116 protein-coding genes, 7 tRNA genes and 1 pseudogene (2 of these 124 cut by a window edge) are annotated in these 108,800 nt (G+C 63.5%); 75 read left to right on the forward strand and 49 right to left on the reverse strand.

Annotated features, from left to right (window positions below; translation table 11 throughout):
• From BI344_RS14805 to BI344_RS14840, 8 genes are all read left to right on the forward strand, one after another.
• A protein-coding gene (locus tag BI344_RS14805; protein WP_071113657.1) for a metal-sensitive transcriptional regulator crosses the window boundary here: on the forward strand, positions 1-192 show its 3' portion. Its footprint begins 135 nt before the window's first position; 192 of the gene's 327 nt are visible here — the last part of the coding sequence; its start codon lies beyond the left edge, outside the window; the stop codon is at positions 190-192.
• A 10-nt stretch (positions 193-202) separates the two neighbouring features.
• Positions 203-589 carry a hypothetical protein gene (locus BI344_RS24040; RefSeq protein ID WP_139167037.1) on the forward strand — a complete coding sequence of 129 codons (387 nt, stop codon included), beginning with the start codon at positions 203-205 and terminating at the stop codon, positions 587-589.
• Between the two features lie 49 nt (positions 590-638).
• Entirely contained in the window at positions 639-941 is a 303-nt protein-coding gene (locus BI344_RS14815) for a hypothetical protein (protein ID WP_071113659.1), read from the forward strand.
• A gap of 156 nt (positions 942-1,097) precedes the next feature.
• Complete coding sequence (rpsF, locus tag BI344_RS14820) at positions 1,098-1,475, forward strand: 30S ribosomal protein S6 (protein ID WP_071113660.1); 378 nt, start codon at positions 1,098-1,100, stop codon at positions 1,473-1,475.
• 18 nt (positions 1,476-1,493) lie between these two features.
• Positions 1,494-1,793, forward strand: coding sequence for a primosomal replication protein N (priB, locus tag BI344_RS14825; RefSeq protein WP_021476674.1), 300 nt, complete (start codon positions 1,494-1,496; stop codon positions 1,791-1,793).
• A 5-nt stretch (positions 1,794-1,798) separates the two neighbouring features.
• A complete protein-coding gene (gene rpsR, locus BI344_RS14830; protein WP_011137185.1) occupies positions 1,799-2,026 on the forward strand; it encodes a 30S ribosomal protein S18 in 228 nt (75 codons plus the stop codon).
• A gap of 21 nt (positions 2,027-2,047) precedes the next feature.
• Positions 2,048-2,497, forward strand: a complete 450-nt coding sequence (gene rplI, locus BI344_RS14835) for a 50S ribosomal protein L9 (protein WP_071113661.1) — start codon at positions 2,048-2,050, stop codon at positions 2,495-2,497.
• Positions 2,498-2,840: 343 nt separating this feature from the next.
• Positions 2,841-4,151 (forward strand): anaerobic C4-dicarboxylate transporter family protein, encoded by a 1,311-nt coding sequence (locus tag BI344_RS14840; protein WP_071113662.1) that lies wholly within the window; start codon positions 2,841-2,843, stop codon positions 4,149-4,151.
• A gap of 6 nt (positions 4,152-4,157) precedes the next feature.
• On the opposite strand, the gene BI344_RS14845 is transcribed toward BI344_RS14840, so the two are convergent.
• From BI344_RS14845 to BI344_RS14855, 3 genes are all read right to left on the reverse strand, one after another.
• Positions 4,158-4,487 (reverse strand): DUF2322 family protein, encoded by a 330-nt coding sequence (locus tag BI344_RS14845; protein ID WP_083370231.1) that lies wholly within the window; start codon positions 4,485-4,487, stop codon positions 4,158-4,160.
• Between the two features lie 376 nt (positions 4,488-4,863).
• Entirely contained in the window at positions 4,864-5,415 is a 552-nt protein-coding gene (locus tag BI344_RS14850; protein WP_071113758.1) for a hydrolase, read from the reverse strand.
• Between the two features lie 78 nt (positions 5,416-5,493).
• Entirely contained in the window at positions 5,494-5,835 is a 342-nt protein-coding gene (locus tag BI344_RS14855) for a DUF7709 family protein (RefSeq protein ID WP_071113664.1), read from the reverse strand.
• Between the two features lie 95 nt (positions 5,836-5,930).
• Between BI344_RS14855 and BI344_RS14860 the strand changes: the two genes are divergently transcribed.
• The 4 genes from BI344_RS14860 (at position 5,931) to BI344_RS14875 (ending at position 8,272) form a co-directional block, all read left to right on the forward strand.
• Complete coding sequence (locus BI344_RS14860) at positions 5,931-6,677, forward strand: AraC family transcriptional regulator (RefSeq protein WP_083370232.1); 747 nt, start codon at positions 5,931-5,933, stop codon at positions 6,675-6,677.
• Between the two features lie 94 nt (positions 6,678-6,771).
• On the forward strand, positions 6,772-7,296 hold the full coding sequence (locus tag BI344_RS14865; protein ID WP_071113665.1) for a GNAT family N-acetyltransferase: 525 nt from the start codon (positions 6,772-6,774) through the stop codon (positions 7,294-7,296).
• Positions 7,293-7,757, forward strand: a complete 465-nt coding sequence (locus BI344_RS14870) for a GNAT family N-acetyltransferase (RefSeq protein ID WP_071113666.1) — start codon at positions 7,293-7,295, stop codon at positions 7,755-7,757. Before BI344_RS14865 ends, BI344_RS14870 begins: the two co-directional genes overlap by 4 nt.
• Positions 7,754-8,272: a GNAT family N-acetyltransferase gene (locus tag BI344_RS14875; protein ID WP_071113667.1), complete on the forward strand. Its 519-nt coding sequence runs from the start codon at positions 7,754-7,756 to the stop codon at positions 8,270-8,272. Before BI344_RS14870 ends, BI344_RS14875 begins: the two co-directional genes overlap by 4 nt.
• Before the next feature lie 73 nt (positions 8,273-8,345).
• Here the strand turns inward: BI344_RS14875 and BI344_RS24590 are convergent, their stop codons facing one another.
• Positions 8,346-8,504, reverse strand: coding sequence for a hypothetical protein (locus tag BI344_RS24590; RefSeq protein ID WP_193430992.1), 159 nt, complete (start codon positions 8,502-8,504; stop codon positions 8,346-8,348).
• 178 nt (positions 8,505-8,682) lie between these two features.
• Here BI344_RS24590 and BI344_RS14880 point away from each other — a divergent pair, with 178 nt between their 5' ends.
• Positions 8,683-9,582, forward strand: a complete 900-nt coding sequence (locus BI344_RS14880; RefSeq protein WP_071113668.1) for a LysR family transcriptional regulator — start codon at positions 8,683-8,685, stop codon at positions 9,580-9,582.
• A 62-nt stretch (positions 9,583-9,644) separates the two neighbouring features.
• Here BI344_RS14880 and BI344_RS24595 read toward each other — a convergent pair whose 3' ends face one another.
• The 11 genes from BI344_RS24595 to purM all read right to left on the reverse strand — a co-directional run bounded on the left by BI344_RS24595 (position 9,645) and on the right by purM (position 19,597).
• Positions 9,645-9,821, reverse strand: a complete 177-nt coding sequence (locus BI344_RS24595; protein WP_167359402.1) for a hypothetical protein — start codon at positions 9,819-9,821, stop codon at positions 9,645-9,647.
• A gap of 252 nt (positions 9,822-10,073) precedes the next feature.
• Positions 10,074-11,315, reverse strand: a complete 1,242-nt coding sequence (locus BI344_RS14885) for a uracil-xanthine permease family protein (protein ID WP_095210836.1) — start codon at positions 11,313-11,315, stop codon at positions 10,074-10,076.
• Positions 11,316-11,364: 49 nt separating this feature from the next.
• Positions 11,365-12,006, reverse strand: coding sequence for a hypothetical protein (locus BI344_RS14890; protein ID WP_083370233.1), 642 nt, complete (start codon positions 12,004-12,006; stop codon positions 11,365-11,367).
• Entirely contained in the window at positions 12,003-12,494 is a 492-nt protein-coding gene (locus tag BI344_RS14895) for a GNAT family N-acetyltransferase (RefSeq protein WP_071113761.1), read from the reverse strand. The genes BI344_RS14890 and BI344_RS14895 overlap by 4 nt, the downstream gene beginning before the upstream one ends.
• 78 nt (positions 12,495-12,572) lie before the next feature.
• Complete coding sequence (gene upp, locus BI344_RS14900; RefSeq protein WP_071113670.1) at positions 12,573-13,205, reverse strand: uracil phosphoribosyltransferase; 633 nt, start codon at positions 13,203-13,205, stop codon at positions 12,573-12,575.
• Between the two features lie 246 nt (positions 13,206-13,451).
• Positions 13,452-13,763: a Grx4 family monothiol glutaredoxin gene (gene grxD, locus BI344_RS14905; protein ID WP_071113671.1), complete on the reverse strand. Its 312-nt coding sequence runs from the start codon at positions 13,761-13,763 to the stop codon at positions 13,452-13,454.
• A 71-nt stretch (positions 13,764-13,834) separates the two neighbouring features.
• Complete coding sequence (locus tag BI344_RS14910) at positions 13,835-15,163, reverse strand: chloride channel protein (RefSeq protein ID WP_206600404.1); 1,329 nt, start codon at positions 15,161-15,163, stop codon at positions 13,835-13,837.
• 180 nt (positions 15,164-15,343) lie between these two features.
• Positions 15,344-16,597, reverse strand: coding sequence for an RsmB/NOP family class I SAM-dependent RNA methyltransferase (locus tag BI344_RS14915; RefSeq protein WP_206600406.1), 1,254 nt, complete (start codon positions 16,595-16,597; stop codon positions 15,344-15,346).
• Positions 16,593-17,822, reverse strand: a complete 1,230-nt coding sequence (locus BI344_RS14920) for a DUF3108 domain-containing protein (RefSeq protein WP_071113674.1) — start codon at positions 17,820-17,822, stop codon at positions 16,593-16,595. The genes BI344_RS14915 and BI344_RS14920 overlap by 5 nt, the downstream gene beginning before the upstream one ends.
• Positions 17,823-18,464 carry a phosphoribosylglycinamide formyltransferase gene (gene purN / locus BI344_RS14925; protein ID WP_071113675.1) on the reverse strand — a complete coding sequence of 214 codons (642 nt, stop codon included), beginning with the start codon at positions 18,462-18,464 and terminating at the stop codon, positions 17,823-17,825. It abuts the gene before it with no gap.
• Between the two features lie 95 nt (positions 18,465-18,559).
• Positions 18,560-19,597, reverse strand: coding sequence for a phosphoribosylformylglycinamidine cyclo-ligase (gene purM / locus BI344_RS14930; RefSeq protein WP_071113676.1), 1,038 nt, complete (start codon positions 19,595-19,597; stop codon positions 18,560-18,562).
• Between the two features lie 237 nt (positions 19,598-19,834).
• Between purM and hda the strand changes: the two genes are divergently transcribed.
• The 5 genes from hda (at position 19,835) to BI344_RS14955 (ending at position 23,661) form a co-directional block, all read left to right on the forward strand.
• Positions 19,835-20,509 (forward strand): DnaA regulatory inactivator Hda, encoded by a 675-nt coding sequence (hda, locus tag BI344_RS14935; protein ID WP_071113677.1) that lies wholly within the window; start codon positions 19,835-19,837, stop codon positions 20,507-20,509.
• Positions 20,506-21,198 (forward strand): histidinol-phosphatase, encoded by a 693-nt coding sequence (locus tag BI344_RS14940; protein ID WP_071113678.1) that lies wholly within the window; start codon positions 20,506-20,508, stop codon positions 21,196-21,198. The genes hda and BI344_RS14940 overlap by 4 nt, the downstream gene beginning before the upstream one ends.
• A 171-nt stretch (positions 21,199-21,369) precedes the next feature.
• Entirely contained in the window at positions 21,370-22,251 is an 882-nt protein-coding gene (locus BI344_RS14945) for an ATP-binding protein (RefSeq protein ID WP_071113679.1), read from the forward strand.
• Between the two features lie 46 nt (positions 22,252-22,297).
• A complete protein-coding gene (locus tag BI344_RS14950) occupies positions 22,298-23,233 on the forward strand; it encodes a Nudix family hydrolase (RefSeq protein WP_071113680.1) in 936 nt (311 codons plus the stop codon).
• Complete coding sequence (locus BI344_RS14955; RefSeq protein WP_071113681.1) at positions 23,230-23,661, forward strand: flagellar basal body-associated FliL family protein; 432 nt, start codon at positions 23,230-23,232, stop codon at positions 23,659-23,661. The genes BI344_RS14950 and BI344_RS14955 overlap by 4 nt, the downstream gene beginning before the upstream one ends.
• A 55-nt stretch (positions 23,662-23,716) precedes the next feature.
• On the opposite strand, the gene BI344_RS14960 is transcribed toward BI344_RS14955, so the two are convergent.
• The 3 genes from BI344_RS14960 to BI344_RS14970 form a co-directional block, all read right to left on the reverse strand.
• Positions 23,717-23,929, reverse strand: a complete 213-nt coding sequence (locus BI344_RS14960; RefSeq protein ID WP_071113682.1) for a hypothetical protein — start codon at positions 23,927-23,929, stop codon at positions 23,717-23,719.
• A 155-nt stretch (positions 23,930-24,084) separates the two neighbouring features.
• The gene (gene ubiA, locus BI344_RS14965; protein WP_071113683.1) at positions 24,085-24,957 is read right to left on the reverse strand and encodes a 4-hydroxybenzoate octaprenyltransferase; all 873 of its coding nucleotides are present in this window, start codon (positions 24,955-24,957) and stop codon (positions 24,085-24,087) included.
• Complete coding sequence (locus tag BI344_RS14970; protein WP_239690825.1) at positions 24,957-25,481, reverse strand: chorismate--pyruvate lyase family protein; 525 nt, start codon at positions 25,479-25,481, stop codon at positions 24,957-24,959. The genes ubiA and BI344_RS14970 overlap by 1 nt, the downstream gene beginning before the upstream one ends.
• A 95-nt stretch (positions 25,482-25,576) precedes the next feature.
• On the opposite strand from BI344_RS14970, the gene BI344_RS14975 reads away from it, so the two are divergent.
• The 3 genes from BI344_RS14975 to BI344_RS14985 are packed head-to-tail and all read left to right on the forward strand — an operon-like array spanning position 25,577 to position 27,153.
• Positions 25,577-25,921 carry a CidA/LrgA family protein gene (locus tag BI344_RS14975; RefSeq protein WP_071113685.1) on the forward strand — a complete coding sequence of 115 codons (345 nt, stop codon included), beginning with the start codon at positions 25,577-25,579 and terminating at the stop codon, positions 25,919-25,921.
• A complete protein-coding gene (locus tag BI344_RS14980) occupies positions 25,918-26,634 on the forward strand; it encodes an LrgB family protein (protein WP_071113686.1) in 717 nt (238 codons plus the stop codon). Before BI344_RS14975 ends, BI344_RS14980 begins: the two co-directional genes overlap by 4 nt.
• Positions 26,635-26,694: 60 nt before the next feature.
• Positions 26,695-27,153, forward strand: coding sequence for a SixA phosphatase family protein (locus BI344_RS14985; RefSeq protein ID WP_071113687.1), 459 nt, complete (start codon positions 26,695-26,697; stop codon positions 27,151-27,153).
• A 65-nt stretch (positions 27,154-27,218) separates the two neighbouring features.
• On the opposite strand, the gene metE is transcribed toward BI344_RS14985, so the two are convergent.
• Complete coding sequence (metE, locus tag BI344_RS14990; RefSeq protein WP_071113688.1) at positions 27,219-29,498, reverse strand: 5-methyltetrahydropteroyltriglutamate--homocysteine S-methyltransferase; 2,280 nt, start codon at positions 29,496-29,498, stop codon at positions 27,219-27,221.
• 91 nt (positions 29,499-29,589) lie between these two features.
• On the opposite strand from metE, the gene BI344_RS14995 reads away from it, so the two are divergent.
• The gene (locus BI344_RS14995; RefSeq protein ID WP_071113689.1) at positions 29,590-30,516 is read left to right on the forward strand and encodes a LysR family transcriptional regulator; all 927 of its coding nucleotides are present in this window, start codon (positions 29,590-29,592) and stop codon (positions 30,514-30,516) included.
• A 174-nt stretch (positions 30,517-30,690) separates the two neighbouring features.
• Here the strand turns inward: BI344_RS14995 and BI344_RS24600 are convergent, their stop codons facing one another.
• Positions 30,691-30,840, reverse strand: coding sequence for a hypothetical protein (locus tag BI344_RS24600; protein ID WP_167359403.1), 150 nt, complete (start codon positions 30,838-30,840; stop codon positions 30,691-30,693).
• A 93-nt stretch (positions 30,841-30,933) separates the two neighbouring features.
• Here BI344_RS24600 and BI344_RS15000 point away from each other — a divergent pair, with 93 nt between their 5' ends.
• A complete protein-coding gene (locus BI344_RS15000; RefSeq protein ID WP_071113690.1) occupies positions 30,934-31,440 on the forward strand; it encodes a VOC family protein in 507 nt (168 codons plus the stop codon).
• On the opposite strand, the gene BI344_RS15005 is transcribed toward BI344_RS15000, so the two are convergent.
• From BI344_RS15005 to glnA, 5 genes are all read right to left on the reverse strand, one after another.
• On the reverse strand, positions 31,427-32,182 hold the full coding sequence (locus tag BI344_RS15005) for a substrate-binding periplasmic protein (RefSeq protein ID WP_071113691.1): 756 nt from the start codon (positions 32,180-32,182) through the stop codon (positions 31,427-31,429). The genes BI344_RS15000 and BI344_RS15005 overlap by 14 nt on opposite strands.
• An 87-nt stretch (positions 32,183-32,269) precedes the next feature.
• Entirely contained in the window at positions 32,270-33,682 is a 1,413-nt protein-coding gene (ntrC, locus tag BI344_RS15010; protein ID WP_071113692.1) for a nitrogen regulation protein NR(I), read from the reverse strand.
• Positions 33,683-33,716: 34 nt separating this feature from the next.
• Entirely contained in the window at positions 33,717-34,784 is a 1,068-nt protein-coding gene (gene glnL, locus BI344_RS15015; protein WP_071113762.1) for a nitrogen regulation protein NR(II), read from the reverse strand.
• A gap of 153 nt (positions 34,785-34,937) precedes the next feature.
• Complete coding sequence (locus tag BI344_RS15020; RefSeq protein ID WP_071113693.1) at positions 34,938-35,396, reverse strand: DUF4124 domain-containing protein; 459 nt, start codon at positions 35,394-35,396, stop codon at positions 34,938-34,940.
• Positions 35,397-35,521: 125 nt separating this feature from the next.
• Positions 35,522-36,940 (reverse strand): glutamate--ammonia ligase, encoded by a 1,419-nt coding sequence (gene glnA / locus BI344_RS15025; protein ID WP_071113694.1) that lies wholly within the window; start codon positions 36,938-36,940, stop codon positions 35,522-35,524.
• Between the two features lie 273 nt (positions 36,941-37,213).
• On the opposite strand from glnA, the gene BI344_RS15030 reads away from it, so the two are divergent.
• The 6 genes from BI344_RS15030 to BI344_RS15055 all read left to right on the forward strand — a co-directional run bounded on the left by BI344_RS15030 (position 37,214) and on the right by BI344_RS15055 (position 42,528).
• Positions 37,214-37,666, forward strand: coding sequence for a rhodanese-like domain-containing protein (locus tag BI344_RS15030; protein ID WP_071113695.1), 453 nt, complete (start codon positions 37,214-37,216; stop codon positions 37,664-37,666).
• 105 nt (positions 37,667-37,771) lie between these two features.
• Positions 37,772-38,593: a shikimate dehydrogenase gene (gene aroE, locus BI344_RS15035; protein ID WP_071113696.1), complete on the forward strand. Its 822-nt coding sequence runs from the start codon at positions 37,772-37,774 to the stop codon at positions 38,591-38,593.
• A gap of 2 nt (positions 38,594-38,595) precedes the next feature.
• Complete coding sequence (gene mtgA / locus BI344_RS15040; RefSeq protein WP_071113697.1) at positions 38,596-39,282, forward strand: monofunctional biosynthetic peptidoglycan transglycosylase; 687 nt, start codon at positions 38,596-38,598, stop codon at positions 39,280-39,282.
• A 223-nt stretch (positions 39,283-39,505) separates the two neighbouring features.
• Positions 39,506-40,948 carry a magnesium transporter gene (mgtE, locus tag BI344_RS15045; protein ID WP_071113698.1) on the forward strand — a complete coding sequence of 481 codons (1,443 nt, stop codon included), beginning with the start codon at positions 39,506-39,508 and terminating at the stop codon, positions 40,946-40,948.
• A 9-nt stretch (positions 40,949-40,957) separates the two neighbouring features.
• A complete protein-coding gene (prmC, locus tag BI344_RS15050) occupies positions 40,958-41,779 on the forward strand; it encodes a peptide chain release factor N(5)-glutamine methyltransferase (protein WP_071113763.1) in 822 nt (273 codons plus the stop codon).
• Positions 41,779-42,528 carry a phosphatase PAP2 family protein gene (locus tag BI344_RS15055; RefSeq protein ID WP_071113699.1) on the forward strand — a complete coding sequence of 250 codons (750 nt, stop codon included), beginning with the start codon at positions 41,779-41,781 and terminating at the stop codon, positions 42,526-42,528. Before prmC ends, BI344_RS15055 begins: the two co-directional genes overlap by 1 nt.
• Before the next feature lie 67 nt (positions 42,529-42,595).
• Here BI344_RS15055 and BI344_RS15060 read toward each other — a convergent pair whose 3' ends face one another.
• Positions 42,596-43,075 (reverse strand): FKBP-type peptidyl-prolyl cis-trans isomerase, encoded by a 480-nt coding sequence (locus BI344_RS15060; protein ID WP_071113700.1) that lies wholly within the window; start codon positions 43,073-43,075, stop codon positions 42,596-42,598.
• A gap of 140 nt (positions 43,076-43,215) precedes the next feature.
• On the opposite strand from BI344_RS15060, the gene BI344_RS15065 reads away from it, so the two are divergent.
• Positions 43,216-44,349, forward strand: coding sequence for a ribosomal protein uL16 3-hydroxylase (locus BI344_RS15065; protein WP_071113701.1), 1,134 nt, complete (start codon positions 43,216-43,218; stop codon positions 44,347-44,349).
• Positions 44,350-45,077: 728 nt separating this feature from the next.
• Here BI344_RS15065 and bamC read toward each other — a convergent pair.
• Both bamC and dapA read right to left on the reverse strand, forming a co-directional pair.
• Complete coding sequence (gene bamC, locus BI344_RS15070) at positions 45,078-46,151, reverse strand: outer membrane protein assembly factor BamC (protein WP_239690826.1); 1,074 nt, start codon at positions 46,149-46,151, stop codon at positions 45,078-45,080.
• Between the two features lie 71 nt (positions 46,152-46,222).
• The gene (dapA, locus tag BI344_RS15075; RefSeq protein ID WP_071113702.1) at positions 46,223-47,098 is read right to left on the reverse strand and encodes a 4-hydroxy-tetrahydrodipicolinate synthase; all 876 of its coding nucleotides are present in this window, start codon (positions 47,096-47,098) and stop codon (positions 46,223-46,225) included.
• A gap of 174 nt (positions 47,099-47,272) precedes the next feature.
• Between dapA and BI344_RS15080 the strand changes: the two genes are divergently transcribed.
• The 3 genes from BI344_RS15080 (at position 47,273) to arfB (ending at position 50,389) form a co-directional block, all read left to right on the forward strand.
• Positions 47,273-48,904 carry an ABC-F family ATPase gene (locus BI344_RS15080; protein WP_071113703.1) on the forward strand — a complete coding sequence of 544 codons (1,632 nt, stop codon included), beginning with the start codon at positions 47,273-47,275 and terminating at the stop codon, positions 48,902-48,904.
• Between the two features lie 210 nt (positions 48,905-49,114).
• Complete coding sequence (gene fabG / locus BI344_RS15085; protein WP_071113704.1) at positions 49,115-49,855, forward strand: 3-oxoacyl-ACP reductase FabG; 741 nt, start codon at positions 49,115-49,117, stop codon at positions 49,853-49,855.
• A gap of 126 nt (positions 49,856-49,981) precedes the next feature.
• Positions 49,982-50,389: an alternative ribosome rescue aminoacyl-tRNA hydrolase ArfB gene (gene arfB / locus BI344_RS15090; protein ID WP_071113705.1), complete on the forward strand. Its 408-nt coding sequence runs from the start codon at positions 49,982-49,984 to the stop codon at positions 50,387-50,389.
• 104 nt (positions 50,390-50,493) lie between these two features.
• Here arfB and cysB read toward each other — a convergent pair whose 3' ends face one another.
• Positions 50,494-51,438 carry an HTH-type transcriptional regulator CysB gene (gene cysB, locus BI344_RS15095; RefSeq protein ID WP_071113706.1) on the reverse strand — a complete coding sequence of 315 codons (945 nt, stop codon included), beginning with the start codon at positions 51,436-51,438 and terminating at the stop codon, positions 50,494-50,496.
• A 112-nt stretch (positions 51,439-51,550) separates the two neighbouring features.
• On the opposite strand from cysB, the gene BI344_RS15100 reads away from it, so the two are divergent.
• The 9 genes from BI344_RS15100 to BI344_RS15140 all read left to right on the forward strand — a co-directional run bounded on the left by BI344_RS15100 (position 51,551) and on the right by BI344_RS15140 (position 61,227).
• On the forward strand, positions 51,551-52,255 hold the full coding sequence (locus BI344_RS15100; protein WP_071113707.1) for a phosphoadenylyl-sulfate reductase: 705 nt from the start codon (positions 51,551-51,553) through the stop codon (positions 52,253-52,255).
• 44 nt (positions 52,256-52,299) lie between these two features.
• Positions 52,300-53,958 (forward strand): nitrite/sulfite reductase, encoded by a 1,659-nt coding sequence (locus BI344_RS15105; protein ID WP_071113708.1) that lies wholly within the window; start codon positions 52,300-52,302, stop codon positions 53,956-53,958.
• Positions 53,942-54,445: a DUF934 domain-containing protein gene (locus tag BI344_RS15110; RefSeq protein WP_071113709.1), complete on the forward strand. Its 504-nt coding sequence runs from the start codon at positions 53,942-53,944 to the stop codon at positions 54,443-54,445. Before BI344_RS15105 ends, BI344_RS15110 begins: the two co-directional genes overlap by 17 nt.
• Positions 54,446-54,690: 245 nt before the next feature.
• Positions 54,691-55,380 (forward strand): OmpA family protein, encoded by a 690-nt coding sequence (locus BI344_RS15115; RefSeq protein WP_071113710.1) that lies wholly within the window; start codon positions 54,691-54,693, stop codon positions 55,378-55,380.
• A 132-nt stretch (positions 55,381-55,512) separates the two neighbouring features.
• Positions 55,513-56,448 carry a bifunctional riboflavin kinase/FAD synthetase gene (locus BI344_RS15120; protein ID WP_071113711.1) on the forward strand — a complete coding sequence of 312 codons (936 nt, stop codon included), beginning with the start codon at positions 55,513-55,515 and terminating at the stop codon, positions 56,446-56,448.
• A complete protein-coding gene (gene ileS, locus BI344_RS15125; RefSeq protein WP_071113712.1) occupies positions 56,445-59,222 on the forward strand; it encodes an isoleucine--tRNA ligase in 2,778 nt (925 codons plus the stop codon). The genes BI344_RS15120 and ileS overlap by 4 nt, the downstream gene beginning before the upstream one ends.
• A 71-nt stretch (positions 59,223-59,293) precedes the next feature.
• Entirely contained in the window at positions 59,294-59,776 is a 483-nt protein-coding gene (gene lspA / locus BI344_RS15130) for a signal peptidase II (RefSeq protein WP_239690905.1), read from the forward strand.
• A 90-nt stretch (positions 59,777-59,866) separates the two neighbouring features.
• Complete coding sequence (gene ispH / locus BI344_RS15135) at positions 59,867-60,799, forward strand: 4-hydroxy-3-methylbut-2-enyl diphosphate reductase (protein WP_071113714.1); 933 nt, start codon at positions 59,867-59,869, stop codon at positions 60,797-60,799.
• 170 nt (positions 60,800-60,969) lie between these two features.
• Entirely contained in the window at positions 60,970-61,227 is a 258-nt protein-coding gene (locus tag BI344_RS15140; RefSeq protein WP_139167038.1) for a hypothetical protein, read from the forward strand.
• A gap of 49 nt (positions 61,228-61,276) precedes the next feature.
• Here the strand turns inward: BI344_RS15140 and xseA are convergent, their stop codons facing one another.
• Positions 61,277-62,641: an exodeoxyribonuclease VII large subunit gene (gene xseA, locus BI344_RS15145; RefSeq protein ID WP_083370235.1), complete on the reverse strand. Its 1,365-nt coding sequence runs from the start codon at positions 62,639-62,641 to the stop codon at positions 61,277-61,279.
• 456 nt (positions 62,642-63,097) lie between these two features.
• On the reverse strand, positions 63,098-63,967 hold the full coding sequence (locus BI344_RS15150; protein ID WP_071113717.1) for an ion transporter: 870 nt from the start codon (positions 63,965-63,967) through the stop codon (positions 63,098-63,100).
• Between the two features lie 175 nt (positions 63,968-64,142).
• On the opposite strand from BI344_RS15150, the gene cysK reads away from it, so the two are divergent.
• The 5 genes from cysK to BI344_RS15175 all read left to right on the forward strand — a co-directional run bounded on the left by cysK (position 64,143) and on the right by BI344_RS15175 (position 67,672).
• Complete coding sequence (cysK, locus tag BI344_RS15155; RefSeq protein WP_071113718.1) at positions 64,143-65,075, forward strand: cysteine synthase A; 933 nt, start codon at positions 64,143-64,145, stop codon at positions 65,073-65,075.
• A gap of 130 nt (positions 65,076-65,205) precedes the next feature.
• A complete protein-coding gene (locus tag BI344_RS15160) occupies positions 65,206-65,661 on the forward strand; it encodes a hypothetical protein (protein WP_071113765.1) in 456 nt (151 codons plus the stop codon).
• Positions 65,661-66,068 carry a YchJ family protein gene (locus BI344_RS15165; RefSeq protein ID WP_071113719.1) on the forward strand — a complete coding sequence of 136 codons (408 nt, stop codon included), beginning with the start codon at positions 65,661-65,663 and terminating at the stop codon, positions 66,066-66,068. The genes BI344_RS15160 and BI344_RS15165 overlap by 1 nt, the downstream gene beginning before the upstream one ends.
• Positions 66,069-66,162: 94 nt before the next feature.
• Positions 66,163-67,359, forward strand: a complete 1,197-nt coding sequence (locus BI344_RS15170) for a histone deacetylase family protein (protein ID WP_083370236.1) — start codon at positions 66,163-66,165, stop codon at positions 67,357-67,359.
• Between the two features lie 25 nt (positions 67,360-67,384).
• Positions 67,385-67,672 (forward strand): hypothetical protein, encoded by a 288-nt coding sequence (locus BI344_RS15175; protein WP_071113720.1) that lies wholly within the window; start codon positions 67,385-67,387, stop codon positions 67,670-67,672.
• Positions 67,673-67,751: 79 nt separating this feature from the next.
• Here BI344_RS15175 and BI344_RS15180 read toward each other — a convergent pair whose 3' ends face one another.
• On the reverse strand, positions 67,752-68,228 hold the full coding sequence (locus tag BI344_RS15180; RefSeq protein ID WP_071113721.1) for a glutathione peroxidase: 477 nt from the start codon (positions 68,226-68,228) through the stop codon (positions 67,752-67,754).
• A gap of 326 nt (positions 68,229-68,554) precedes the next feature.
• Positions 68,555-69,124 (reverse strand): dCTP deaminase, encoded by a 570-nt coding sequence (dcd, locus tag BI344_RS15185; RefSeq protein ID WP_071113722.1) that lies wholly within the window; start codon positions 69,122-69,124, stop codon positions 68,555-68,557.
• 234 nt (positions 69,125-69,358) lie between these two features.
• On the opposite strand from dcd, the gene BI344_RS15190 reads away from it, so the two are divergent.
• The 4 genes from BI344_RS15190 to BI344_RS15205 all read left to right on the forward strand — a co-directional run bounded on the left by BI344_RS15190 (position 69,359) and on the right by BI344_RS15205 (position 73,016).
• The gene (locus BI344_RS15190) at positions 69,359-69,589 is read left to right on the forward strand and encodes a FeoA family protein (RefSeq protein ID WP_071113723.1); all 231 of its coding nucleotides are present in this window, start codon (positions 69,359-69,361) and stop codon (positions 69,587-69,589) included.
• On the forward strand, positions 69,586-71,355 hold the full coding sequence (gene feoB / locus BI344_RS15195) for a ferrous iron transport protein B (protein ID WP_071113724.1): 1,770 nt from the start codon (positions 69,586-69,588) through the stop codon (positions 71,353-71,355). The genes BI344_RS15190 and feoB overlap by 4 nt, the downstream gene beginning before the upstream one ends.
• A gap of 46 nt (positions 71,356-71,401) precedes the next feature.
• Positions 71,402-71,869, forward strand: a complete 468-nt coding sequence (gene bfr / locus BI344_RS15200) for a bacterioferritin (RefSeq protein WP_071113725.1) — start codon at positions 71,402-71,404, stop codon at positions 71,867-71,869.
• A 196-nt stretch (positions 71,870-72,065) separates the two neighbouring features.
• A complete protein-coding gene (locus BI344_RS15205; protein WP_083370241.1) occupies positions 72,066-73,016 on the forward strand; it encodes a dihydroorotate oxidase in 951 nt (316 codons plus the stop codon).
• A 6-nt stretch (positions 73,017-73,022) separates the two neighbouring features.
• Here BI344_RS15205 and BI344_RS15210 read toward each other — a convergent pair whose 3' ends face one another.
• The 3 genes from BI344_RS15210 to BI344_RS15215 all read right to left on the reverse strand — a co-directional run bounded on the left by BI344_RS15210 (position 73,023) and on the right by BI344_RS15215 (position 75,578).
• Positions 73,023-73,802: a DODA-type extradiol aromatic ring-opening family dioxygenase gene (locus BI344_RS15210; RefSeq protein WP_071113726.1), complete on the reverse strand. Its 780-nt coding sequence runs from the start codon at positions 73,800-73,802 to the stop codon at positions 73,023-73,025.
• Positions 73,803-73,888: 86 nt separating this feature from the next.
• Complete coding sequence (locus tag BI344_RS24045) at positions 73,889-74,095, reverse strand: hypothetical protein (protein ID WP_139167040.1); 207 nt, start codon at positions 74,093-74,095, stop codon at positions 73,889-73,891.
• Between the two features lie 508 nt (positions 74,096-74,603).
• Positions 74,604-75,578, reverse strand: a complete 975-nt coding sequence (locus tag BI344_RS15215; RefSeq protein ID WP_071113727.1) for a recombination-associated protein RdgC — start codon at positions 75,576-75,578, stop codon at positions 74,604-74,606.
• Between the two features lie 96 nt (positions 75,579-75,674).
• On the opposite strand from BI344_RS15215, the gene BI344_RS15220 reads away from it, so the two are divergent.
• The 3 genes from BI344_RS15220 to BI344_RS15230 all read left to right on the forward strand — a co-directional run bounded on the left by BI344_RS15220 (position 75,675) and on the right by BI344_RS15230 (position 76,044).
• Positions 75,675-75,751 (forward strand) — tRNA-Pro (locus BI344_RS15220).
• A gap of 79 nt (positions 75,752-75,830) precedes the next feature.
• Positions 75,831-75,907: transfer RNA gene (locus tag BI344_RS15225), tRNA-Pro, on the forward strand.
• A gap of 61 nt (positions 75,908-75,968) precedes the next feature.
• Positions 75,969-76,044, forward strand: a tRNA-Thr gene (locus BI344_RS15230).
• Positions 76,045-76,193: 149 nt separating this feature from the next.
• On the opposite strand, the gene BI344_RS23110 is transcribed toward BI344_RS15230, so the two are convergent.
• The 5 genes and pseudogenes from BI344_RS23110 to BI344_RS24405 form a co-directional block, all read right to left on the reverse strand.
• A complete protein-coding gene (locus BI344_RS23110) occupies positions 76,194-76,448 on the reverse strand; it encodes a tyrosine-type recombinase/integrase (RefSeq protein WP_338152219.1) in 255 nt (84 codons plus the stop codon).
• A 17-nt stretch (positions 76,449-76,465) separates the two neighbouring features.
• Positions 76,466-76,681, reverse strand: a pseudogene (locus BI344_RS25365) (transposase); the annotation flags it as partial.
• 508 nt (positions 76,682-77,189) lie between these two features.
• Complete coding sequence (locus tag BI344_RS15240) at positions 77,190-78,491, reverse strand: hypothetical protein (protein WP_071113729.1); 1,302 nt, start codon at positions 78,489-78,491, stop codon at positions 77,190-77,192.
• A gap of 33 nt (positions 78,492-78,524) precedes the next feature.
• Complete coding sequence (locus tag BI344_RS15245) at positions 78,525-79,802, reverse strand: cupin domain-containing protein (RefSeq protein WP_071113730.1); 1,278 nt, start codon at positions 79,800-79,802, stop codon at positions 78,525-78,527.
• Between the two features lie 108 nt (positions 79,803-79,910).
• The gene (locus BI344_RS24405) at positions 79,911-80,081 is read right to left on the reverse strand and encodes a hypothetical protein (RefSeq protein WP_158020742.1); all 171 of its coding nucleotides are present in this window, start codon (positions 80,079-80,081) and stop codon (positions 79,911-79,913) included.
• Positions 80,082-80,581: 500 nt separating this feature from the next.
• Here BI344_RS24405 and BI344_RS15250 point away from each other — a divergent pair, with 500 nt between their 5' ends.
• The 3 genes from BI344_RS15250 (at position 80,582) to BI344_RS15260 (ending at position 85,043) form a co-directional block, all read left to right on the forward strand.
• Entirely contained in the window at positions 80,582-81,832 is a 1,251-nt protein-coding gene (locus BI344_RS15250) for an HlyD family secretion protein (RefSeq protein ID WP_083338945.1), read from the forward strand.
• A gap of 1 nt (position 81,833) precedes the next feature.
• The gene (locus BI344_RS15255; RefSeq protein ID WP_071113731.1) at positions 81,834-84,017 is read left to right on the forward strand and encodes a peptidase domain-containing ABC transporter; all 2,184 of its coding nucleotides are present in this window, start codon (positions 81,834-81,836) and stop codon (positions 84,015-84,017) included.
• A 93-nt stretch (positions 84,018-84,110) separates the two neighbouring features.
• A complete protein-coding gene (locus BI344_RS15260) occupies positions 84,111-85,043 on the forward strand; it encodes an IS5 family transposase (protein ID WP_071113732.1) in 933 nt (310 codons plus the stop codon).
• Positions 85,044-85,764: 721 nt separating this feature from the next.
• Here the strand turns inward: BI344_RS15260 and BI344_RS25370 are convergent.
• Entirely contained in the window at positions 85,765-86,202 is a 438-nt protein-coding gene (locus BI344_RS25370; RefSeq protein WP_083370239.1) for an SPOR domain-containing protein, read from the reverse strand.
• A gap of 526 nt (positions 86,203-86,728) precedes the next feature.
• On the opposite strand from BI344_RS25370, the gene ndk reads away from it, so the two are divergent.
• The 15 genes from ndk (at position 86,729) to BI344_RS15350 (ending at position 102,078) form a co-directional block, all read left to right on the forward strand.
• Positions 86,729-87,154: a nucleoside-diphosphate kinase gene (ndk, locus tag BI344_RS15280; RefSeq protein WP_071113734.1), complete on the forward strand. Its 426-nt coding sequence runs from the start codon at positions 86,729-86,731 to the stop codon at positions 87,152-87,154.
• Between the two features lie 73 nt (positions 87,155-87,227).
• Positions 87,228-88,322 (forward strand): dual-specificity RNA methyltransferase RlmN, encoded by a 1,095-nt coding sequence (gene rlmN / locus BI344_RS15285; protein ID WP_071113735.1) that lies wholly within the window; start codon positions 87,228-87,230, stop codon positions 88,320-88,322.
• Positions 88,319-89,065 carry a type IV pilus biogenesis/stability protein PilW gene (pilW, locus tag BI344_RS15290; RefSeq protein ID WP_239690828.1) on the forward strand — a complete coding sequence of 249 codons (747 nt, stop codon included), beginning with the start codon at positions 88,319-88,321 and terminating at the stop codon, positions 89,063-89,065. Before rlmN ends, pilW begins: the two co-directional genes overlap by 4 nt.
• Positions 89,066-89,067: 2 nt before the next feature.
• Positions 89,068-90,018 carry a helix-turn-helix domain-containing protein gene (locus BI344_RS15295; protein ID WP_071113737.1) on the forward strand — a complete coding sequence of 317 codons (951 nt, stop codon included), beginning with the start codon at positions 89,068-89,070 and terminating at the stop codon, positions 90,016-90,018.
• Positions 90,019-90,033: 15 nt separating this feature from the next.
• Complete coding sequence (gene ispG / locus BI344_RS15300; protein ID WP_071113738.1) at positions 90,034-91,323, forward strand: flavodoxin-dependent (E)-4-hydroxy-3-methylbut-2-enyl-diphosphate synthase; 1,290 nt, start codon at positions 90,034-90,036, stop codon at positions 91,321-91,323.
• Positions 91,324-91,354: 31 nt separating this feature from the next.
• Positions 91,355-92,626: a histidine--tRNA ligase gene (gene hisS, locus BI344_RS15305; protein WP_071113739.1), complete on the forward strand. Its 1,272-nt coding sequence runs from the start codon at positions 91,355-91,357 to the stop codon at positions 92,624-92,626.
• 16 nt (positions 92,627-92,642) lie between these two features.
• Positions 92,643-93,272 (forward strand): YfgM family protein, encoded by a 630-nt coding sequence (locus BI344_RS15310; RefSeq protein WP_071113740.1) that lies wholly within the window; start codon positions 92,643-92,645, stop codon positions 93,270-93,272.
• A 4-nt stretch (positions 93,273-93,276) separates the two neighbouring features.
• Positions 93,277-94,416 (forward strand): outer membrane protein assembly factor BamB, encoded by a 1,140-nt coding sequence (gene bamB, locus BI344_RS15315; protein WP_071113741.1) that lies wholly within the window; start codon positions 93,277-93,279, stop codon positions 94,414-94,416.
• A 13-nt stretch (positions 94,417-94,429) separates the two neighbouring features.
• Positions 94,430-95,842 (forward strand): ribosome biogenesis GTPase Der, encoded by a 1,413-nt coding sequence (der, locus tag BI344_RS15320; protein WP_071113742.1) that lies wholly within the window; start codon positions 94,430-94,432, stop codon positions 95,840-95,842.
• Positions 95,843-95,934: 92 nt separating this feature from the next.
• Positions 95,935-96,195: an RNA chaperone Hfq gene (gene hfq, locus BI344_RS15325; RefSeq protein WP_071113743.1), complete on the forward strand. Its 261-nt coding sequence runs from the start codon at positions 95,935-95,937 to the stop codon at positions 96,193-96,195.
• A gap of 98 nt (positions 96,196-96,293) precedes the next feature.
• A complete protein-coding gene (hflX, locus tag BI344_RS15330; RefSeq protein ID WP_071113744.1) occupies positions 96,294-97,427 on the forward strand; it encodes a ribosome rescue GTPase HflX in 1,134 nt (377 codons plus the stop codon).
• A complete protein-coding gene (hflK, locus tag BI344_RS15335; RefSeq protein WP_071113745.1) occupies positions 97,414-98,607 on the forward strand; it encodes an FtsH protease activity modulator HflK in 1,194 nt (397 codons plus the stop codon). The genes hflX and hflK overlap by 14 nt, the downstream gene beginning before the upstream one ends.
• The gene (hflC, locus tag BI344_RS15340) at positions 98,607-99,488 is read left to right on the forward strand and encodes a protease modulator HflC (protein ID WP_071113769.1); all 882 of its coding nucleotides are present in this window, start codon (positions 98,607-98,609) and stop codon (positions 99,486-99,488) included. The genes hflK and hflC overlap by 1 nt, the downstream gene beginning before the upstream one ends.
• Before the next feature lie 104 nt (positions 99,489-99,592).
• Entirely contained in the window at positions 99,593-100,744 is a 1,152-nt protein-coding gene (locus BI344_RS15345; RefSeq protein ID WP_071113746.1) for an ATP phosphoribosyltransferase regulatory subunit, read from the forward strand.
• 38 nt (positions 100,745-100,782) lie between these two features.
• Positions 100,783-102,078 carry an adenylosuccinate synthase gene (locus BI344_RS15350; protein WP_071113747.1) on the forward strand — a complete coding sequence of 432 codons (1,296 nt, stop codon included), beginning with the start codon at positions 100,783-100,785 and terminating at the stop codon, positions 102,076-102,078.
• Between the two features lie 89 nt (positions 102,079-102,167).
• Here the strand turns inward: BI344_RS15350 and BI344_RS25840 are convergent, their stop codons facing one another.
• The 3 genes from BI344_RS25840 to BI344_RS15360 form a co-directional block, all read right to left on the reverse strand.
• Complete coding sequence (locus BI344_RS25840) at positions 102,168-102,293, reverse strand: VOC family protein (protein WP_275637122.1); 126 nt, start codon at positions 102,291-102,293, stop codon at positions 102,168-102,170.
• A complete protein-coding gene (locus BI344_RS25375) occupies positions 102,290-102,514 on the reverse strand; it encodes a VOC family protein (protein WP_239690829.1) in 225 nt (74 codons plus the stop codon). Before BI344_RS25375 ends, BI344_RS25840 begins: the two co-directional genes overlap by 4 nt.
• Positions 102,515-102,617: 103 nt before the next feature.
• Complete coding sequence (locus tag BI344_RS15360) at positions 102,618-103,859, reverse strand: cytochrome-c peroxidase (RefSeq protein WP_241499366.1); 1,242 nt, start codon at positions 103,857-103,859, stop codon at positions 102,618-102,620.
• A 201-nt stretch (positions 103,860-104,060) separates the two neighbouring features.
• On the opposite strand from BI344_RS15360, the gene BI344_RS15365 reads away from it, so the two are divergent.
• Both BI344_RS15365 and BI344_RS15370 read left to right on the forward strand, forming a co-directional pair.
• The gene (locus BI344_RS15365; RefSeq protein ID WP_071113749.1) at positions 104,061-106,172 is read left to right on the forward strand and encodes an acid phosphatase; all 2,112 of its coding nucleotides are present in this window, start codon (positions 104,061-104,063) and stop codon (positions 106,170-106,172) included.
• A 129-nt stretch (positions 106,173-106,301) separates the two neighbouring features.
• Positions 106,302-107,714: a DHA2 family efflux MFS transporter permease subunit gene (locus BI344_RS15370; RefSeq protein ID WP_241499367.1), complete on the forward strand. Its 1,413-nt coding sequence runs from the start codon at positions 106,302-106,304 to the stop codon at positions 107,712-107,714.
• A gap of 91 nt (positions 107,715-107,805) precedes the next feature.
• On the opposite strand, the gene BI344_RS15375 is transcribed toward BI344_RS15370, so the two are convergent.
• The 4 genes from BI344_RS15375 to BI344_RS15390 all read right to left on the reverse strand — a co-directional run bounded on the left by BI344_RS15375 (position 107,806) and on the right by BI344_RS15390 (position 108,317).
• Positions 107,806-107,892, reverse strand: a tRNA-Leu gene (locus tag BI344_RS15375).
• Positions 107,893-107,949: 57 nt separating this feature from the next.
• A tRNA-Leu gene (locus BI344_RS15380) sits at positions 107,950-108,036 on the reverse strand.
• A gap of 57 nt (positions 108,037-108,093) precedes the next feature.
• Positions 108,094-108,180, reverse strand: a tRNA-Leu gene (locus BI344_RS15385).
• A 50-nt stretch (positions 108,181-108,230) separates the two neighbouring features.
• Positions 108,231-108,317: transfer RNA gene (locus BI344_RS15390), tRNA-Leu, on the reverse strand.
• A gap of 72 nt (positions 108,318-108,389) precedes the next feature.
• On the opposite strand from BI344_RS15390, the gene rnr reads away from it, so the two are divergent.
• A protein-coding gene (gene rnr / locus BI344_RS15395) for a ribonuclease R (RefSeq protein ID WP_071113750.1) crosses the window boundary here: on the forward strand, positions 108,390-108,800 show its 5' portion. Its footprint extends 2,271 nt past the window's final position; the window shows 411 of its 2,682 coding nt (coding positions 1-411); the start codon lies at positions 108,390-108,392; its stop codon lies off the right edge, out of view.

The raw sequence follows: 108,800 nt of genomic DNA on the forward strand, positions 1-108,800 counted from the left end.
GGGATGATAGATTCCGACCGCTATTGCGTGGACGTGCTGACCCAGGTGGCGGCGGTGAAGTCGGCGATGGACGCGGTGGCGCTGCAATTGCTGGAAAATCATATGAAGGGCTGCGTGGCGCGCGCGTTGCAGCAGGGCGACGCCACCGGCATGGTGACCGAGCTGATAGACGTGGTGAAGAAGGTGCGCTAAAGAGTAGGCTATGCCGGCTTGGCAGCGTGTCGAATATCGTCAATTGAATGCGCGGCAGCAGGAAAACTACAATTTTCAGAAGTTGGCGGCTGTGCTAGCTGATTATGGCTTCAACTGCCTGCGCCTGACGGATGACTGGCAAGGAGCCGACTTCATCGCCTGCCATGTCGATGGCCGCACTGTCCTCAAAGTGCAACTGAAGGGGCGTATGGCTTTCGATCGCAAGTATTGTGGCAAGAGCATCCATATTGCTTTCCGAGACCAAGAGCGGTTCTATCTTTATCCACACGATCAGCTGTCGGTTGAGTTGCAGGATGCGGGCATATTGCAGGCACCGATTCTTGGGAGAGAAAAGGGCGATATCACTTCCTTTTTTGTCCAAGGATATTCGCAGTAGGCTGGAAAAGTTTCGCATCTGACCATGCATTAGTTTCAGGAGAAAGCGAATGACCACGCGATTCGTTGCATTGATCTTGTTGCTAGTGGCCGGCGTCGCACACGCCGAACCGATCCCGTTTGAAACCTTCATCAAGCTGCACAATGGCATGCTGGAGGCGGAGCTGGTGTCCACCGCCGGCAGGCCCGACTATGGCAGCGACAGCAATCAGGGCGGCGTGGCCAGCGGCATCGCCACCGTTTCCACCACTCGCCAGCTGTCCTGGCTGGCGAACGGCAATATTCCCTACACCACCATCGTCACGCTGCGTGACGGCGTGGTGGTGAACATCAAGCGCAGCAAGAAGTTGTAAAATCGCCGCGTTTTGCCGGCTCGGCGCGGCGAAGTCGCTGAAAAGTCGCGCTTAAAGTTTGCCTGGCCGCGGCAAAGTGCGTAGAATGCTGCGGTTTACTACCTTGCCTTTTGCAATCGCATGGCAAAAGGCTACGAATAGCCAAAAGGAGTTCACATGCGCCATTACGAAATCGTGTTCATCGTGCACCCGGACCAGTCCGAACAGGTCCCGGCCATGATCGAACGCTACAAGGGTATGGTTCTGGCCGCTGAAGGCAAGATCCATCGTCTGGAAGATTGGGGCCGTCGTCAACTGGCTTACCCGATCCAGAAGCTGCACAAGGCTCACTACGTTCTGATGAACGTCGAGTGCCAGCCGGAAGCCCTGGCCGAGATCGAGCACGCCTTCAAGTTCAACGACGCTGTTCTGCGTCACCTCACCATCAAGATGGACCGCGCTATCAGCGATGCATCCCCGATGATGAAGGACGAAAAGGCCAAAAACCTGCTGGATTCCCAGCAGCCGGCAGCCGAGGCCGAAGCTTCTGCCTAATCGGCAGAGGTAGCGGACTTGCAGAACCGTCTGGTACTGACCGTCACGGTTGAGCGCGAGGATGCTTTGAGGTACACGCCCGCCGGCTTGCCGGTAGTGGAAATGTGGCTCAAGCATCAGTCTAGACAGACAGCTGGCGGATTCGAACGCGATGTGGCCTGCGATATACAGGCCGTGTGGATAGGCGACGACGCCCGGAAACATTCCGGGAAACTGGCGGGACAGGTGATCAACGTCACCGGATTTCTCGGTCAGCGCAGTCTGCGCAATCCACGGTTGGTACTCAATATCGAATATGTTGAATTTGTAAAAGGTTAGTCAAAATGGCTCGTCAACTCTTCAAGCGCAAGAAGTTCTGCCGCTTCACGGCGGAAGGCATCAAGGAAATCGACTACAAATCCGTTGATCTCCTGAAAGATTTCATCGCCGAAAACGGCAAAATCATCCCGGCTCGTATCACCGGTACCAAGGCTCGCTACCAGCGTCAGCTGACCACCGCTATCAAGCGTGCTCGCTTCCTGGCTTTCCTGCCGTACACCGACCAGCACTAAGACCGGGAAAGGAACTTAGAGATGCAAATCATTCTGCTCGAAAAAGTTGCCAACCTGGGTCAACTGGGTGATGTGGTCAACGTGAAGAACGGCTTTGCCCGTAACTTCCTGATCCCGCAAGGCAAAGCCAAGCGCGCAACCGAAAACAACCTGAAAGAGTTCGAAGCTCGCCGCGCCGACCTCGAAGCCAAGCAAGCAGAGATCCTGGCCGATGCCAAGGTCCGCGCTGAAAAGCTGGTTGACGCTGTTATCACCATCGCTCAAAAAGCAGGTGTTGACGGCCGCCTGTTCGGCTCGGTGACCAATGTGGACGTGGCTGAAGCCGTGACCGCGTTCGGCGTGGCCATCAAGCGTTTCGAAGTCCGCTTGCCGAACGGCCCGTTCAAGGCCATCGGCGAATACGACATCGAAATCGCTCTGCACCACGACGTGGTCAGCCCGATCAAGGTTGTCGTAGTTGCCGAAGCCTAATTCCTGATTCAGGAAGGCTTCAAGAAAAGCCCGCTTTCGAGCGGGCTTTTTCACGTTCGGCGTCCAGCGGGTTGGGTGGGGCAACTACGGCGTGCGCGAGCTGAGGAGGATGTATTTCGGCCCGGCTTTGCGCCGGACGCCGCTTGGACGGAAGGCTGTCGCGCCAGGAGCCGACGGCTGGGCGCCGCTATCTGGGAATCGCGGCGGCCTTGGAGCGATACCGGCCACGGCGGCTGGGAAGTTGGCATGCAGCCGGCGGATTGCGGTTCCGGCTGATCTGGGACAATCTGTCTGCGTTGCGATATTGCGACAATAAGGCCTGCAATCCACAACGAGCCGTCTCATGGTTTATCTGCAACTTCTGGTGGTGCTGGGCGCCATTTTCATCGGCGTGCGCATGGGCGGGATCGGCCTGGGCGTCACCGGCGGCGCGGGTCTGTTCATCCTCACCTTCGGCTTCGGCCTCAAGCCCGGCCATGCCCCGATAGACGTGATCCTGATCATCATCTCGGTGATCACCGCCTCCGCCGCGCTGCAGTCGGCCAGGGGGTTGGACTACATGGTGGCGCTGGCTGCGCGTTTCCTCCGACGCAGTCCGCGCCACATCGTGCTGTTGGCGCCGCTGGTGGGTTGGTTGTCCACCTTTCTGGCCGGCACCGGCTTCATCGCTTTGGCCTTGATGCCCATCGTGGTGGAGGTGGCGGAGAAAACCGGCATCCGGCCGGAGCGGCCGCTGGCCGGCCTGACCGTGGCTTCGCAGAACGCTATCGTCGCCTGTCCGGTATCGGCCGCCACGGTCGCGCTGGCCGCCGTGCTGGCGCCGCACGGCGTCGCGCTCACCGACATCATCATGATCAGCATTCCGGCCACTTTGCTCGGCACCTTGGCTGGCGGCCTGACGATGCTGCGCTATGGCCGCGAACTGGCCGGCGACCCGGTTTACCGGCAGCGGCTTGCGGACGGCCTCGCGCGGCCGGATCCGGCTGCGGACGCGCAGGGGTTGCCGAGAACCGCCGCCTGGTCGGTGTATGGTTTTCTCGCCACGGTGGCGCTGATTGTGTTGCTGGCGGCGCTGCCGCAGTTGCGGCCGGCCTGGCCCGGGGCGCATGGCATGGAGCCGGTGGCGATGGTGGACGTGATCCAGATGTGCATGCTGGGCTACGCCGCGCTGGCGATGATGGTGTGCAAGGCCGATCTGCATGCCATGGCGGCCGGCGGCATGTTCCGATCCGGCGCGGTGGCGGCGGTGACCATCCTGGGCGCGGCCTGGATGAGCGATACCTTCATCCAGGCCAATCTGCCGCTGTTCCAGCACAATATCGTCAGCATTGTCCATGCCGCGCCGTGGCTGTTCGCCTGCGCGGTGTTCACCATGGCGGTGATCCTGTTCAGCCAGGGGGCGACCACCAAGGTAATGATGCCGTTGGGGGTGTCGTTGGGACTGGCGCCGCCGCTGTTGATCGCAATCTATCCGGCGGTGGTGGGGGTGTATGTGCTGCCAAGCTACCCCAGCATCATCGCGGCGGTGGAGATGGACTACACCGGCACCACCCGCATCGGCCGCTGGGTGTTCAACCACAGCTTCATCCTGCCGGGCCTGGTGACCACCACGGTGTCGATCGCGGCCGGTTTCGCGCTGCAGGCGCTGCGCTGAGCGGAATCAGCTTTCGCTGGCCAGCACCACGCGCGCGCGCAGGCCGGGGGCGTTGTCTTCGGCGATGGCCAGCAGGCGGTCGATATTGGGATGGCTGCCCGGCACCGCGCGGGCGGCGGCGGTGTGTTCGGCGAACAGTTCCAGCCCTTCGCGGGCGGCCTTGCGGTCGATATGGCCATGGCGCTTCACCAGCGCGTGGTAGACGCGCAGCGAGCCGGCGGTGCCCGGCTGGTTTTCCAGCCGGTGCACGGCTTCGCCTGCCGGGTTCAGCAGCACGATGGCGGCGATGTCGTCGGTGGCGGGCAGGGTGGACAGCTGTTCCTGGAAGGTGGCCATGGTCATTCTCCTTGTTATGTTTGCGACTGCAGTGGATGAGAATAAGGGCGAAACATGACAGTTCTAGTACGTAGTTGCCATTTGTGTGACAGTAAATGTTAATTTATGTTTCAGTTTGGTGCCGGCCGGCATTGTCTTGCACTAATTTGGTGCGATTTTGACCGGCTGACCTTGAATATCTCCGTTTGAAACGGTCTTTTCAAGCGCTTTGCGGCTGGCACGGTGTTTGCTGAGTAGAAGGCATGCAAGCGAGCGGGGCCGCAAGGTCCACAGCGCCAGTCTGCAAAGGGGAGGATGAGAGCGGCTCAGCCGCCATTGGAACGGGGTTGTCGAAGAGGTAAGCTTCGACAACCCCGCTTCATTTCCGGCCCGCCGGCTAAGGCTGCTCGCCCATCAGGTAGCGTTGGCTCATCTGTTTGAAATGATCGCCGCCTGACTGGCGCAGCAGTTCGAACAACACCATCTCGCGGCTGACTATCGCCGCTCCGGCCGCGCGCATCCGCGCCAGCGCCAGCTCGACGTCGGAAGCCTTGCGGCTGGATACCGCGTCCGCCGCCACGAATACCTGCTTGCCGGTCTCCAGCAGCTCCAGCGCCGTCTGCAGCACGCAAACGTGCGCCTCCATGCCGCAGATTATGATCTGGCGTTTAGCCAGCAACTGGGGCGGCAGGCAGCCGGCTGCCACGCAGGAGAAGTGCAGCTTGTCCACCACCGGCGCTTGCGGCGCGGCCTCGCGCAGTGCCGCCACCGTGCCGCCCAGGCCGCGCGGGTATTGCTCGGAAAACACAATGGGCAGTTCGTGGTCGCGCGCCGCTTGCACCAGCCAGCGGCTGCGTTGCAGCAGGCCGTCGGCGTCGTACACCGCCGGCAGCAACTTTTCCTGGATGTCGACCACCAGCAGGGCGGCGTCCTGTTTTTGCATCAGCATGATCAGCTCCGGTTGAGTCAAGCCGCCAGCTTAGCGCCATTGTCGGCTGGCGGCATCCTTATCGCGGACGGGATATGCTCATGTGTTGCTTGCCTGGTCGGCCAGATAGCGCTCGGTCATCTCGCCCAGCAGCGTGCGGCCGGGATTGTCGCCGCGTATCCACTCCTCCGCCGGGAATAGCTGGAACAAGCCCACCTTGATCAGCGTGGGAATAGCCAGCTGCAGCTGGCGCTCCACCTCGCCGCGCTCGCCCTGATTGTAGGCGGCGATATTGACCAGCATGGCGGCGACGGTGCCGGTCTGCACCGTGCTGCCGTCGCGCAGCTTCACCGCGGGCAGGGTTTCGCCGTCGGCGATGACCTTGCTGTTGATGGCGGCGAGCTCGCCGGTATGGTCGATGGTTTGGGCGTTTTGGCTCATGGTCTGGCTCCTTGTCTGGGGAGTGGCCAGTATCGCGCTGGCGCCATCGGCACGCTTTATATAGAGTGCCAATATATATTGAAAAAGGGCCAGTGATGGAACAGAGCCATCCGATGGTGGGAGTCCGATTGACGGTTCTCAAACGGCGAGCCGGCGATCACACCGCCATGCACGCGCATGCTGGCGGCCAGCTGGCTTTGGTCTGCCGCGGCGCGCTGGAGCTGGCGGCGGCGGACCGGCGCATGTTGATGCCGATGGGGTGCCTGGGCTGGATTCCGCCCCGCCTGCCGCATGGCGCGCATTACCATGGCGATTTGCATGGCTGGAGCCTGGAGCTGGACAGCGGCTTGCCGGCGGCGCTGCCAGCACAGCTGCAGGCATGGGGCGGCACGCCGCTGCTGGAGGGGATATTCCGGCGTCTGGCCGCCTGGCCCGAGCAGGCCGACGAGGCCGCTGCGGCGCGGCTATTGCAGGTGCTGGGCGATGAGCTGGCTTGGGCGGAACCGTATCCATCCAGCCTGCCGTGGCCGCGGCATCCGGCCTTGCGTCAGCTGGCGCAGGCCTTGCAGGCGGAACCGGCGCGGGATTGGGATCTGCAGCGCTGGGCCGAGCATATCGGCATGTCGCGCCGCAGCCTGATCCGCCATTTTCGCGCGGAAACCGGCCTGGGAGTGGGCGAATGGCGCGAGCGGCTGCGCATGATGCGGGCGCAGGCGCTGCTGGCTGAAGGGCGTTCGGTGAGTTTCTGCGCGCTGGAATTGGGATATTGCGACTGCAGCGCCTTCATCGTCGCCTTCCGCCGCTGCTTCGGCGGCACGCCGGGACGGTTTTTGTCGGACTGAAAATTATATTGCTATGCACAATAATTATTTGGCATGATGGTCTGCCGGGCCTCGCGGCGATCCCGCCGGCGCCCACCAGCTCTCGGAGACCATCATGTCCCAAGCCCAAGCTTATCTGATCCGTTCGATCGAGCCGTCCGACGCCGCCGCGCTGCACCGCATCAAGACCGCGCCCGGCGTATTTCCCAATACTTTGCAGCTGCCTTATCAATCGCTGGCGGTCACTGAAAAGCAGTTGCAGGAGAAGCCGGCCAATATCCACAGCCTGGTGGCCTGTGCCGCCGACGGCGAAGTGGCGGGCAATGGCGGATTGATCGTCAATGACAGGCCGCGCATCCGCCACAGCGCCAGCCTGTTCCTGGTGGTGCATGACGACTGGCAGGGCAAGGGTGTGGGATCGGCCTTGATGCGGGCGATCACCGACATGGCCGACAACTGGCTGGGCTTGATCCGCATCGAGCTGAAGGTGATACACGACAACGCCCGCGCCATCGCGCTGTACGAGAAATTCGGCTTCGAATACGAGGGCAGGATGCGCCAGGAGCAGCTGCGCGCCGGCAAGCTGGAGGACGTGCTGGTGATGGCCAGGCTCAACTGGCCAGCGAGAGCGGCATCATGAACGCTTACTCCATTCGCCATCTGGCGCCGTCCGACGCCGGGGCCGTTCACGAGATGATGAGCGATGCCGCCACTTTCGGCACCATGCTGGGCCTGCCTTATCCATCGCTGCATGAGCGCAAGGAGAGGATGCTCGCGCAGGATGGAGCCGCGCAACAACTGGTGGCGCTGAGCGGGGACGTCGGGCTTGTGGGGACCGCGACGCTGATTCCGGCCGAGCGCGAACGCTTGCTGAGCACAGCGGAGCTGGGCATCGGCGTGCACCGCGACTGGCAAGGCCGCGGCGTGGGCAGCGCCTTGCTGGCGGCCTTGCTCGATTTGGCCGACCATTGGGTCGGCATTCGCCGGGTGGAACTGACGGTATTCGCCGACAATCGGCGCGCCTACGCGCTGCGGGATGGCGAGTATCACGACGTTTTGGCGATGGCGCGCCTGCGCGGTGCGCAAGGGGAAAGGCCATGAGCGATTACCGCATCCGCCATCTGGAGGCGGCTGATGCCGCCGCGCTGAGCGAGTTGATGAGGGATGACAGTGTCTATGGCAACACCTTGCAGCTCCCTCATCTGTCGCAGCAAAGCCTGGAGCGCAATATCCATCATCTGCTGCGGCCCGGGCGCTGGCAGTTGATCTGCGAATCCGCATCCGGCGAGGTGCTCGGTCATGCCGGCTTGTGGCGGCTGGATGAGCCGCGTTTGGGCCATATCGCCGGGTTGGGCATCATCGTGGGCCGCAACTGGCAGGGCAGGGGCGTCGGCAGCGCGCTGATGGCGGCGTTGATGGATCTGGCCGACAACTGGCTGGGCCTCGCGCGCATCGAACTGACGGTGTACGCCGACAATCTGCAGGCGCAGGCCTTGTACCGCAAGTTCGGTTTTGTCGAGGAAGTGCGGATGAAGGCCCATTCCTTGCGCAACGGCGTTTACGAGGACAGCGTGCTGATGGGGCGCCTGCGTCCAGGTGGCCTGGCGGGAAACTGACAGGCCGGACGCAAAACAGCGCCGTGAGCCTGCTGGCTCACGGCGCTGTTCTTTTACCGGCGGGAGGCGGCGCTTATTTTTGCGCCGGGGCTTGGGCCGGGGCTTGCTGGGTCTGCTCGGCGGCCATGCGGTCGCGCATTGCCTTCATATTGGCGTAGCCGTCGCTGCCGGCCATGGCGGCGCCGGACAACAGGATCAGGGACAGGGCGGCAAGGGTGGTTTGTTTCAGCATGGCGGTTTCCTTTATCAGTGTGTGCTTCCAGCAAATGGTTATGCATCAAAAATATTGATGTCTGCTTTGGGCTTTTTGCTGGTGTCTTGCTACGGATGCCATTCTATTCCCGGAAAGGGCGCGATAAAATCGGAAAGAACCGAACAAAGTATTCAAAAAAATTGAATAAGGACGCGTAGTGAAACTGACTTTGGAAGCTTTGCAGGTGCTGGACGCTATTGAACAGCACGGCAGTTTCGCGGCGGCGGCGGAGGCGCTGTTCAAGGTGCCGTCGGCCTTGACCTATACCATCCAGAAGCTGGAGCAGGGGCTGGGCGTGGCGATCTACGACCGCAGCGGCCACCGCGCCAGGCTGACGCCTGCCGGCGAGAGGCTGCTGCGCGACGGCCGCCACTTGCTGGATGCGGCCCGCCAGCTGGAGCTTAGGGTAAGCAAGCAGGCTCAGGGCTGGGAAGACAAGCTGCGGATCGTAGTTGGGGATCTGGTCGGTTTCGAGCAATTGCTGCCGTCCATCGCCGATTTCGACCGCTTGCAGTCCGATACCCGGCTGCATTTCATCCGCGAAAGCTTCGGCGGCATCTGGGACGCCTTGTACGACGACCGCGCCGATCTGGTGATAGGCGCGCCCAACCAGCCGCCGCCGGGGGACTATTTCACCCGCAATATCGGCGATTACAATTTCGCGCTGGTGGTGGCTGCCGGGCATCCGCTGGCCGATGCGCCCAATCCCTTGCCGCCGCATGCGCTGCGCCGCCACCGCGCGGTGGCGGTGGGAGACACTTCGCGCCGCTTGCCGGCGCGCACCGGCGGCCTGCTGGAGGGACAGCAGGTGCTGACCGTGCACAGCAGCCAGGCCAAGCTCAAGGCCATTCTGGCCGGGCTGGGCAGCGGCCATCTGCCGCGCTCGCATGTACAGCCCTGGTTGGACAGCGGCCAGCTGGTGGAAAAGGAGGAAGAGGAAAACGGCAGCTTTCCGCCGATGTGCTTCGCCTGGCGGCTGGAGCAGCCGGGCCGGGCCTTGCAGTGGTTTATCCAGCGGCTGGAGCGGGCGGTGGCGGAGCGGGAGCTGACCATCTGATCCGGCAGGTATGAAAACGCCTGCCGCGGTTTGGCGGCAGGCGGCGTGCGCAATGCGGGGACTCAGCGGTCTGAGGGGATGGAGTTGAACTGCGGCACCGTGGGCGCCGGCTGGTTGTGCAATTGGGCGTCCATCCGTCCGCGCATCGCCCACATCACCGACAGGCCGTCGCTGCCGGCCAGCGCCGATGCGGAAAGTAGCAGAAGGGACAGGGAACTGGCGATTATGGTCTTCAACATGGCTTTATCCTTATCGCTAACTTGGAATTAGGCCGCGTCAAGCCGCTGTGGGCAGATGAAGCTAGGTTGGGCAGCAGTTTGGCTCCGGTCATCGGCGCCGCAGCCTCGGGGCTGAGGCGCTGATTGCAGTGTAGACAGTGTCAGAGGTTTTGACATGTGTGCAATTGCAAACATCTTTTTAGAATCATCGTCTTGCAAGCATGCTGGCTTTATGACAATGCGGCGGCTCCATGGGCGGTAGCCGCCGCCGTGCTAGATGTCCTGGCCTTCGACGATGCCGTCGTGGCTGGCGGCGCGGCGCGGCAGGATCAGATTGAGGCCTATGGCCAGCAAGGAGCACAGGCCGACGCCGGCCAGCGCGAAATCGCCCAGCTTCAGCGTCAGGCCGCCGATGCCGGCGGTGAGCACCACCGAAATGATCACCAGATTGCGTGGCTCCATCAGATCCACCTTGGCTTCAATCAGGGTCTTCAGGCCGATGGAGGCGATGGTGCCGAACAGCAGCACCATGATGCCGCCCATCACCGGCATCGGGATGGACTGCAAAAGCGCGTTGAATTTGCCGAAGAAGGCCATCGCGATGGCGAAGACCGCCGCCCAGGTCATGGTCACCGGGTTGAAGTTGCGGGTGATCATCACCGCGCCGGTTACTTCGGCGTAGGTGGTCACCGGCGGGCCGCCGATCAGGCCGGCCACGCACACGCCCAGGCCGTCGCCGGCCAGCGTGCGGTGCAGGCCGGGGCTCTTGGTGTAGTCCTTGCCGGTGACGCCGCCTATCGCCATCACGCCGCCGATGTGCTCGATGGCCGGGGCGATGGCCACCGGCAGCATGAAAGCCGCCGCCGCCCAGTTGACTTCCGGGCTGTGGAAGGCGGGCAGCGCCAGCCAGGGCGCGTCGGCCAGCTTGGCGAAATCCACTGCGCCCATGAACGCGGCGGCGATGTAGCCGACGATCACGCCGGCCAGGATGGGCACCAGCTTGAACATGCCGCGGGCGTAGATGGAGACGATGATGGTGGTGGCCAGCGAGATGGCCGCCAGCAGCAGCGAAGTTTCATACGGCAGCAGCTGTTTGCCGCCGGCCTGGCCCATCGCCATGCCGGAGGCGGCGGTGGCGACGCTCAGGCCGATGATCATGATCACCGGGCCGATCACCACCGGCGGCAGCAGCGTGTTCACCAGCGCCATGCCGCGCCAGCGCACGATGGCGGCGAAGACGAAATACATGAAGCCGGCGGCGAACAGGCCGAACATGGTGGCACCCTGGCCCCAGGTGTGGATGGAATAGATGATGGGGCCGATAAAAGCGAACGAGGAGCCGAGGAAAATCGGCACCTGGCGCCCGGTGCAGACCTGGAACAGCAGGGTGCCGATGCCGGCGCCCAGCAGTGCCATCGCCGGGTTCAGGCCGGTGAGCAGCGGCACCAGCACCAGCGCGCCGAAGGCGACGAACAGGATCTGGGCGCCGGACACCGCCAGCTTCAGTTGTTGCATCATGATTGGTGTTTCCTTGTGGTGAGTCTCTTGTTCAAAGCTTTTGGGCTTACACGGTGCAATACATCACCGCTTGCGCCAGCGTGTTGTCGACATCGGCTGCCACGCCGCTGCGCCGTTTGAAATCCAGCACCATCTGCCGCACCGCCTGATAGCACTCGAAGCCGGGCGTGGCCTGGTAATGGATGTCCACCCCCAGCCGCGCCGCCACCTTCTTGACCGTCGTCGGCTTGACGCAAACGTGGAACTGCGGATCGAAGCAGGCCAGGAAGCAGCTGACGATCGGCCATTTGCCGGCGTTGGCCTTGGGGTCGTTGCGCGCCAGGCGCAGCGTTTCGACGTAGGCGGCGAAACTGTCCGGGCCGAAGTCGTGCAGCGCGCCGCGCAGCGACTCGACGAAGGGCAGGTTCAGATCGCGATAGTCCATGTAGTTGCGGAAGGCGATTTTCTCGAAAGTGCTGACCGTGGTGGCCAGCGAGATGATCTGGCGACAGGCCTGGGTGACTTCCGCCAGCTTGCCGCTGGCCAGCGCCGCATCCAGCTTGTCGCGGCTCAATTCGCGCTGGCACAGCGCCTCGGCCTTGGCGTAGCTTTTATGCTTGCGCGCGAGCGCCAGCCAGTCCGGGTCTTGGAAGCCGCCAGGGAAGCGGGCGAGAAAATCGGCGTCGATCTGGGCGTAGCGGTCCATCATTCTGCGGCTCCTTCGCGGGCGAAGAGAGGCGTGCTGAGAATTTGCGACTGCGCGGCCATGCCGTGGCGGGCATAGAAGCCTTGCGCGGCCTGGTTGAACTGCATCACTTCCAGCCGGATTTCGTCCGCCTGGCTGGCGCGCGCCCAGTCCTTGGCGGCGCGCAGCAGCGCCGAGCCGACGCCAGCGCGGCGGCGCGCCTCGTCCACCACCAGGGTGTTCAGCTTGCAGATGCGGCGCGGCAGCAGGAAGGGCAGGGATGGAGTCAGCAGCTGCAGCGTGGCGAAGCCTGCCGGCAGGCCGTCGATTTCGGCCAGCAGCATGGTCCTGCCATCGCCGTCCAGGACTTCGGTCCAGAAAGCCCGGTCGGCCGCGGCATCCGCCTCGGCCCGGAACAGCGCGGGCAGCGCCAGGTGATGCTGGCGGTTGATCTGCGCGGCCAGCCGGCAGACGGCGTCGATATCCCGCGGTTCAGCCTGGCGTATCAGCATGATGTCGGCGTCCGTGGCGCTTGCAAAAACGCCGCCGGTCGCAAAAGCAACGGGCGGCGTGTCGGGGGGCATCGGAGATCAGACCTGCTTGGTGCCGAAAATCTTGTCGCCGGCGTCGCCCAGGCCCGGGATGATGTAGCCGTGCTCGTTCAGGTGGCTGTCCAGCGAGGCGGCGTAGATCTGCACGTCCGGGTGGGCGTCGTTGACGATCTGCACGCCTTCCGGCGCGGCCACCATCACCACCGCCTTGATGGTCTTGCAGCCGTTGCGCTTGAGCAGGTCTATGGTGGCGACCAGCGAGCCTCCGGTGGCCAGCATCGGGTCGATGATGATGGCGATGCGCTCGTCCAGATTGCCGACGAACTTCTCGAAGTAGGATACCGGTGCCAGCGTTTCTTCGTTGCGGGCCAGACCCACCACGCTGATCTTGGCCGACGGCACCAGGTCCAGCACGCCGTCCAGCATGCCGATGCCGGCGCGCAGGATGGGCACCACGGTGACTTTCTTGCCCTTGATCTGCTTGACGTCTATCTTGCCGCACCAGCCGTCGATGGTGACGCTTTCCAATTCGAAATCGCGGGTGGCCTCGTAGGCGAGCAGGCGCGCCAATTCCTGGGTCAGCTGGCGGAACTTCATGGTGCTGGTGTCCGCTTCGCGCAACAGGCCCAGCTTGTGCTGTACCAGCGGGTGATCGACGATGGTGATGTTCAATTCTGGCTCCCTACCTTGGCAAAAAGCTGCTTGCCGCGGGGTTTCGCATGGCAAACAGCTTTCGAATACATATGACAGCGGCAGCCGCAGGGCTGCCGTGGGGGGTATGGGCAGATATTCTAACGCTTCTTGCCGCCTGAAATCCACTGGGAAAATCCGGGGGCGGACGATGGGACGGCGTTGTCGTCGCCAAGAAACGACCCACCCGGCCTGGGCCGGTGGGTGTGGCAGGCTGCGGATCTGTGCTTACAGGTCTTTGAGCAGCTCCTGCAGTTCGCCGTTTTGGAACATCTCGTACATGATGTCCGAGCCGCCGACGAACTCGCCCTTCACGTACAGCTGCGGAATGGTCGGCCAGTTGGAGAAGTCCTTGATGCCCTGGCGGATGTCCGGATCGCGCAGCACGTCCACGGTCAGGAAGTCTTCCACGCCACAGGCCTTGAGGATCTGCACCGCGCGCGAGGAGAAGCCGCATTGCGGGAACTGGGCGGAACCCTTCATGAACAGCACCACGGTGTTGGCGGTGAGCGTCTGTTGAATATCTTGTTGAATCGACATGTTTGCAATCCTTAGCGTTGTGCCGGCGGCTGAGCGGGCCGGCAAATACCCGATCTTTTCAATAGGTTATTCTACGTGCGAGCATCGGACTGGTCAATTTGCCTAACCTTTGCCTGCCACTGCGGCAGGAACAACCGCACCTGGCCCTCGTACAGCGCGCGCCGGGTGATCAGGCGCGACACGGTAGCGGCCACCAGCGCCGTGGCCATCAGCGGGATGATCATCGCCGAGGTGTCGGTCATTTCCATCACGATCACGAAGCCGGTCATCGGCGCGCGGGTCATGCCGGCGAAGAAGCCTACCATGCCCAGCAGCACCACCATGGTTTGCGGCAGGAAGGGCAGCAGCTGCGACATATTGAGGCCGAAGCCGGCGCCCACCGCCAGCGAGGGGGCGAACATGCCGCCCGGCACCGCGCTGATGTGGCTGACGAACATGGTGATCAGCTTGAGCACGCCGTAGTCGTGCAAGGCTGCGCCGTGGCCCTCTATGATGTCGCGGGCGCGGAAGTATCCGGTGCCGAAGGTGCTGCCGTCGCTGGCGATGCCGATCACCGCCAATACCAGGCCGCAGCCGGCGGCGAAGCGGATCGGATGGCTGGCGCGCCAGCCGTGCAGCGGGCCGGGCAGCCGCTGCGACAGCGCCAGCATCACCCGGCAGGCCAGGCCGCCGATCAGGCCGCCTATCGCGCCGCATACCGGGATGGCCAGCCAGGTCTGGCTGTTGTCCATCGCCACTTGCACCACGCCGAAATAGTTGTAATTGCCGTGGATGGCGAAAGTGGTGAGGCCGGCCACGATCACCGACAGCAAAATGGTGGAGCTGGCGCGCATGTCGAAAGTGCGGCCCATCTCCTCGATGGCGAACACGATGCCGGCCAGCGGCGCGTTGAAGGCGGCGGCCACCCCGGCGGCGGCGCCGGCCAGGATGAAGCTGCGCGCGGCGCCTTCGTGGCGCAGCGCGGCCTTGCGGTTGAGCGAGTACTTGATGGCGGCGCCGACCTGCACGATGGGGCCTTCATAGCCGAAGGTGGCGCCGGAGCTGATGCCTATCAGCGTCAGCAGCACCTTGCCGAAGGCGGCGCGCAGCGTGAAACAGTATTCGCGCAGCTTTTCCATGCCGGGCTCCAGCGCGGCGATGGATTGCGGGATGCCGCCGCCGGCCGAGCCGGGAAAGAAGCGGTGCATGATCCAGATGGCCAGCGCCAGCCCGGCCGGGGTGATCAGCAGGCTCCAGTAGGGCGAACAGGCATAGGCCTGGTAGAACAGATCGTGCGACAGATGGCTGCCCAGCGCGAAGATGTAGGCCACCGCGCCGATCAGGATGGCGGCGATCCATACCGGCACCTGGCGCCGCCACTGTGCGGCGGATAGATAGAGATAGCGCAGCTGGCGGTTCATTTTCTGCCGTTTGGTGCGGCGGCTGAGGAAATCCTGCATCGGCTTAGGGACCCGGGGGGAGTGGCGTCGCCGCGCGGCGACTATTATCACAAACCGCTAATGTACAATAAATGCCAGCCCGATACGAGCACAGCCCGCATGCTGGAAGCTGGCGGGCTGTGTCCGGATGCTGCTTGTCGCTTAGCTGGCGCTGCGTTCCAGCACCGCGGCGAAGAAACCGTCGGTATTATGCCAATGGGGTTTCAGTTCCAGGTAGTCGCCGCATTGCAGCGGGATTTTCTGCTCGGCCAGCACTGCGTCGATCTTCACCAGGCGGAAATCGGCATGCTCGGCCAGGAAGGCTTCGACGATGCCCTGGTTTTCCTGCGGCAGCAGGCTGCAGGTGGCGTACACCAGGCGGCCGCCCTGTTTCACCAGCCGCGCGGCGGAGGCGAGAATGGAGGTTTGCTTGGCGTTGAGCTCGGCCACGCTTTCCGGGCTCTGGCGGAATTTCAGGTCCGGATTGCGGCGCAAGGTCCCGAGGCCCGAGCAGGGCGCGTCCACCAGCACGCGGTCGGCCTTGCCGGCCAGGCGCTTCACCTTGGCGTCGTTCTCGTGCGACAGCAGCTGCGGATGAACGTTGGACAGGCCGGAGCGGGCCTGGCGCGGCTTGAAGTTGGCCAAGCGCTTTTCCGACACGTCGAAGGCGTACAGGCGGCCGCTGGAGGCCATCTGCGCGCCCAGGAGCAGCGTTTTGCCGCCGGCGCCGGCGCAGAAGTCCACCACCATTTCGCCGCGGCGCGCGCCGGTGATCAGGCCCAAGAGCTGGCTGCCTTCGTCTTGCACTTCAAACACGCCGGCCTTGAACAGCTCGTGTTTGGACAGAGCCGGCTTTTCCTTCAGGCGGATGCCGATCGGCGAATAGGGGGTGGCTTCGCAGAGGATGCCTTCGGCGTTTAGGCGGTCCAGCAGCTCTTCGCGCTTCATCTTCAGCGTGTTGACGCGCAGGTCCAGCGGCGCCATCGACATCAGGCCCTGGCCCAGCGCTTCCACCGCCGCCGGCTCTTGTTCGCCCAGGCGCTCGATCACCCATTGCGGCAGTTCGGCGCGGATTTCCAGGCTGTCCTCCAGCGCCTTGCCCTTGATGCCGCCGAGCCACTCGCGCTCGCCGGCGCTGGTGGCCTCGGTCAATTCCTTGACGTTAAGCTTGTTGAACTTCATCAGCGCCACCAGCGCCAGCCGGCGCGGCGTGGCTTTTTCCGGCGCGATCAGCGCGCGCAGCTGGATCAGGCGGCGCAGCGCGCCGAAGGCGGTTTCGGCGATCAGGTGACGGTCGGCGCCGCCCAGCTTGTTGTGCTCGCGGAAATAGGCGGACAGCACCGCGTCGGCCGGGCGGTCGAAGCGGGTCATCTGGCCGATGACGGTTTCCAGGTGTTTCAGTTGGCTGTGGCTAATGTGCATTCTTGTTCCGTATTGTCGGTTGCGGCGGCAGTTCCCACTGCAGCGCCCCATTTATTTCTATGCGGATCGCGCGTAGTTCGATCCGCTTCTTGTCGTCGATGCGTGTGATGCGCACCGGCAGGTTGGCGAAATCTGGCGCCAGCCAGAATTCGGTGATGTCGCCGCCTCCCTTGGCCTGGAATACCACCACGCGCATCTTGCCGGCGTTGGTGTCGTAGTCGAAGGTGCCGGTGGAGGCCATCGGGTAGTCGTAAACTTTTTTGGCGGTGGTGATCTGCAGCGGCTTATCTCCTAACTGCCCACCTTTCAGTCCCAGTTGGAAAGCCAGGCTGTAAATGTCTTGCGCGCCGGGCTGGAGCGGGAGCTGTTGCTCCCCGCGCAGACCGTAATGCAACAAACCGGCGGCGTAGTCGAAGCGGGCTTCTTCTTTCGCTTGCTCGCCCTCGAAGGACTGCATGCTGTCTGGCCGCAGTCCGCTGTTGCCTATCTGTCCCTCCACCCGGTAACTGTAACCCTTGGTAAACAGGCGGAGGGCGAATTTCGGTGTCGCGACAGTTTCCAGCCGGTAGCGTCCATTGCCTTGTTGCCAGTTTAGAACCCCGGTCCCCACGTTTCCGCTATTCAAGTAAAGATCATAGGTCAGCTTGGCGGCGCCGGGGAACTTGCGCAGCGGATGTGGTGGCTGGATAAAACCTTCCGCCGCGGCTGTCGGTCCGCTCGGCGGAGGCGTTTCCTTGTCTTCCGGCTTGATCTTGGCCGTGCTTGCGGCCTCGTGCGAGGGCGAGCTGGACTGGGCGTGCGCGTCCTTGTGATGGCCGGAGCGCTCCTCCGCCTGAGGCAAAGTATTTTCCGCGACGGCTTCCGAGCTCGCGGCGACCATCATCGGCGGCGCGGCGGGCGCTTCCGCCGGAGCCGACGCCGATTGCTTGTCCGCCACGGCTTGCGAGGCGGCCTGCTTGCGTTTCGGCCTCGGTTTGGCCGCCGTTTTTTTGGCTGCGCGGCGCGCTGCCGGCGCCAGGCTGACGCCGGAGCTGACCGGCGGCGGCTTATGCTCCGGTTGGTCCAGCCGCAGCGCTTGCATCTTGACGTCTATTTTTTCCAGCTTGGGGGTTTCCGCCGGCTGCAGGCTGATTTCCGGCAGCAGATCGGATCCCAGCAACAGCAGGTGCAGGGCGAACGACAGGACGAGAGCGATCAGCAGCAGGCGGCGACGGGTCATTTATGCATGTGAGAGTGGTTCGGGCGCCAGCAGGCAGGACGCGGCGGCAGGGCCGCTGGCAACCTTGCCGTTCACGATGGCGATTTCGCCGGCGGCGAAGCGGCGCACCGCCTCCGGATACAGCCGGTGTTCCAGCTTCAGCACCCGGGCAGCCAGGCTGTCCGGCGTGTCGTCGTCCAGCACGTTCACCGCGCCCTGGGCGACGATGGGACCATGGTCCAGCTCGGCGGTGACGAAGTGTACCGTGCATCCGGCCAGTTTGCAGCCCATTTCCAGCGCGCGCTCGTGGGTGTGCAGGCCAGGGAAGGCCGGCAGTAGCGACGGATGGATGTTGAGCATGCGGCCTTCGTAGCGGCGGGTGAAGCCGGCGGTGAGGATGCGCATGAAGCCGGCCAGCACCACCAGGTCGGGGCTGTGCGCGTCTATCGCGGCGGCCAGCGCGGCGTCGAAATCCTCGCGGCTGGCGTAGGCCTTGTGGTCCAGCGCCACCGCGGCGATGCCGCGCTCGGCCGCCCAGGCGAGGCCGGCCGCGTCCGGACGGTTGGATATCACCGCGGCGATGCGCGCGCCGGGAAGCTTGGCTTCGACGATGGCCTGCATATTGGAGCCGCGGCCGGAAATCAGGATGACGATGTTTTTCATGGTGCCGGTTTCGTATCGATGTTCAGCGGGGTTTGCGCCAAATGACAAGCGCCGCCGGCAAGGCCAGCGGCGCCAATGGCATGCGGAGTCGGGCTTTACGCGATCTGGGTCTGGTGCTCGCCGCCGACGCGGGTGCGCACCGCGCCGATGCGGTAGACGGTTTCTCCGGCTTCGCGCAGCACGCTCATCGCCTGCTCGGCGTGTTCCGCCGCCACCACCACCACCATGCCGATGCCGCAGTTGAAGGTGCGGTACATCTCCTGGATGTCCACATTGCCTTCCTTCTGCAGCCACTGGAACAGCTTGGGCAGCGGCCAGCTGGCGGCGTCGATCTGCGCCACGGTGCCTTCCGGCAATACGCGCGGGGTGTTTTCGGTGATGCCGCCGCCGGTGATATGGGCCATGCCCTTGACCGGCAGGGTTTCCATCAGCTTGAGCAGAGGCTTCACGTAGATGCGGGTGGGGGCGATGATGGCGTCGCGCAGCGTCTTGCCGTCATCGAAGGCCGCGTCCAGTTCCGGTTGCGCGCGGTCTATGATCTTGCGCACCAGCGAGTAGCCGTTGGAATGCACGCCGTTGGACTTCAGGCCCAGCACCGCGTCGCCCGGCTGGATGTCGCGGCCGGAAATCACCTTGCTTTTCTCCACCACGCCTACGGCGAAACCGGCCAGGTCGTACTCGCCGGCCGGGTACATGCCAGGCATTTCGGCGGTTTCGCCGCCGGTCAGCGCGCAGCCGGCCATTTCGCAACCGGCGGCGATGCCCTTGATCACCAGGGTGGCCTGCGCCACGTCCAGTTTGCCGCAGGCGAAGTAGTCGAGGAAGAACAGCGGCTCGGCGCCCTGCACCAGGATGTCGTTGACGCTCATCGCCACCAGGTCGATGCCGACGGTGTCATGGCGGTTCCAGTCAAAGGCCAGTTTCAGCTTGGTGCCGACGCCGTCGGTGCCGGATACCAGCACCGGTTCCTGGTACTTCTTGGAAATCTCCACCAGTGCGCCGAAACCGCCGATGCCGCCGAGTACCTCCGGGCGCATGGTGCGCTTGGCAAAAGGCTTGATGTTTTCGACCAGCGCGTCGCCGGCGTCGATGTCTACGCCGGCATCACGGTAACTGAGGGACGTGGTATTCAAGATAAACTCGCTTTCTGCAAACTTGAAATATTTTTACATCAAGCTTTCGCCGGTGCGAAAGCACTGTATTTTAACTGAAAACTGGCGAAAAGGCTGGCAAAAGCGGCAGGCGTTTTTTAGCGGCGGGCCATGGTGCCGTCGTCATGGACGCCGCCGCGGCAAAAGGCGGTTCCACCCGGGGGCCGTATCGGCGTAAAATCGGATCATTGATGTCAAAACACAGCGCAGCACCGTAAATTGGACCAGCTAGTACTCGATCTCACGCCTACGCCGCTGCCGGCCTTCGACAATTTCCTGGCCGAGCGCAACCGCGAAGTGATCACCGCCCTGACCGCCACCGAAGGCGAACGCTTCCTCTATCTGTGGGGCGAGCCTGGTTGCGGCAAGACCCATCTGCTGCAAGCCTGGATCGCCCACGCCGAGCGGTTGGGCCGCGCCGCCATCTACCTGGACGGCAAGGACGGCCACCTGCCGGATTTCGCCCGCGAGGCCAGCTTCATCGCGGTGGATCATGTCGACGACTTGGCGCCGGACGACCAGATCACGCTGTTCTCCTTCTACAACTCGCTGAAGGAGAGCGGGGAGTCGCGGCTGCTGATGGCCGGGCGCAATCCGCCGATGGCGCTGTCGGTGCGCGACGATCTGCGCACCCGCATGGGCTGGGGGCTGGTGCTGGAAGTGAAGGCGCTGTCCGACGACGACAAGCTCGCCGCGCTGCGCAGCCATGCCGCCAACCGCCAGCTGTCGATTCCCGACGATGTGTACCGCTACCTGCTCACCCACTGGCGGCGCGACCTCTCCAGCCTGATCGGCATGATAGACATGCTGGACCGCTACTCGCTGGCGATGCGGCGGCCGATCACTGTGCCGCTGGTGAAAAACGTTTTGCAAACCGCCACTCCGGAATCATGACGACAGCCACCCCCACCAAACGCAATCTCGCCCTGTTCGACCTGGACCACACGCTGCTGGCCGGCGATTCCGACTTCGAATGGCCGCGCTTTTTGATCAAGCGCGGCATTCTCGACGCCGCCCAGTACGATGAGCGCAACAGCTACTTCTACCGCCAGTACCAGAACGGCACGCTGGACATGCAGGAATACCTGGCCTTCATCCTGGCGCCGTTGACCCGCTTCAGCCGCCATCAGCTGGATGAGCTGCACGCCGACTACCTGGAAAACCACATCAAGCCGCTGATCCCGGCCAAGGCGCGGCAGCGCTTGGCGGCGCATGCGGCCGAGGGCGACCAGATCGTCATCATCACCGCCACCAACCGCTTCATCACCGGCCCCATCGCCCGCGATCTGGGTGTGGAGCACCTGATCGCCATCGAGCTGGAAGAAGACGCCGACGGCAATTTCACCGGCCGTCCCACCGGAGTGCTGAGCTTCAAGGAAGGCAAAATCACCCGCATCGAGCAGTGGCTGGCCGAGCGCGGCGAAAGCTGGGACAGCTATGCCGCCAGCTACTTCTACAGCGATTCGCACAACGACCTGCCGCTGATGAAGCTAGTGGACAAGCCGGTGGCGGTGGACCCGGACGACAAGCTCCGCGCCTACGCCGAGGAACATGGCTGGCCGGTGATCTCCCTGCGCGATTAATCGCGTCGGACCAAGCATTCGATGCTGCGTTGCGCCGCCTTGCCGTACGATTTGTACTGTCTGCGGCTGCGGCTTTTGCCTCGAGCGCCTTGTCCGCCGTTTGTGTTCTGAGTGGATCTTCGCAGCCTGTGCTTTGCCGCAGGCTGTTTTGCCATCTGAAAGGAAAGCATGATGGATGCCATGCAGGATTTCCTGCGCCGCGCCGAGGCGGTGCTGACCCGGCTGGAGCCTATGCTGCCGCCGCCCGGGCGCGAGCCGGACTGGAGAGGCCAGGCCTTCCGCTGGCGCCGCCAGGGCCTGGCCGGCTGGCTGGAGGCGGTGCGCGATCCGCACACGGTGGAGCTGGCGCGGCTGACCCAGGTGGACAGCCAGCGCGAGCAGCTGCTGGCCAACACCCGCCAGTTCGTCGCCGGCCTGCCGGCCAACAACGTGTTGCTGACCGGCGCGCGCGGCACCGGCAAGTCCTCGCTGGTGAAAGCGTTGCTGCCGCTGTTCGCCGCCGAGGGGCTGAGGCTGATCGAGATCGAGCGCGAGCACCTGGCCGACCTGCCGCAGCTGGTGGAACTGGTGGCGGGGCGTCCGGAGCGCTTCATCCTGTATTGCGACGACCTGTCGTTCGAAGCCGGCGACGCTGGCTACAAGGCGTTGAAAAGCGCGCTGGACGGCGGCCTCTCGCGCCGTTGCGACAACCTGCTGGTGTATGCCACTTCCAACCGCCGCCACTTGCTGGCGGAGCAGATGGCCGACAATCGCGAAGGCTGGCTGAAGGATGGCGAGATCCACCCGGGCGAGGCGGTGGAGGAGAAAGTGTCGCTATCCGACCGCTTTGGCCTGTGGCTGTCCTTCTACCCGTTCGACCAGGACGGCTATCTGGCGGCGGTGCGGCAGTGGCTGGGCCATTTCGGCCTGAAATACGGCGATCGCGCCGAGCGGGCGGCGTTGCAGTGGAGCCTGTCGCGCGGCAGCCGTTCCGGCCGGGTGGCCTGGCAGTTCGCCTGCCACTGGGCCGGCAGCGAGCGCCTGGCGCGGCGCAAGGACAAGGCTGGCAAGTGACGCAACCGGGCGGCCGCGATGCGGCGGCCCACAGAGACGACGGAATATGACGGGCAGCAAGATCATTGAAGTAGTGGCCGGCGCGTTGATGCGGGCGGACGGCGGTTTCATGCTGGGCAGCCGGCCCGAAGGCAAGCCCTATGCCGGCTATTGGGAGTTTCCCGGCGGCAAGGTGGAGGCGGGGGAGACGGCGCTGCAGGCGCTTAAGCGCGAGTTCGTCGAGGAGATGGGCATAGCTGTCACCGATGCCACGCCGTGGCTGACCAAGACCCACCATTACGAGCACGCCTCGGTGCATCTGCGCTTTTTCCGCATCTGGGACTGGCAGGGCGAGCCGCAGCCGCGGGAGGGCCAGTCTTTCGCCTGGCAACTGCCCGGCCGCTACACGGTGGCGCCGATGTTGCCGGCCAACGGCCCCATCCTGAAGTCGTTGGAACTGCCGCCGCATTACGCGATCACTTGCGCGCATGAGATCGGCGTGGCGGCGCAATTGCAGAAGCTCGCCGAGCGCGACTGGGCGATGGTGCAGGTGCGCGAACCGCAGATGGTGCGGGACGAGCTTGCCGATTTTGTCGCCCGCGCCGCCGCCATCGTCCGGCCGCGCGGCGGCAAGCTGCTGGTGAACGCCGATCCGGCCTGGCTGGCGGGTTGGCCGGTGGATGGCGCGCACTTGAACGGCGCGCGCTTGGCCGCGTGCGAGCGGCGGCCTGATTTTGCCTGGGTGGGCGCGTCGATCCATAGCCAGGCCGAGTTGCTGCGCGCGGGGGAACTGGGCCTGGATTACGCGTTACTGGGCCATGTGGCCGCGACCGCCAGCCATCCGGGCCATGCGCCCTTGGCTTGGGACGGCTTCACCGGCTGTCTGGCGGGCGACGTGCCGTTGCCGGTGTACGCGCTGGGCGGTCTGGCTGCGGATGATCTGCCCATCGCGCGCGAGCACGGCGCGCACGGCGTGGCCTTGATGCGCGGAGCCTGGCGATGAACCGGCAGCAGCGCAAGTGGTTGATCATAGGCGTGGCGCTGATCGCGCTGGCGGCGGTTAAGGCGGGTCTGATCTACTGGTATCTGCACAACAAGCAGTCGAAGCCCAAACCGCAGGCCCTGGCCTGCGCCATGGGCCGCGGCGCCTGCGCCTTGCCGGGCGGCGGTAGTTTGCGCTTCGTCTCGCCGCCGCAACACGGCCAGCCGTTCGAGGTGAGGCTGGAGGGCGTGACGGGCGGCGCCGCGCCGACGGTGGATTTCGCCATGCCGGAAATGGACATGGGCTTCAACCGCTATACCTTTGTCCGCGAGGGCGCTGGCTGGAAGGCCCAGGTGATCCTGCCGATGTGCGTCAGCGGCAGCCGCCGCTGGGTGGCCGAGGTGAAGGTGGGCGAGGCGGCCTATAGCCTGCCGTTCAACGTCAGGTAGGCGTTGGCTGCAATGAAAAAAGCTCCCTCGCGGGAGCTTTTTTTACGCCTGGAGCTTACTTGGCGGCCGAGGCTGCCTTGTGTTCAGCCTTGTGCTTTTGATGCGCGGCGCCGGAAGCGTGCTTCTTGTGCGCTTTCTTGTGCTGGGCCTTCTTGTGTTCGGCCTTGTGTTCCATTTTCTTTTCGGCGGCCGGAGCGGAAGCGGCCGGAGCGGCGAAAGCGGAGCCAGCGAAAGCAGCAGCGATCAGAGCGGTCAGCAGTTTTTTCATGATGTTCACCTTCCTGTGTGACTTATTGGTATCGGCGTGTATGCCCTTTGCCGGGACAGGACCCGGCCATGCTCAGAGCCGGCTGGCGCGGGAGAAGTTCATGAAAATGGGTCAATCTGGATGTAATTTATTGTAAATGTCATATTTTTTTGGGGTCAGCGCAGCCAGTAGCTGAGCAGCACGCCGGCGAAAATCGCGGTGCCGACGCGGTTGTTGTCCAGGAAAGCCTTGAAGCACAAGGCGCGGTCGCGGTGGCGGATGTCGCGGTATTGCAGCGCCATCAGCGCGGCAGCCGCGGCCAGTCCCAAGTAGTAGGGCCATAGCAGGCCCAGATGCAAGCCTATGGCTGCCATCGATGCGAGAAAAAGCATATGGAACAACATCACACTGGCGACATCAAAGTTGCCGAAGGTAATCGCCGCGGTTTTAATGCCGATCTTAAGGTCGTCTGGTTTGTCGGCAATGGCGTAGGCGGTGTCATAGGCCAGTACCCAGAGTAAGTTGGCCAGCATCAGAGCCCAAGCCAGCAATGGCACTCGGCCGGTCTGTGCGGCGAAGGCCATTGGAATGCCAAAGGAAAACGCTATGCCGAGATATGCTTGAGGCATAATGAAGAAGCGTTTGGTGAACGGGTAGCTGGCGGCCACCAGCAGCGCTGGCACGCTGAGCAACCAGGTGAGGTGGTTTAGCGGCAGCACTAGCAGGAAGGACAGAATGGCAAGCGCGGCCGCCAGCAACAGGGCTTCCCTCTCGCTCACCGCGCCGCGGGCGAAAGGGCGCTGGCTGGTGCGCGCCACATGGGCGTCGAAGTTGCGGTCGGCATAGTCGTTGATCACGCAGCCGGCCGAGCGCATCAAGAAGGTGCCCAGGCAGAAGATGGCCACCACCAGCGCATCCGGTTTGCCGTCGCCGGCCATCCAGAGTGCCCACAGTGTCGGCCATAGCAGGAGCAAGGTGCCGATGGGCTTGTCCCAGCGCATCAGCTGCTGGTAGTTGTCGTAGCGGTCGCGGAGCGTAGCAAGCGGCATCACAGGAAATCCTTCAAGGTGGGCAGGAACAGTTCGGTCAACAGCAGCGGCGCGTCGTCCAGCAGGAAACGGCAGCGCCGCGCAGGATACTCTGTTGCCGCCCTGGCGACGGCAGCCGCTTCCGCCAGCGGGTGGCTGGCGGCCAGCAGCTGGTAATGCAGCGCTTCGCGGCGCAGCTGCGGCAGCTCGCCGAACAATGTCAGGCCCAGCGAGCGGCTGCCGCGCAGCAGCACCGGCATCCAGGCCGGACAGTTGTGGCGGGTGGCGCTACGGGCGTATACCACCGGGGTTTCGTCCAAGGTCAGCAGCACATGGCGAGCGTATAGCGGGGCGCCGGCGGGCAGGCCGAGCGCGTCGGCCTCGTCGGCGAGCGCGCGGCTGTCGCCCTGATCGAGCACCTGAACGGCGAAACGGCGGCCGCCGGCCTGCAGGCGCAGGCTGAGCGAGGCGGGTTCGGTCAGGCAATCCCGGATGGGGGCGGGGAGGGCGGGCGGCGCGCAGCGCCATTGAGCATCGTTAACCATGGCGCGCATTATGCCAAAAGCCAAGCCGGCTTGTCGCTATCCGCCAGCGCCGGCTTGCCCTTATCATGCAGGCTGGATGCGTGAAGGGAGGCGGTATGCTGGACCTGTTGTTGTGGCTGCTGGCTTATCAGCTGGCGGGCGAGGCGCTGGCGCGGACGTTGGGCTGGCCCTTGCCCGGGCCGGTGCTGGGCATGTTGCTGTTGTTCGCCACGCTGTGGCTGCGCCGCGCGGTGCCGGCCACGCTCAAGCGCGAGACGCCGCGCTTCCTCGGCCATATGTCCTTGCTGTTCATACCGGCCGGCGGCGCGCTCTTGGCTTACGCGCCGCTGCTGCGGAGCCGGGGCGGACAACTGCTGCTGATCCTGTTGGCCTCCACCCTGCTTACCTTGCTGGTCACCGCCGGCATGCTGAAGCTGCTGCTGCGGGGCCGGCACCGATGACCCCGCTCCTGCCCGCCGCGATTCTGGGCTCGCCGCTGACCGGCGTGTTCGTCACCTTGCTGGCCTACCGGCTGGCGCTGGCGGCGAGCCGGCGCGGCAATGGCCATCCGCTGGCCAATCCGGTGCTGCTCGGGGTGTTGATCCTGTTGCTATGGCTGTGGCTGAGCGGCAGCAGCTATCGGCAGTATATGGAGGGGGCGCGCTTTCTTCAACTGCTGCTGGGCCCGGCCACGGTGGCGCTGGCGGTGCCGCTGTACGGCAATTTGTCTCGTCTCAAGCGCGCCGCCGCGCCGTTGTTGCTCAGCATCTTCGCCGGCGGCCTGGCCGGCATGGCCAGCGCGGCGGGCCTGGGGTGGTGGCTGGGGCTGGATCGGACGGTGCTGGTGTCGCTGGCCACGCGCACGGTGACCACGCCGATCGCGATGAGTCTGGCCGGCGGCCTGGGCGGCGCGCCGGAACTGGCGGCGATGTTCGTCATCGTGTCCGGCATTCTGGGCGCGGTGCTGGCGCCGCCGCTGTTCCGTCGCCTGGGCTGGGACGACGACATGCTGCTGGGCGTGGCCACAGGGGTTACCGCCCACGGCATCGGCACCGCTCGGGTGTTCCACCTCTCCGAAGCCGCCGGGGCCTTCGCCGGCTTGGCGATGGGGCTGAATGGCGTGTTCACTGCGATGCTGTTGCCATGGCTGGTGCGCTGGCTGCAGGTCGGTTAGCATGCAGAGCGCGGTTGGCTTGGCATGAAGGCAAGCCGCCGGCGAGAAAAGGAGAGCGATATGGATTTGATCTTGTGGCGCCACGCCGAAGCGGAAGAGGGCGTGGACGATCTGGCGCGGGCGCTGACCCGGCGCGGCCAGCAGCAGGCCAGCCAGATGGCGTCCTGGTTGCGTCAGCGCCTGCCGGACAATTATCTGCTGCTGGCTTCCGAAGCCAGGCGTTCGCAGCAGACGGCCAATTATCTGGCCAAGAGTTATACCGTGCTGCCTGAGCTGAACCCGGGCGCCGAGGTGGACGAGGTGCTGGCGGCGGTGGGCTGGCCGGATGCCGAGCGCGCGGTGGTGCTGGTGGGCCATCAGCCTTATATCGGCTGGCTCGCGGCCAGGCTGCTGGCGGAGCAGCAACAGATGTGGAGCGTGAAGAAGGGCTCGGTGTGGTGGCTGAACCACCGCGAGCGCAATGGTTATGAACAGACCAGGCTGAAGCTGATGCTGACGCCGGGAATGCTGGAGCCGTGATGGACGAACAGCCCCCACCCACGACGCCCCGGCTTGTCCGGGGCGCCTTCCTTTGCGCGCCCGCCTTATGCGGTGTGCGCCAGTTCCTCGCGCAATTTTCTGCTGACCTGAACCATGGTCGCCAACGCCGCTTCCACTTCCGGCCAGTCGCGCGTCTTCAGGCCGCAGTCCGGATTCACCCATAGCTGTTCCGCTGGAATCACCTGCAGCGCCTTTTGTAGCAGATGGCGGATTTCATCCGTTTGCGGCACGCGCGGGCTGTGGATGTCGTAGACGCCCGGACCGATGGCGTTGGGGTAGCGGAAGCGGCCGAAGTCGGCCAACAGCGCCATGTCCGAACGCGAGGTTTCGATGGTGATGACGTCGGCGTCCAGCGCGGCGATGGCCGGCAGGATATCGCCGAACTCCGAATAGCACATATGGGTGTGGATCTGAGTGGCGTCGTCGACGCCGCGGCAGGACAGGCGGAAGGCCTGGCCGGCCCAGTTCAGATAGCCTTGGCGCTCGGCGCGCTTCAGCGGCAGCCCTTCGCGGATCGCCGGCTCGTCGATCTGGATCACGCGGATGCCGGCGGCCTCCAGGTCTCTCACCTCGTCGTTCAGCGCCAGCGCGATCTGGCGGCATACCTCGCTGCGCGGCAGGTCATTGCGCGTGAAGCTCCATTGCAGGATGGTGACCGGCCCGGTGAGCATGCCCTTCACCGGCTTGGCGCTGAGGCTTTGCGCAAAGCGCGCCCACGCCACCGTCATCGGCTGCGGCCGAGTGATGTCGCCGTAGATGATCGGCGGCTTCACGCAGCGGCTGCCGTAGCTCTGCACCCAGCCGCCGGCGGTGAAGGCGAAGCCGGACAGCTGCTCGCCGAAATATTCCACCATATCGTTGCGTTCGGCTTCCCCATGGACCAGCACGTCCAGCCCCAGCTCCTCCTGGCGGCGGATCGCCAGTTCGATTTCGCTTTCCATCGCTTTTTGGTAATCAGCGGCGGACAATTCGCCGCGCTTGAAGGCGGAACGGCTGGCGCGGATGGCGGCGGTTTGCGGGAAGGAGCCTATGGTGGTGGTGGGCAGCGGCGGCAGCTTGAGCCACGCCTGCTGCCGCGCGGCGCGTTGCGGATAGGGGCTGGCGCGGCGGTCGGCGTCGGCCGGCAACGCGGCGATGCGCTGGCGCACCGCCGGGCGGTGGATCAGCGGACTACCCTGTTTTTGCTGCTGGGCGAAGTCGCTGCCGGCCAATTCGCCGGCGATGGCGGCGCGGCCCCGCCGCAGACCGCGCTGCAGCGTTTTCAGCTCGTTAAGCTTCTGCACCGCGAACGCCAGCCAGGACTTGAGATCGGCATCCAGCTGGATCTCGGCGGCCAAGTCGAAGGGGCTGTGCAGCAAGGAGCAGCTCGGCGCCAGCCATAGCCGTTCGCCCAGTTGCGCATGGGCGGCCTGCAGCTGCCGCAGCATGAGCGACAGATCGGCGCGCCAGACGTTGCGGCCGTCGATGATGCCGGCCGACAGCACCTTGTCTTCCGGGAAACCGGCCAGGAAGGCTTGCAGCTGCTGCGGCGCGCGCGCCAGATCCAGGTGCAGGCCGGCCACCGGCAGCGCCTTGAGCCGTGCCGCGTGCTCCGCCGCGCTGCCGAAGTAGCTCGCCAGCAGGATGCTGGGCGCGCCGGCTTGCAGCTGTTGATAGGCCGGAGCGAAGGCGTCCAGCCAGTCCTGTGGCAGGTCCAGCGCCAGGATGGGCTCGTCCAGTTGCACCCACTCCACGCCGGAGGCCCGCAGCGCTGCCAGCAGATCCCGATAGGCGGCCAGCAGGCCCGGCAGCAGTCTCAGCTTGTCGAAGGCCAGGCCCTTGGCCTTGCCCAGCCACAGCAGGCTGAGCGGCCCCACCAGCACCGGCTTGGTGTGGATGCCCAGAGCCTGCGCTTCGCGCACCTGGCCGAGCAGCCGCTGGGGTTGGGCGCTGAACGCGGTGTCCGCATGCCATTCCGGCACCAGGTAGTGGTAGTTGGTGTCGAACCACTTGGTCATTTCCTGCGCCGGTTGTCCGGCATTGCCGCGCGCCAGCTGGAAGTATTGTTCGGCGTCCAGGGCGGCGGGATCGAAGCCGAAGCGCGGCGGCGCCGCGCCCACCAGCAGTTGCGCGTCCAGCACGTGGTCGTACAGCGAGAAGTCCCCCACCGGCAGCAATTCGACGCCGGCGCCTTTTTGCAGCAGCCAGTGGCGCTGGCGCAGCGCGCGCGCGCCGGCTAGCAGCGCGGCTTCGTCGATCTCCTGCTTCCAATAGTTTTCCAGCAGGGTTTTCAGTTCGCGCTTGGCGCCGATGCGGGGGAAGCCCAGCAGGTGGGTGGTGGTCATGGCTTGTTCCTTGTTCCTGTTGGAACAAGCATCTGTCATTGTACTGTATGATTCAAACTCATTATTTTGTAGTTCAGCATGAATGGAATTAATGATGAGCGTACTGGAGCTTCGGCATCTGAAAAGCCTGCTGGCCTTGGCCGAAACCGGCAGCGTGTCGCAGGCGGCGCAAAGGGTTCACCTGACCCAGTCGGCACTGTCGCACCAGCTCAAGCAGCTGGAGGCGGGCTACGGCCTGTCGCTGTTCGAGCGCAAAACCCAGCCCTTGCGCTTCACGCCAGCGGGCGAGCGCCTGCTGGGCCTGGCGCGCGATCTGCTGGCGCGGGTGGCGGCGGCCGAGCGCGATCTGGCGCGCATCCGTCAGGGGGAGGCCGGCGAAATCCGGGTGGCGGTGGAGTGCCATACCTGCTTCGACTGGCTGATGCCGGCGATGGACCAGTTTCGCCAGCACTGGCCGGCGGTGGAGCTGGACATCGTGTCCGGCTTTCACGCCGATCCGGTGGGCCTGCTGCTGTCCGACCGCGCCGATCTGGCCATCGTGTCCGAGGCCGAACCGCAGGCCGGCATCGTCCATCAGCCGCTGTTTTCCTACGAGATGGTGGCCATCGCCGCGCGCGAGCATCCGCTGGCGCACAAGGCGTGTTGGCAGGCGGCGGATTTTGCCGGCGAGACGCTGATCCATTACCCGGTGCCGGACGAGATGCTGGACCTGCTGCGCAAGGTGTTGCTGCCGACAGGCGTCAACCCGGCGCGGCGCACCGCCGAGCTGACCATCGCCATCATCCAGCTGGTGGCCAGCCGGCGCGGGGTGGCGGTGCTGCCGTACTGGACGGTGCAACCTTATCTGGAGCGCGGCTACGTGGTGGCGCGCCAGGTGGGGGACGGCGGCTTGCAGAGCGAGCTGTACGCGGCGCTGCGCGGCGAGGATGCCGCCCAGGCCTATATGCTGGATTTTCTGCAGACGGTGCGCGATTGCAGTTTCGCCGCCTTACCTGGCTTGTCGCCGCTGTCCAGTTGAACGCCGCGCTGGCACGGCCATGCGGTATTCATTCAGAATGACGCATGACGCATGACGCATGGCGCATGACGCATGGCGCGCGGGCGGGCGGAGGCCAGTTGCCGGCGCCGCTTCCGCTGGGCTGGCCTCGAATCGCCTAGCGGATTTCCGGCTGTGATGGCGCGGGGCTTTATGTCAGCGCAGCTGAAGCAACAGGTAGTAAGCGACGTAAAGCCAGCTGAGAAAGCCGTGAATGATCGCCCAGAGCAGCGAGTGGTTGTGGGACCATGACAGGGCGACGGCTATCAGCGTCCCCAAGGTAAAGCCTGTGCGTGTTGCATTCATGAGCGGGATCCTGGATGGCGAATCGGGATTGGAGTGGGTTATACAATATATGTTGACAGCTTTTAAGCATTCGAACGAAAGATAGATCATTCAATGGGCATCAAACGACTCAACCACGCCGTGCTGTACGTCAGCGATGTGACCGGCAGCGCCGCTTTCTACCGTGACGTGCTGGGCTTCCGCCCCAAGGGCGACGCCGCCTCCAGCCGCGCGGTGTTCACCCAAGCCGCGCATTCCGACAACGACCACGATCTGGCGCTGTTCAGCCGCAATCTGGGCCAGCAGCGCTCGGGCCCGTTCAGCCCGCGCGGCGAGACTCCCGGCGCGCACGAGCCCGCCGCAGGCTTGTATCACCTGGCCTGGGAGGTGGACACGCTGAGCGAGCTCAAGCGCATCCGCGACCAACTTGCCGAGTTGGGCAAGCTGGGGATGGAGGAAGACCACGGCGTGCACAAGAGCGTCTACGGACACGATCCGGACGGCTTGCTGTTCGAGGTGTGTTGGTTTGTGCCGGAGGAATTGCAGACGGCAGCCGACAGGGAGCCGGCGGATGGCCAGCTGGATTGGACGCGCGAGCTGGCGCGTTTCATCGTGGAGTAAAGGTTTCCGGCAGGTAGTGCGCGCGCAGGATGGGCATCTGCCGCCACAGGCAGGCCACTTGGCGCGGATGCTGGCGAGCGTAGCCGGTGCTGAACGCCCAGTAATAGGTTTTGCTCTGCAGCGGCGGCGAAAGCCGGCGGATCTTCAGTTCCGGGTGATGGCGCAGGTAGAGGTCGCCGGCCAACTGGTGCAGCGCGTAGGCGTCGGTGCGGCCGGCCTGCAGCTTGGCGAAATTGTCGGCGATGCCGTGGCTTTCCTCCACCGGAACGCCGCGCGCCAGCAGGTCGCGCCCTATCGACCAGCCCTGGTTGATGCCTACCGCGCCGGAGAGGCCGCTCAGCTGATTGCCATTCCAGCGCAGCGGGCTGTCGTCCCTGACATAAAAAGCGTAACTGAAGGTGGCCATCCGCCGTTCCGGATCGGCTTGCCCCCGACGCAGCGGAAACGCCATCTGGCCGGCCCGTTCGCTCTTGTAGGACAGCAACAGCGCGCTGTCGATGCGGTTCAGCTCGAGATTCTGCACGATGCGCTCGCAGGGCTGGCGCAGGAACCGGCCAGCCAGCCGGCAGTGGCTCAGCGCCGCCTGGGCCAACTCGATGGCGCGGCCGCGCGGCGGGCTGGCGGCGGATGGGTCTTCAATCACGTAGGGGCTGGTGAGCGCGTCGCTGACGGCGATCTGGAGCGGGGCGGCCGACAGCGACAGCGGACATAGACAGGCCAGTGCGAGGACAGAGCGTGGCATGAAAAGAATCGGGTGGAGATTTTGCCCGATTCTATCAATAAATATTGAAAATTAGAGCTTTTTTCAGCGCTGATTGATTAATAATTGTCAGCCGGCATCGCCATGCTCCAGGCCCAGCTCCTGGATTTTGCGCGTCAGCGTATTGCGCCCCCAGCCCAAGAGATGGGCCGCCTCCACCCGCCGTCCGCCGGTGTGGGCCAGGCTGGCGCGGATGCAGCAGCTTTCGAAGCGCCGCGCCAGCTCGTCGGCGATGCCGCTTTCCCCCGCCTGCAGGCGGAGCCGGATTTCCTCCTCCAGCTGCCGGTCCCAGTCGCTGTCTTCGCGGCGGCTGGCGGCTTGGCCGTGCGGTTCGCGCAATTCCGGCGGCAGATCGGCCACTTCCACCGTCTGGCCCGGGGCCATCACGCAGATCCACTGGCACAGGTTTTCCAGCTCGCGCACATTGCCGGTGAAGACGCTGCGCTGGATCAGCGCCATCGCCGTCTCGGACAGCCGCTTGGGCTCCACTCCCAGTTGCGCGGCGCTTTTGGCCAGGAAGTGGCGGGTCAGCAGCGGAATGTCCTCGGGCCGCTCGCGCAGCGGCGGCAGCCGCAGCCGGATCACGTTGAGGCGGTGATAGAGGTCTTCGCGGAACTGGCCGTCGCGCACCCTCTGCTCCAGATTCTGGTGAGTGGCGGCGATCACCCGCACATTGGCCTTGATCGGCGTATGGCCGCCGACGCGGTAGAAATGGCCATCTGACAGCACCCTCAGCAGCCGGGTTTGCAGCTCGGTCGGCATGTCGCCGATCTCGTCCAGGAACAGCGTGCCGCCCTCGGCTTCCTCGAAGCGGCCGCGGCGGGTGGCCAGCGCGCCGGTGAAGGCGCCTTTCTCATGGCCGAACAGTTCCGACTCCAGCAGGTCCTTGGGGATGGCGGCGGTGTTGAGCGCGATGAAGGGCTTGCCGGCGCGCACCGAATGGCGGTGCAGCGCCTCGGCCACCCGTTCCTTGCCGGTGCCGGATTCGCCGGTGATCAGCACGGTGACGCTGGATTGCGCCAGCCGGCCGATGGCGCGGAACACGTCCTGCATCGCCGGCGCCTGGCCCAGCAGCACCGGCATCGCCTCCGGGCTGTCCGGGCCGGCGGCCTGCGCCTGGCTTTCCGTCAGCGCGCGCTCTATCAGCAGCACCGCCTGGTCGATGTCGAAGGGCTTGGGCAGGTACTCGAAGGCGCCGCCCTGGAAGGCGGACACCGCCGAGTCCAGATCGGAGTGGGCGGTCATGATGATCACCGGCAGCTGCGGGTGCTCGGTTTTGACCTTGGCCAGGAATTTCAGCCCGTCGGTGCCGGGCATGCGGATGTCGGAAATGATGGCCTGCGGCGTGGCGTCGTACAGCGCGTTGAGCGCGTCGTCGGCGCTGGCGAAGCTGTCGAAGCCGATGTCGGCGCGGGTGAGCGCCTTTTCCAGCACCCAGCGTATCGCCTTGTCGTCGTCGATGATCCAGACCGGCTTGGTCATAGGGTTGCCTCCTGAGCGTTCTTGTTGGTATCTGTCAGTTCGTGGTTTCGGTCAGCAGGGGCAGCAGCACGGTGAAGCAGGTCTGTCCCGGGCGCGATTCGAACTCTATGCTGCCGCCGTGCTGGTGGACGAAGGCCTGCGCCAGCGTCAGGCCCAGGCCGGTGCCTTCGGCGCGGCCGGTGACCAGCGGATAAAAGATATGGTCGCGGATGTCATCGGGGACGCCGGGGCCGTTGTCGATGATCTGCAGTTTCAGCGCCAGTTGGTGGCGCTTGCGCGCCAGCGTGGTCTGGCGCGCCACCCGGGTGCGCAGCACGATCCTGCCCTGGCCGCGCAGCGCCTGCACCGCGTTGTTGACGATGTTGAGCACCACCTGGATCAGCTGCTCCTTGTCGGCGGACAGCAGCGGCAGGCTGGTATCGTAGTCGCGGATCACCGCCAGTCCCTGCGGATGCTGGGCCAGCGCGATGCTGCGCACCCGCTCCAGCACCTCGTGGATATTGATCGGACCGCGGCTGTGGCTGCGGTGCGGCGCCAGCAACCGGTCCACCAGCGCCTGCAGCCGCAGCGCTTCCTCGGTGATGACCGCGGTGTATTCCTTCAGTTCGGGCCGGTCGGACAGCTCGTGCTCCAAGAGCTGCGCCGCGCCGCGGATGCCGCCCAGCGGATTCTTGATCTCGTGCGCAAGGTTGCGGATCAGCTCCCGGTTGGCCTGGTGCTGCAACAGCAGCCTCTCCTCGTTGGCTATCTTCAGCTGCTGGTCCAGCGGCCTCAGCTCGATCAGCGCCAGGCTGCCCTCGGCGTCCATGTCTATCGGCGTGATCGACAGCGCGACGTGCAGCACCGCGTCGTTGTGCTGCGGCTTGAGCTCCAGATCGTGTTCGATGTAGCTGGCGCCCTGCTGCAGCGCGGTGGACAACGCCTGCTGCAGCGCGGAGCTGGGCTGGAACAGCTCCAGCAGGCTGTGGCGCAGCATTTCGCGGCTGCCCAGCGCCAGCAGGTTTTCGCAGGCGGGATTGACGAAGCGCAGCGAGGCCGCGGCGTCGCAGATCAGCACCGGCGTGTCTAGGAGTTCCAGTCCGGCAAAGCTGGGTATCGGCATGAGGTTCCGGTTTCGGGTGGTCGGCGCGCGCGCATCGCGCATGACATTGCACAGCAATAAGCGGGCCAGCTCCAGGGCGGGCGGGGAGGCGCTGCGATGCGGCGCGGCGGAGCGCAGGTGTCGTAGTTTGCACCAACTTGGTGCAAGTAGCCATCACATGCCCAGTTCGCGTTTCAGCGCTTCGACATTCTTCTGGCGGTCGGTGACTTCGTCCTGCAGCTTCTGCACCCGGTCCAGGTATTTCTGATAGTTGCGGGCCTCGTCGCCCAGCCGGGTGGCCTTGCCATCGGCCAGCGCCTTCTTGGCGGCTTCCAGCGCCTTCACCTCGTTGGCCAGTTCCTGTTCCAGTATCTTCTTGCGGCCGCTGTCGCGCTGTTTCTGAGTGTCGGCGTCGACATTGGGGTAGCCGCCGGAGGCGGCGGGCTTGCCGGCGGACGCGCCGTTGTCCCTGCGGCTGGGATAGGACGACAACGGGCTCAGCTTGATCGGCTGCGCGCCGCGTATCGGCACATTGGTGTAGGTGACGTTGCCGTTGGCGTCGACGTATTTGTAGATGGTGGCCGCCTGGGCGCCGCCGCAGGCCAGCAGCAGAATGAGGGCTAATGTTTTCATCGTCTGTGACTGGTTAGGGTGCTTTTGCATGATAAGCAAATCGGGCGGCGTCGTCATATAAGCTTAAGACGGGACGCAAAAAAACGGCAGCCGCGGCTGCCGTTTTTGCAAGCGCCGGTTGGCGTTTAAAGCGAGTAGTACATCGCGAATTCCACCGGGTGGGTGGTCATGCGGGTCAGGTTGACTTCCTGCATCTTCAGCTCGATGTAGGCGTCGATCCAGTCGTTGGAGAACACGCCGCCGCGGGTCAGGAACTCGCGATCCTTGTCCAGCGCGGCCAGCGCTTCGTCCAGCGACGCGCACACGGTCGGGATTAGCTTGTCCTCTTCCGGCGGCAGGTCGTACAGGTTCTTGTCGGCGGCGTCGCCCGGGTGGATCTTGTTCTGGATGCCGTCCAGGCCGGCCATCAGCAGCGCGGAGAAGCACAGGTACGGGTTGGCCAGCGGGTCCGGGAAGCGGGTTTCGATGCGGCGCGCCTTCGGGCTGGCCACGTGCGGGATGCGCACTGAGGCGGAGCGGTTCTTGGCGGAGTAGGCCAGCTTCACCGGGGCTTCGTAATGTGGTACCAGGCGCTTGTAGGAGTTGGTGCCTGGGTTGGTGATGGCGTTCAGCGCCTTGGCGTGCTTGATGATGCCGCCGATGTAGTACAGCGCGGTATCGGACAGGCCGGCGTAGCCGTCGCCGGCGAACAGGTTGACGCCATCCTTCCAGATGGACTGGTGCACGTGCATGCCGGAGCCGTTGTCGCCGACGATGGGCTTGGGCATGAAGGTGGCGGTCTTGCCGTAGCTGTGGGCCACGTTGTGCACCACGTACTTCAGGATCTGGGTCCAGTCGGCGCGCTGGGTCAGCGTGCTGAAGCGGGTGCCGATCTCGTTCTGGCCGGCGGTGGCCACTTCGTGGTGGTGCACTTCAACCGGTACCCCCAGTTCCTCCAGCAGGAGTACCATGGCGGAACGGATGTCTTGCGACGAGTCCACCGGCGGCACCGGGAAGTAGCCGCCCTTAATGCCCGGACGATGGCCCATATTGCCGCCTTCGAACTCTTCCGCCGAGGCCCAGGCCGCTTCTTCGGCCTTGATCTTGACGAAGCAGCCGGACATGTCGGCGCCCCAGGTGATGCTGTCGAAGATGAAGAATTCCGGCTCGGGGCCGAAGTAGGCGGTGTCGCCGTGGCCGGAGGCCTTCAGGTAGGCTTCGGCGCGTTTGGCGATGGAGCGCGGGTCGCGGTCGTAGCCCTTGCCGTCGGCCGGGTCGATCACGTCGCAGTGCATGAACACGGTCGGCTCGTCGAAGAACGGATCGATGCGGGCGGTGGATGGGTCGGCCATCAGCAGCATGTCGGATGCCTGGATGCCTTTCCAGCCGGCGATGGAGGAGCCGTCGAAGGCATGGCCGCGTTCGAACCAGGCGTCGGCGTCTTCCAGCAGCACGTGGGCCGGGATGGAGACGTGCTGTTCTTTGCCGCGGGTATCGGTAAAGCGCAGATCGACAAATTTGACGTCGTTTTCTTGGATCAGTTTGACTACGTCGGCTACGGCCATGGTTTATCTCCTGAAAGGCAACGTGCACCCAAGGGCAAGTGCGAAAAAATCGGTACGCCCGGCTTTAAGCAGAAAGCGTGCCAGCTCCAAAATCGCTGCTGTTGCATTGTGTCATAGGCGGATGGGCTTAGCCAGCCGGCTGGGATGCCGGTTATCGAACCAAACTGGTGCTGATGATTTTGATGTGCACCAATTTGGTGCGATTTGCCAGTCATGCCGACTGGATCGATAATCGGCGACATTAAGCCAATCGTGTTGCAGGAGGAAACCAGCATGAGCAAAGTGAACCAGATTCTGCAAACCGCCCACCAGCGGGCGGAGCAGCTGCAACTGCCCTACAGCGGCGCGCTGCTGCCCGACGAGGCTTACGAGCTGCTGCAGTCGCTGCCCAAGGCGGTGCTGCTGGATGTGCGCAGCCATGCCGAGTGGCAGTTCGTCGGCACCGTGCCGCAGGCGGTCAACATCGAGTGGCGCAGCTATCCGGGCATGGTGGCTAACCCCAACTTCATCGCGCAGCTGACCCACCAGGTGGACCCGGAGGCGGTGCTGATGGTGATGTGCCGCTCCGGAGCCCGCTCCGACGAAGTGGCCCGCCTGGCGGTGAATTCCGGCTATAGCGAGGTGTACAACGTGCTGGAGGGCTTCGAGGGCGATCGCGACGGCGCCGGCCACCGCAATTCGCTGGGCGGCTGGCGCCAGCGCGGCCTGCCCTGGGTGCAGGGCTGAGCGCAGACCGCGCGGCGGCGGTTGAAGTTTGCCGCGTTACGCGGCAAAGTGTGGCTTGAACCCGCTGCCGTTGCCGCAGCCGCCTAAATTTTTGGAAAAGCGAACATGACCGACCGTTACGCCGTTATCGGCAACCCGATTTCCCACAGCCAGTCGCCGTTCATTCATCAAGAGTTTGCCCGGGCCAGCGGCCAGGACATCAGCTATGAGAGGCTGTCTGCCGAACTGGGCGGTTTTCGCCAGGTGGTGGAGGCGTTTGTCGCCGCCGGCGGCAAGGGCCTCAACATCACGCTGCCGTTCAAGGGCGACGCCTTCCGTTTCGCGCAGGAGCTGACCGAGCGGGCGAGCGCCGCCGAGGCGGTGAACACGCTGACCTTCCGCGACGGCAAGGTCTACGGCGACAATACCGACGGCGTCGGCCTGGTGCGCGACATCGTGGAAAACCTGGACTATCCGATCGCCGGCCGGCGCGTGCTGATCCTGGGCGCGGGCGGCGCGGTGCGCGGCGTGCTGGAGCCCATCCTGGAGCAGAAGCCGGCGGCGCTCACCATCGCCAACCGCACCGTGATCAAGGCCGAGGCGCTGGCGCACCATTTCGCCCGCTGGGGCAAGGTTGAGGCGGTAGGCTACGACGCGCTGCAGGGCCGCAGCTTCGACATCATCATCAACGCCACCTCCACCAGCCTCAACAATGAGATGCCGCCGCTGCCGCACGGCGTGTTTACCGCCCGCACCCTGGCCTACGACATGGTGTACAGCAGCGGGCTGACGCCCTTCCTGCAGCGCGCGCAGGGGGAAAACGCCGGCATGCTGGCCGACGGCCTGGGCATGCTGGTGGAGCAGGCGGCCGAATCCTTCTCCATCTGGCGCGGCATCCAGCCGGATACGCGCAAGGTGACCAATATGCTGAGGGAAGTGTTGGCCTGAGCATGTCGCGACTGATATTCAAGTTGTTGGCGGCCCTGGCGGCCGCCTTTGTTCTGTATAACCTGTGGGTGTTCGGCCATGTGCTCTACTGGCGCGACCACAATCCCAGCGCCAGTTCCTTCATGAACGAGCGGCTAGCCAAGCTGCAGGCCGACGATCCGGACGCCGAGCTGAGCCAGCGCTGGGTGCCATACGAGAAGATTTCGCCCAATCTGAAGCGGGCGCTGATCGCCTCCGAGGACGCCCGTTTCGTCGACCACGAAGGCTTCGACTGGGACGGCATCGAGGCGGCGTTCGAGAAAAACCTGAAGAAAGGCAAGATCGTCGCCGGCGGCTCCACCATCAGCCAGCAACTGGCCAAGAACCTGTTTCTGTCCAGCGGCAAGACGCCGTGGCGCAAGCTGGAGGAGGCGCTGATCACGCTGATGCTGGAGGCGGTGCTGGACAAGCGCCGCATCTACGAGATCTACCTCAATGTGATCGAGTGGGGCAACGGCGTGTTCGGCGCCGAGGCCGCCGCCCGCTACTACTACCATACCAGCGCGGCCAGGCTGTCGTCGTTCCAGGGCGCCAAGCTGGCGGCGATGGTGCCCAACCCGCGCTATTACGATACTCACCGCAACGCGCCGGGCCTGGCGCGCAAGACGCGCATCATCCAGCGGCGCATGGCTTACGTCGAACTGCCCTGAGCCGCCTGCCTGCGCTCCGATCCGCGCCTTCCCGCGCTGGTTGGAGCGCATTATTACCGTATGTTACAATCGCGACTTTCTTTCCGATTGCCGCGCGCAAGCTGCGGTAAGCGCAATGGACTTACCCGGTTACCCCGTAATCCAATCCCGTTATACCCTTAGCGAATAAGCCCGCCTCACACCGTCAGCACCCTGTGCGCCCTGTGGGCGGAAGGAGACGTGCATGACGGTTGCCTACAAGCAACAATCCGCCGATCGTCTGCAAGAAAGCCTGGGCCTGGTGCAAAGCCTGATCGAGCGCCAACGCCAGCTGGAACATCTTGTATCGCGCCAGGACGCCGCCGAATCGCCGGCCGTCGACCCCCTGGCGCCGCAACACAATCTGACCGAATTGCGCCAGAAACTGGCGCAGCTGCATCCGGCCGACATTGCCCATATCCTGGAGGCGCTGCCGCTGGAGGACCGCCTGCTGGCCTGGGACATGGCTGACGCCGCGCGCGACGGCCCCATTCTGCTGGAAGTCTCCGACGCGGTGCGCGAATCGCTGATCGAGGTGATGGACCAGGAGCAGCTGGTGGCGGCGGTGGGCGATCTGGACGCCGACGAGCTGGCCGAACTGGCGCCGGACCTGCCGCGCCAGGTCGTGTACGAAGTGATGGGGCGGCTGGACGAGGAGGAGCGCGGCCAGTTGCAGGCGGTGCTGTCCTATGGCGACGACCGCGTCGGCGCGCTGATGGATTTCGAGCTGGTGACCATCCGCGCCGACGTCAGCTGCGAGGTGGTGTTGCGTTACCTGCGCCGCTTCGACGAACTGCCGGGCCAGACCGACAAGATCTTCGTTACCGACGAGGCCGGCCATCTCAAGGGCGTGCTGTCCATCCGCAAGCTGCTGGTGTCCGACCCGGATGCCGGGGTGGCCCGGGTGATGGCCACCGAAGTGGTGAGCTTCCACCCGGACGAGGCGGCGCTGGACGCCGCGCTGGCCTTTGAACGCTATGACTTGGTGAGCGCGCCGGTGGTGGACGAGCGCGGCGTGCTGCTGGGCCGCTTGACCGTGGACGCGATGGTGGACGTGATCCGCGAGGAATCCGACAGCGAAGTGCTGAACCTGGCCGGTCTGAAGGAAGAGGAAGACCTGTTCGCGCCGGTGATGGATTCGGTGAGGAACCGCTGGTCCTGGCTGGCGATCAATCTGTGCACCGCCTTCTTCGCCTCGCGGGTCATCGGGGCCTTCGAGCATTCCATCGCCCAACTGGTGGCGCTGGCGGCCTTGATGCCCATCGTCGCCGGCATCGGCGGCAATTCCGGCAACCAGACCATCACCATGATCGTGCGCGCGCTGGCGATGGGCCAGATGCGCATCGGCCAGACCGGCCGGCTATGGCGCAAGGAGCTGGGCGTCAGCATCATCAACGGCATGGTGTGGGGCAGCGTGATCGGCGCGGTGGCCTGGCTGCTGTACGGCAGCGTATCGCTGGGCCTGGTGATGCTGGCGGCGATGACGCTCAACCTGATGCTGGCGGCCACCATGGGCGTGATGATTCCGACGCTGATGCAGAAGTTGGGGAAGGATCCGGCGCTCGGCTCCAGCGTGCTGATCACCGCCTGCACCGACTCAGGCGGCTTCCTGATTTTTCTCGGCCTGGCCACCTTATTCCTACTCTAAATCATGATGCTGACCATAGAACAGGCGCTGCGCCGCCACCCCTTGCCTCGGCTGGAAAGCCGCATGCTGCTGATGCATGCCTGGCCCGGCCTGAGCCATGCAACCATAGTCGGCTACCCCGAGAGGGAACTGGCGGAAGATATCGCAATGGTTTTTGACGCGCTGGCGGCGCGCCGGCTGGCCGGAGAGCCGATGGCTTACCTGCTGGGCGTGCGCGAATTCTACGGCCGCGACTTCGCGGTGAGCCCGGCGGTGCTGATCCCGCGGCCGGAAACCGAACACCTGATCGAGCAGGCGCTGTCGCGGCTGGACGCGGCCCAGCCGGCGCGGGTGGTGGACCTGGGCACCGGCAGCGGCATCATCGCCGTCACCCTGGCGCTGCAGGCGCCGCAGTGGCGCGTCAGCGCGGTGGACCTGTCGGCCGAGGCGCTGGAGGTGGCGAGCGGCAACGCGGCGGCTTTGGGCGCCCAGGTGGATTTCCGGCATGGCAGCTGGTTCGATCCGCTGGCGCCGGATGACAGATTCGAGCTGATCGTCTCCAATCCGCCGTATATCGAGCGCGGCGACCGCCACCTGGGCGAGGGCGACCTGCGCTTCGAGCCGCGCGGCGCGTTGACCGACGAAGTCGACGGCCTGGCCTGCCTGCGCGAGATTGCCGCTGGCGCGCCGGCTCGTCTGCTGCCGGCAGGCTGGCTGATGGTCGAGCACGGCTACGACCAGGGCGCCGCGGTGCGCGGGCTGTTTTGCGCCGCCGGTCTGCTGCAAGTGGAAACCATCCGCGACCTGGCCGGTCAGGACCGTATCACCATCGGGCAAAAACGGGCGGATTGATGTCTCCACGCTGGATTTCCTACTGGCCGGCGCTGCTGCTGGTTCCGCCGATCGCCGCCTTGTTGCTGTGGCCTGACGCCAACCGCCAGCTGTTCCTGGCGCTGCATCCTTGGCTGCATCATGCGCCGGCGCCGCTGTGGCGCTTCGCCAGCGTGTTCGGCGACTGGCCGACGGTGCTGGCGCTGCTGCTGGCCTTGAGTTGGCGCGCGCCGCAGCGGCTGCCGGCATTGGTGGTCGGCAGCATCGCCGCCATTTTGCTGGCCATTGCCTTGAAGGCCGGCTTCGCGGTGCCGAGGCCGCCCCTGGTGCTGCCGCACGGGATGGTGGATCTGCTGGACAAGCTGCCTGGCAATGGATCCTTCCCCTCCGGCCACGCGATGGCGGTGGCGGCCTTGGCCACCTTCGCCTGGCATGGCGCGCGTTGGGGCAAGGCCGCCGGCTGGTGTCTGCTGGCGGCGCTGGTGATGCTGTCGCGCATCGCCATCGGCGTGCATTGGCCGCTGGACCTGCTGGCGGGGGCCATGCTGGGCTGGGCGTCGATGCGGCTGGCCCTGAGTCATGCCTGGCCCGCCGGCTGGGCGCGCGACGTCACCCGCACCGCGCAGATGATCCTGCTGGTGCTGTTGGCGGGCGAGCTGGCTTGGTTACTGGGGCATCACGGGGTGTATGCCGAATACTGGCTGCGGGTGGGGATTGGTGCGCTGGTGCTGTTGTCGGGCTTTGCCAGACTGGCCCGCTCCGGCCGCTAGGCAAAACAAAGGCGGGCCCTGGGGCCCGCCCGAGGCGGCGATGGCGTTTCACGCCGCCTGCGGCGCATCAATGATGATGGCCGTGCTCGCCGTGGGCGTGGCCGTGGCTGACTTCCTCGGCGGATGCCGCGCGCACTTCGATCACCTTGGCGGAGAAGCGGATGCTCTGGCCTGCCAGCGGGTGGTTGGCATCGACGATGGCTTTGCCGTCGGCGATGTCGGTGACGCGGAACAGCAGCAGTTCGCCGGTTTCCGGATCATCGGCTTCGAATACCATGCCCACTTCCACATCGGCCGGGAACACGTCCAGGTCTTCCACGCGGACCAGCTCTTCTTCCGGGTCGCCGAAAGCGTCGTCCGGGGTCAGCTTGACGTCGATGGCATCGCCGACTGCCTTGCCTTCCAGCGCCTCTTCCACCAGCGGGAAGATGCCGTCGTAGCCGCCGTGCAGGTAGCTGATCGGCTCTTCGGTCTTGTCGAGGAGGTTGTTGTCGACATCGAACATCTCGTAGTGGAGGGTGACGATGGTGTTTTTGGCGATTTGCATGAGTTGGTTATCCGTGATGGATGGTAAAAAAACTTGACAGGGACGGTCCCGAGGGTGTTCCTTCCACCGCAAGATAGGGCGCTCGCGCTCCTGGCCATATTGTAAACCATAGACGGGCATCTTAGGCCCGTGAAACCGCAATGAACACTACAACTTTACTGGGCGGCATGTCGCCCGAGCAGTTCCTGGCCGAGTACTGGCACAAGAAGCCGCTGCTGATCCGTGGCGCCTTGACCGAGGTCGGTCCGCATGTCGATTTCTCCGTATTGTCGCAATTGGCGCAGCGAGACGACGCCGAGTCCAGGCTGATCGAATGCCGGCAGGGCCGCTGGCATCTGGAGCGCGGCCCGTTCCGCGCCGCGCGTTTCCGCAAGCTGGCGGAGACCGACTGGACCTTGCTGGTGCAGGGGGTGAATCATCATTTGCCGCATATCGACGAGATTTTGTGGCGTTTCAACTTCATCCCTTATGCCAGGCTGGACGACCTGATGATCAGCTATGCTCCGCCGGGTGGCACCGTGGGTCCGCATTTCGACGCCTACGATGTGTTCCTGCTGCAGGTGGGCGGCAGCAAGCGCTGGCAAATCTCGTCGCAGCACGACGACGATTTCATCGAGGACGCGCCGATCCGCGTGTTGAAAGACTTCCGCATGGAACAGGAGTTCGTGCTGGAGCACGGCGACATGCTCTACCTGCCGCCGCGCTATGCGCACCACGGCGTGGCGCTGGAGCCGGGCATGACCTATTCGATCGGATTCCGCGCACCGCCGGCGCAGGAACTGGCCACCCAGTTCCTGGTTTATCTGCAGGACCGGGTCTGCCTGGACGGCGTGTATGCCGACCCGGACCTCAAGTTGCAGGCGGAACCTGCACGCATCGGCGAGGAAATGATAGAGCAGGTGTCCGGCCTGTTGTCGCAGATCCGCTGGGACAAGGCCACGGTTTGCGATTTTTTGGGCCATTACCTGACCGAGCCCAAGGCCCATGTGTTCTACGATGGCCCGAAAGAAGAGTTGGACGAGGAGGCGTTCATCGAAGCGCTGGCAGCCCAGGGACTGGAATTGGATCGCAAGAGCCAGATTTTGTTCTGCGACGCCTGCGTCTACTGCAACGGAGAGAAAGTGGCGGCGGAAGACGGGGATTTTGATCACTGGCGGCAATTTGCCAACCATCGCCGGTTGGCTGCGGGCGAATATTCGGCCGATATGCTGGCTTCTTTGTACGATGGTTACTTGTCAGGTTATTGGCATTTGCTGGCTGATGTAGCACAATAACAACAGTTTTTGCACTTGTATCGAATTGGCAACGCGATGGATGGCTACATTTGGGGGGTAAACGCCCGTTTTTGTGCCTGCGCCATCCGCTGCCCGGCTTAGATTGGCAATGTGGTTTTTTTAGATTTTTGCCCTCTATACAGCTATTTTTTTCGTGATACAATTTGCTCACTGATGGATTTTCAGTCGCCCGGCTTATTGTCGAGACCGTGCGATAACTGACGTCTTGTTCAACTTATCCTCAAAGGTAAAGAAAAAATGAAACAGTCGCTCCTCGTTGCTGCCCTGCTGGCCGTAGCCCTGTCCGCTTGCGGTAAGAAAGAAGCTCCGGCTGAGGCTTCCGCTCCTGCAGTTGAAGCTTCCGCTCCGGCCGCTTCGGCTCCGGCTGCTGACGCTTCCGCTCCGGCTGCTTCCGCTCCGGCTGCTGACGCTTCTGCTCCGGCTGCTTCCGCTGCCAAGTAATTCGCAGCAAGCAACATCAAAAAAACCGGCTTCGGCCGGTTTTTTTGTGCCTGCCATTCAGTGGCTTATTAGCCATAGTTGTAAATTTGGTGGAAAAACCACAGAAATTGCCGCGAAATACAAAACGTTACATATTGCGGGACGAGACGGCTCGGATCGATTGGAATCTGGCGACTTGATTCATCCTATCCGATAAATAGATGTGCCCGGCATAAAAAACAGCCCGCAGATGCGGGCTGTTGTTTTTTCGGCTGGAGCCTGTTGCGTTATTGCAGTTCGGTCTGCAGTTTCCCCAGCGCGGCTTTGACGAACTCGTCGGACAGCGGCTTGCCCTGCTTGTCCTGGATCTGCAGCGTGGTGTTGCCGCCGGACTGCTCCACCAGCTTGATCCGGTATTCCTGCTCGGTCGGCTTCACGGACTTGCCGTCGCTGCTCTTCCAGAAGGCCAGGCTGGACCAGAAGCCGCCGCCGGAGTCTTCCTTGCTGTCGGTCTCGCCCTTGGCCGGCTTCACGTAGTACAGGCCCTGCGAGCGGTCGCGGTCGGTGACGATCAGGCCGACGCGGTCCAGCGCCAGGCCGACGCGGCGCCAGGCGCGGTCGAAGCCGTCGGCGAGCTGCAGCTGGCCATCGACGATGGGGTCTTGCGGCTTGGCCGGCTTGGCCAGGGTCTGCTGCACCTGAGCCTTGGCCTTCTCTTCGGTCATGCCCAGGCGGATCATGAAGCGACCCAGCAGTTCGGCTTCCAGGTTGGGATCGGTCGGGCGCGCCTGCCAGATGGTGTTGGTCTTGCTGTTGTCGGCATAGATCTCTTCCATGCCGCGATGCGAGAAGTACACCTCGGTGCCCTGCGGCGTGTTTTCCAGGCGGATGCGGAACTTGTCGCGTTCGCCGGTGGAGTAGACGCTGCCGAGGCCGACGGTTTCCAGCAGTTTGCGCAGGCCGTCGTTGGGCAGTTTGGCGCGGTTTTCCGCCCAGTCGGTTTCCATGATGCCGACGCCTGGGTCTTCAGTCTTGATGACGAAGCCGTTCTCCTGCCAGAAGGCCTTCAGCACCGGCCACAATTCGGCGGCCTTTTTGTTGCCCACCAGCAGCCAGCGTTGGGTGCCGGCGCGCTCCATGCGGACATTGTCCAGCTGGTTGATGGCAACCGGCGAGGCGGCAGCCGCAACGGCGGGATCGGCGCTGGCAGTGGTGACGCCGCCGGGCAGGTTGTATTTGTTCTGGATCTGCGGGGTGGTCAGATCGGGCGGAACTTCCAGGCTGTTGACCGTGGCTTTCGGCGCGTCGGACTTGTAGTCCAGCGGCTTAGTAAGCGGTTGTTCGGTACTGCAAGCGGCCATAATGCCAGTTGCCAGCAAAATCGCGACGGACGCGCTGTGTTTCATGCGGACTCCCATCGTGCAAGGGATGATCAAAGGACTTCTGCTTGTTTCAGGGCCGCTTCGACGGCTGCCTCGGCAGCCTGGCTGAGCGGGGTGAGCGGCAGGCGGATGCCTTCGGGGATGCGTTGCATCCGCGCGAGGGCCCACTTGGCCGGGATAGGGTTGGGCTCGACGAACAGCTGCTTGTGCAGGCCTTGCAGCTTGTCGTTGATGGCGCGGGCGCGTTCGGCCTTGCCGCCGATGGCGGCGGCGCACAGCTCGCTCATCTGCCTGGGGGCGATGTTGGCGGTGACCGAGATCACGCCGTTGCCGCCGCACAGCATGAAGGCCATGCCGCTGGCGTCGTCGCCGGAATACAGCGCAAAGTCGGCAGGCGCGCGCAGCCTCAGGTCGCACAGGCGGGCGATGTCGCCAGTGGCGTCCTTCAAGCCGACGATATTGGGGTGTTCGGCCAGGCGCAGCGCGGTGTCGTTGCTCATGTCGGCCACGGTGCGGCCGGGCACATTATAAAGGATGACCGGCAACGCGCTGGCGTCGGCGATCGCCTTGAAATGCTGGTACAGGCCTTCCTGGGTGGGCTTGTTGTAGTAGGGCACTACCGACAGCAGCATGTCGGCGCCGGCCTCTGCCGAGCGTTGCCCCAGCTCGATGGCTTCGGCGGTGGCGTTGCCGCCGGCTCCGGCGATGACCTTGACGCGTCCGGCAGCGTATTTGACTACGGCTGCGACCACTTCGATATGTTCTTCCACAGACAATGTGGCCGATTCGCCGGTGGTGCCGACGGCGACGATGCCGGCAGTGCCGTTTTCGATGTGGAACTCAACCAATCGTTGCAACGCTGCAAAGTCTACCGCGCCGTCCTGCGACATCGGAGTGACCAGAGCTACCAAGCTGCCGGTAAGCATAGTTCTGCCTATCTGGGATAAGGATTTACAAGGCTTACGATTGTAGCGGAATTCGTCTGGCTGGCAAAAGTTCGTGGAGAGGCGGCGGCGGGGGCTTCGGGAACGTCGGGTGATTGTGCTAGAATCCTACGTTTTTCCGATACTTACGGCGAGCTGGCTGAAGGATCCTCAAGCGTGATTACCACAAGCAACATTACCATGCAGTTTGGCGTGAAACCTTTGTTCGAAAAGGTGACCGTCAAATTCGGCGAAGGCAACCGTTACGGCCTGATCGGCGCCAACGGCTCCGGCAAATCCACTTTCATGAAGATTCTGGGCGGCGACCTGGAGCAGACCTCGGGGGAAGTCGCCATCGAGAACGGCCTGCGCCTGGGCAAGCTGCGCCAGGATCAGTTCGGCTACGAAGATCAGCGCGTGATCGACGTGGTGATGATGGGCCATACCGAGATGTGGGCGGCGATGAGCGAACGCGATGCGATCTACGCCAATCTCGAAGCCACCGAAGACGACTACATGCACGCGGCCGAACTGGAGGCCAAGTTCGCCGAGTACGACGGCTACACCGCCGAAGCGCGCGCCGGCGAGCTGCTGATGGGCGTCGGCATTCCGGTTGAACAGCATTTCGGCCCGATGAGCGAAGTGGCTCCCGGCTGGAAGTTGCGCGTGCTCTTGGCGCAGGCGCTGTTCTCCAACCCGGACATCCTGTTGCTGGACGAACCGACCAACAACCTGGACATCAACACCATCCGCTGGCTGGAACACGTGCTCAACGAGCGCAACGCCACCATGATCATCATCTCGCACGACCGTCACTTCCTGAACTCGGTCTGCACCCACATGGCGGATCTGGACTACAACACCATCCGCATCTACCCGGGCAACTACGACGACTACATGATCGCCTCGGCCCAGGCGCGCGAACGCCAGTTGAGCTCCAACAGCAAGGCCAAGGAACGGATCCAGGAACTGCAGGAGTTCGTCGCCCGCTTCTCGGCCAACAAGTCCAAGGCCCGCCAGGCTACCAGCCGCCTGAAGCAGGTGGACAAGCTGAAGTCCGAGATGGTGGAAGTGAAGCCGTCCAGCCGGCAAAACCCGTTCATCCGCTTCGAGATGGACGACAAGTTCAAGCTGCACCGCCAGGCCGTCGAGGTGGAAAACCTCAACAAGGCCTACGACAACAAGGTGCTGTTCAAGGACCTGAACCTGATCCTGGAAGCCGGCGCCCGTCTGGCGGTGATCGGCCCCAACGGCGCGGGCAAGACCTCGCTGGCCAAGCTGCTGGCCGGCGCTTTCGACCCCAAGTTCGCCGAAGGGCTGACTGCCGACTACGGCAGCATCAAGTGGGCGGAGAAGGCGCAGATCGGCTACTTCGCGCAGGACCACGAAGCCGACTTCGACAGCGACTGGACCTTGACCGAGTGGATGCGGCAATGGGGCCAGGAGGGCGACGACGAGCAGGTGATCCGCGCCACGCTGGGCCGCCTGCTGTTCGGCGGCGACGAGGTGGGCAAGCCGGTGCGCGTGCTGTCCGGCGGCGAGAAGGGCCGCATGCTGTACGGCAAGCTGCTGCTGCAGAAGCCCAATGTGATGATCATGGACGAACCCACCAACCACATGGACATGGAGTCGATCGAATCCCTGAACATGGCGCTGGAAAAGTACAAGGGCACCCTGATCTTCGTATCGCACGACCGCCAGTTTGTAAGCTCGCTGGCCACCCACGTGCTGGAACTGGATGGCAAGGGTGGTTACGACTACTACACCGGCAACTACGAAGATTATCTGGCCAGCAAGGGCCTGGAGTAAATTCGGATATGGTCTGTCACAGGCCGTAGCTTTACCGGCGGGAGGGCGTGCGCTATATTGCGGTGCACAAACTCCCGCTTTTCATATGCGCCGTCCGCGGCGCGACAACAACAATCAGGGACCTGGCCGGGAAGGCCGATGCTGGAGACATCACGTGCTCATCCGTCCTGGTGATCTGGTGAGATCTGCAAAGTGAAAGAAGGGAATACCATGCGTTTAAAAGGGAAAGTGTCCATCATCACCGGTTCGGCCAGCGGCATCGGCAAGGCCACCGCCGAGAAATTCGTCAAGGAAGGCGCCATCGTCGCGGTGTGCGACCTGAACACGGAGGCCGTCAACGCCGTGGTTGACGAGCTGAAGGCGCTGGGCGGCGAAGCCTACGGCTACAAGGTGGATGTGACCAACAAGGGCCAGATCGCCGAGATGGTGGCCGATCTGAAAAACCGCTGCGGCCGCATCGACGTGCTGGTCAACAACGCCGGCATCGTGCAGGACGCGCAGCTGATCAAGATGAGCGAAGACCAGTTTGACAAGGTGATCGACATCAACCTGAAGGGCGTCTACAACTGTGCCCGCGCCGTGGTGGACACCATGGTGGAGCAGGGCGGCGGCGTGATCCTCAACGCATCTTCGGTCGTGGGCGTCTATGGCAACTTCGGCCAGACCAACTACGCCGCGGCCAAGTTCGGCGTAATCGGCTTCGTCAAGACCTGGGCCAAGGAGCTGGGCAAGAAGGGCATTCGCGCCAATGCGGTGTGCCCGGGCTTTGTCGCCACTCCGATCCTGAAGGCGATGCCGGAAAAGGTGCTGCAGGCGATGGAAGACAAAGTGCCGATGCGCCGCATGGCAGATCCGGCCGAGATCGCCAACGTCTACGCCTTCCTGGCGTCGGACGAGGCCAGCTACATCAACGGCGCGGCGATCGAAGTGACGGGCGGCCTGACGCTGTAAGGGCTCGCCGCGGATGCGGGGTCATCGGCTATGGTTTGCGCGTCTGGAGCGGGCGCCTGCTGCGGTTTGGCGATGGCTCCCGCCGCCGGCCGCGCAAAATCCGGCCAGCCAGGGAGGCGTCTATATATGAGTGGCAAAACGTTTGCCGTGCCGGAGGACGAGGTCGAACTCAGCGCCATCCGCGCGCAAGGCGCGGGCGGGCAGAACGTCAACAAGGTGTCGTCGGCGATCCACCTGCGGTTCGACGTGCGCGCCTCGTCGTTGCCGGACTGGCTCAAGCAGCGCTTGCTGCAGCTGGGCGACCAGCGGGTGAGCAAGGACGGCACGGTGGTGATCAAGGCCCAGCAGCACCGCACGCAGGAGCAGAATCGCGCCGATGCGCTGTTGCGCCTGCAGGCCTTGATCGACGGCGCCAGCCATACGCCCAAGGCGCGCCGGGCCACCAAGCCGACCTTCGGCTCCAAGCAGCGCCGCCTGGCAAGCAAGGCCAATCGCAGCGGGACCAAGGCTTTGCGGGGCAAGGTGGATATCTGAAGAGCAGGCTTGCCGAGTCCGAGGCCGGCGGCGTTGATCGCCGCTGCATGCGCCAACAAAACGCCCCGCGCGCTTGCCGGGGCGTTGTCTTTGGGCGAGGAGCCTTATTCGTCCAGCTCGCCGTCGTGCGCCAGCAGCGCCGAGTCCACTTCGCGCCGGTGCAGGTGCGGGGCGAACAGCTCGATGAAGGTGTAGGCGAAGCCGCGCAGATAGGCGTCCTTGCGTATGCCTATCTTGGTGGTGGACGGCTCGAACAGGTGGCTGGCGTCCATCGCCACCAGGCTCTGATCGCGCTCCGGCTCGAAGGCCATGCTGGCGATGATGCCTATGCCCAGGCCCAGCGAGACGTAGGTCTTGATCACGTCGGTATCGATGGCGGTAAGCACCACATTGGGCGTCAGGCCCTCGTCGGCGAACGACTTGTTGATCTTGGAGCGGCCGGCGAAGGCGAAGTCATAGGTGACGATGGGGTAGTTGGCGATATCGGCCAGCGTCATCTTTCTGTCCAGTTGGGAGAGCGGGTGGCCGCGCGGCACCACGACCGAGCGGTTCCATTCGTAACAGGGCAGCATCGCCAGTTCCTTGTACAGCGAGATGCCCTCGGTGGCGATGGCGAGGTCGGCTTCGCCGGATACCACCATTTCACAGATCTGCGTCGGGCTGCCCTGCTTCAGCGACAGGCGCACCTTGGGATAGCGGCGCACGAATTCGGCTATCGCCTGCGGCAGCGCGTAACGGGCCTGGGTGTGGGTGGTGGCGATGATGAGCGCACCTTCCGATTCGCGGGAGAACTCGTCGCCGACGCGCTTGAGGTTCTGCGCTTCGCGCAGGATGCGTTCCGAGATGCGCAGCACTTCCTTGCCGGGCTCGGACACCGATACCACCCGCTTGCCGTTGCGGATGAACACCTGAATGCCCAGTTCGTCCTCCAGCAAGCGGATCTGCTTGGAAATGCCGGGCTGCGAGGTATGCAGCTTCTCGGCGGCTTCGGAAACGTTCAGCCCCTGTTTGGCCACTTCCACCAGGTAGCGAAGTTGTTGTAGCTTCATCTTTTCGACCTGCCCTCTATAAAACCTGTAGTCATTAAATACTAACACAATATTCTTTTAGGTTTATAAGCGCTTTGGTTAGGATAAGCTCGAACCATCCCCGGAGCGCTCGATGAGCCTGGAGTCAAAACTCGCCGCTACCACGGTCCTGCTGCAAACCATCGCCAAAGCGCATCCCGACGCGGCGCTGGCCAACAGCTACGGCGCCGAAGACATGGTGCTGACCGATCTGATCGCCAGCCTGGGCCTGCCGCTGCAGAGCTTCAGCCTGGACACCGGCCGTTTGCCGGCGGAAACCTACGCTTTGATGCAACAGGTGGCCGAGCGTTATCCGGCGCACCCGGTCAAGGTCTACTTTCCCGATACGACCGCCACCGAGTCTTACGTCAACCTGCATGGAATCAACGGCTTCTATCAGAGCGTGGCGCTGCGCAAGTCCTGTTGCCAGGTGCGCAAGATTGAGCCGCTCAAACGCGCGCTGACCGGCCGTTCGGCCTGGATTACCGGTCTGAGGCGCGAGCAGTCGCCCACCCGCCAGGATCTGGCCAGCCAAGAATACGACGCCGACAACGGTCTGGAGAAGTTCAGCCCGCTGTTGGAGTGGACCGAGGCCGAGGTATGGCAATACCTGCGTGAGCGCCAGGTGCCGTACAACGCGCTGCACGACCGCCATTACCCGTCGATCGGCTGCGCGCCCTGTACCCGCGCCATCAGCGTGGGCGAGGATGTGCGCGCCGGCCGCTGGTGGTGGGAGAACCCGGAAACCAAGGAGTGCGGGCTGCACGTCAAGGCCAGTCCGCTGCAACGTCCCGTCTGATCCTGCCGGCCTGCAGCCGTCGGCATTCCCGCTGGAATCCATATATGTATCGATATGATGAAGTAGACCACCGCCTGGTGCGGGAGCGCGTTGTGCAGTTCCGCGACCAGACCCGCCGTTTTCTGGCCGGCGAGTTGTCGGAAGACGAATTCCGTCCGCTGCGGCTGATGAATGGCCTGTATATCCAGCGCCACGCGCCGATGCTGCGGGTGGCGATTCCTTATGGCCATCTGCGCAGCGTGCAGCTACGCAAGCTGGCCGAGATCGCCCGCCGCTACGACAAGGGCTATGGCCATTTCACCACCCGGCAGAACATCCAGTTCAACTGGCCTGAGTTGTCGCGAGTGCCGGACATCCTGGAGGAACTGTCCACGGTGGAGATGCACGCCATTCAGACTTCCGGCAACTGCGTGCGCAACACCACCACCGACGCCTTCGCCGGGGTGGCGGCGGATCAATTGTTCGACCCGCGGCCTTACTGCGAGATCATCCGCCAGTGGAGCACCATGCATCCGGAGTTCAGCTTCCTGCCGCGCAAGTTCAAGATCGCGGTGTCCGGCAGCGAGGAAGACCGCGCGGCCACCCAGGTGCACGACATCGGCCTTCACGTCAGCCGCAATGCGGCCGGCGAAGTGGGCTTCCGCGTGATGGTGGGCGGCGGCCTGGGCCGCACGCCGATGGTGGGCGAGGTGGTGCGCGAATTCCTGCCGCGCCAGCACCTGCTGACCTATCTGGACGCGGTGCTGCGGGTGTACAACCGTTTCGGCCGCCGCGACAACAAATACAAGGCGCGCATCAAGATCCTGGTGAAGGCGATGACGCGGGACGGCTTCGCCGCCAAGGTGGAGGACGAGTGGCGGCATCTGAAGGATGGCCCGTCCACGCTGCGCGACGAGGACGTAGCGCACTACGCCAGCTTCTTTGTCGATCCGGATTATCAGCCGCTGGCCGACCAACCGGCCGAACTGGCCACGGCGCTGGCGGCGGACAAGGCCTTCGCCCGCTGGTACGAGCGCAACACCCGCCCCCACCGCCATGCAGGCTACCGCTCGGTGATCCTGTCGCTGAAGGAAACCGGCGCGCCGCCGGGAGACATCACTGCCGAACAGATGGAAGCCGCCGCCGACTGGGCCGACCGTTTCGGTTTTGGCGAATTGCGCGTGGCGCACGAGCAGAATCTGGTGTTGCCTGACGTGGCGCAGAAGGACCTGCCCGCCTTGTGGCAGGCGGCGCGCAAGGCGCGGATGGCCACGCCCAACATCGGCCTGTTGACCGACATCATCAGTTGCCCAGGCGGCGATTTCTGTTCGCTGGCCAACGCCCGCTCCATTCCGGTGGCCAACGCCATCCAGCAGACTTTCGACGATCTGGATTACCTGTACGACCTGGGCGATATCGCCTGTAACTTTTCCGGTTGCATGAACGCCTGCGGCCATCACCATATCGGCAATATCGGCATTCTCGGCGTCGACAAGAACGGCGAGGAGTGGTACCAGATCACGCTGGGCGGCAGCCAGGGCAGCCATACCGCCATCGGCAAGGTGATCGGCCCCTCGTTCGCGCAGGCGGATGTGCCGCGCGCCTTCGCCAAGATCATGCAGGTTTACCTGGAGCGGCGCCAGGCGGGCGAACCCTTCATCGACACGCTGCGCCGCGTGGGCGTCGAGCCTTTCAAGGAGAGGGTGTATGCCCCAGTACATTAAGGATGGCCGCGTCGGCGAGGATGGCTGGCTGCAATTGCGCCTGGACGAGCAGGGCCGGCTGCCGGCCGCGCCAATCGGGCGGGATGTGATCGTGCCGCTGGCCTGCTGGCTGGCGGAGACGGACAGATGGCTGGCGCATGGCGGCCGGGTGGGCGTGTGCCTGGCGCCGGAAGACGATCCGGCCTTGCTGGGAACGCATCTGGCCGACCTTGTCCTGATTGCCATTGACTTTCCGGCTTTCACCGATGGCCGCGGATACAGCCTCGCCAGGCTGCTGCGCGAGCGCTATGATTATGCCGGTGAGCTGCGGGCGGTGGGCGATGTCTGGCCGGATCTGATCCGACCGTTGTGGCAGGTGGGTTTCGATGCCTTCGTGATCAAGGATGGCAAAGCGCTGGATGGGGGGGATTGTTACAATACCTTCAGCGATAGCTATCAGATGACATATCGACAACCTATACCACTGTTTCGCAGACGCGTCACATGATCGTAATGTGTCGCATAGGGGAGACAGGTAGTCGCAATAATTAGCGAAATGTGATGCATTTCTGCAACGCTATAATGACTTTGCTTCGCGCCCTGTGTTGACATGGTGTTGCCGCATTCCTATAGTGCGGGTTAACTGCATTAACACAGCATGTAGCCATCTCTGATGTTTGCAGTCAACTTGTTCGCGTGGTCTTTGCGTCAGCCCGCATTGCTACCCATTTTATAGATTAAAGAGGGAATAACATGACTAAACAGCTGAAACTGAGCGCACTGGTTGCCGCCCTGTTGGTTTCTGCTAGCGCTTTTGCTGCTAAACCGGGTTACGTCGCAGACCAATCCACCGAAGCAGTGACCCGCAACAACTACGGCGAATGCTGGCACACCACCTACTTCGACAAGGCCAAGGATGGTCTGGTCGAATGTGGCGACCGCGAAGCCGCCAAGCCGGTAGTGGTGAAAGATACTCCGAAGCCGGTTATGGTTTCCGTGAAGGAAAAGGTTACCTTGTCCGCCAAGGTTCTGTTCGACTTCAACAAGAACAACCTGCGTCCGGATGCCAAGAACGAACTGGATCCTCTGGTGGCCAAGCTGAAGGCCCACGCCGGCCAAGGCCACCTGAACGGTGTTGAAATCGATGGTTACACCGACTTCCTGGGTTCCGACAAGCTGAACAACGCGCTGTCCCAGAAGCGTGCTGACGCTGTCAAGGCTTACTTCGAGAACGCAGGCGTTCCGGCCGAGAAAATCACTGCCGTAGGCAAGGGCAAGGCTGAAGCCAAGATGACCGAAGAGTGCAAGGCCAAGTTCCCGCGCTACGTGAAGAACAAGAAGCAGAACGCCGAGATCAAGGCTTGCATCGAGTCTGACCGTCGCGTAGAAGTGGTCATCGACGCGGTTAAAGAATCCGTAGTCGAAAAGCCGGCTGCCAACTAAGCATTCCGGTTTGAATCCAAAACCCCGCCAATGTGCGGGGTTTTTTGTTTTTGGCGCTGCGGATAACGGCTGGACGCTATTGACTGCTGGCGGCTACAATCGAAGGTTTCAGGACGTATGTAAAGACCGCAAATGCAGGTATTTCTGGGGGATCCGCGTCGCTTTGCCCTGCAGGGGTGCGCATTGACCATCGGCAATTTCGATGGCGTGCACCTGGGGCACAGACGCATGCTGGAGCGGCTGCGCGCAGAGGCGCGGGTGCGCGGTTTGCCGACTGCCTTGCTGACCTTCGAGCCGCATCCGCGCGAGTTTTTCAGCCGAACCGCTCCGCCGGCCCGTCTGTCGACGCTGCGCGACAAGTTCGCGATGCTGGGCGAGCTGGGCCTGGTGGACTATGTGTTCGTCTATCGCTTCAATCGTAGCTTCTCGAATATGCCAGCCGGCGAATTTGTCGACAAGGTGCTGGTTGAGGAATTGAAAACCCGTTACCTGTTGATTGGCGATGATTTCCAGTTTGGCGCCGCGCGCAAGGGAAATTTCGATCTGCTGGCCTCCTGTCCCCATTTCGCCACCGAGGCCATGCCTTCGGTACTGGTGCAAGGAGAGCGGGCTTCCAGTACGCTGGTGCGGGAAAGATTGGCGGCTGGCGATCTGGATTCGGCGACATCCTTGCTGGGAGGCTGCTACCGGATATCCGGCAAGGTGATGCACGGGCGCAAGCTGGGGCGTACCATAGGCTTTCCGACCGCCAATATCCATCTGCCGCATCTGAAGCCCGCGTTGCGGGGCGTGTTCGTGGTGGAGGCGGATACGCCGCATGGACGTCTGGGCGGCGTGGCCAGTTTGGGGCTGAATCCCACAGTCAGCGATACGCCCGACTACAAGCTGGAAGTGCATCTGTTCGATTTTGCCGGCGACCTCTACGGCAAGCGTTTGACAGTACGATTCCTGAAAAAGCTGCGCGATGAAGCGCGCTATGATGATTTGGCAACACTGGTGGCGCAGATAGAACGCGACGCCGCCAGCGCCAAGACCTATTTGACAAGTTTGCAGCGAGAGCAGGCATGAGCATCGATTATCGTAAAACCGTAAACCTGCTGGATACACCCTTCGCTATGCGCGGGGATCTAGCCAAACGCGAACCGGCCTGGGTCAAGCGCTGGCAGGACGAAAGGCGCTACGACAAGCTGCGCAAGCTGTCCGCCGGCCGTCCCAAATTCATCCTGCACGACGGCCCGCCCTACGCCAACAACGACATCCACCTGGGCCACGCGGTCAACAAGGTGCTGAAGGACATCATCGTCCGCTCCAAAACGCTGGCCGGCTTCGACGCGCCCTATGTGCCGGGCTGGGATTGCCACGGCCTGCCGATCGAGCTGATGGTGGAGAAGCTGCACGGCAAGGACATTCCCGCCGCCAAGTTCCGCGAATTGTGCCGCGAATATGCGAAGGAGCAGGTGGCGCGCCAGAAGAAGGGCTTCATCCGCCTGGGCGTGCTGGGCGACTGGGACAATCCCTATCTGACCATGGACTTCAAGACCGAGGCCGACATCGTGCGCACCCTCGGCAAGATTCACGAAAACGGCTACCTAAGCAAGGGCGAGAAGCCGGTGCACTGGTGCATCGAGTGCGGCTCGTCGCTGGCCGAAGCCGAGGTGGAGTACGAGGACAAGGTGTCGCCTGCGATCGACGTCGGCTTCAAGGTGATTGACGGCGCCAGGCTGGAGGAGATTTTCGGCGTCGGCGCCGCTGGTGCGATGGCGGTGATCTGGACCACCACGCCGTGGACGCTGCCGGCCAACCAGGCGGTGGCGGTCAACGCCAACCTGGATTACCAGTTGCTGGACACGCCCAAGGGCAAGCTGATCTTGGGCAAGGACCTGGTCGAATCCGCGATGAAGCGCTACGGCGTCGAGTCCTACCGTGTGCTGGGCGAGGCCAAGGGCGCGGAACTGGACCTGCTGCAGCTGCAGCACCCGTTCTACGACCGCCAGGTGCCGGTGATCTGCGGCGACCACGTCACCACCGACGCCGGCACCGGCCTGGTGCACACCGCGCCGGCGCATGGTCTGGAAGATTTCCAGGCCGGCCTGCAGTACCGCTTGCCGATCGCCAACCCGGTGGCCGACGACGGCCGCTACAAGTCCACCACGGAAATCTTCGCCGGCATGCTGGTGTGGGACGCCAACCCGCGCGTGATCGAGACGCTGGAAGCCCATGGCTCGCTGGTGCACAAGACCAAGCTGGAACACAGCTATCCGCACTGCTGGCGCCACAAGACGCCGATCATTTTCCGCGCCACGCCGCAATGGTTCATCAGCATGGACCGCAAGGCAAATGGCGGCGAGACGCTGCGCGAGATCAGCCAGCGCGCGGTGGACGCCACCGAATTCTTCCCGTCCTGGGGCCGCGCGCGCCTGGACGCGATGATCAAGAACAGCCCGGATTGGTGCGTATCGCGCCAGCGCAACTGGGGCGTGCCGATGACCTTCTTCATCCACAAGGAGTCGGGCGAGCTGCATCCGCGCTCGGGCCAACTGCTGGAAGAAGTGGCGCTGCGCATCGAGCAGCAGGGCATCGAAGCCTGGTTCAGCTTGGACGCCAGGGAGTTGCTGGGCGACGAGGCCGAGCAATACCGCAAGCTGACTGACACGCTGGACGTATGGTTCGACTCCGGCGCCACCCACTTCGCGGTGCTGAAGCAGCGCCCGGAGCTGGCCTGGCCGGCCGACTTGTACCTGGAAGGCTCCGACCAGCACCGCGGCTGGTTCCAGTCGTCGCTGAAAACCGGCTGCGCCACCATAGGCCGCGCGCCGTACAAGCAGCTGCTGACCCACGGCTTCACCGTCGACGACAAGGGCTACAAGATGTCCAAGTCGCGCGGCAACGGCATCGCGCCGGATGAGATCTGCGGCACGCTGGGCGCCGATATTCTGCGCCTGTGGGTGGCCAGCGCCGACTACTCCGGCGACATGTCGCTGTCGCAGGAAATCCTCAAGCGGACCACCGAGAGCTACCGCCGCTTGCGCAACACCATCCGCTTCCTGTTGGCCAACCTGTCCGACTTCAGCCCGCTGGAGCACACCGTGCCGCTGGCCGACATGGTGGAACTGGACCAATACGCGCTGCTGCGCGCCCGCGAGGTGCAGGAGAAGGTAGTGGGCGAGCTGTACTCGCGCTACGCCTTCCACCACGTGGTACAGGAGGTGGTCGGCTACTGCTCGGAAGACCTGGGCGCCTTCTACCTGGACGTGATCAAGGACCGACTGTACACCACCCAGGCCGACAGCCACGCCCGCCGCAGCGCGCAGACCGCGCTGTACCACATCACCCGCAGCCTGCTGCTGATGGTGGCGCCCATTCTGTGCTTCACCGCCGACGAGGCGTGGAATGTGTTGGTGGACAGCGAGGAAGAGTCGACGCTGTACCATATCTGGCACGAGTTCCCGAGCCAGGCGGTAGAGCGCGAGCAGGCGTTGGCCGGCAAGTGGCAGGCCATCCGCGAGCTGCGCGCCCAGGTCAATAAACAGATCGAAGAGCTACGCAGCGCGGACAAGCTGGGCTCCTCGCTGCAGGCCGAGGTGGAGATCGACGCGCCGGTGGCCCTGGCGCAGCAGTTGCTGAGCCTGGGCGACGAGCTCAAGTTCGTGCTGATCGTCTCCAAGGCCGGCGTCAAGGAAGCGGCGGAAGTCGCGGTGCGGGTGCACGCCTCTACGCATGAGAAGTGCGAGCGCTGCTGGCATTACCGCGCCGACGTGGGCAGCCACGCCGGGCACGGCGCTGTTTGCGGCCGCTGTGTGGACAACCTGGACGGCCAGGGCGAGCATCGCCGCCACGCCTGATCGTCTGATGCGGGGCCGCAGTCGCTGCCCCGCCAGCCCATGGATACAGATTGATGGATTCTGCAATGACTATGCCTGGGGCCCGCCGCTGGTCCAAATGGTTCGTGCTGGCGGCGCTGGTTATCGTGCTGGACCAGTTCAGCAAGCTTTATTTCAACGGCCGTTTCCAGTACGGCGAAGTGCGCTCGGTGGTGGAGGGCTTTTTCAGCTTCACGCTGATCTACAATCCGGGAGCGGCCTTCAGCTTCCTGCACGATGCCGGCGGCTGGCAGAAATACCTGTTCACCGCGCTGGCTTTCGCCGTGTCCGGCTGGCTGGGCTGGAACATCGTCAAGGGCCGCTTTACCGGCATGATGAACCTGGCCGCCGCATTCATCATCGGCGGGGCGCTGGGCAATGTGATCGACCGCCTGGCTTATGGCCACGTGATCGACTTCATCATGGTGCACTACTACAACCAGTGGTACTACCCGGCGTTCAACCTGGCCGACTCCTTCATCTGTGTCGGCGCGGCGCTGATGGTGCTGGACAGCCTGAAAAAGCCGTCGCGCTGAGACGCAGCTAATCTGCGGCATGGCCCGCGAGAGGGTCGTGCGCGCAATTGCCGGAACGTCCGCCGTTCCGGCCTGATCGAGGAAATTCTGATGACGAAGACCATCATGCTCGCCAATCCGCGCGGCTTCTGCGCCGGCGTGGACCGGGCCATCGCCATCGTCGAGCGCGCCATCGAACTGTATGGTGCCCCCATCTACGTGCGCCACGAGGTGGTGCACAACCGTTTCGTGGTGGATGACCTGCGCGGCAAGGGCGCGGTGTTCATCGAGGACTTGAAGGATGTTCCTGCCGGCAGCACGCTGATCTATTCCGCCCATGGTGTGCCGCTGTCGGTGCGGGCCGAGGCCGAGGCTCTGGGGCTGACCGTGTATGACGCCACTTGTCCGCTGGTGACCAAGGTGCATGTGGAAGTGAAGCGCATGCACAAGGCCGACATGGAGATCATCATGATCGGCCACGCCGGCCACCCGGAAGTGGAGGGCACCATGGGCCAGGTGGGCGGCGGCATGTATCTGGTGCAGACGGTCGACGATGTGGCCACGCTTGAGGTGCGGCGCCCAGATGCGCTGTCTTATGTCAGTCAAACCACGCTGTCGGTGGATGAGACCCGCGACATCATCGAGGCGCTGAAGGCCCGCTTTCCGGCTATCCACAGCCCGAAGAAGGACGACATCTGCTACGCCACGCAAAACCGCCAGGACGCGGTCAAGCAGCTGGCGGCGGAGTGCGACATCGTGATCGTGGTGGGTTCGCCCAACAGCTCCAACTCCAACCGCTTGCGCGAAGTGGCGGCGCTGAAGGGCGTGGACGCCTATATGGTGGACAATGCCAGCCTGCTGGAGCCGCAATGGTTCACCGGCAAGCAGCGGGTGGGGCTCACCGCCGGCGCCAGCGCGCCGGAAGTGCTGGTGCAGGCGGTGATAGACCGCATCAAGACCTTCGACATCAGCCAGGTGACGGAGCTGCCCGGCGTGGAGGAGAGCACGGTGTTCGCGTTGCCGCCGGCGCTGCGGCAAGTTTGATTACCCGCGTGCTCCGTCCTGTGAAAAGCCTGCGATGGTCGCAGGCTTTTTTATTGCCCGGAACCGGATCGGGCATTTACATTCGGCGCGGGCTTGAATAGCATATTTGCATAATTATCCGCCTGCCTTCCGGCCGCTGCGCCCGGGCACGTTCCTGTCGATGATCCGCCATGGATGAAGCTGTGATGAACCCTGCCAAATTGATGCCGTTGCTGTCCTGTTCACTGCTGCTGGCCGCGTGCGCCGCGACGCCTGGCGCAAGCGCCTTGTCAGGCGACGATTCGGGCCGTGAAGAGGCGAAGTATATTACCGGCAGCAATATTCCCCACCGCAGCGGAAAGACGGAGGTGCTGTCGGATCAGGCGATGCAAGACCTTGCCGACCGGATTCGGCGCGGCAGCCTGGTGACCCCAGGCGGAAAGCCTTGAGACGAAGCCCGGCGTAGGCGGGTCCTTCGTTCCCGCGCTGCAGGTGGCGTCAGAACGGCAACTCCGGCTGCGCGCCCTGCGGATGCTCGATGCGGGCTTCGGTGCTGCCTTCGGCCAGCCGCAGCGTCACCTTCTCGTGATTGCGCAGCTCCGCCGGGTTTTTCACCGCTTGGCCGTCCTGCTTTTGCACGATGGCGTAGCCGCGGGCCAGCACCGCTTCCGGATTGAAGGCCGCCAGCGTGGCGGACAGCTGCGCCAGCTGTTGTTGGCGGCGCTCCAGCAACCGGTCTTTGGCGCGCTCCAGCCGCGCCTGCCGTTGTTGCATCGCCTGCGCCAGGCGGGCCAGGTCGGGCTGGTGGCGCGAAAGCTTGCTGCCGGCCAGCTGCAGCCGCCAGCGGCTCTGCTCGAAGGCGCCGTTCACACGCTGGCTCAGGCGCCGCGACAGCGCGTCCAGCCGCTCGCGCTGGGCCTGCAGCTTGAGGCCGGGGTGGACCAGGCGGCGACCCAGGAAGTCAAGTTGCTGGGCCTTGTCCGTCAGCAGGCGGCTCAGCGCCCGCTCCAGAGCGCGGCGGGTCTGCTCCAGCTGGATCGCCAGATGCTCGCGGTTGGGCGATACCAGTTCGGCGGCGGCGGTCGGCGTCGGCGCGCGGCGGTCGGCGACGAAGTCGCAGATGGTGAAGTCGGTTTCGTGGCCGACGCCGCTGACGGTGGGAATCGGGCAGGCCGCCATGGCGCGGGCGACGATCTCCTCGTTGAACGACCATAGGTCCTCGATGCTGCCGCCGCCGCGGCAGACGATCAATACATCCACTTCGCGGCGTTCGCCGGCCTGCTGGATGGCCCTGGCGATCTGCTGCGCCGAGCCTTCGCCCTGCACCTGGGCCGGGTAGAGTATCAGCGGTATGCCGGGCATGCGGCGGCGCAGGGTGCTGGCCACGTCTCGCAGCGCGGCGGCGGCGGGCGAGGTGACGATGCCGATGGCTGCCGGGTGGCTGGGCAGCTCGCGCTTGCGGCCGGTGTCGAACAGGCCCTCGGCCTGCAGTTTGGCCTTCAGTCGTTCGAAAGCCTCGAACAGCCTGCCCAGGCCGGCGGAGCGCATTTCTCCGACATTGATCTGAAAATCGCCGCGCGCCTCGTACAGCGTCACCTGGCCGCGCAGTTCCACCTGCATGCCCTCCTTGGGACGGAAGGGCAGGGCGGACACCTTATGGCGGAACATCACGCAGCGAACCTGGGCGCCGCCGTCCTTCAGCGAAAAATAGGCATGGCCGGAACTGGCCAGCGTCAGGTTGGAAATCTCCCCGCCTATCCAGATCGGCGGTATCCCGCTTTCCAGCAGGTCGCGCGCCATGCGGTTGAGGGAGGAGACGCTGATCACATCTTGGCTGTGATCAAAAAAATTATGTCTTGTCAAGTGATCCACAGTGGCTCGCTGGAGTAATTATTCAATGCCCGCTTGGGCGGCAACGCTTGCGTAGTGTTTGATATCAGAGTTAAAGCACAATTAAATCAATGACTTGCAAAAATCAATCCCCGGATGAGAAAATCATTGAAAGCTTGTGCCGGCGGGCGTTTGCACGGTCTATGCACCGGCTTATCAACAAAGTTATCCACAGCCTTGGCCGGAAAAACAGCTTGCCGGCCGGAGAGCCTGACCTGGCCTGGCGCGGCGTTTTTGACTTGCAAATGGCATGTTGTTTTGACGCCGCAGCCTTGAGTAAACGCTAGCTATTTGCGTCGCAACATGCCGGATGGTTGACCTTGACGGGTATGCAACAGCTGGCCGCGCTGCGGACGCGCCATGATAGCAAGAGCCCGGCCGTCTGGCAGCGCATCATCCGCTTGGCGGGGCGGCATGGAAGGGTGGTTTTCAGCTGACTTGGTCTCTGGAGGGACGCGGCAGCTGACCGCCGCAGTGCTTGCAGAAATGGGCGTCCCAGTCGTGGCCTTCGCTGAAGCAGTGCGGGCACAGCCGGGTGGCCGACTGGTTGTCGGAGCGGGAGGCGGGCTTGCCGCGGGCGATTTCCGCAGTGACGATGCCGGTGGGCACGGCGATGATGCCGTAGCCGGTGATCATCACCAGGCTGGCCAGTGCCTGGCCCAGCGGCGTCTTGGGCGTGATGTCGCCGAAACCCACCGTGGTGAGGGTGACGATGGCCCAGTAGATGCTGATGGGGATGCTGGTGAAGCCGTGTTCCGGCCCTTCTATCACGTACATCAGGGTGCCCAGGATGATGACCAGCAGGATGACGGTGGCCAGGAACACGGTGATCTTGCGCCGGCTGGCCGCCAGCGCGCGCCGCAATTCCAGTGCCTCGCTCAGGTGGCGGCTGAGCTTGAGGATGCGGAACATCCTCAGCAGCCTGAGGATGCGGATGTCCGCCAGGAAGCGGCTTTCCGGGATGAACAGGCCCAGATACAGCGGCAGGATGGACAACAGGTCGATCACGCCGAAGAAGCTTTTCACGTAACGCAGCGGCTTGTGCACGCAGATCAGCCGCAGCGCATACTCCACGGTGAACAGTATGGTGAAAAACCAGTCCAACAGGCTGAGCAGCGCGCCGTAGCGCTGGCGAATGCCGGCCACGCTTTCCAGCATCACGCAGGCGACGGATACCAGGATGGCCAGGGTCAGGGTCAGGTCGAACAGGCGGCCGGCGCGGGTGTCGGCTTCGTAGATGATGATGTAGAGCTTGCGGCGCCAGCCGGATAGCGGAATCAGGGTTTCCTGGGTGGGCATGGGTTTCGGACCTGTGTTTCCATTGACTATAACAAAGCCGCTTAGAGCGGGCATGCGGAACTTGGTTTATTGGTTTGCTGGATATAAGCAAACAATATTAGGTTGGATTCTAGCGATTGATTATGATGCTGGGGAATATCATTACAGCTATTGTCGGTTAATGAGGAATAAGACTATGCGTATCGCCAATACCATTACCGACCTGATCGGCAACACTCCGCTGGTCAGGCTTAACCGCGTCACTGAAGGAGCAGGCGCCACCGTGGTGGCCAAGCTGGAGTTCTTCAATCCGGCGCACAGCGTCAAGGATCGCATCGCGGTGGCGATGCTGGATGCGGCGGAGAGGGCCGGCAAGATCGGGCCGGACACCGTCATCGTCGAACCCACCTCGGGCAACACCGGCATCGGTCTGGCGATGGTGTGCGCGGCGCGCGGCTACAAGCTGGTGATCACCATGCCGGAGACGATGAGCAAGGAGCGCCGCCAGCTGTTGAAGGCCTACGGCGCCGAACTGATCCTGACGCCGGGGCCGGACGGGATGGGCGGCGCCATCGCCAAGGCGCGCGCGCTGGTGGACGAATTCCCCGACACCTATTTCATGCCGCAGCAGTTCGAGAATCCGGCGAACCCGGCCATCCACCGCGCCACCACCGCGGAAGAGGTGTGGAACGATACCGAAGGCCAGGTGGATATCTTTGTCTCCGGCGTCGGCACCGGCGGCACCATCACCGGCGTGGGCGAGGTGCTGAAGGCCAGAAAGCCCGGCGTGCGGATCGTGGCGGTGGAGCCGGACGCCTCGCCGGTGCTGTCCGGCGGCGCCAAAGGGCCGCATCCTATCCAGGGAATCGGCGCGGGCTTTGTGCCGGCGATACTGAACACCGATATTTACGACGAGATCATCCGCGTCAAGAACGACGATGCGCTGCAGATCGCGCGCGACGTGGCCACCAAGGAGGGCATCCTGGTCGGCATCTCTTCCGGCGCCGCGGTATGGGCGGCGTTGCAGCTGGCCAAGCGGCCGGAGAACGCCGGCAAGCTGATCGTGGTGGTGATCCCGTCGTTTGGCGAGCGCTATCTGTCCACGGTGCTGTTCGAACATCTGGCCTGAGCCAGCCGCGCACGCGTCTGCCCAGCCCGGTGCGCCGGGCTTTTGCATTTGATGCCGGGCGGCTTGCGCAATCGATCGCAAGATGTTTGCGATTGACGCCGCGCCGGTCGGCCGGGCTACAATGGCCGGCATGAAAAGACTGCTTATGATATCCCTGCTGGCCGGACTTGCCGGTTGCAGCAGCCTGCAGCAGTTGGGCGCGCCGGTGCACTCCGCCAGCCAGACGTCCCAGCCGCCGGCGCATGCCGCCGGCAAGGTCGATCTGCTGCTGGCCGAGGCCAACCGGTTGGCCGACCAGGTGAAGAGCGGCGCGCTGACCCGCACCGCCGCCGCCGATCAACTGAATGCCGCCCGCCTGCGCATTGTCGGCAGCAACGCCGTCGATAACGACAACTTCGCCGTCTACCGCCAGTTGACGGTGGAGCGCGATGCCGGCCGGCTGGATTCCGACGCTTTCCGCTCCCGGCTGGAGCTGCATTTGCGCGAATGGATGCGGCGCTGGCCCAAGTATGCGCCCAAGCCCGCCGATCCGGCCTTCAGCAATTTCCTGCTGAAGCTGTACGGTTTGCCGCCGCTGGGTTACTGATGAAGTCCCGCAAGCAAGCCAACACCGCCTGTCCCTGCGGCGGCGCCGACCTGTCCGCCTGCTGCGGACGCTATCTGGCGCCGGACGGGCCGCCGGCGCCTACCGCCCAGGCCTTGATGCGCTCGCGCTTCAGCGCGTATGCGCTGGGGCGCGAGGACTATCTGCTGGCTACCTGGCATCCGTCCACCCGGCCGCAAAGCCTGGACTTGGCCGAAGAGGCTGGGGTGGTCAAATGGATAGGCCTGGAGGTGAAGCGCTGCGAAGCCGGCCTGCACGGCGACGAGGCGGGCACCGTGGAGTTCGTCGCCCGTTACAAGGTGGGCGGCAAGGCTGAGCGCCTGCATGAAGCCAGCCGCTTCGTCCGCGAGGACGGCCGCTGGTATTACCTGGTGGGCGAGGTGTCCTGAGCGGCGCTTGCTCTGGCGCAAACACGCCGTCATCAGCATTTGACCGCTGCCGGCCGCGGCGGGAGCATGAGGTTTTCCACCCTTGGAAAATATCATGCTCACCATCTATTCCGATTCCCATCGCCTGCAGCACGGCCGCGCCGAGCTGATAGACGGCACCCTCAAGCCTTGTTTCGAAACCCCGTCCCGCGCCGACATGGTGCTGGCCGCGGTGCGCGGGCGCCAGCTGGGCGATGTGGTCCATCCGCGCCGCCATGGCCTGGCATCCATCCTGCGCGTGCACGACGAAGGCTACGTCCGTTTCCTGGAGACCGCCTGGCAGCGCTGGAGCGCGCTGGGCCGCGATTACGACGCGCTGCCGAAGATGTGGCAGATTCGCCGGCTACGCGAGGCGGTGCCAGAGCATGTGGAAGGCCAGCTCTGTTATTACTCGATGGACTGCGGCACGCCGCTCACCGCCGGCACTTGGCCTGCGATCACCGCCGCCGCCGACTGCGCGCTGACCGGGGTGGAGAGGGTCATCGGTGGGGAGCGGGCGGCATTCGCGCTGACCCGGCCGCCCGGCCATCATGCCGCGCGCGACTATTGCGGCGGCTACTGTTTTTTCAACAACGCGGCCATCGCCGCCCAGGCATTGCGCGATCAGGGCCTGCGCAGAGTGGCAGTGCTGGATGTCGACTACCACCACGGCAACGGCACCCAGGACATCTTCTATTCGCGCTCCGACGTATTGTTCCTGTCCATCCATGGCGATCCGCGCACCGAGTACCCGTTCTTCCTGGGTTTTGCCGATGAAAAGGGCGAGGGCGAGGGCTTGGGCTACAATTTCAACTTTCCCTTGCCGGCGGGCGCCTGCGTCAGCACCTGGTTCGTCGCGCTCGATTGCGCGCTGGAGCAGATCGCCCGTTTCGGGGCCGAGGCGCTGGTGGTGTCGCTTGGCGTGGACACTTTCCGCGGCGACCCGATCTCGCGCTTCCAGCTGGATTCGCCGGACTTCGTCACCCTGGGCGCCAGGCTGGCCGGGCTGAAGCTGCCTACGCTGTTCTGCTTGGAGGGCGGCTACGCGGTGGAGCCGATCGGCACCAATGTGGCCATGTGCTGGCCGGTTTTGAAACTCGCGGCTAGGCGCAGACTTTCACGCCGGCGTGGCCTATGTTCAAAGAGTCGGTCGCAGCCTGGGAGAGGCTGTCAGGTATTGGGAAAGGGAAGGAAGCCGGGCCAAGCCTGTCGGCCGGCAAGGCGCGGCGCAGGGAAGCATCAGACCGAGGGGCCGGGCATGGGTCCGGCATGATGGCAATCTGACTGGGAGGGACGGGATGGGACTGGCCTTGAAAACCTTGCTGGTCGAGCTGGAAACCCAGCGCGTCGGCAATCCTGATGCGATGGTCGAATTGTCCTTGGCGGTGGTGCGCACGCTGGAAGTGCCGTTGGACATCACCGCCTGCCGCGAGCTGAGAATCCTGGCCCATGTGTTCAATGGCGATCAGACCAGGTTGGCCGCGGCTGTGCTGCGCGCGGCGCTGGTGGATATCCAGGAGCATTTGGATGACGATCTGGATTTATTGGCGGCGGATGCCAGGCGCAGCATAGATTCCTGCAGTTGACCGGGGCGCTGGCGCCCCATGACCCGTCTGCCCGACGGGATAGCAAAGCCAGGCGGCTTGGGTGCCAGCCTGGCTTTTGTCATTTCAGCAACGCCTCTATTCGCGACGCCAGCTTTTCCGGGCGGGTGAAGGGCGCAAAGCGCGCCACCACCCGGCCTTGCCGGTCTATCAGGAATTTACTGAAGTTCCAGCGTATCGGCTTGCCCAGCAGGCCCGGCTTCTGATGTTTCAGATAGCGCCATAGCGGGTGGGCGGCGCGGCCGTTGACGTCTATCTTGTCGGCCATGGTGAAGTCCACGCCGTAGTTTTTCTCGCAGAAGGCGCCGATCTCCAGGGCACCGCCCGGTTCCTGGCCGCCGAACTGATTGCAGGGAAAGCCGATGACCGCGAGTCCCTGCTCGGCGAAGCGCCGGTGCAGCGATTCCAGCCCGGCGTATTGCGGCGTGAAGCCGCATTGGCTGGCGGTATTGACCAGCAACATCACTTTGCCGCGGTAGGCCGACAGCGCTTGTTCGACGCCGTCGATGCGGCGGAAGGAAAAATCGTAAAGGCTCATGCCGGATTTTGCAGACAAAGAACCGATCATGGCGGGCTTGGCCGGCGCTGACAACTGTCTGGAGCGCATGGCGGCATCAGGGGACAGCGTTAGGCCGGTGAGGGCAGAGGAGAGCTGAGAATAAAAAGGGGGCGCAGCGGCAAGGGGGAACCGCGACGCCCCAAGAAGAAACAGCTTGCTGTGCAAAGGGTCGGCACAACCGGGATGTCAGCTAACCCTTTGTTTATCCTAGAACAGATGCGAAAAATAGCGAGAGGGTTTTTATCCCCCGGCAAACAAAACAGGATGGCCGCAGCCATCCTGTCGTATGCGGGAGAAGGGCGGTTTCAGGGGCGCGGCAGGGTGACGCCCACCTGTCCCATATACTTGCCCGCGCGGTCGGCATAGGACACGTCGCAGATTTCATCGGATTCGAAGAACAGCACCTGGGCCACGCCTTCGTTGGCATAGATCTTGGCCGGCAGCGGCGTGGTGTTGGAGAATTCCAGCGTCACGTAGCCTTCCCATTCCGGCTCGAACGGGGTGACGTTGACGATGATGCCGCAGCGGGCGTAGGTGGATTTGCCCAGGCAGACCGTGAGCACGCTGCGCGGAATGCGGAAATACTCTACGGTGCGCGCCAGAGCGAAGCTATTGGGCGGAATGATGCAATAGCCCTTGCCGGAGACTTCGACGAAGGAGTCCGGATCGAATTTCTTCGGATCGACGATGGTGCTGTTGATATTGGTGAACACCTTGAATTCGTCGGCGCAGCGGATATCGTAGCCGTAGCTTGAGGTGCCGTAGGAGATCACCTTCTGGCCGTCCACCGATTTGATCTGGTTGGATTCGAACGGCGCTATCATATTGTGCTCCGCCGCCATGCGGCGGATCCACTTGTCCGATTTGATGCTCATAGTCTTGGCCCGTGTGTGTCGATATTTCGCAATGGCTGCGATTTTAACCGCTTAGCCGACCAGTAGGCTATTGAAACGGCGGAGAGTTGCCGATGGCGGCGCGGCGGTGCCGGCCGGGGGCGCTTGATCAAGGTCAAGCCGAGCGCGGATTGCGACAATTTGCCGCAAGAGGCGCGTTGCGGCTTCGATATACTAATGCAAACTATTCGCGTTATTGTCGGAGCAATCAAACACATGCCGTCTCTGGATACTGTTCCCGCCGGCTGCCAGGGCGTGGTGGCCAGCTTGGAGCTGAGCGACGAAGCTTTCCGCCGGGTAGCGGCCTTCGGCCTCGCGCCGGGCTGCCGTTTTCATCTGCGCCAGGCGGCGCCGTGGGGCGGCCCGCTACTGTTGGAGGTGGGCGCCACCCGCTTTCTGCTCAGGCGCAGCCTGGCCCGGCTGATCCGGGTGAGGATTGCCGAATGAAGCGCTTCGCCCTGCTGGGACTGCCCAATACCGGCAAATCCACCTTGTTCAATCGCCTCACCGGCATGTCGCAGCGGGTGGGCAACTGGCCGGGCCTCACCGTTGACTTGATCAGCTCTCGCCTGCTGTTGGGCGGCAGAATGGTGGAGCTGATCGATCTGCCCGGCGTCAACGATCTCACCGGCTATAGCGATGACGAGGCGGTGGTGCGCGACGTGCTGCTGGCCAGCGCCTTCGACGGCGCGGTGCTGGTGCTCAATGCCTGCCAGCTGGACCGTCAACTGCCCTTGGCCTTGCAGGTGATAGCCAGCGGCCTGCGCTGCCTGATAGTGCTGAACATGGCCGACGAAGCCAGGCTGCTGGGCGTGAGCGTGGACGCCGGCGCGCTGGCGGCGAAGCTTGGCGCGCCTGTGGTGCTGGTGTCGGCCAAGCGGATGGAGGGCTGGCCGCGCCTCAACGCCGCGCTGAACCAGCTGGCCGGCTTCGAGGGGTCGGCAGTGCGCGCCGGGCTGGAGCGGGTGCCTGAATCGCGGCAGGCGATAGACCAGGCCCGCGCCGCGCTGGACGGTTGCTGGCGGTTGCCGCCGGTGCTGCCGACGCTGCTGACCGAAAAAGTGGACCGCTGGCTGCTGCATCCCTGGCTGGGCCTGCCCTTGTTCTTCGTCTTCATGGCGTTGCTGTTCAACCTCACTTATCAGATAGGTACGCCGCTGCAGGATGGCGTGGGCGGCTGGCTGGACTGGATCAAGGACCAGGCATTGACGCCGGCGCTGTCGGCGCTGCCGGCCATGCTGCAGAGCCTGCTGCTGGACGGCGTCTGGCAGGGCGTGGCCACGGTGCTGACTTTCGCCCCGATCCTGTTTGTATTCTTCGTGCTGATGGCGATGGTGGAGGACAGCGGCTATCTGGCGCGCGCGGCCTTCCTCACCGACGCGATGATGGCGAGGCTGGGCCTGGATGGCCGCGGCTTCGTGATGCAGTTGATGGGCTTCGGCTGCAATGTGCCGGCGATACTGGGCACCCGGGTGATGCGCGAGCGCAGGCAGCGGCTGCTGACCATGCTGGTGATCCCGTTTTCGCTATGCTCGGCGCGCTTGCAGGTGGTAGTGTTCTTCGCCGGCATCCTGTTCAGCAAAAGTCAGGCGCCGTGGGTGGTATCGGTCTTGTATCTGCTGACCTTCGTGGTGGCGGTGTTCACCGCCTGGGTGTTCAAGCGCCGCTATCGCGGCGACGAGGCCTTTCTGCTGGAGGTGCCGCCGTACCGGCTGCCGGGCGCGCGCCACATGCTGACCCGGGCTGCGGGGGAGGTCAGCGCCTTTCTCCGGCTGGCCTCCACCTTCATCCTGGCCGGCGTGGTGATGGTGTGGCTGCTCACCCATATTCCGGCCGGTCACGGCCAGACGCTGGCTTATGCCTTGGGCGAGGCGCTGTCGCCGGTGCTCGATCCGATAGGCATCCGCGCCGAGCTGGCGGTGGCGCTGCTGTTCGGCTTCATCGCCAAGGAAATCTTGCTGGGCAGTCTGGCGGTGATCTACGGCGTGTCCGAGAGCGGCCTGGGCGGCGTGCTGGCGCATCAGCTGGACTGGGCGTCGGTGATGAGCTTCCTGATTTTCACGCTGGTGTACGTGCCCTGCCTGTCCACGGTGGCGGCGATGCACCGCGAATCGAAAAGCTGGCGCTTCGCCGCGATGTCGGTGGCTTGGTCGGTGCTGCTGGCCTGGCTGCTGTCCTTCGCCTTCTACCAGGGCGTGCATCTCGCGCGCTGAGCGCCTAGAATGACGGCTTGAGTCACCAGAACAACAAGGTAACAACATGCAAGGCGATCCTAAGACCATAACGCTGCTCAACGAACTCTTGGCCGAGGAGCTATCCGCCGCCGACCAGTATTTCATCCATGCCGAGATGTACAAGGACATGGGGCTGAACAAGCTGTTCGAACGGATAGACCACGAGCGCGAGGACGAGCTGGAGCACGCGCGCGCGCTGATCGCCCGCATGTTGTTCCTGCAAGGCAAGCCCAATGTGGCGCGCCGGGTGCCTATCCAGGTGGGCGAGGACGTGCCTGGCATGCTGAAGAGCGATCTGGAGGTGGAATACCGCGTCGGCGCCTTGCTGAAGGAGGTGGTCGCCCATTGCGAGAGCGTGCGCGACTACGTCACCCGCGACGCGCTGATGGTGCTGCTAGAAGAAACCGAGAACGACCACGCCCACTGGCTGGAGCAGCAGTTGCGCCTGATCCAGCTGACCGGCCTGGAGAACTACCAGCAGTCGCAGATGTAAGCGCCTCGTCCTTGCTTGCGGTTTATGGAATGCCCGGCCTTGGCCGGGCATTTTTGCAGGGGGCGTTGCCCGCCGGTTGTCTCCCTCCCGGCGGGAAGAGAGGGCGGCATGCGTCATGGTATTGACCTCGCTCAGCGCGCCGGTCGCGGTTTGGCCGCACACTGCCGCCATCTCCAAGCCATTCCCGAGAGCGGCCATGCCTGATCACTTTGCCATAGACCTGTCCGTAAGCTGGCTGGGCCAGACCCTGCCCGGCTGCCTGTACAACGCCTCCGGCGTGATGTGCCGCGAGGAGGGGGAGCTGGAAGCGGTGCGCGCCTCAGCCGCCGGCGCGGTGGTCACCAAGAGCTGCACGTTGCAGCCGCGCGAGGGCAACCCGGAACCGCGCTATTTTCGCACCGTCATTGGCAGCATCAACTCCATGGGCTTGCCCAACCGCGGTTTCGCCTACTACCTGGACTACGCTCGCCGTTACGACTACCGCTGCGGCAAGCCCTTGTTCCTGTCGCTGTCCGGTCTGATGCTGGACGACAACTGCGCGATGCTGCGCGGGTTGGCGGTCGAGGGCCTGCCGGCGATCCCGGAGATCAACCTGTCCTGCCCCAATGTGCCGGGCAAACCGCAGCTGGGTTACGACTTCGCGGCGACGGCCGAGGCGCTGGACGCTTTTGACGCCGCCTATTCTGGTCTGTACGGCGTCAAACTGCCACCTTATTTCGATACCGCCCATTTCGCCGCGATGGCAGAGATATTGAACCGCCACTCGAGGCTGGCCTTCGTCACTTGCATCAACTCGATCGGCAACGGCCTAGTGGTGGACATCGACAGCGAGGCGGTGGTCATCAAGCCCAAGGGTGGCCTGGGCGGGCTGGGGGGAGATTACGTGTTGCCCACCGCGCTGGCCAATGTGCGCGAGTTTTACCGGCTGCTGCCGGGCAAGGACATCGTCGGTTGCGGCGGGGTCAGCAGCGGGCGCGAGGCTTTCATGCACATCCTGGCCGGCGCGCGCGCGGTGCAGGTGGGCACTTGCCTGCATCGCGAAGGCGTGGGCGCGTTCGCCCGCATCGCCGCCGAATTGACGGAATTGATGCGGGCCAAGGGCTACCGCAGCCTGGATGATTTCCGCGGCAGGCTGCGCACGCTGTAGCCGCGTTCAGTCGAAGCGCCAGCAGGCCATAGACAAGGCGCCCATGCGCCAGTCGTCGTGCAGCTTGAGCGGCGGCGCGCCGTCGCCGGCCGCGCCCAGTGCCACCAGCAGCGGATTGAAATGCTCGTCGCTGGGGTGGTTTTGCCGCGCCTGCGGCGCGCGCTCCAGCCAATGGACGACGTCGTCGTCGCGGCGTTCAAGCAGCGCCTGGTCCATCCAGCCGGTAAACTCGGCCGCCCATGGCGCAACGCTGCTGCCGTCCTGGCGCAGCTCACGCAGATTATGGGTGTAGCTGCCGCTACCTATCAGCAGCACATTGTCGTCGCGCAGCGGCCGCAGCGCGCGGCCCAGCGCGTAGTGCTCGGCGGCGCTGGCGCGATGGCGCAGCGACACCGTCACCAGCGGGATGTCCGCCTGCGGGTACATCAGCAGCAACGGCGTCCATATGCCGTGGTCCAGCGGCCTCTCATGCGTTGATTCCGTGCGCAGCCCGGCGCCGCGCAGCAGGGTTTCCGCTTCGGCCGCCAGCGCCGCGTCGGTGGCGGCCGGGTAGCGCAGCGTGCGCAGCAGCGGCGGAAAACCGCCGAAGTCGTACAGGGTGCCGGGGCGCGGCTGGCGGTTGACGGTGAACGCCTGCGCCTCCCAGTGGGCGGAGACGATGACGATGGCGCGCGGCCGCGGCCAATCCTGTCCCAGCTGTGCCAGGAAATGGCGGGTGGGACTGTCCTCGATCGGCAGCGTGGGCGCGCCGTGGGAGATGAACAGGGCGGCTTGTCGGGTGTTCATGATCGGTTGCCTGCAATGAGGGGATGGCAACAGCTTACGCCGGGCGGACGGGTAAAAAAATCCGCTTTCACTCACTTGATTGTTTCTTATTTTTCAATAGTCGCCGCCGGCGCTGACCGCGTGGGCTGGTGTTTCGCGTTGGCGGGATGGTGGGCATCCAGTGCTTGTTGCAGCAGCAGCAGGCAGCCGGCAAGGAAGATGAGCAGGCCCAGCAGGCGGCGCCAGCCTAGGGGGCGCGGTTGCGAAGCTCTGGGCGGATGACGGCGGGACGGGAAGGGGCTGACGGTATGCATGGCGGTTCTCGCGGGTAGTCTTGATATTATAATGATAATGATTATCATTTAATGCAAGAAGCAAAGAAAAACCGCCCCGCCGCAGCGGCAACCCTGGCGGCTTTGAATGGATTTTTATTCCATGCCCTGCGGGCCTGGATGGTGTTGCACTGGTCTTGCTGCGCCGGTGGCGCCGGATCGACGGTTTGCGCGTTGAGATTGTCGACGGCAGGGGGCTTGTCTAGCTGCTTTTCCTGGTGCGATGGCTCCTATGGCAGGCATCCCGATTACTGCAGCCAGGCGAAGCCGGCCCACATTTCCAGCAAGGCGTTGCTCCAGCTTTGCTTCATTACAGGCTCCCGATAGTGAATGGCTGAAGTATCCGTAGCTTTTATAGCCTTGTTAAATTAATTGTTTTCACCACACAGTTAGATTAAAGCTATTGCTGGATTTGTATCGATAGCATGCGATATGCCTGGCGTAAAAAAACCCGGCCAGGCCGGGTGTTGTTTGCGGGAGGCGCGGTCGCTCAGTCCCAGGGCACATCGTCGGCGTTGCCGGATGCCGGTGCCGGAGCGGAGCCGGTTTGCGGCGGCATCGCCTGGCTGTCTTCCAGGCCGCCCAGCGCATCCACCAGCGCGGTCACCAGTTCGCCCAGCTCTTCGCTCATCAGCAGGAAGGTGGCGGCGAATAGGCTGTCGCGGTCGTCGCCAGCCTGGCTGGCTTCCTCTTGCAGCACGTCTAGAAACTGGATACGTTTGAGCTGCAGGGTATCGGTCAGCTGGAAACGCACCTTTTCGTTCCAGACCAGACCCAGCTTGGTGGCCTGCTTGCCGGTGGCGATGTGTTGGCGGATTTCATCGCTGGTGAGGTCGATGCGGCTGCAGCGCACCACCGCGCCGTTTTCGCTGCCGTCCTTCAGTTCGCAGTCGGCATCCAGCTCGAAGCCGCCCGGCGCTTCGCCGGCGGCCAGCCAGTCTGTCATCGCGGTGTGCGGAGCGATCTTGGTGCGCGGCAGCGCGGCAGGGAAGGGCGGTAGCGCTTCGCGTAGCTTGGACAGCAACGCCTCGGCCTTGCTGGCGGTGCCGGAGTCCACCATCAGCCAGCCACGCTGGATATCCAGATAGGCGCTGGTGCGGCCGCTGCGGACGAAGGCGCGCGGCAGCAGGTCGTCGGTGACCTGTTCCTTCAGCGCCAGCTTCTCCTTACGGCCAACCTTGCGCAGCTCCTTGTCCTCGATCTCCTGCACCTTCATGTCGACGAAGTCGCGGATCACCGAGGCCGGCAATACCTTGTCCTCGCGCCGCATCGAAACCATCAGGCTGCCGCGCGCGGCGTAGACCGGCGCATCCAGATGGCCGGCCGGCGGCACCCAGCCTTCGCTGAACCAGTCCAGGCCCATGCAGGGCTGGAACGGACGTTTTTCCAATGCCTGCAGCAGCTTGTCAGCGCCCACCAGGCTTTCCGCGTTCAAACGATAAAAAGATAGTTGCCTAAACCACATATTTGTTCCATAATGCGCGTCCTCTGAAGCCGCTGATTGTACCGCAGCAAGCGATGCAGCAGCAGTTTTTCGGAGCAAGCAGTTTGGCAAGGTCGTCGGAGTGTAGCTTAGCCTGGTAGAGCGCTACGTTCGGGACGTAGAGGCCGGAGGTTCGAATCCTCTCACTCCGACCAGTTAAACAAAATGCTTGTTTGAAAGCGGAACTTGATGTAAATTGGCTTCCCTCGGCGCAAGTCGAAAAAAGTTGTAAATCGGAGTGTAGCTTAGCCTGGTAGAGCGCTACGTTCGGGACGTAGAGGCCGGAGGTTCGAATCCTCTCACTCCGACCAGAATTCTAAAAAGCCTTGATTTTCCCAAACGAGAATCAAGGCTTTTTTAACAGATTGGCTTGCCGGTATAGCTCAGTTGGTAGAGCAGCGCATTCGTAATGCGAAGGTCGGGGGTTCGACTCCTCTTACCGGCACCATTAGAAATCTAAGGGGTTAGGCGAATTAAACGCCTGCCCCTTTTTCTTTTGTGCCACGTTTGTGCCACTTCATCCCAAGATGTTGTCTATCTGTCTGGCGTGCTCCGTCAGGTGCGAGGGGGTAAGGTGCGCATAGCGGCGCACCATGTCTATGCTTTCCCATCCCCCATTTCCTGCAGAACGGATAGCGGCACGCCCGATTGAACAAGCCAGCTCGCCCAAGTGTGTCGAAGATCATGAAAGCGGAAATCCTCTATCCCGACACTCTTCAGAGTGGTTTGCCATGCCCGGTTTGAATCTACCCGCATCTTTCGTGCTTTGGGCGTTTGCGTCCCATCTGCCCGAAAGGCTTCTTCAGTGTGAACAAAGACCCATCGCGGGTGCTTGCCAGCCTGCTGGCGCAATATTCCGCAAGCGGGGTCTGCCGCAACGCCAGCCGGAACAGGTTCTTGACGGTCAAGCAGAACTGAATGGCTGCATCGCTGTAGGTCTGTGATCGACCTTTCTTCCCTTGCGGTCTTGCCTGCCATGTCATGCTTGTGTCAAGCCAGATGGACAGAAAGCCGCGTTGGATCAGGGCTTGGTTGTAGCCTTTCCAGTTGGTCGTTCGGTAGCGTTTCGGAGCGGACTTGGTCATGCCACTATCTTACCAGGCCGCTGCGCTGGCGGATTTGTGCAACAGAGCCCGATACGGTCGAACTCGCCCGCCAACAGCTGGCGGTAGATTCTGATCTTTGATCAGCAGCGACTTGCCAGTCCGGCCGGCGCACGGCAGGCGCGAGGGATTGTCGCCGGGGCTGAAGATACCGGAGGCGATCAGGTATTGGGATAGAACGTATTCGCTTCTGGAGTCAGGTGGTTAGCCGGTCGCAGCGTCTCTACGCGGGGCCTGCTGGCCTCAGTTGTAGCCCTGACATAGCCGGATTGACGCTCTATGACGATTTCGGCGTGCATGCCTCGCCGGAAATGGACTCCAGGTCTTGGCTGGCGATTTCGTCGAGGATTTTGGCGGACTCGCGGCGAAGTTCGTCAAGCATGGTTTGCAAAGATGGACTCTTCATAATGGTTCTCCCTAGCGGCGCCGGTTGCTTATTTTACGATATCAAGCCCTGATTTGGTCGTGCCCGGACCGCTTGATGCGCCGCTCAGGGCGGGGTGACGACGATGCCGCGGTAGCGGTGCAGCATGCCCAGCAGGTAATGGACCTTTTTTTCCGCCAGCGGGTCGTCGACCATCGCGACAATCTCCTCGACGGCGAACTTGCCGCCGCCGTTCAATCGATCGACGATGCCCTCCAGTCCCGGGAAGTTGCCGAGCGCGATCTTGGTGCCGCGCACGTAGAGTTCGAGGCGGCCGGCCTGGGGCGCAGGGCGGCACAGCATCCGGTACGGCGGCTCGATGGCGACGCGGCTGTCCGCTTGCATCGCGGGCTTGTCTTGGCGTGGAATCGGGCTGTTGCGGTAGCCGCCGTTGCTGAACAGCGAATAGCGCAAGTCGCGATAGACCTCGCGCATCAACGAGCGCAGATCGCCGCCGCCAGGCAGCGTCAGCAGAGCCAGCGCGGACTCGGCCGCGCCGATGTCGTCTATTGGATGCCGGTCGGCCTTGAGCATGATCTCGGATGGGCGCAGATAGGCTTCCCGGACCCGATGCAGCAGCTCGCAGGCGAAATCGTGGTCGGAGCGGTTGTAGAACCAGCAGGCGATGCCGACCGACAACTCGTCCTGCATGCCGAGGTGGAAGGTGTTGGCCGGCATGTAGTAGAGCTGGCCCTCGCCGAAGGTGTGGCGCGCGGCGCTGGGCAGATGGGGAGCAATGTCCATATTGTTGCAGCGCTTTTCGCCGGGCGCGGTGACGTAGTCGTCATCGCCCCAGGTATACATGGTCTTGGGGCCGGGTCCGAGGTGGAAATGGATCACGCTCTTGCCGAGCGAGTCCTTGTGTATGCCCAGCGGGGTCATGTCGTAATTGCCGATGAACACCGTGAACAGGATGCCCTCGGTCGGCATGCCTATCATGCGCAGAGCCGGCTCCAGGATGTGCGCGATCGCCTGGGACAGGCCGGAGCTGAACTTTTCGCCCCGGTTCAGGATAATGCCGAACTTGCGTTCGCCGAAGGCGCGGCGCACCCAGTCCCCGATGTCTTCGTGGGGCTGGGGATGCTGGGCGAAGTGTTCGTCCAGATCATCGATCTGCCGGCCATCCAGCCACAGGCGGTAGCCGTATTTCGCCTTGTGTATCTGGCCGATCTCGGCCAGGATGTCCAGCACCTGGCGGCGCATGATGCGCGCTTGCGGCGCGTCCAGCGCGTCGGCAAAGACGCAGGGCCGGCTCATCTGCTCGGTTCGGTCTAGGAAGCGGGTCCACCAACCGGCGTCGAACTGTTGTCGCAGGTGGGCCGGGGCGAGGCTGTTGGCCGTCGTTTCGTTCTCGCTGGGATGATGCATGCTTGGCTCCCTGGCTCGGGTGGGGGAAGGCGATCAGTCCGATGGCGGGTCCAGCCGGCTGATGCCGCGCCAGTGGAGCAATTCGGTCAGCAGATGCAGCCCTATCTTGGCCGGCCAGCGCGGGTCCAGCAGCTCCAGTAGCTCGGCCACGCCGCAGTCCTGGCCTTGGTTCAAGCGGTGAAGCATCGAGATCAGGCCGGGATGGCGGTTCATTTCCAGCTTGTTGCCGCGAACGTAGACGGCCATTCTGCCCGGCGTTGTCTCGCGCGTCAGGATGCGGTATGGCGTTTCTGCCCGTACCCGGTCGGCAGGCGTCAAGCTTTCCCTCGCTTCCTGCGGGAAGGGCGGGCTGCGGTAGCCTGCATTGCTGGCCAGGCAGTGGCGCCAGTCAAGGTAGGCTAGGCGCATCAGCTGGTGGTAATCCCGCCCGCGGTACTCCTCCGGCAGCCGGCGGTTGGCGAAGATCGCATCCAGCGCGCTGGCGTCGTCCGGCGGGGATGGGTCGTGGACGATGGCCTCGTCCGGCTGGCCGTCCAGTTGTTTGAGCAGGAAGGCGTGCAGGTTCCTGGCCATCGCCTGATTGGTGTGGGTGTATTGCCAGACGGTGATGCCGATGGACAGCTCGTCTTGCTCGCCGATGTGGAAGGTGCCTTCCGGCATGAAGAACAGGTCGCCGGCTTCGAAGTGGAAGATTCTGGCGTAAGGTTTGAGCGCGGCGAAGTCGCGCTTGGTGACGCCTTCTTCTTCAGTGAGCCGGCGATATTGTTCCGGATCCCACAGATACATTGTCTTGGCGCCGGGGCCGACATGGAAATGGATGACGTTCTCGCCGCGCAGGTCCTGGTGTACGCCGAGCGGGGTCTTGTCGTAATTGCCGATGAAGATGCTGAACTGGACGCCGTCACGCGGCAGGCCGATTTTCTGGAACAGCGGGCCCAGCATCAGCGCGATCTCGCGCGATAATTGATGGTGGAATTTCTCCCCGGCATTGAGAATGATGCCGTACGGCGTGCCGGGAAACACCCGCTCGCCCCACGTCTCCAGGTTTTCCCCGGGCTGGGGCGGACAGTCGTAGACGCGCTCCAGTTCATCGCGATTCAACAGCCGTCCGTCCGCGTAGACGCGAAAGCCATAGGGGCGCTCGCGCAGGCTGGCCCGGGTGGCCAGCAGCTCCAGCACCGCCTGCCGGAACGCGGCGACCTGGGCATCGCCGAGCGCGCCCTTGAACACGACCGGGTTGTTCAGCTGCCGGGACTCCTGCAGAAAACCCTCCCACCATGCGTCGCTGAAGCTTGGGGTGTGCTTGTCCATCGAATGTGTTCTCCGAAATGGCCGCTGAGCGAGAGGCAAGGGGCGAAGCGCGCCCGGTCTCCTGGCGGAGCCGGGCGCTAATGCGGGCTCTGGGGAAGGCGGGCTGGCTTAGCTGGCGCTCGGATGGACGTGGACATGGTCCTCGTCGGTGTGGACGGGTTCAACGCCGCCGCTGACCGCGCCTTCCTCCAGCGGCGACAGGACGGTGATGCCGAGGATGTCAGCGATTTCCTGGTCCTGATCCAGTTCGGTCTGTTCCACTTGCTTGTCGGTTTGCATGGTGCTTCTCCTAATGCGTGTGTGGGGGTCGACAGCGGTCGGCCCGAACGCGTCAACGAATGGATCCCGCGGCCTGGTTGCGTGGCCGAGCGATGGGTGAGACATGGATCATTCCATTGATGACAGTAAAATATTGAACTGTGCGGATGGGGAAACAATCGGGGTGATTACGGATGCGCGGCAGCGGTGAAACAGCGTCGGATTGTCTGCATTGCGCAACAGATCAGTCATCCTTGCCCAGCATGGTTATTGCCGATGGAGGAGGAGGAACATGTTCGAAATGATGGACATTGACCAGTCCTAATGGACAGTGTGGTGCGCATGTGGTCTGTGATGGGAATTTAAAGAAGAGAACCAGTTGAATTGGCGTCCGCCCACTCGCCGTGGCGCATGAATGCCGTTGGCGCTTTTTGCTTTTTTAAAATGTCATTGGAATTAATGGTAAAGTGCCGAACCTCCGCATGTCGCGACTAGGCATGCCCACCGAAGGCGTCCTATCCGTGCCACTTTTTCGTTCCGCAGCGCTCACCCATGCCTCAGATCGGCGTTATGGCCGCATCGTGTTGTTGCGTCCCGCCAGCTTTGCCTGGCTGACCGCCGTGTTCGCGCTGATCGCCATCGCCATCGTCCTGTTCTTTTCCCTGGCCAGCTATACCCGCAAGGCCCAGGTGCCGGGCGTGCTGCTGCCCAGCCAGGGCCTGATCCGGGTGCAGCCGGCGCAGTCCGGCGTGGTGGCCGAGGTGAAGGTGCGCGAGGGCCAGCAGGTGCGGGCCGGCGACGTGCTGTTCGTGCTCGGCAACGAACGCGAGAGCGCCACCCGCGGCGATACCGGCCGCGAGATCACCTCGCTGCTGCAATCGCGGCGCGACAGCCTGGCCGGCGACCAGGCGATGCTGCGTTTGCAGGCCAGGCAAAAACAGGAAACGCTGCGGCGCAAGGCCGACGATCTGGGGCGCGAGTTGCAGCGGATGGACGAGCAGATCGGTCTGCAGCGGCGGCGGGTGGCGCTGGCCGAGGACACGCTGCGGCGCAACCGCAGGCTGCTGGAGTCGCAGTTCATCTCCGCCGCCGCGTTGCAGGACAAGCAGGCCGAGGTGATAGACCAGCAGACCAAGCTGGCCGATCTGCAGCGCAGCCGCGCCGCCCTGCAGAGCGAGCATGACGCGGCTTTGTCCGATCTGGCCGATTTGCAGCTGCAGGCGAAGCGGGACGAGGCGGCGGCGCAGCGCGGCATGGCGGAGCTGGAGCAGGACCTGACCGAGAACGAAGCCAAGCGCAAATTGCTGGTGCGGGCATCGCAGGCTGGCATGGTCAGCGGCATCGCCGCCCAGCTCGGCCAGACCGTGGCGTCCGGACAGACGCTGGCGAATCTGTCGCCGGCCGGCTCGCCTCTGGAGGCGGAGCTGTACGCGCCGTCGCGCGCCGCCGGCTTCGTCAAGCCGGGCATGGCGGTGCTGATCCGCTACCAGGCTTACCCCTACCAGAAGTTCGGCCAGTTCAAGGGCACAGTGCGCGAGGTGTCGCGCAGCGCGCTGCGGCCGGAGGAGCTGTACCTGCCCGGCGGCCAGGGCGGCTCCAGCGAGCAGCTGTACCGGGTGCGGGTGAGGCTGGAGCGCCAGAGCGTCATCACCTACGGCCAGTCCCAATCCTTGAAGGCCGGCATGGCGCTGGACGCCAGCGTGCTGCTGGAGCGGCGCAAGCTGTACGAATGGGTGCTGGAGCCGCTCTACAGCATCAGCGGAAAGGTGTGAGATGAGCCATCAGCAACCGACACTGCGATTTTGGGGCCGCCGCCGGCTGCCGCTGCTGCTGCAGACCGAGGCCGCCGAATGCGGACTGGCCAGCCTGGCGATGGTGGCCGGCTATTGGGGCCACCGCATCGACCTGGCCAATATGCGCCGCCGCTTCTCGGTGTCGCTGAAGGGCAGCACGCTGAAAAGCCTGATCGCGATGGCCCAGGGTCTCGGACTGGCGGCCCGTCCGCTGAAGCTGGATCTGCCGCATCTGCCGCAGCTGAAGCTGCCCTGTGTGCTGCACTGGGACATGAACCATTTCGTGGTGCTCAGGCAGGTGTCGGCGCGCCACATCGTCATCCACGATCCGGCGGTGGGCGAGCGCAAGCTGACGCTGGACGAGGCGTCCAAGCATTTCACCGGCGTGGCGCTGGAGCTGACGCCGGACACATCGTTTCAAAAGCGCGAGGAAAAGCTGCAGTTCAGCCTGCTGTCGCTGATGGGGCGGGTGGACGGCCTGGGCGGCGGGCTGTTCCAGCTGTTGCTGCTGGGCATCGCTCTGCAGGTATGCGCGCTGGCCGCGCCGTTCTACCTGCAGTGGGTGGTGGACGAAGCGCTGGTGGCGGCCGATCGCGACCTGATCACCGTGTTGGGCATCGGCTTCCTGCTGCTGGTGCTGTTGCAGACCGCGATCGGCGCGGTGCGTTCCTGGGCGACGACGGCGCTGGCCACCAGCCTCAACTTCCAGTGGCTGGGCAACGCCTTCGCCCACCTGATGCGGCTGCCGCTGCCGTGGTTCGAGAAGCGCCACCTGGGCGACATCACCTCGCGCTTCGGCTCGATCCAGACCATCCAGAAGAGCCTGACCACCCAGTTCGTCGAGGGGGTGATAGACGGCTTGCTGGTGATCGCCACGCTGATCGTGATGCTGCTCTACAGCGCGCCGCTGGCGGCGGTGAGCCTAATCGCGGTGGGCTTGTACGCGCTGTTGCGCTGGAGCATTTTCCGCGCGCTGCGCGAGGCCACTGCCGAGCAGATCATCCACGCCTCGCGGCAGAGCACTCATTTCATCGAGTCGGCGCGGGGCGCGCAGAGCGTGCGGCTGTTCGGCCGCCAGGAGGAGCGGCGCATCGGCTGGATGAACGCGCTGGCCGAGCAGTTCAACGCCGACCTGCGCATCGCCCGGCTCAGCCTGTCGTTCCAGACCGCCAACGCGTTGTTGTTCAACGCCGAACGGGTGATCGTGGTGTGGCTGGCGGCGCTGGCGGTGATGGACGGCCGCTTCTCGGTGGGCATGCTGTTCGCCTTCCTCAGCTACAAGGACCAGTTCAGCCAGCGCATCGCCGCGCTGATCGACAAGCTGTTCGAGCTGCGCATGCTGCGGCTGCACGGCGAGCGCGTGGCCGACATTCTGCTGACCGAGCCGGAGCCGGAGCTGAACGACGTGGAAATCGATCCGGCCCAGGTCCAGGCGGCGATCGAGCTGCGCAACGTCTCCTTCCGATATTCCGACAGCGAGCCCTATGTGCTGCGCGAACTGAGCCTGGCGATTCCGGCCGGCCAGTGCCTGGCCGTCACCGGCGCGTCCGGCTGCGGCAAGACCACGTTGTTGAAGTTGATCCTGGGCCTGATGGAACCGACGGAGGGCGAGGTGCTGATCGGCGGCGTGCCGCTCAAGCAGCTGGGCCTGACCAATTACCGTCAGATGCTGGGCACGGTGATGCAGGATGACCTGCTGTTCTCCGGCTCCATCGCCGACAATATCTGTTTTTTCGACCCGCAGCCGGATCAGGAGCGCATCCGCCGCTGCGCCGGCTTCGCCGCCATCCACGACGAAATCATGGCGATGCCGATGAACTACAACACCCTGGTCGGCGACATCGGCTCCGGCCTGTCCGGCGGCCAGAAGCAGCGCGTGCTGCTGGCGCGGGCGCTGTACAAGCAGCCGCGGCTTCTGGTGCTGGACGAAGCCACCAGCCATCTGGACGTATGGAACGAACAGCTGGTCAACGCCGCGGTGAGGGATATCGACATGACGCGCATCCTGGTCGCCCACCGGCCGGAAACCATCGCCATGGCCGAGCGGGTGGTGGTGCTGGAGCAGGGACGCATCGTGCAGGATTCTCCGGCGGCGGCCGCGGCGGGACAGAGGATGGCGAGGGTGGGCGGCGGTCCCGGGCGGGCCGGCGATCATGTAGAATGATCGCGCCCGGCGGCACCCGCAGACGATCCGCCGCGCATCCCCATGGCTCTGTTGCACAAATCCGCCAGCGCAGCGGCCTGGTAAGATAGCTGCATGACTAAGCCGGCTCCGAAACGCTACCGAACCGCCAACTGGAAAGCCTACAACCAAGCCCTGATCCAGCGCGGCTCCCTGTCCATCTGGTTGGACACGAGCATGTCATGGCGGGCAACGCGACAGGGCAAACGCGGCCGGACGCAGGCCTATAGCGATGCCGCCATTCCATTCTGTCTGACCATCAAGAACCTATTTGGACTGCCTTTGCGGCAGACCATCGGTTTCATTCAAAGCCTGCTCAAGTTGGCGGGACTGGACTGGAGCGTCCCGGACTACAGCACGTTGTCCAGGCGGCAGCAGACGCTGCAGGTCAGCATCCCCTATCAAAAGCGTTCAGGCGCGTTGCATATTCTGGTGGATAGCACCGGGATCAAGATGCTGGGCGAAGGCGAGTGGAAAACCAAGAAACACGGCGCGGAATACTGCCGGCAATGGCGCAAGGTGCATCTGGGCATCGATGCGAAAACCCTGCAAATCCGTGCCATGGAGGTGACAGACAAGCGCCAGGGCGATGCGCAAATGCTGCCTTCGCTCTTGGTGCAAATCCCGGCCGATGAGCCGATAGCCTGCGTGAGTGGCGACGGGGCTTTCGATACCAAGGCATGTCATGAGGCGATTGCCGCGCGGGGCGCAATCGGGTGCATCCCGACGCGCAAGAATGCGCGGCCGTGGAAAGGAAGTTGGCCGGGTGTGCTGGCTCGAAACGAGATTCTGCGGGCCACCAAACGGCTAGGCAGGGCGATCGGGAAACGCTGGAGCGGCTACCATCGCCGCAGCTTGGTCGAAACCAAGATGCATGGCTTCAAGTTGCTGGGTGAAAGAGTGACAGCCCGGTGCTTCGATGGCCAAGTGGCAGAGCTGCAAGTGCGTGCTGCCATCTTGAGCCGCTTCAGCATGCTGGGCCGTCCGTGGACGGTGGCTGTGGCGTAAATCCGCTTGGGTCCCTGGCTTGGATTTATGCAACAGGGCCGCTAGAGGGGGGATCCGCCGCGAATCGCCCGATTGGTGAGGCGCGTGCCAAGCTAGTTCGCCGCGACTTCACCCAAGCTATTGACTCCCATTGGCGCAAGCGGGCGATAGAGTGGAACCGGATTGATCCGAACAGCCAAGTTAGGGAAGCTAGGTTGTGTCGAGTGTATGACGTAGCTTGTGCCATAGATGTGTCGTGAAGGTGTGAAATACTACCGAGTGTCACTTTGGTGTGTGCGATAAATTTATTTTTAATCAATGATTTAGTAGTTGTGCTGCTGATTCGTAATGCGAAGGTCGGGGGGAGGGGGCGACTCCTCTTACCGGCACCATAAGCAAATAAGGGTTGAGCCAAGCTCAGCCCTTTTGCTTGCCGTCTGGTTGGCGGTTGATTGTTTTTTGATTGCGGTCGGTAAAAAAAATTAAAAAACACTTGCAGAGATAAAAAGCTGAAGGTAATATTATCTTCTCTCGAGACGGAAAGCGAATCGGGAAGTGTTGGCGGTTAGCTCAGTTGGTAGAGCATCGGATTTTGATTCCGAGGGTCACAGGTTCGAACCCTGTATCGCCTGCCAGAATATGAAAAGCCCCAGGTGAAAACCTGGGGCTTTTCGCGTTTGGATTGCTTTGCCTGGTTTGTTTGGCAGATAAAAAAAAGGCCCGCAAATGCGGGCCTTTTTATTTATTGGCCGCCGGCCGCCAGGAGTGGCGAATATCCCAGGTTGCGCAGCTTGCTCATCGCCTCGTCGGCCTCGGCGCGGGTTTTGAATGGTCCCAGCTGGACGCGGGTGACGGTGTGAGCGGCAATGCCGTGTTTTTGCAGGTCTTTGACCAGCTTCTGCGCATTGCCGATGCTGGTGAACAGGCCGAGCTGTACCTGATAGCCGACCGAGCTGCCGGCTGGCAGCGCCTTGTTGGTGGCTTCCGCGGTTGCCTTGGCGGGGGGGGGGGCTGTCGATGGCGGCTGCCGCCGGTTGCGGAGCGGCTTCTGGCGCGCTGCTGCGGGCAGGTTCGGTCTGTCGGCTGGCGGCGGCAGCGGTTTGGCGGTTTGGCGGCGCGGCCTTTTCCTGCGGGGCTGGCTTGGCTTGGGCGGAGGAGGGGGGGCGCGTGTTGGCGGCATGGCGGCTGGCGGCCTGCTGGTTGGCTACCGCCGGAGTCTTGCTCAGGTCGGGTGTTGCTGGGCTGTTGGCAGCCGGCGCGACCGGGGCGTGGTCGACGGGTTCCACCGCTGGGGCGCTGCTCTGCGTTGCCGGCGCGCTGGCCACCTTGGGCAGGGTGATGGCGCCGGCTTCGGGGGGCGGGACGGCGGGTTTGATGATTTTGCCGGAGCTTGGACTCTGCGCGTCGCTGCTCATTTCCACCTTGGGCTTGGTCAGCGCGTCCATCAATGGGATGGCGGCCAGGGCGACGGCGACCAGGCCGCCGGCTATCCATAGCCGTTTCTTCAGCTTGCTGTTGAGGTCGGATTCGTCGCCGTCGTCGACCGGCGGTTGCTGTTGGTTTTGTTCGCGCATGGTGCCTGGATGGAATGTGCAGCACGTGTTTGAAAACACTGCTAAAATAGCGGGTTCGTCAGAATTGGGTAACCCGAGTGGCGTAATAATACTCAAGTTTAGCCACTTGTCTTGTCGTTAGGGAGAATTTATATGGCAATTGAACGTACCTTGTCCATCGTTAAGCCGGACGCTGTAGCCAAAAACGTCATCGGCAAAATTTACGACCGTTTCGAATCCGCCGGCCTGAAGGTCGTGGCCGCCAAGATGAAGCAACTGTCCCGCGCCGAAGCCGAGGGCTTCTACGCCGTGCACAAAGAGCGTCCTTTCTTCAAGGACCTGGTTGACTTCATGGTTTCCGGCCCGGTGATGATCCAGGCGCTGGAAGGCGAGAACGCCGTTCTGAAGAACCGCGAACTGATGGGCGCCACCGACCCGAAAAAGGCTGAGGCCGGCACCATCCGCGCCGACTTCGCCGAATCAATCGACGCCAATGCCGTTCACGGTTCCGACAGCGTGGAAAACGCTGCCATCGAAGTGGCTTATTTCTTTGCCGCTTCCGAGATCAGCTCGCGCTAATCTCAATAAAGGTAGTTGATTGACCGGAGGCTGCCGTCGTCTGAGGCGGCCTCTTTTCCCTCTTGAGGATTGCATGAAAACCAACCTGCTCGACTTCAATCTGGATCAGCTCACCCAGCATTTTGCCGAAATGGGCGAGAAGCCGTTCCGCGCCAAGCAAGTGATGCGCTGGATGCACCAGATGGCGGAAGCCGATTTTGACGCGATGACAGACCTTGCCAAGAGCCTGCGCGCCAAGCTGCACGAGCGCGCCGAGGTGAGAGTGCCGTCGCTGATGACCGGGCAGGCGTCCAGTGATGGCACCCGCAAGTGGCTGCTCGACGTCGGCACCGGCAACGGTGTGGAAACCGTGTTCATTCCGGAAGACGAACGCGGCACCTTGTGCGTGTCATCCCAGGTGGGCTGTGCGCTGGAGTGCACTTTCTGCTCCACCGGCCGCCAGGGATTCAACCGCAATCTGTCCACCGCCGAGATCATCGGCCAGCTGTGGTGGGCCAACAAGGCGATGGGCGTGACGCCCAAGAACGAGCGCGTGGTGTCCAATGTGGTGATGATGGGCATGGGCGAGCCGCTGGCCAACTTCGACAATGTGGTCAGCGCCTTGCAAATCATGCTGGACGATCACGGCTACGGCCTGTCGCGCCGCCGCGTGACGTTATCGACCTCAGGCCTGGTGCCGCAAATGGACCGGCTGCGCGAGGCATGCCCGGTGGCGCTGGCGGTGTCGCTGCATGCGCCCAACGACGCCATTCGCGACGAAATCGTGCCCATCAACAAGAAATATCCGCTCGCGGAGCTGATGGCGGCCTGCCGCCGCTATCTGGAAAAGGCGCCGCGCGATTTCATCACCTTTGAATATGTGATGCTTGACGGGGTTAACGATAGGCCGGAACATGCTCGCCAGCTGCTGGAGTTGGTGCGGGATGTGCCGTGCAAATTCAATCTGATCCCGTTCAACCCGTTTCCCAACTCGGGGTATGATCGCTCCAGCAACAACGCGATTCGCATTTTCCGTGAAATTCTGCAAGAACGAGGATATGTGGTGACGGTGCGCAAGACCCGCGGCGACGACATCGATGCCGCCTGTGGCCAGCTCGCCGGTCAGGTACAGGACAAGACGCGGCGCCAGGCCAAGTGGATGCAGATAGTCGAGGACAAGAAACTATGATGACGTGGCGAAAGTGGTGGGCTGGATGGCTGTTGGCATTTGGCGTTTCCACTTTCGCCATGGCGGCGGGCGGCGGCCGCGAGCTGGCGCAGATCCGCAGCCAGCTGGCGGTTGAGTATGCGAAGATCGGCAATCTGAAATCGGCGCTGGACAACGCCAACCAGGCGGTCAAGGCCGATCCGTCCTTCATCACCGCCTATGTGACCCGCGCCTACGTGCTGGGCCTGCTGCAGCAGGACGGGCAGGCCGAGGAGGATTTCAGGCAGGCGCTGCGGCTGGACCCCGCCAATCCTGAAGCCAATAATAATTACGGCTTGTTCCTGTGCGAGCATGAACGGGCCAAGGACTCGCTGGCGCTGTTCCAGAAGGCGCTGGCCAACCCCTTGTATGATTCGCCGCAGTCGGCCTATCTCAACCTTGGGCGCTGCAGCGCGAAGTTGGGGCAGACCGATCAGGCCAATGACTATCTGCTCAGCGCCCTGCGGCTGGCGCCGGATTACGCGCCGGCGCTGCGCGAGCTGGCGGAGATGCATCTTGGCCTGGGCAACGCCAAACTGGCCGCGTTTTATTTTGGACGGCTGCGCAACGGCGGTCCAAACGGTTTGACCGCGGCCGATCTGTGGCTGGGAGCCAGAATCGCCCGCAAGACCGGTGACGGCGCGTTGGAGAGCGAATGCGCCAATACGCTGAAAAACCGGTATCCGGACTCTAGGGAAACACAACTGCTGTTGAGTGGAAGCTGAGGATGGAAAAAAAAATCGAACATCATGACTCGCCTATGCCCAGCGGTATCGGCGCCCGTTTGAAAGCCGCCCGCGAAGCGGCTGGCCTGGGCCTGGGGGAAGTGGCCGACAGGCTGAAATTATCGCTCAGGCAACTGGAGGCGATAGAGCGCGACGATTTCGACGCTTTGCCCGGCGCGACATTCGTTCGCGGTTTTGTCCGCAACTACGCGCGTTTTCTGGAGGTGGATTCCGAGCCGCTGATGCAGGCGCTGGAGCAGCACTTTCCTTCCGCGGTCAATGAAGTGGCCAATCTGGTCAAAGGCACCGCCGCGCGCGAGGCCGCGCATGTGCCGGAAGAGCCGGAGCCGGAGTCCTCCGGCGGCGGTGGAGCCGGCAAATGGCTGGCTCTGGTCGTGGTGGTGGCCGCGCTGGTCGGCGCCAGCGTCTGGTATGCCAACCGCGACAGCGATTCGGCGGCCAAGCCGGCGGACAGCGCCGACAGCCAGCTGGCCCCGATGCTGACTCAGCAGCATGAAGCGTCGGCCGCTGCGGCGAATAAGGTTGCCCAGGCGGCGTCGGCGCCATCCGCGGCGGCGGCATCGGCTCCCGCCAAGCTAGCCAAGCCCCAGGCGTCCGCGCCACCGGCCGTTGCCAAGGCCGCGGTCAAGCCGGTCGCCAGCGCGGTAGTTGCCAAGGCGGCAAAGCCGGCGGCCAGCGCGCCGCAAGCGGAGGGAACGGATCGCGTCAGCGTCAATGTCAAGGACGCGGCCTGGGTTTCGGTGCAGGACGCCAATGGCCGCCGCCTGATTTATCAGGTGATGCAGCCGGGCAGTCCCAGCGAAGTGACCGGCCTGGCGCCGTTCAAGGTGGTGGTGGGCAACGCCAGCCAGGTGGAATTGAACTACAACGGCAAGCCGGTGGATTTGAGCGGCAAGATCCGCGGCACCACCGCCAAGATTCAACTCAAGTAATGCTTAGGGTAGCGAATGGATAGCGTGAACATCGCGCGCCGCCTCACCCGCCAGGTGCGGGTCGGGCATGTTTTGGTGGGCTCGGACGCGCCGGTGATGGTGCAGTCGATGACCAATACCGACACCGCCGACGCGGCGGCCACCGTCGAACAGGTTTACCAGTTGGCCGAGGCCGGCTCCGAAGTGGTGCGCATCACGGTCAACTCGCCCGAGGCAGCGGCCAAGGTGGCGGAAATCCGCCAACGCCTGGACGATATGGGCTGCGACGTGCCGCTGGTGGGCGACTTCCACTTCAACGGCGACCGCCTGCTGAAGGAATATCCGGACTGCGCGCGCGCGCTGGCCAAGTACCGGATCAATCCCGGCAACGTCGGCAAGGGCGCCAAGGGCGACGACAAGTTCGCCTTCATGATCCGCACCGCGATGGAGCACGACAAGGCGGTGCGCATCGGCGTCAACTGGGGCAGCCTGGATCAGGCCTTGCTCGCGCGGATGATGGACGCCAACAGCCGCGCCGCCAGTCCGCTGCCTTTGCCCAAGCTGATGCAGGAGGCGCTGATCGTCTCGGCGCTGGAGTCGGCCGAGAAGGCGGTGGAGATCGGCCTGTCGCCCGACAACATCATTCTCTCCTGCAAGGTCAGCAATGTGCAGGATCTGATCAGCGTCTACCGCGATCTGGGCAGCCGCTGCGATTACCCGCTGCACCTGGGCCTGACCGAGGCCGGCATGGGCAGCAAGGGCATCGTCGCCTCCAGCGCCGCTCTGGCCGTCTTGCTGCAGGAAGGCATAGGCGACACCATCCGGATCTCGCTGACGCCGCAGCCGGGCGAGGCGCGCACCAAGGAAGTGGTGGTGGCGCAGGAGCTGCTGCAGACCATGGGCCTGCGCAGCTTCACGCCGCTGGTCACTGCCTGTCCCGGCTGCGGCCGCACCACCAGCACCTTCTTCCAGGAACTGGCCGACCACATCCAGAGCTATCTGCGCGAGCAGATGCCGATCTGGCGCCTGCAGTATCCGGGCGTGGAGGACATGAAAGTGGCGGTGATGGGCTGCGTGGTCAATGGGCCCGGCGAGAGCAAGCTGGCCGACATCGGCATCAGCCTGCCCGGCACCGGCGAAGTGCCGGTGGCGCCGGTCTATGTGGACGGCCGCAAGGACGTGACGCTGAAGGGAGACAACATCCCCGCGGAATTCACCGCTATTGTCGACAATTATGTGCGGACCCGCTACGGCGAGGGCGGCGCCAAGCGCCGCGAAGGGCCGGCGGAGCGCACCATTCCCATCCACCCGGTGGGCGCCAGATAATTACAGATCAAGCAGATACAAGAAGACAGCAATGACTCAGAAATACCAAGCGGTCAAAGGCATGAACGATGTGCTGCCGGCCGAGTCGTACCAGTGGGAATATTTTGAAGGGGTGCTGCGCAAGCTGCTGGCCGATTACGGCTATCAGAACATCCGTACTCCCATCGTCGAGGGCACGCCGCTGTTCGTGCGCTCCATCGGCGAAGTGACCGACATCGTCGAGAAGGAAATGTACACTTTCATCGACAGCCTGAACGGCGACAGCCTGACGCTGCGTCCGGAAGGCACCGCCGGCACGCTGCGCGCGGTGGTGGAGCACAACCTGCTCTACAACGCTACGCCCAAGCTGTGGTATATGGGTCCGATGTACCGCCATGAGCGCCCGCAGAAGGGCCGCTACCGTCAGTTCCACCAGGTGGGCGTGGAAGCGCTGGGTCTGGCCGGTCCGGACATCGACGCCGAAGTCATCGCGATGACCGCTGACCTGTGGCGCCGCCTGGGCATCAGCCAGTTCGTCCGCCTGGAGATCAACTCGCTGGGCAACGCCGAAGAGCGCGCCGCCCACCGCGAAGCGCTGATCCAGTATCTGGAACAGCACGCCGACATCCTGGACGAGGACGGCAAGCGCCGCCTGTACACCAATCCGTTGCGCGTGCTGGACACCAAGAATCCGGCGTTGCAGGACATGGCCGACAACGCGCCCAGGCTGTCCGACTACCTGGGCGAAGAGTCGCGCGTCCATTATGCCGGCTGGAAGGCGACGATCGCTGCGCTGGGCATCGAATTCGTCGAAAATCCGCGCTTGGTGCGCGGTCTCGATTACTATAACCGTTCGGTGTTCGAGTGGGTGACCAGCGAGCTGGGCGCTCAGGGCACGGTTTGCGCCGGCGGCCGCTACGACGGGCTGGTCGAGCAATTGGGCGGCAAGGCCGCGCCCGGCATCGGTTTCGGCATGGGCATGGAGCGCGTGCTGCTGTTGCTGCAGGACAAGAACCTGTTGCCGGCGCAGCGCAGCGTCGACGTCTACCTGGTCAACCAGGGCGAGGGCGCCGGGTTGTACTCGATGAAACTGGCGCAGCAGCTGCGCGCCGCGGGCTACTCGGTGGTGCAGCATCTGGGCGAGGCCAGTTTCAAGTCGCAAATGAAAAAGGCCGACGGCAGCGGCGCCGAGTTCGCGCTGATCGTCGGTGAAAACGAAATCCAGGCCGGTCAGGTGGTGATCAAGGCGCTGCGCGCCGACATCGTTCAGCAGACCGTGGCGGCCGATGCGGTTCTGGCCACTCTTGCCTCTTTGAAAGCTTGATAGAAAGGGGAACGCAATGGCGTTCGACTTGCAGGAACAGGAACAGATTGATTCGTTGAAGGCGTTCTGGCAGCAGTGGGGCAAATTGCTGAGCGGCGCGCTGCTGGCGGTTTGCCTGGGCACGCTGGGCTACAAGGGCTATCAGCTGTACCAGAAGCAGCAGTCGGAGAAGGCTGCCGCGGCCTATCAGGCCGTCGACAACGCGGTGGAAGCCAAGGACATCGCCAAGCTGAAGTCGGCCGCCCAGTTGCTGCAGGGCGAGTATCCCGGCACTGTCTACGCCAGCCGCAGCGCGCTGGTGCTGGCCAAGGCGGCGTTCGACAAGAATGACGCGGCGCTGGCCTCCAGCCAGTTGGAGTGGGTGGTGAAGAACGGCAAGGACGAAGCGATCCAGGCGATCGCCCGCATGCGCCTGGCGTCCTTGCAGCTGGACCAGAAGAAATACGATGCCGCCGTCTCCGAGCTGAACCAGGAGCATCCTGCCGCATTCGACGCGCAATACCTGGAGCTGAAGGGCGATGTGTTCGTCGCCAAGGGCGACAATGCCGCCGCCCGCGACGCTTACAAGGCCGCCCTGGCCAAGCTGGTGGAGGATAGCCCGAACCGCCAACTGGTCCAGACCAAACTCGACGCGCTGGGAGCCTGACTGCATGCGCCGCCAACTGTTGCTTACTACCGTTTTGTCCTCGATGTTGCTGGCCGGTTGCGCCAGCTGGTTTGAAGGTTCTTCGCAGTTCCAGCCGACCCCGCTGGCCAGCATCAAGCCGTTGCAGGCGCTGGATGTCAAATGGTCGCTGCAGCAGGCTGCGCCGGCCGGCAGTTTCCTGCCGGTCTACGAAAGCGGCGATGTGGTGAGCGCCGACGCCGAAGGCCGCATCCGCAGCGTGGACGCGCTCAGCGGCAAAGTGCAGGCCGACGTGGCGCTCAAGCGCCCGTTGGCCAGCGGCGTCGCGGTCAGCGGGGACACCGCGCTGGTCGGCAGCGCGGACGCCCAGCTGCTCGCGGTTGACCGCAAGAGCGGCAAGATACTGTGGCAGCAGGCTTTGACCAGCCTGATGCTGGAGCCGCCGCAGGTCGCCGGCGGCATCGTGGTGGTGCGTACCAACGACGCCCGCCTGACCGGCTTCAATCTGGCCGACGGCAAGCAACAATGGTCGGTGGGCAATGTGCTGCCGCAGCTGACGGTGCGCAACAACGGCTCCATGCGCGCGGTGGGCAAGGAGGCGGTGATGGTCGGCCAGGCCGGCGGCCGCCTTGACATCATCAATCCGCAAACCGGCAACACCCTGTGGCAGGGCGCGGTGGCCACGCCGCGCGGCGCCACCGAGCTGGAGCGCGTCACCGACGTCACCAGCCGTCCGGCATACGACGGCGGCCAGGTGTGCGCGGTGGCTTACCAGGGCCGCGTCGCCTGCTTCGAGGCGCGCAACGGCAGCCTGTTGTGGGGCCGCGAGGTGTCGTCCAGCCGCGGTCTGACGGTGGACGCGCGCAATGTCTACGTGACCGCCGAAGACGGCTCGATCTGGGCTTACGACCGCCAGAGCGGCCGCAATGTCTGGAAAAACGATGAACTCAAGTACCGCAATGTTTCCGGCCCGGCCATGATCGGGCGTTTCGTGCTGGTGGTGGATGGCGAAGGCTATGCGCATCTGCTATCCAACGAGAGCGGCAGCATTGTCGGACGCAGCAAGATCGGCACCTCCGGGCCGGTCAATCAACCGGTATCGCTCGGTTCCTCCGCCCTGATCCAGGGGCAGGACGGTCGCTTGGCGATGCTGAATCTGGGATAAAAAGCAGTATTACATGAAACCTACCGTAGCTCTGGTCGGCCGCCCCAATGTGGGCAAGTCGACCCTCTTCAACCGGCTGACTCGCAGCCGTGACGCACTGGTCGCCGACCTGCCGGGTTTGACGCGTGACCGACACTACGGCCAAGGCCGCGTGGGCGAGAAACCGTATCTGGTGGTGGATACCGGTGGCTTCGAGCCGGTAGTGGACGAAGGCATCCTCTTTGAAATGGCCAAGCAGACGCTGCAGGCCGTGGACGAGGCCGATGCCGTGGTTTTCCTGGTGGATGGCCGTTCGGGCCTGACGCCGCAAGACAAGATCATCGCCAACCGCCTGCGCCAGCTTGACCGCCCGGTATACCTGGCAGTCAACAAGGCCGAGGGCATGCGCCACGCCATCGCCGGCGCCGAGTTCCATGAACTGGCGCTGGGCGAGCCGCTGGTGATTTCCGCCGCCCACGGCGACGGCGTGCGCGAACTGATGGAGCTGGTGCTGGAAACCTTCCCGGAAGAAGTCGAGGAAGAAGACAGCCGCCATCCCAAGTTCGCCGTCATCGGCCGCCCCAACGTCGGCAAATCCACGCTGGTGAACGCCATTCTGGGCGAGGAGCGGGTGATCGCCTTCGACCAGGCCGGCACCACGCGCGACAGCATCTATATTGATTTTGAGCGCGAAGGCCATACCTATACCATCATCGACACCGCCGGCGTGCGCCGTCGGGCCAAGGTCAACGAGATGCTGGAGAAGTTCTCGGTGATCAAGACCATGAAGGCGATCGAGGACGCCAACGTGGCGGTGCTGGTGCTGGATGCTCAGCTGGACATTTCCGAGCAGGACGCCACCATCGCCGGCTTCGCGCTGGAAGCGGGGCGGGCCCTGGTGGTGGCCGTCAATAAGTGGGACAACCTGGACAGCGAGCAGAAGGATAACGTTCGCCGCGAGATTGCCCGCAAGCTGAACTTCCTCGATTTTGCGAAGTTTCATTACATCTCGGCCATTGAGGGCCGCGGTGTGGCAGACTTGTTCAAATCCATCGACGAGGCCTACCGGGCGGCGATGGTGAAGCTCGCAACGCCGAAGCTGACGCGGGTGCTGCAGGTGGCGCTGGAGCGCCAGCAGCCGCCGCGCTCCGGTCTGATCCGCCCCAAGATGCGCTACGCGCACCAGGGCGGCCAGAACCCGCCGATCATCGTCGTGCACGGCAATGCGCTAGACAATATACCGGCCAGCTATACTCGTTATCTGGAACATACTTTCCGGAAAGTGTTCAAACTGCAGGGGACGCCGCTGCGCGTGCAGTACAAGTCGTCGGAAAACCCGTTCGACACCGAGGAAGGCAAGGAAAAGTCTCGCGCCAAGCCCAAGCCGATGTCCAAGATGCGGGGCAGGGAAAAAGAAGTTCGCTACGGCAAAAGCAGCAAAAAATAGTACGGCGGAATGTTTTCTGCTAAAAATAAGCAGGCCGCCACTGCTGTTCGCTGCAGAGTCAATACAACAATCAACGATTCGGAGAAAAACGAATGAGCTCTAAAGGGCAAATGTTACAAGACCCGTTCCTGAATATCCTGCGCAAGGAACACGTGCCGGTCTCCATCTATCTGGTAAACGGCATCAAGCTGCAGGGGCAGGTTGAATCCTTCGACCAATATGTGGTGCTGCTGAAGAACACGGTTACCCAGATGGTCTACAAGCACGCCATCTCCACCGTGGTTCCGGCCCGTCCGGTCAGCATCCCGCACGAACATCCGGTGCAAAAGCAGGAACAGGCGCAGGACGCTTAAGGCGCCGCTGCCGCATCGATCGGGCCGATTGGCTGCATCGTAAGATGCAGTCATTCGGCTTTTGTCATTTATTGCCCCATCCATTTGGCTGATAAACCGTGTTTGATCGTCCCGACTTAGGAGACCAGGCCATCCTGGTCAGCCTGGATTTCGGTGATCCCGACTACCAGGAAAGTGTCGCTGAATGCGCCGAATTGGTGCGCAGCAGCAATGTGGAAATCCTCGGCAAGGTGGAGGGCAAGCGCCAGCGCCCGGATGCCGCGCTGTTCGCCGGCAAGGGCAAGGTGGAGGAGATCGCTGTCATGGTGCGCGCCACCGGCGCCAATGTGGTGATCTTCAACCATGCGCTGTCACCGGGGCAGGAGCGCAATCTGGAGCGCGCGCTGCAGTGCCGGGTGATAGACCGCAACAGCCTGATTCTGGACATCTTCGCCCAGCGCGCGCGCAGCCATGAAGGCAAGCTGCAGGTGGAGCTGGCGCAATTGTCGCACTTGTCCACCCGCCTGGTGCGGGGTTGGACCCACCTGGAGCGGCAGAAAGGCGGCATCGGCCTGCGCGGCCCCGGCGAAACCCAGCTGGAAACCGACCGCCGGCTGTTGGGCATCCGCGTCAAGGCGTTGAAGGACCGGCTGGCCCAGGTGCAGAAGCAGCGCACTACCCAGCGCAGGAGCCGCAGCCGCGCCGGCATCGCCTCGGTGTCCATTGTCGGCTATACCAACGCCGGCAAGTCGACGCTGTTCAACGCGCTGACCAAGGCCAACATCTATGCCGCCGACCAGTTGTTCGCCACGCTGGACACCACCAGCCGCAAGCTGTTCCTCCACCACCAGCTCTCGGTGGTGCTGTCGGACACTGTCGGCTTCATCCGCGATCTGCCGCACACCCTGGTGGCCGCTTTCCGCGCCACGCTGGAGGAGACGCTGCAGGCCAACCTGCTGCTGCACGTGGTGGACTGCTCCAATCCGATGCGCGACGCGCAAATCGAGGAGGTGAACAAGGTGTTGGCGGAGATCGACGCCGATGGCATCGAACAGCTGATCGTCTGGAATAAGTGCGACCTGCGCGAGGAATTGGCGCCGGAGCTGGAGCGCGACGCCGAAGGCAGGATCGTCGCGGTGCGGGTATCGGCGCTGACCGGCGCCGGCCTGGAACTCTTGCGCGAAGCGATTGCCGAAAAGGTGCAACCTTCCGCAAATAACCATAAAGAACCATACGAGCATGTCGCAGAATGACCCGAACCGTGGCCGCAACGGCCAGAATGGGCCGCCGGACCTCGATGAAGTGTTCCGTAACCTGAACCAGAAACTGGCCCGCCTGTTGGGGGGTAAATCCGCCGGAGGCCGGCCTGGCGGCGCCGGAGCGCCTCCCTCCTACAAAGGCGGCGCCGTCGCCGTGGTCGGCGTGCTGGCGGCCCTGTGGCTGGCCAGCGGCTTTTACGTGGTGGACGCCCGCGAAGAGGGCGTGGTGCTGCGTCTTGGCAGCTTCAACCGCCTGACCGAGCCCGGCCTGCAGTGGCATGCGCCCTATCCGTTCGAGAAAGTGGAGATCGTCAACCTGACCGAACTGCGCAGCGTGGAAGTGGGCTACCGCAGCAGCGCGCAGAACCGCGTGCCGGAAGAGTCGCTGATGCTGACCGCCGACCAGAACATCATCGATGTGCAGCTGTCGGTGCAGTACGACATCAAGGACGCCCGGGCCTTCCTGTTCAACAACGCCGCGCGCGAGCGCGACGCCAAGGACATCGTCAAACAGGCCACCGAAACCGCCATCCGCGAAGTGGTGGGCCGCAACAAGGTGGACTTCGTGCTGAACGAGGGCCGCGCGGTGATCGCCGCCGAGGCGCGCAAGGTGATCCAGGACGTGCTGGACCGCTATTCGCTGGGCATCCGCATCGCCAAGGTCAACATCAACGACGTGCAGCCGCCGCAAGCGGTGCTGGCGGCGTTCGACGATGCGGTGAAGGCCGGTCAGGACAAGGACAAGCTGCTGAACGAAGGCATGGCCTACGCCAACGAGGTGGTGCCCAAGGCCAAGGGCATGGCCGCGCGTCTGGAGCAGGAAGCCGAGGGTTACCAGCAGCAGGTGGTGTCGCGCGCCCAAGGCGATGCCGAGCGTTTCAAACAAGTGTTGTCTGAATACAACAAGGCTCCCAAGGTGATGCGCGAGCGCATGTATCTGGACATGATGCAGCAGGTGATGAACAGCAGCAGCAAGGTGCTGGTGGATCAGAAGGGTGGCAGCAACCTGCTCTATCTGCCGCTGGACAAGCTGATGCAGATGTCGGAATCGCCGTCGGCGACCTCGGCCCAACCTCCCGCAGCCACGCCCGCGGCCCCGGCAGCCACACCGCCGGCGGCGAAGAACGGGCGCGATATTTCGCGCGGTCGCGATTTCTTTGGAGCGGAGCGATGATGGATAGATTGATTCCGACTGTGGTGGCGATAGCCGGTGCGCTGTTTGTCGCCAGCCTATCCCTGTTTACCGTGGATCAACGGCAATTCGCGCTGGTATTCCAGTTTGGCGAGGTGGTGAAGATCATCAGCCAGCCGGGCATCCAGTTCAAGATCCCGCTGCTGCAGAACGTCCGCTATTTCGACCGCCGGGTGCAGACCATAGACGCCGAGGCGCCGGAGCTGTTCAATACCCGCGAGAAAAAGAACGTGCTGGTGGACAGCTTCGTGAAGTGGCGTGTGGTAGATGTGTCACAGTTCTACAAGAGCGTCGGTTCCGAGGCCGCGGCGGTGGCGCGCCTGAAGCAGACCATCAACGATGGCCTGCGCGCCGAGTTCGGCCAGAAGACGGTTGCCGACGTCATTTCCGGCCAGCGCGACCAGGTGATGGAGACGGTTCGCAAGCGCGCCGACGCGGATGCGCGTAAAATAGGCGTGGAAATTCTCGACGTGCGCTTAAAACGCGTCGATTTTCCGGATAAAATAAGCAGTTCCGTCTACGACCGCATGCAGTCCGAGCGTCGCACCGTGGCCAGTCAGCTGCGCAGCGAAGGTTCCGCCGACGCCGAGCGGGTGCGGGCCGAGGCCGACAAGCAGCGCGAGGTGATCCTGGCCGAAGCCTATAGCAAGGCCCAGGCGCTGAAGGGGCAGGGCGACGCCAAGGCGGCGGCGATTTACGCCGATGCTTACGGCCGGAATCCGGAGTTCTACGCCTTCTGGCGCAGCATGGACGCCTACAAGGAATCGTTCAAGAACAAGAGCGATGTGCTGGTGCTGGACCCGAGCAGCGATTTCTTCAAGTATCTGAAGAACCCGCAGGCGGGCCAGGGCAAAGGCAAGTAGCGGACTGACAATTTGATTTTTAAAGAAGACTGGCCGGGGAGACCTGGCCAGTTTGCTGATAACAAGGCGGGCTACCATCCCGCCTTTTATTCTGTTGAAACGAAATGCGCAACTGGCTGTTACCCGAATATATCGCTGACATCCTGCCGGCCACCGCCAGGCAGGTAGAGTCGGCCAAGGCCGCGATGCTGGAAGGCTTCCGCGTAGCCGGCTACGAGCTGGTGCTGCCGCCGCTGATCGAATACATCGACTCCCTGGTGAGCGAAGGCGACGTCACGCTGGATCTGAAAACCTTCAAGCTGGACGACCAGCTGTCTGGACGCCAGCTTGGCCTGCGCGCCGACATCACGCCGCAGGTGGCGCGCATCGACGCCCACCTGCTCGGCGGCCGCACCGGTGTCACCCGCCTGTGCTACGCCGGCAGCGTGGTGCACAGCCGACCGTCCGGCCTGACCAGCTCGCGCGAGCCGCTGCAGGTGGGCGCCGAGTTGTATGGCTACGCCGGCATCGAGGCCGATCTGGAAATCATCGATTTGATGCTGTCCACGCTGGAAAAAGCCGGTGTGAAGCAGCTGCGGCTCGATGTCGGCCATATCGCCATCTTCCGCGGCCTGGCCGCGGCGGCTGGTCTGGCGCCGGAGATGACCCGCGAGCTGTTCAGCCTGTTGCAGAACAAGGATGCGGCTAGCATCGCCGAATTGGTTGCCGGCGTGGCCGAGCCGTACAAGAGCGCTTTCCTCGCCTTGCCCGAGCTGTACGGCCCAGCCAGCGTGCTGGACAAGGCGCGCACCCGCCTGCCTTCGCTGCCGGAGGTGGAGCTGGGGCTGATGCAGCTGTCGGCCATCGCCCGCGCGGCGCAGGGCAGGGTGGAGCTGAGCTTCGACCTGGCCGAGCTGCGCGGCGATTTCTACCACACCGGCCTGATGTTCGCCGCCTATGCGCCGGGCTGGTCCGACGCTATCGCCCGCGGCGGCCGCTATGACAATGTCGGCCGCCGTTTCGGCCGAGCCCGTCCGGCCACCGGCTTCAGCCTGGATCTGCGCGACTTGGTGCGCATCCTGCCGGAGCGCGATCCGTGCCGCGGAGTGCGGGTGGCCGCGCGCCATCTGCCGGCGGCGGCGGAAGAGGTGGCGCGCTTGCGCGCCGCCGGCGAGATGGTGGTGGTGGATTATCTCGGGGAGTCCGCGGTGGCGCTCAATTGCGACCGCGAGCTGGCGCCGGCTGCCGATGGATGGCAGCTGGCTCCTTTTAACTGATTTTTGTTTGAATCTGACTGAAGAAGAGGTTTTTTCCAATGTCCAAGAACGTTGTCGTGATTGGCACCCAGTGGGGTGACGAAGGCAAGGGCAAGATCGTTGACTGGCTGACCGACCATGCGCGCGCGGTCGTTCGCTTCCAGGGCGGCCACAATGCCGGCCATACCCTGGTGGTGGGCGGCAAGAAAACCGTGTTGCGCCTGATTCCGTCCGGCATCCTGCGTCCCGACGTGGAATGCTTCATCGGCAACGGCGTGGTGTTGTCGCCGGAAGCGCTGCTGAAGGAAATCGACGAGCTGGAAACCGCCGGCGTCAATGTGGCCGCGCGTCTGAAGATAGCCGAGGGCTGCCCGCTGATTCTGCCGTATCACGTCGCGCTGGATCAGGCGCGCGAAGCCGCCAAGGGCGAAGCCAAGATCGGCACCACCGGCCGCGGCATCGGTCCCTGCTATGAAGACAAGGTGGCGCGCCGCGCGCTGAAGGTGATCGACCTGTTCGATCCGGCCGGCTTCGCCGTCAAGCTGCGTGAAAACGTCGACTACTACAACTTCCTGCTGACTCAGCTGTTCAAAGCCGAGCCGGTGAGTTTCGACGCCATCCTGGCGCAAACCATGCTGCTGGCCGAGCGCATCAAGCCTATGGTGGCGGATGTGTCGCGCACGCTGTACGACATGAACCAGGCCGGCACCCCGCTGCTGTTCGAAGGCGCGCAAGGCACGCTGCTGGACATCGACCACGGCACCTACCCGTTCGTCACCTCGTCCAACTGCGTGGCTGGCGCGGCTGCGCCGGGCGCCGGCGTGGCGCCGCAGATGCTCAACTACGTGCTGGGCATCGTCAAGGGTTACACCACCCGCGTCGGCTCCGGCCCGTTCCCGACCGAGCAGGACAACGATATCGGCATGTTCCTGGCCAAGCGCGGCAACGAGTTCGGTTCGGTCACCGGCCGTCCGCGCCGCTGTGGCTGGTTCGACGCCGCTGCGCTGAAGCGCTCCATCCAGATCAACGGCGTGTCCGGTCTGTGCGTGACCAAGCTGGATGTGATGGACGGTCTGGAAGAGATCAAGCTGTGCGTGGGCTACATGCTGGACGGCAAGCGGGTGGACATCCTGCCGTTCGGTTCCGACGCGGTGACCAAGTGCGAGCCGATCTATGAAAGCATGCCGGGCTGGACCGAATCCACTTTCGGCACCAAGCGCTGGGAAGATCTGCCGGCCAACGCGCAGGCTTACCTGACCCGCATCGCCGATGTTTGCGGCGCGCCGGTTGCCATCGTCTCCACGGGTCCGGACCGCGAAGAAACCATCGTGCTGGACCACCCGTACGGTCTGTAAGCGATTTGCTTGCAGCATGCGAAAGCCCACCGCGATGCGGTGGGTTTTTTTTGTCAGCCTGCGTCATCTGGCATGGCTTGCCGACGGCGCTATTCGTGCTGCAGGATGTTGACGAGTTTTTCCAGCGGATCGCGGACGAAGAAGCGCCGCACGCCCCACGGTTCGCTGGTGGGACCGTATTCGACGGCGATGCCGGCCTGAAGGACCCGCGTCAAAGCCTGCTCCAGATCACCTCGACCGACAGCTCCGGCACCGGCGCGCCGGAGCCGCCTTCGCTGGCCAAGCTGAGCTGCGCCTGCATTGAGGCAGCGGCTGCGTAGGTGCGAATCCAGCCATGGTCCATGACGACGTTCAGGCCCAGGATGCCACGGTAGAACGCGTCAGCGCGTTCCGGGTCCGCGGCGGCGATATTGGCGACGATGCGCTGCACTTGCATGGGGCCTCCCGAAGGATTTCATGTGAACGATATACGCACATCATGGATTGAATCCGCAGCTTGCCGCCCGGCCTCTAATGGCGATGCCGGACGGGCGCTGGCCTCAGCCGCGTCGTCCCGGCTTGTAGCCATCGTTCAGCGTTTTCAGGAAGACCAGCATGTCGACGATGTCGCGCTCGTTGAAGGCTGGTTTGCCGCCGGGCTTGCCGCCAAACGGCGCTTCCATGTTGACGTTGCCCTGGTAGCGCGCCGGCAGATCGTCGAACTTGGCCGTCTTGCCATCCTTGCCCTTCGGATACCATTTTTCCGGCTTCACGTCGCGTTCGGCGTAGAAGCGCAGCACCTGGCGCAGGTCGTGGAAGGCGCCGTTATGGAAGAACACCTTGCGGGTGGCGACATTGCGCAGGCCGGGGGTGCGGAACAGGCCGCAGTAATCGTCGCGGGTCTTGAAGTCGGTGCGGTAGGGGCCGCACAGGCCCAGGTCGTAGTAACGGCTATTGCTGTTGGCGGCGATGGCCGGATTGCGCGGCGCGCCGACGGCGATGTGGCCGTAGTCGCTGAAGAAGGGGAAGGCTCCGCTTTCGCTGCGCTGGCTGAGGTGGCAGGAGGCGCAGTTGCCCTTGTCCGGATCGTTGAAGATTTTCAGGCCGCGCATTTCCTGGGCGGACAGCTTGACCTGTCCGCGCAGGTAGAAATCGTATTTGCTGTCGTAGGGGTAGAACTCCTGAGGATTTTGCTGGAACACCTCCAGCGCCAGCACCGCCTTGTCGAAAGTCTGTTTGGGCTGTTGGAAGATGTCCTGGCCGAACAGCTGCCGGAATGCGGGCGCATGGGCGGAGGCCTGTAGTTTCCTCGCGACTTCTTCCGGACTGCCGTTGGCCATTTCGTTGGCGGCCAGCAGCGGCAACGCCGCCTGATTGTGGGTATAGTCGGCGCGGCCATCCCAGGTGAAGCCGCCGGTGGGGCCGGCGTCTTCGCTGTCGTTGCCGTCGTTGTCATGGAAGTGCTCGCTGAAGGGCGGCACGTTCTGCAGATAGCGCAGGGATGGCACGGTGCGCGTCCCCGGCTGTTTGCCGTCCTTGCCGCCCAGTTGAACCGCCAGTCCATTGGGCGGGCCATAGGCATGGGCCGGGCTGTGGCAGGTGGCGCAGGACATCTGGCCGGAGGCGGATAGCGAGCGGTCGAAGAACAATTGCCGGCCCAGCGCCTCCAGCTGCCTGGCGGAGGGGGGATGGGCGCCGGGCGCATAGCTGGCGTCGCTGTAGGCGGGTTTGCCGGGTCTTGCCGCGTGGGAGGCGGTGGCGGCGATCGCCAGGGTGCCGGCGGCGATCAGACTGAGGGTCAAAACCCAAGGGGTGGCAGCGTGCATGGCATGGACAAGGGAAGTGAGTTGGCGGCGACTGTAATGCACGAAAATGACAGAAATATGAAAAATGGCGACGGGATTTATACCCAGCATGCCTTGAAAAAAATTAACAGAATGTAAATGGAGTGTAACATTCCATGGTGATAATCCGCGCTTCCCTCCATTTCTAGGAAATGCGCAATGAACCGCCTGACCTGTAGCTTGGCGCTGACGCTGATCAGCGCCGCCGTGTTGAGTGCCTGTGGCAGTTCTTCCTCTTCCGCCAATGCCACCAGCGGCGTCGTCACCGGCAGCTATTTCCGCCATGCCAAGGTCTGCCTGGATGTGAACGGCAATGGCCATTGCGATGCGGGCGAGCCGAGCACGTATACCGATAATGACGGCGCATTCAAATTGATTGGCAGCGGCGGGGTGGTGGTGGAGGTGGGCGTCGACGCCACCCGTTACGACCCCGATACCAATACCGCCGCAGCCGTGACCCAGCCGCTGGTATTCCGCGCCCCGGCTGGCAGCGGCAATGTGGTGGTCAGCTCGCTCACCACTGAAGTGGCCGACCTGATGGACAATAACGGCGGCGACCTGAACGCCGCGCGCAACGCGGTGGCGGACCGCCTGGGCGTGCCGGCCGACAAGGTGATGGCCGATCACAACAAGGAAACCGATCCGGACATCAAAGCCACGCTGAAAGCGGCGATCAACCAGAACATCGACGCGATCGCCGACGCGGTGAAGGAAGCCGGCATGAGCGGCGACATCAAGACCAGCCTGCACAAGCGCATGGCGCTGAGCGATATCAAGAACGTGGTGGTGATCTACGCGGAGAACCGCGGCTTCGACAACCTGTACGGGCTGTTTCCCGGCGCCAACGGCATTCCGGGCGTGAATCCGGCGTCCCGAGGCCAGTATGTGCCGCAGAAGGACTTCGACAATTCGGCGCTGCCGGTCCTGCCGCCGACCTGGGGCGGCCTGACCGCCGCCGGCCAGACGGTGACGCTGAACCAGGCGCAGACCATGAATTTCGCCAACAAGCCGTTCCAGATCGATGACGCCAATGGCCTGAACGGCACCGGCGTGGTGGTTCCGCAATCGGTGGTGACGCGCGATCTGGTGCATCGCTTCTATAACAACCAGATGCAGATCGACGGCGGCGCCAACGACAAGTTCGCCGCCTACACCGATGCCGGCGGCCTGACCATGGGCTACTACGACGGCAGCAAGATGTCGATGTGGAATCTGGCCCAGCAGTACACGCTGGCGGACAACTTCTTCATGGGCGCTTTCGGCGGCTCCTTCCTCAATCACCAATACCTGATCTGCGGCTGCGCGCCGGAATATCCGAATGCCGACACCTCGCCGGCCAAGGGCAGCATCTCCGCGATCGACACCGACGCCAAGGGCAACTTCATCCGGCTGACGCCGGCCGTCAATACCCCGGCGTCGGTGCTTTCCGGCACGGCCAAGTATCTGAACGACGGCAACCTGACGCCGAAGGACGGCGCAGGCAAGTATTACGCGGTGAATACCATGCAGCCGCCGTTTCAGCCCAGCGGCAACGCGCCCACGGCCGACAAGCCGCAGTATGCCGACCCGAGCAAGGCCACCACGCTGCCGGCCCAGAGCCAGGCGACCATCGCCGACCGTCTGGATGCCAGGCAGATCAGTTGGGCCTGGTACGCCGGCGGCTGGGCGGCGTCGCTGTCCGATCGCGGCAACATCTATAATGGCAGCCAGCCCAACTTCCAAGCTCATCATCAGCCCTTCAACTACTTTGCCTCTTTTGATCCGGTGGCGCAGGCAGGCTACCGCAGCGCGCATTTGAAAGATTTCGACCAGAGCTTCCTAGCGGATGCCGCGGCCGGAAAATTGCCGCAGGTGGCGTTCTACAAGCCGCAGGGCAATCTCAACCAGCACTCCGGCTATGCCAGCGTGGCCGATGGCGACGCCCACATCGCAGCGGTGGTCGCCAAGCTGCAGCAGAGTCCGCAATGGAAGAACATGATGGTGGTGGTCACCTATGACGAAAACGGCGGTTTCTACGATCATGCGCAAGTGCCGAAGGGCGATCGCTGGGGGCCGGGCACCCGCATTCCTGCGATCCTGATCTCGCCGTTCGCCAAGAGGGGCTATGTCGATCACACCCAGTACGATACCGGCTCTATCCTGCGCTTCCTGACCCGGCGCTTCGGCTTGAAATCGCTGCCGGGCGTGGCGGCCCGCGATGCTTCGCTGGTGAAGAACGGCGGCCAGCCTATGGGCGACTTCACCACCGCCTTGTCGTTCGGCAATAAATAAGATCGGCAGAATATTCGTCAGCCACCCGGCAGACCGGGTGGCTTTTCGTTTTCTGTCAGTACGGTTCGGCTCGGCGGCTGGCGATGGCCAGTGGTAAACTGCATGCCCCGCCATCATCAGTTCCCCGTCATGCAGTTGAAAATCGCTCCCGGCATGCTGACGCCGTTGATTGTCGCCACCGCCCTGTTCATGGAAAACATGGACGCCACCGTCATCTCCACCTCCTTGCCGGCCATCGCCCAGGATCTGGCTGTCGATCCCATCTCGCTGAAGCTGGCGTTGACGTCCTATCTAGTCAGCCTGGCAGTGTTCATCCCGGTCAGCGGCTGGATGGCCGATCGTTTCGGCGCGCGCCGCATTTTCCGTTCGGCCATCGTGGTGTTCATGCTGGGCTCGCTGCTGTGCGCGGTGACCAGCACCCTGCATGGCTTCGTGGCGGCGCGCTTCCTGCAGGGCATAGGCGGCGCGATGATGGTGCCGGTCGGCCGGCTGGTGATTCTGCGCACCATAGACAAGGCGGATCTGGTGCGGGCGCTCAGCTATCTTACCGTGCCGGCGCTGCTGGGGCCAGTGATCGGCCCGCCGCTGGGCGGCTTCATCAGCACCTATTTCCACTGGCGCTGGATTTTCCTGATCAATATCCCGATTGGCCTGCTGGGGTTGGTTTTGGCCGGGCGATTCATCGCCAATCTGAAAGAGGACGATGTGCCCAGGCTGGACGTGTCCGGCTTCGCTTTGACCGGGGCCGGCTTGTCGATGCTGATGCTGGGGTTGGCCTCGGAGGGCAAGCACATGCTGTCGGCCACTGCCTCCGTCTGGCTCACCGGATTGGGCGCGGTGTTGTTGCTGGCCTATCTCTGGCATTACCGCCGCCAGCAGCATCCGCTACTGGATTTGTCCCTGTTGCGTTTGCCCACTTTCAATGCTGGCGTGGTGGGCGGCTTCATGTTCCGGGTGGGCATCGGCACCATTCCCTTCCTGCTGCCGCTGATGTTGCAATTAGGCTTCGGCTTTTCGCCATTTGAATCCGGCCTGCTGACCTGTTCCACAGCGATGGGGGCGATAGGCATGAAGACGGTGGTGGCCAGGGTGCTGCAGCGTTTCGGCTTCCGCCGCGTGCTGGTGCTCAACAGTATCCTGGCAGGGTGTTCGGTGGCGGTGTATGCGCTGTTCAAGGCGGACACGTCGCACTGGATATTGCTGATGGTGTTTGTTCTGGGCGGTTGCCTGCGTTCGCTGCAATTCACCAGCCTCAACGCCATTACCTTCGCCGATGTCGACAAGGATAGGCTGAGCCATGCCACTAGCCTGTCCAGCGTGGCGCAGCAACTGGCGGCTGGGATGGGGGTGACGGTGGGGGCATTTGCCTTGCAGGCCGCGTCCTGGCTGCAAGGCCATCAGCAGCTGATGGCCGGCGATTTCGGCGATGCCTTCCTGTTCATGGGCAGCCTGACGGCTTTGTCCAGCCTGCTGTTCCTGCGGCTGGAACGCGATGCCGGCCAGCAGGTGTCGGCCGGCCATGAGGGCGGTGAGGGGAAGTAGGCAAGATCGGAAGGCTAGCCTGAGCCGGCTTTTTTCTTGATGAGAATGGACGCAAAAAAGCCGCTGATCAGAGATCAGCGGCTTTTTTATTTGGTGCCCAAGAGAAGACTCGAACTTCCACACCCTTGCGGGCGCTAGGACCTGAACCTAGTGCGTCTACCAATTCCGCCACCTGGGCAAAGCAAATTGTCTACAGCCGGCCAGTAGCAGTTGTACTAACCTTAATGAATTGTGTTGGTGCCCAAGAGAAGACTCGAACTTCCACACCCTTGCGGGCGCTAGGACCTGAACCTAGTGCGTCTACCAATTCCGCCACCTGGGCAACAAAGATACTGCCAGCCGATACCAAGGTACCAGCCTTGAAACTTTAAAACCTGTTTGGTGCCCAAGAGAAGACTCGAACTTCCACACCCTTGCGGGCGCTAGGACCTGAACCTAGTGCGTCTACCAATTCCGCCACCTGGGCCAACCAGATTTTTATGATGCCAGCAAAGCAACGCGCTTACAATAGTAAGATGGTGCCCAAGAGAAGACTCGAACTTCCACACCCTTGCGGGCGCTAGGACCTGAACCTAGTGCGTCTACCAATTCCGCCACCTGGGCTTCGCTTTACTGTATCATCTGTTGCATAGCTGCAACGAGATGCGAATTATAGACATAATATTGAGGGTGTCAATGGCTCAACCGCAAAAAAAACAAAAAAAACTTTCCCTGAGAGACCAGGATCCTTTTCTGGAACGGGAAAAACTTAAATATTCCAATCCCTTGCCTAGCCGTGAATTCGTCATGCAAATTCTCGCCGAGCAAGGGGTTCCGCTGTTTCCGGATGAATTGGCGCAAATGTTGTCGATTCATCAAGATGAGATCATTTATTTCGAACGCCGTCTGCGTGCAATGGAGCGCGACGGTGAAGTCATCATCAACCGCAAGGGCGCGGTTTGCGTCGCCCAGAAGCTAGACCTGGTCCGTTGCAAGGTTTCTGGCCACCGCGACGGTTTTGGTTTTGCCGTGCCTGACGAAGGCGAGGGTAGTGGCAGCGATATCTTCCTGCCCGAGCGCGAGATGAAGAAGGTTATGCATGGCGAC

Source organism: Chromobacterium sphagni (assembly GCF_001855555.1).
Taxonomy (GTDB): Bacteria; Pseudomonadota; Gammaproteobacteria; order Burkholderiales; family Chromobacteriaceae; genus Chromobacterium; species Chromobacterium sphagni.

Excerpts from the sequence above, each read along its gene's own strand:
- BI344_RS15100 (WP_071113707.1), top strand. The coding sequence starts at position 51,551 with ATGAGCCTGGAGTCAAAACTCGCCGCTACCACGGTCCTGCTGCAAACC.
- glnA (WP_071113694.1), bottom strand. The coding sequence starts at position 36,940 with ATGGCCGTAGCCGACGTAGTCAAACTGATCCAAGAAAACGACGTCAAA.
- lspA (WP_239690905.1), top strand. The coding sequence starts at position 59,294 with ATGCCTGGGGCCCGCCGCTGGTCCAAATGGTTCGTGCTGGCGGCGCTG.
- BI344_RS15005 (WP_071113691.1), bottom strand. The coding sequence starts at position 32,182 with ATGCCACGCTCTGTCCTCGCACTGGCCTGTCTATGTCCGCTGTCGCTG.
- hisS (WP_071113739.1), top strand. The coding sequence starts at position 91,355 with ATGACTCAGAAATACCAAGCGGTCAAAGGCATGAACGATGTGCTGCCG.
- BI344_RS24405 (WP_158020742.1), bottom strand. The coding sequence starts at position 80,081 with ATGCAAACCGACAAGCAAGTGGAACAGACCGAACTGGATCAGGACCAG.
- BI344_RS25375 (WP_239690829.1), bottom strand. The coding sequence starts at position 102,514 with ATGCAAGTGCAGCGCATCGTCGCCAATATCGCCGCCGCGGACCCGGAA.
- BI344_RS15000 (WP_071113690.1), top strand. The coding sequence starts at position 30,934 with ATGGGCATCAAACGACTCAACCACGCCGTGCTGTACGTCAGCGATGTG.
- BI344_RS15055 (WP_071113699.1), top strand. The coding sequence starts at position 41,779 with ATGTCTCCACGCTGGATTTCCTACTGGCCGGCGCTGCTGCTGGTTCCG.
- BI344_RS15240 (WP_071113729.1), bottom strand. The coding sequence starts at position 78,491 with ATGCATCATCCCAGCGAGAACGAAACGACGGCCAACAGCCTCGCCCCG.
- rpsR (WP_011137185.1), top strand. The coding sequence starts at position 1,799 with ATGGCTCGTCAACTCTTCAAGCGCAAGAAGTTCTGCCGCTTCACGGCG.
- cysB (WP_071113706.1), bottom strand. The coding sequence starts at position 51,438 with ATGAAGCTACAACAACTTCGCTACCTGGTGGAAGTGGCCAAACAGGGG.
- BI344_RS15180 (WP_071113721.1), bottom strand. The coding sequence starts at position 68,228 with ATGAGCCTTTACGATTTTTCCTTCCGCCGCATCGACGGCGTCGAACAA.
- BI344_RS14840 (WP_071113662.1), top strand. The coding sequence starts at position 2,841 with ATGGTTTATCTGCAACTTCTGGTGGTGCTGGGCGCCATTTTCATCGGC.
- BI344_RS15295 (WP_071113737.1), top strand. The coding sequence starts at position 89,068 with ATGGAAAAAAAAATCGAACATCATGACTCGCCTATGCCCAGCGGTATC.
- BI344_RS15210 (WP_071113726.1), bottom strand. The coding sequence starts at position 73,802 with ATGAACACCCGACAAGCCGCCCTGTTCATCTCCCACGGCGCGCCCACG.
- hflK (WP_071113745.1), top strand. The coding sequence starts at position 97,414 with ATGTCGCAGAATGACCCGAACCGTGGCCGCAACGGCCAGAATGGGCCG.
- BI344_RS15310 (WP_071113740.1), top strand. The coding sequence starts at position 92,643 with ATGGCGTTCGACTTGCAGGAACAGGAACAGATTGATTCGTTGAAGGCG.
- BI344_RS24040 (WP_139167037.1), top strand. The coding sequence starts at position 203 with ATGCCGGCTTGGCAGCGTGTCGAATATCGTCAATTGAATGCGCGGCAG.
- BI344_RS24595 (WP_167359402.1), bottom strand. The coding sequence starts at position 9,821 with ATGTTGAAGACCATAATCGCCAGTTCCCTGTCCCTTCTGCTACTTTCC.
- BI344_RS14850 (WP_071113758.1), bottom strand. The coding sequence starts at position 5,415 with ATGCTGATGCAAAAACAGGACGCCGCCCTGCTGGTGGTCGACATCCAG.
- hflC (WP_071113769.1), top strand. The coding sequence starts at position 98,607 with ATGGATAGATTGATTCCGACTGTGGTGGCGATAGCCGGTGCGCTGTTT.
- BI344_RS15160 (WP_071113765.1), top strand. The coding sequence starts at position 65,206 with ATGAAAAGACTGCTTATGATATCCCTGCTGGCCGGACTTGCCGGTTGC.
- BI344_RS14975 (WP_071113685.1), top strand. The coding sequence starts at position 25,577 with ATGCTGGACCTGTTGTTGTGGCTGCTGGCTTATCAGCTGGCGGGCGAG.
- BI344_RS14970 (WP_239690825.1), bottom strand. The coding sequence starts at position 25,481 with ATGGTTAACGATGCTCAATGGCGCTGCGCGCCGCCCGCCCTCCCCGCC.
- BI344_RS15140 (WP_139167038.1), top strand. The coding sequence starts at position 60,970 with ATGGATGAAGCTGTGATGAACCCTGCCAAATTGATGCCGTTGCTGTCC.
- BI344_RS14860 (WP_083370232.1), top strand. The coding sequence starts at position 5,931 with ATGGAACAGAGCCATCCGATGGTGGGAGTCCGATTGACGGTTCTCAAA.
- BI344_RS15350 (WP_071113747.1), top strand. The coding sequence starts at position 100,783 with ATGTCCAAGAACGTTGTCGTGATTGGCACCCAGTGGGGTGACGAAGGC.
- BI344_RS15370 (WP_241499367.1), top strand. The coding sequence starts at position 106,302 with ATGCAGTTGAAAATCGCTCCCGGCATGCTGACGCCGTTGATTGTCGCC.
- ndk (WP_071113734.1), top strand. The coding sequence starts at position 86,729 with ATGGCAATTGAACGTACCTTGTCCATCGTTAAGCCGGACGCTGTAGCC.
- der (WP_071113742.1), top strand. The coding sequence starts at position 94,430 with ATGAAACCTACCGTAGCTCTGGTCGGCCGCCCCAATGTGGGCAAGTCG.
- BI344_RS14855 (WP_071113664.1), bottom strand. The coding sequence starts at position 5,835 with ATGAGCCAAAACGCCCAAACCATCGACCATACCGGCGAGCTCGCCGCC.
- BI344_RS15215 (WP_071113727.1), bottom strand. The coding sequence starts at position 75,578 with ATGTGGTTTAGGCAACTATCTTTTTATCGTTTGAACGCGGAAAGCCTG.
- grxD (WP_071113671.1), bottom strand. The coding sequence starts at position 13,763 with ATGTCGATTCAACAAGATATTCAACAGACGCTCACCGCCAACACCGTG.
- BI344_RS15120 (WP_071113711.1), top strand. The coding sequence starts at position 55,513 with ATGCAGGTATTTCTGGGGGATCCGCGTCGCTTTGCCCTGCAGGGGTGC.
- arfB (WP_071113705.1), top strand. The coding sequence starts at position 49,982 with ATGAGTGGCAAAACGTTTGCCGTGCCGGAGGACGAGGTCGAACTCAGC.
- dcd (WP_071113722.1), bottom strand. The coding sequence starts at position 69,124 with ATGAGCATCAAATCGGACAAGTGGATCCGCCGCATGGCGGCGGAGCAC.
- rlmN (WP_071113735.1), top strand. The coding sequence starts at position 87,228 with ATGAAAACCAACCTGCTCGACTTCAATCTGGATCAGCTCACCCAGCAT.
- ileS (WP_071113712.1), top strand. The coding sequence starts at position 56,445 with ATGAGCATCGATTATCGTAAAACCGTAAACCTGCTGGATACACCCTTC.
- BI344_RS14895 (WP_071113761.1), bottom strand. The coding sequence starts at position 12,494 with ATGCTGATACGCCAGGCTGAACCGCGGGATATCGACGCCGTCTGCCGG.
- pilW (WP_239690828.1), top strand. The coding sequence starts at position 88,319 with ATGATGACGTGGCGAAAGTGGTGGGCTGGATGGCTGTTGGCATTTGGC.
- BI344_RS14875 (WP_071113667.1), top strand. The coding sequence starts at position 7,754 with ATGAGCGATTACCGCATCCGCCATCTGGAGGCGGCTGATGCCGCCGCG.
- mtgA (WP_071113697.1), top strand. The coding sequence starts at position 38,596 with ATGTCGCGACTGATATTCAAGTTGTTGGCGGCCCTGGCGGCCGCCTTT.
- BI344_RS14890 (WP_083370233.1), bottom strand. The coding sequence starts at position 12,006 with ATGATGGACCGCTACGCCCAGATCGACGCCGATTTTCTCGCCCGCTTC.
- bamC (WP_239690826.1), bottom strand. The coding sequence starts at position 46,151 with ATGGCCGCTTGCAGTACCGAACAACCGCTTACTAAGCCGCTGGACTAC.
- BI344_RS15110 (WP_071113709.1), top strand. The coding sequence starts at position 53,942 with ATGCCCCAGTACATTAAGGATGGCCGCGTCGGCGAGGATGGCTGGCTG.
- BI344_RS14885 (WP_095210836.1), bottom strand. The coding sequence starts at position 11,315 with ATGCAACAACTGAAGCTGGCGGTGTCCGGCGCCCAGATCCTGTTCGTC.
- BI344_RS15065 (WP_071113701.1), top strand. The coding sequence starts at position 43,216 with ATGAACACTACAACTTTACTGGGCGGCATGTCGCCCGAGCAGTTCCTG.
- rplI (WP_071113661.1), top strand. The coding sequence starts at position 2,048 with ATGCAAATCATTCTGCTCGAAAAAGTTGCCAACCTGGGTCAACTGGGT.
- BI344_RS15260 (WP_071113732.1), top strand. The coding sequence starts at position 84,111 with ATGACTAAGCCGGCTCCGAAACGCTACCGAACCGCCAACTGGAAAGCC.
- dapA (WP_071113702.1), bottom strand. The coding sequence starts at position 47,098 with ATGCTTACCGGCAGCTTGGTAGCTCTGGTCACTCCGATGTCGCAGGAC.
- ubiA (WP_071113683.1), bottom strand. The coding sequence starts at position 24,957 with ATGCCGCTTGCTACGCTCCGCGACCGCTACGACAACTACCAGCAGCTG.
- bfr (WP_071113725.1), top strand. The coding sequence starts at position 71,402 with ATGCAAGGCGATCCTAAGACCATAACGCTGCTCAACGAACTCTTGGCC.
- BI344_RS15030 (WP_071113695.1), top strand. The coding sequence starts at position 37,214 with ATGAGCAAAGTGAACCAGATTCTGCAAACCGCCCACCAGCGGGCGGAG.
- BI344_RS14815 (WP_071113659.1), top strand. The coding sequence starts at position 639 with ATGACCACGCGATTCGTTGCATTGATCTTGTTGCTAGTGGCCGGCGTC.
- BI344_RS15020 (WP_071113693.1), bottom strand. The coding sequence starts at position 35,396 with ATGAAAACATTAGCCCTCATTCTGCTGCTGGCCTGCGGCGGCGCCCAG.
- BI344_RS14920 (WP_071113674.1), bottom strand. The coding sequence starts at position 17,822 with ATGACCCGTCGCCGCCTGCTGCTGATCGCTCTCGTCCTGTCGTTCGCC.
- BI344_RS24600 (WP_167359403.1), bottom strand. The coding sequence starts at position 30,840 with ATGAATGCAACACGCACAGGCTTTACCTTGGGGACGCTGATAGCCGTC.
- BI344_RS14985 (WP_071113687.1), top strand. The coding sequence starts at position 26,695 with ATGGATTTGATCTTGTGGCGCCACGCCGAAGCGGAAGAGGGCGTGGAC.
- BI344_RS15255 (WP_071113731.1), top strand. The coding sequence starts at position 81,834 with ATGAGCCATCAGCAACCGACACTGCGATTTTGGGGCCGCCGCCGGCTG.
- mgtE (WP_071113698.1), top strand. The coding sequence starts at position 39,506 with ATGACGGTTGCCTACAAGCAACAATCCGCCGATCGTCTGCAAGAAAGC.
- BI344_RS15175 (WP_071113720.1), top strand. The coding sequence starts at position 67,385 with ATGGGACTGGCCTTGAAAACCTTGCTGGTCGAGCTGGAAACCCAGCGC.
- BI344_RS15060 (WP_071113700.1), bottom strand. The coding sequence starts at position 43,075 with ATGCAAATCGCCAAAAACACCATCGTCACCCTCCACTACGAGATGTTC.
- purN (WP_071113675.1), bottom strand. The coding sequence starts at position 18,464 with ATGAAAAACATCGTCATCCTGATTTCCGGCCGCGGCTCCAATATGCAG.
- BI344_RS15105 (WP_071113708.1), top strand. The coding sequence starts at position 52,300 with ATGTATCGATATGATGAAGTAGACCACCGCCTGGTGCGGGAGCGCGTT.
- cysK (WP_071113718.1), top strand. The coding sequence starts at position 64,143 with ATGCGTATCGCCAATACCATTACCGACCTGATCGGCAACACTCCGCTG.
- BI344_RS14955 (WP_071113681.1), top strand. The coding sequence starts at position 23,230 with ATGAACCGGCAGCAGCGCAAGTGGTTGATCATAGGCGTGGCGCTGATC.
- bamB (WP_071113741.1), top strand. The coding sequence starts at position 93,277 with ATGCGCCGCCAACTGTTGCTTACTACCGTTTTGTCCTCGATGTTGCTG.
- BI344_RS14845 (WP_083370231.1), bottom strand. The coding sequence starts at position 4,487 with ATGGCCACCTTCCAGGAACAGCTGTCCACCCTGCCCGCCACCGACGAC.
- BI344_RS14945 (WP_071113679.1), top strand. The coding sequence starts at position 21,370 with ATGGATGCCATGCAGGATTTCCTGCGCCGCGCCGAGGCGGTGCTGACC.
- BI344_RS15365 (WP_071113749.1), top strand. The coding sequence starts at position 104,061 with ATGAACCGCCTGACCTGTAGCTTGGCGCTGACGCTGATCAGCGCCGCC.
- BI344_RS15245 (WP_071113730.1), bottom strand. The coding sequence starts at position 79,802 with ATGGACAAGCACACCCCAAGCTTCAGCGACGCATGGTGGGAGGGTTTT.
- fabG (WP_071113704.1), top strand. The coding sequence starts at position 49,115 with ATGCGTTTAAAAGGGAAAGTGTCCATCATCACCGGTTCGGCCAGCGGC.
- ispH (WP_071113714.1), top strand. The coding sequence starts at position 59,867 with ATGACGAAGACCATCATGCTCGCCAATCCGCGCGGCTTCTGCGCCGGC.
- ntrC (WP_071113692.1), bottom strand. The coding sequence starts at position 33,682 with ATGACCAAGCCGGTCTGGATCATCGACGACGACAAGGCGATACGCTGG.
- glnL (WP_071113762.1), bottom strand. The coding sequence starts at position 34,784 with ATGCCGATACCCAGCTTTGCCGGACTGGAACTCCTAGACACGCCGGTG.
- BI344_RS14870 (WP_071113666.1), top strand. The coding sequence starts at position 7,293 with ATGAACGCTTACTCCATTCGCCATCTGGCGCCGTCCGACGCCGGGGCC.
- BI344_RS14910 (WP_206600404.1), bottom strand. The coding sequence starts at position 15,163 with ATGAACCGCCAGCTGCGCTATCTCTATCTATCCGCCGCACAGTGGCGG.
- hfq (WP_071113743.1), top strand. The coding sequence starts at position 95,935 with ATGAGCTCTAAAGGGCAAATGTTACAAGACCCGTTCCTGAATATCCTG.
- BI344_RS14950 (WP_071113680.1), top strand. The coding sequence starts at position 22,298 with ATGACGGGCAGCAAGATCATTGAAGTAGTGGCCGGCGCGTTGATGCGG.
- BI344_RS24045 (WP_139167040.1), bottom strand. The coding sequence starts at position 74,095 with ATGCATACCGTCAGCCCCTTCCCGTCCCGCCGTCATCCGCCCAGAGCT.
- BI344_RS15190 (WP_071113723.1), top strand. The coding sequence starts at position 69,359 with ATGCCGTCTCTGGATACTGTTCCCGCCGGCTGCCAGGGCGTGGTGGCC.
- BI344_RS14960 (WP_071113682.1), bottom strand. The coding sequence starts at position 23,929 with ATGAAAAAACTGCTGACCGCTCTGATCGCTGCTGCTTTCGCTGGCTCC.
- BI344_RS15205 (WP_083370241.1), top strand. The coding sequence starts at position 72,066 with ATGCCTGATCACTTTGCCATAGACCTGTCCGTAAGCTGGCTGGGCCAG.
- feoB (WP_071113724.1), top strand. The coding sequence starts at position 69,586 with ATGAAGCGCTTCGCCCTGCTGGGACTGCCCAATACCGGCAAATCCACC.
- BI344_RS15115 (WP_071113710.1), top strand. The coding sequence starts at position 54,691 with ATGACTAAACAGCTGAAACTGAGCGCACTGGTTGCCGCCCTGTTGGTT.
- aroE (WP_071113696.1), top strand. The coding sequence starts at position 37,772 with ATGACCGACCGTTACGCCGTTATCGGCAACCCGATTTCCCACAGCCAG.
- BI344_RS15150 (WP_071113717.1), bottom strand. The coding sequence starts at position 63,967 with ATGCCCACCCAGGAAACCCTGATTCCGCTATCCGGCTGGCGCCGCAAG.
- BI344_RS14995 (WP_071113689.1), top strand. The coding sequence starts at position 29,590 with ATGATGAGCGTACTGGAGCTTCGGCATCTGAAAAGCCTGCTGGCCTTG.
- BI344_RS14865 (WP_071113665.1), top strand. The coding sequence starts at position 6,772 with ATGTCCCAAGCCCAAGCTTATCTGATCCGTTCGATCGAGCCGTCCGAC.
- BI344_RS24590 (WP_193430992.1), bottom strand. The coding sequence starts at position 8,504 with ATGCTGAAACAAACCACCCTTGCCGCCCTGTCCCTGATCCTGTTGTCC.
- BI344_RS15170 (WP_083370236.1), top strand. The coding sequence starts at position 66,163 with ATGCTCACCATCTATTCCGATTCCCATCGCCTGCAGCACGGCCGCGCC.
- BI344_RS14980 (WP_071113686.1), top strand. The coding sequence starts at position 25,918 with ATGACCCCGCTCCTGCCCGCCGCGATTCTGGGCTCGCCGCTGACCGGC.
- metE (WP_071113688.1), bottom strand. The coding sequence starts at position 29,498 with ATGACCACCACCCACCTGCTGGGCTTCCCCCGCATCGGCGCCAAGCGC.
- ispG (WP_071113738.1), top strand. The coding sequence starts at position 90,034 with ATGGATAGCGTGAACATCGCGCGCCGCCTCACCCGCCAGGTGCGGGTC.
- rpsF (WP_071113660.1), top strand. The coding sequence starts at position 1,098 with ATGCGCCATTACGAAATCGTGTTCATCGTGCACCCGGACCAGTCCGAA.
- BI344_RS14940 (WP_071113678.1), top strand. The coding sequence starts at position 20,506 with ATGACGACAGCCACCCCCACCAAACGCAATCTCGCCCTGTTCGACCTG.
- BI344_RS15345 (WP_071113746.1), top strand. The coding sequence starts at position 99,593 with ATGCGCAACTGGCTGTTACCCGAATATATCGCTGACATCCTGCCGGCC.
- BI344_RS15165 (WP_071113719.1), top strand. The coding sequence starts at position 65,661 with ATGAAGTCCCGCAAGCAAGCCAACACCGCCTGTCCCTGCGGCGGCGCC.
- BI344_RS25370 (WP_083370239.1), bottom strand. The coding sequence starts at position 86,202 with ATGCCGCCAACACGCGCCCCCCCTCCTCCGCCCAAGCCAAGCCAGCCC.